We start from the raw sequence: 114,829 nt of genomic DNA on the forward strand, positions 1-114,829 counted from the left end.
TAGGGCTCGGACCCATAAAGAGGTTGGCACCGCTGGCTCTGTATGATTCACGGCTTCCCGGAGGAGGCCCGGATGAATCGGGATCGTTTCTGGCTCACGGATGCGCAATTCGCGCGGATCGCACCGCATTTGCCGACGGACACGCGTGGCAAACCGCGTGTTGATGACCGCCGGGTGATCAGCGGGATCGTCCATGTCCTCAAGTCAGGCGGGCGCTGGATCGATGCGCCGCCCGATTACGGGCCGCGCAAGACGCTCTACAATCGTTTCGTGAGGTGGGCCGGTAAAGGTGTGTGGATCGATATCTTCCATGCGCTGGCCAGTGCAGGCGGCCCCCCAGCGCAGGTCTTGATCGACTCGTCGGCCGTGAAGGCGCACCGCTCGGCCTCGGGGGGAAAAGGGGGGAGCGTAACCAGGCCATCGGCCGCTCGCGCGGCGGGCGCACGACCAAGATCCACGCGCTGACCGATCGCGATTGCCGGCCCATCGCCTTCCTACTCACCGGCGGACACGTCGCCGATTGCACGGCCGGATCGATCCTGCTGCAGCGGCTGCCGGCCGCCCGCATCCTCCATGGCGACAAGGGCTACGACAGCAACGCCATCCGCCGGCAGGTCGAGGAGAACGGCACCATGCCCAACATCCCGCCCAAGGCCAACCGGCGCTGGAAGAACTGCTTCTCCCCGGTCCTCTACCGCGACCGCAACGCCATCGAACGGATGTTCTGCCGCCTCAAGGATTTCCGCCGCGTCGCCACGCGATACGATCGAAACGCCGTCAACTTCCTCGCAGCAGTCTGCATCGCAGCGACCGTCAGCTACTGGTTATGAGTCCAGACCCTAATGCCGAAGGCGTGAACCCGGAACCCACGACTAGGCAAACGATCGCGGCTGTCGCAAATGCAAGTCTTACCCAGTCGTGGGTTCCGGGTTCGCTCCTGCGGAGCGCCCCGGAATGACAAGGGGGGCATCACGCTTTGAAGACCTTGTCCCACCATTCCTTCATCGCCGAATCGTTCTTGGCGAGGAAGGCGTAGTCGAGGTCCTTCAGGCGCTTTTCCTCCTCGGCCGTGAAGCCGATGCGCTTCTGCAGCGCCGGATCGACCGCGAGGCCGGAGACGGTGCCGTTATAGCCCATGTCGACAGCGAAGGCCTCCTGCGGAGGCTTGGCCAGCATCGCGTCCATATAGGCGTAGGCGTTGTCTTTGTTGGGGGCGTTCTTGGCGATCACGAAGCCGGAGACGTAGACCGGAATGCCTTCGACGGGCGAAACCGCCTCGCAGGGGATGCCGGCATTCTGCCACTGCACCACGCGCGCCTTCCAGATGGCGCTGATCCCGACTTCCTCGTTCTTCATCGCCTGGGCGAAAGCCTCGTTCGTCGGATAGACGCGCCCGCCGGCCTTCTTCACCGCGAGCAGGATTTCCTTGGCTTTGTCGAGGTCGTTCATGTCCTTGCCGTCGGTCGCGACCATCGAGGCCGCGATGAAGACCGACTGGTACTGGATGTCGATGAAGCCGATCTTCGACCCCCATTTCGGGTCGAGCCAATCCTTGAAGCCGGTCGGCGCGGGCGAGATCAGCTTGGGATTGTAGATGACGACGTTGCCGGAATAGATCTGGCCGACGCCGTAAGGGTACTTCATCGTCGGCAGCAGGTTCTTGGCGTTCGGCAGCTTGGCGTAGTCGATCGTCTCGGTGACGCCCGCTTCGCTCATCTCGAACATATTGGCGGCGGAAAAACCTTGGATATCGACCGTGCCGCGCGGCAGGCGCTTTTCGGCGACCATCTTGGCCCGGCGCGGCGCATCGCTCGCCTGGTCCTGAACGACCTCGATGCCCTTGGCCTTGAGGATCGGGTCCTCGATGTTCTTGGTCAGCAGCCGGGCGTAATCGCCGCCCCAGGTGCCGACGACCACGCGGCCGCCGGATTGCGCCAGCGCGGGGAGACCTGGCGCCCCGGTCAGGGCCAGTGCGGCTGCTCCCTTGAGAACAGTCCGTCTGTCGAATGCCGTCATGGTGTTATCCCCTCTCTTTATGATGCCACGCGAGGCTCATGCCCCATGCGGATAAACGAGGCCGGCGTCCTCGGCCCAGCCGATCGTGATCGTCTCGCCCGGTTTGGGCTCGGCGAGGCCCGGCCGGTTCGGGATCTGAAGCAGCATGCGGTCCTGCCCGTCGAGCGCGACCTGAACGTCCAGTTGCGGGCCGAGATAGGATGCGTGCATCACCTGCGTCGCGAAGCGGTTCGGCAGGCCATCCGCATCAGAGCCGATCGCAATCCGCTCCGGCCTTAGGGCGAGTGTCGCCTTCCCGCTCGCGGCGGCGGCCGAACAGGCGACGTCCCGTCCGCCCGTGGTACGGAACCGGCCCGGGGCCGTGACCTCGCCCTCGAGGAAGGCGCTGCGTCCGATAAACCCTGCGACGAACCGGTCAGCCGGCTTCTCGTAAAGCTCCCGCTGCGTGCCGATCTGGCGCACCTTGCCATCGTCCATCACGACGAGGCGATCGGCCATGGTCAGGGCCTCTTCCTGATCATGCGTCACCATGATCGTGGTGAGCCCAAGCTTGCGCTGCAATTCGCGGATTTCGACCCGCACCTCCAGCCGCAGCTTGGCGTCGAGGTTGGAGAGCGGCTCGTCGAGCAGCAGTACCTGCGGCTCCATCGCCAGCGCCCGGGCCAACGCGACGCGCTGCTGCTGGCCGCCGGAGAGCTGGCGCGGATAGCGCTCGTCGAACCCTCCAAGCTGGACCAGCCGCAAGGCCTCGGCGACACGCGGCCCACGCTCCACTGCGGGCACCTCGTGCATCTCCAACCCGAAGGCGACGTTCTGGGCCACCGTCATGTGCGGAAACAGCGCGTAGCTTTGAAAGACGAGGCCGCAATGGCGCTTCCACGGGGGAAGGTTGGTGACGTCGCGCTCGCCGATCGTGATCCGGCCACCGCTCGGCGGAATGAAGCCCGCGACCATCCGCAGCGTCGTCGTCTTGCCGCAGCCGGAGGGTCCGAGCAGGACCAGAAATTCGCCATCCGCCGCCGCGATATCGACATCGTCGACGACCGTCAGGTCGCCATAGCGCTTCGTCAGATGAGAGATCGAAAGGCGCGCCATTACAAGAGACCTGCCATCCGTCACACCACCCGGCTCAGTTTGACATAGCGATCGGTCACGAGCATCGCCGCGCCGATCAGGACGATCTGGATCAGCGAAGCCGCCGCCACCGTCGGATCGATCTTCCATTCGAGATATTGCAGGATCGCGATCGGCAGCGTCGTGCGGCCTGGCCCGACCAGAAACAGGCTCATCTCCAGATTGCCGAAGGAGGTGACGAACCCGAACAGCGAGGCCGCGACGAGACCGGACCGGATGCTCGGCAGCGTCACGCGCCAGAAGGTCGTGAACGGACCAGCGCCAAGGTTCTGCGCCGCCTCTTCGATCGACCGGTCGAAGCCTGCCAAGCTCGCGGTCACCAGCCGAACCACCCAGGGGATCACGACCAGCGTATGCGCCGCGATCAGCCCCCCGAGCGACCCCATCACCGGGATCTCGGTGGCGAGCTCCACCTCGATCTGGAAGACATAGGTCGCCGTGCCGAGCACGATGCCGGGCATCACGAGCGGGAGCAGCAGCAGGGTCGAGATGCCCGGCCCCAGCGGAATGCGATGCCGCATCAAGGCGAGACTGGCGGGCACGCCGAGCAGCAAGCCGATCAGCGTGGAGGCCACCGCGACTTCAAGGCTGAGGATGAAACCGTTGATGAAAGGCTTGTTCTCGGCCGCAGCCTTGAACCATTGCAGCGAGTAACCTTCCGGCGGAAAAGACGGGATCTCCTGCCGGAAGAAGGCAAGCCAGGTCACGAAGATCAGCGGCAGCAGGATGAAGCCAAGCGCCAGCCCCGCTGCCCCGTTGAGGGCATAGCGGCCAAATCTCAGGGAGCCCGCGCCCGTCACCAGGCAGCCTTGTCGCGCCGTGCGCGTTCGTTTGGCCGATTCACTGTTGCCACTGAAGACACCGCCACCTCATTCACCCGCGAAGCTTGGCACCAAGTTACAAACAGTCAAGCCGGTTTCTTATGCCCGACTGAGCAAGCGAGAGGCAGGTGATGCCGTCAATGCATCGTGTTCTTGTAGAAGGCGCCGCCCTTGATGATCGCGGCCATATGCTTGCCCTGCTCCTGAAACAGCCCGAAATCCTTGAGCGGATCGCCGTCGATCAGGATCATGTCGGCATAGGCTCCCGTCTTCAACGTGCCGAGCTTGCCTTCCATGCGCAGGATTTGGGCACCGACCGTCGTCGCCGAGCGGATAACCTCGATCGGCGACAGGACTTCGCGTCGCAGCAGGAACTCGCGCGACTGCTCGACCTGCAATTGCCCGAGAAGGTCGGACCCGAAGGCGACAGGCACGCCAGCCCGCTTGCAGATTTCTAGCGAGCGCAGCCCGCCATCGATCACGAGGTCGTTCTTGGCCAGCATGTCGCCGGTCATGCCGAACTCGGCGGCGCGCTCCTTCATGGCGTAATAGGCAACGAGATTGGCGGTGAGGAACATGTTGTTCTGCGCCATTAGCTTGGCCGAGGCGTCGTCGATCAGGTTGCCGTGCTCGATCGCGCGCACGCCGCATTCCGCCGCACGCGTGATCGCCTCCGGCGTATAGGCGTGGGCGCAGACATAGCGCCCGAAGGCCTTGGCCTCCTCCACCGCCGCCTTGACCTCGTCGACGCTGAACTGCATCGAGTCGAGCGGGTCGTAGGGCGAGGCGACACCGCCCGACATCATGATCTTGATGTGGTCCGCACCGAGCCGCATCTGCTCGCGCGCCGATTTGCGCACCGACGAGACACCGTCGGACACGTTCATCGTGTAGGCCATGGCGTTGCAGCAATGGCAGCGCGCTCCAAAGTCGGTGCGCCGGCGCGGGTCGCTGTGTCCGCCGGTCGGGCCGATGGCCGCGCCCGCGATGAAGAGCCGCGGGCCGGCGACGTCCCCCTTCTCAACCGCTTCCTTGATGCCCCAATCGGCGCCGCCGGTGTCTCTCACACTGGTGAAGCCACGGTCTAGCATGCCCTTCATCAGCCGGACGGCGCGCGCCGTCATCAGCGTGAGCGGCATGCTTTCGAGGGTCCGGATATAGACCTCCGAGAGGAAGACATGGACGTGGCTGTCGATCAGCCCCGGCATCAGCGTGCGCCCGCCGCAATCGATCACATCGGCGTTCGCCGCCTTGAGCGGCTTTTCCGATAGCTCGCGGATCTTGTCCCCCTCGACGACGAGCTCGTAGCCACCGCGCAGCTCCCCGAATTCGGGTTCGAGCAGGGCGAAATTCTTGAAATGCAGCGCTGTCACATCCGCCTCCGAACCTGAAATATTAGGCACGCCCTCAGGCGCTTGTCGACGGCCGGCCGCTTGCGCGAAGCCAACCGCGAATTCCTCAGCTCAAGCTCGTCCGCTTGATGAACTCGCCGCCCTTCATGATCAGCGGCATGTGGCGGCCCTGCCGGGTCAACAGCGAAAGGTCCTTCAGCGGATCGCCGTCGACGACGACGAGGTCGGCATGAGCCCCCGGCGCAACCACACCGATCTTGCCTTCGAGCTTCAGCAGCCGCGCCGCGATGAAGGTCGCCGACGCGATCACCTCCTGCGCGGGGAGCGCGCGCCCGCGAATGACGAACTCCTCGGACTGGTAGCGATGCATCTCGCCGAGCAGGTCGCTGCCATAAGCCATGGCAAGGCCGGCCTTCTGCATGATCCGCAGCGATTCCATGCCGGCCGAGCGCACGATATCGACTTTGGCGACCGAATCCGGCGGAAAGCCGAGCTTCGGCCCGTCGGAGACCAGCTTGTCGTAGGTCACCAGCGTCGGCACCGCGACCGCGCCTTTGCTGGCGGCGAGCGTGGCCGTTTCGGCCTGGATCAGATTGCAGTGCTCCAGCGAGTGCACGCCGGCCTCGACGCAGCGGCGGATCGCGTCATCGGTGTAGACATGCGCCGAGACATAGGTCCCGGCCATGCGCGCCTCCTCGACGATGGCTTCCAGCTCGCTGACGGAATAGCCGAGGAAATGGATCGGATCGGTGGGGGACGCGCAGCCGCCATTGGCCATGATCTTGATGAAGTCGGCGCCGCCCTTCAGCTCCTCGCGCGCCGCGCGCCGAACATCTGGAACGCCGTCGCAGATGCGGCCAAGCGCGCCGAGGCGATGGCGCTCGATCACGCTCGGCCGGTCGTCGTATCGGCCGCGGAAATCGGCATGGCCGCCGGTCTGGCTCAACGCCTTGCCTGCGATGACGAGGCGCGGCGTCGGGAAATGCCCCTCCTCCGTCGCCTGCTTCAGCCCGAAATCGGCGCCGCCGACATCGCGCACCGTTGTGAAGCCGCGCAGCAGCATCTCGCGCATGATGACGAAGGAGCGCGCGGTCACCAGAGAATCCGGCAGGCGCGCATTGGCGCCAAGATCCGCGACCCCCGCGATGACATGGACATGGGCATCGATCAGGCCCGGCATCAACGTCCGGCCCTTGAGATCGATGGTCTTCGCCTTGGCGGACGTGAGCGTCTTGCCGACCTCGCGGATCGTCCCGCCCTCGACGAGGACGCTGACCGGCTCGGCCGGCTCGGGCGCGGTCCCATCGACGATGCGGGCATTGGTGAAGAGCGTGGCGGCCACGGGCTGTTCCTTCAGGCGATAGGCGAGGATGTCGGAGCGTCTTCGAGCTGGCTGGCGGAGCCGACCGGTTCCATCGGAAATTGCTGGCTGACCTGGGCTTTCCAGAACCGGAGCATGCCTTCGTAATAGGCCGGATCGCCCGGGCGCAGGATCGTCTGGCTGATCATGCCGCGCACAAGGCACATCGTCGCGTTCATCACCGTGCGGGTATGGTCCGGGTCAGCCCCGGCCCGCACCGCGAGCGCGGTCCAGATCGCATCCAATCCGGCATGGAACTCTCGCACTGTCGCAATAAGCTGCGCGCGGAAAGCGTCGTTGTGGCGCGCCTCCGGCAGAAATTCCATCGTCACATAGAAGAGCCGATCGTCCATCATCTGCCAGATGTAGTCGACGATCTCATCGCTCGAGCCGCCTCGCTGCATGAATTCCTCGGCAAAGCGATGCAGATCGCGGGCGGTCTTGCTCAACAGATCCGCGACGGAGGCACTGATGATCGCCTCCCGACCGGCGAAATGATGCGTCAGGGCGCCGCGCGAAACACCGGCGTGGCGGGCGATGTCGGAGGTGGTGGTGCGGGCCAGGCCCTGCTGGTGCAGCAGGTCGATCGCCGAGCCCATCAGCCGCGCCGACATCTCCGCGCTCCGCTCCTGCTGCGATCGCCGCTTCGCCGGGTTCTGCTCGCGCTCCATCACACGAAACGTCGCCCGGAACTTTCAAACAATCAAGATTGTTTTTGCTGTTGGGGCTCGATAGGCAAGGCCGCGCCGCCGCTGTCCGGTTCGCCGCTTCGTGCGGCGAGACACTGCTGAGCAGCTTCGCTCAGCGCTATGAGCCCGATATCAGCTTTTGCAGCGCTTCTGAGAGCCCCAGGCTCGGCACCGGCGGAGGCAGGGCGAGATCGCCATGCAGCGGCTTGGCCGTCGCTGCCCGGGCGGCCTCGATGGCCGCGGCAAAGCCTGTTTCGACCGAGCAGAGCACAGGAACGCTCACCATCGGCTGAATGCGTGCGGCCAGGCCGGCGAGCCCCGCCCCGCCCAGGATGACGGCACCGGCCCCGTCCCGCGAGACCGTTTCGCGGCAGGCCGCCGCGAGCAGCGCAAGCGAACCCTCCGGATCGGCCGCGATATCGCCCCCCGTCGGAGCGACCGTGACGATGGCGGCGAGCTTATCGGACAGTCCGATGGAGGCGACGAACTCCGTCAGAATCGGCCCCCAACGCTCGCCGCCGGTCACGATCGAGAACCGGTCGCCGAGCGCAGCGGCGCGTTGGCAGGCGGCCTCGGCCATGCCGATGACGGGAACGGTCGCGAGTTCCTTGAGCGCCAGCAGTCCGGGATCACCGAAGCAGGCGAGATAGACCGCGTCGCAGTCGGCGCCCTCCCGCGCGTAGGCATCGAGCGCCGCATGTCCAGCAATGGCGCCCGCGCTGCGGCTCGAGATATAGCGCGCCCCGAAGCGACCCGTCGCAGGCTTGAGGGAGATCCCGGCCGGCGTCAGGGGCTCCAGCACGCGCAGCACCAGCGCCGTCATCTCCTCGCTGGTATTGGGATTGAGAACCAGGATATTCATGTTCTGCCCTTTGCGCATCAGGCTGCATCCTTTGCGACGCTGTGGGCATAGGTGGAGCGCGCGCGCCGGACATAACCTCCGATGCCGGGCTGCGCCTCCATCTCGCCATCCCGCACCACCACACGTCCCCGGACGATGGTCGTCATGGGCCAGCCCCTGACCATGATCCCTTCGTAAGGCGTATAGTCGCTGCCGTGATGAAGCAGGGCTTGGCTGATCGTCACCTCGCGGTCGGCGTCCCATATGGCAATGTCGGCATCCATGCCGATGGCGATGGAGCCCTTGTTCGTCAGCCCGTACATCTTCGCGTGGTTGGTCGCCGAGAGAGCCACGAACTCGTTCAGGCTGATGCGTCCCTTGCCGACTCCCTCCGAGAAGAGGATCGGCAACCGTGTCTCGATGCCGGGGATGCCGTTGGGCACCCAGCGAAAGGATGTCCGCCCTTTCGGCGCCAGCTTGCCGGCGGGGTCATCATATCGGAACGGGCAGTGATCGGACGAGAAGGTCTGGAAGACGCCGTTGCGCAGCCCTTCCCAGCAGGCGATTTGGCTGGCCTCGTCACGCGGTGGCGGCGAGCAGACATATTTCGCCCCCTCCATGTTGAGGCCCTCCATGTCCTTCTCGGTCAGCACCAGATATTGTGGGCAGGTCTCGCCGTAGACCTTGAGGCCGCGTGCGCGAGCCCGCACGATCTCGTCCATCGCCTCGCGGTTCGAGACGTGAACGATCATCACGGGCACGTCGATGAGTTCCGCCAACGAGATGGCGCGATGGGTCGCCTCGCGCTCGACGGGAATAGGCCGCGAGGTGCCGTGGAACTTCGGCGCGATGTGGCCGCCCTGCTCCAGCCTCTGCGTCAGGAAGCGGATCGCATCGTAATTCTCGGCATGGACCATGACGAGCGCGCCGGTCGCGCGCGCGACGCTCATGACCTGCAGCATCTCGTAATCGGCGAGCGCTAGGCCCTCATAGGTCATGAAGACCTTGAACGAGGTGTAGCCGTCCGCGATCAATGCGGGCAGGTCCTGTCCCAGCACCTGCTCGGTCGGCTCCGAGATGACCAGGTGGAAGGAGACGTCGGTGTAGCAGCGCCCGTCCGCCAGCGCATGATAGGCCTTCACCGTTTCACGTAGGCTCACGCCCTTCTCCTGGACGCAGAAGGGCAGGACGGTCGTGTTGCCGCCAAAGGCGGCCGAGCGCGTGCCGCTCTCGAAATCATCGGCCATGATGATGCCTTCGCCGCTCGGTTGGGCGAGGTGGACATGGCTGTCGATGCCGCCGGGCAAGACGAGCTTTCCAGCAGCGTCGATCGTGTCGCGAGCAGGCCCGAGGTCGTGTCCCAGCGCGACGATGCGCCCGTCGCGGATGCCGACATCGCAGGCGAAGGTGTCGGAGGCCGTCGCGATGGTGCCGTTCGCGATGATCAGATCGTAGCTCATGGGCTTGCAGTTCCCTTGCTCAGGCGATCGCCATCGCGGCGCCTGCGGTTTGATGGCTCGCGATTTCTTCACGCAGCGCATCCTCGAGCGAAGGCCCGACCGGCTCGCATAAGGTCGGCTTCAAGCGCGTTTCCACGAGCGAAAGATGTGTCGTCATCGCCTTGACGGCCTTTCCCCGCTCGCGCCCGGCCAGCGCGCGGAAGATGGCCCGGTGTTCGTCGCAGCCGCAGGCGGAGCCGGCCGACGTCTCGTAGCGTTTCACCAGCATCAGCGTGCGGCTGATGAGTTCCTGGGCCTGGCGTTGAACAAGCGGGTTCTGCGTCATCTCGGCCAGCAGATAGTGAAATTCGGCCGAAAGCTTCTGCCAGATCCCCTGATCGCCGCTGCGCAGGGCCTCGGCTTCGGCCTCGACATGCTGGCGCAGCCTCTCGACCTGAAGCGGCGTCAGATGATCGGCGAGATAAGCGGCCATGCCGCTTTCGAGAATGCGGCGCGCCTCGTAGACCATATGGCTTTCGCGAAGATCGGGCTCGATGGTGAAGGCGCCGCGGTGCTTGACCATGTCCAGCAGGCGCTCGGCGCCCAGCCGCTGCAGGACCTTGCGAATGCGCTCCCGGCTCACCCCGAAAAACGCGGCCAGACGATGCTCGCCGAGCTTGGTCCCGCCCGGAAGCCGCCCGGCGCGCAGCACCCCGACCAAGATCGCGTGAATCTCTTCTTCCTGCATGAGACGATTATCGCGACTGCCCGTGCGAAGGCCAACCCGGCGCATGCGCATTCTTTCGGCATACGAGCATCATATGAGGCACAATAGAGATAGCATTGTGCACAAAAATTGAAAGAGCGAACAGGGTCGAGCGCGGAAATTCTCTTCAAAAGATTACGCTAATAAATTGATATTTAAGGCACTTTAGTCAGTGCGTGACCAGAGACCCTAGTTGGCATGTCGGTTGCTGAGGAGAGCTCACCTCTCTTCCGAAGGGACCCGTCATGAATGCTTTCCCTGCCGTCCGCCTGAACCGCCGTTCTGTCCTTGTCGGCATCGCCGGCAGCGCGACTATGATCGCGGCCCCGTCCGTCCTCCGTGCCCAGACCAGAGAGCTGGTCGTCGGCGGTGCGGCTGGTCACAAGCCCTGGGTCGAGCAGATCGTCGTCCCGGCCTTCGAGAAGAAGTACAACTGCAAGGTGATTTTCGAGGGCACGCGATCGCTCGTGAACCTCGAGAAAATGCAGAAGAACAAGGACAAGCCGTACATGTCGGTCGTCCAGATGGACGACCCCGTCATGATCCTGGCGGTCAAGGAAGGATTGCTCGACCCGCTGACGCCCGCCAAGGCGCCGAATATGGCCGACCTGCTGCCCGGCTCGACCCATATGGACGCTATGTGGGCCAATTATCTTCAGCCCTGGCTGGGCATCGCCTACAACAAGACGGCCGTGAAGGCGCCCCCGGCATCATGGGCCGAACTGTTCGACCCCAAATACAAGGGCCGCGTCGTCATTCCCTCTCTTCAGAACACGGAGGGTCTCCCCATTCTCTTCGCCGCCGGCCTCCTGACCGGCGCCTCACTTGACACGGCTCAGAAGAACACCGATGCGGGTTTCGCGAAAGTCGCGGCCCTCAAGCCCAATCTCCTGACGATCTACACCCAGCAGCCGCAGGCCTATAACCTGCTCGAGCAAGGCGAGGCCCATCTCATCGGTCCCGCCATGTCGTCCTATTGCCTGGAGCGGAAAGCGGCAGGCGCGCCGATCGATCTCGCCGCGCCGAAGGAAGGCGTGTTCGCCATGCCGTCCGGCATCGCGGTGATCAAGGGGGCGCCCCAGGCCGAACTCGCCTTCGCCTATGTCAACGAGCTGCTCGGTGCCGAGATGCAGAGCAAGCTCGCCGGCCCAACCTTCTCGCTCGCGACGAACAAGGCCGTCCCAAGACCCGAAGGGCTCGGTGCCGACGTCAAAATCTTCCAGATCGACTGGGCCAATGTCGCTGCACAGCGCAACGACTGGATCAAGCGCTGGGACCGAGACATGGCCATCTGAACGAGCTGCCGCCGTCGATCTTCGATCACTGCGGTCGATTCTGAAAGTTTAGAGCCTGGCTCATCGGGAGCAGCCCATTGCGATCGGTCTTTCTGGACATCACCGGCGCCGGCAAGCGGTTCGGCCCAGCGACCGTGCTCGACGGCGTCGACCTCAAGGTCGGCAAGAGCGAGTTCATCTCGCTTCTCGGTCCCTCGGGCTGCGGCAAGACCACCTTGCTGCGCATCGTCGCGGGACTGATGCGGCCCGACGGCGGCAGCGTCGTGCTGGACGGCGAGGAGATCACGCGCAAGCCACCGCACCGGCGCGACGTGAGCGTCGTCTTCCAGAATTACGCGCTCTTTCCGCATCTCACCGTCGGGGAGAACGTCGCCTTCGGGCTGAAGGCACGCGGCGCGCCGGCCGATACGATCGCGCCGATTGTCTCGCGTTTCCTCGGCCTCGTGCAGATGACGAGCTTCGCCGACCGCTCGGTCAGGGCGCTTTCGGGCGGCCAGCAGCAGCGCGTCGCGGTCGCACGCGCGCTCGCCGTCGCGCCGAAACTCCTGCTGCTGGACGAGCCGTTCTCGGCCCTCGACCGGAAGCTGCGCGAAGCCATGCAGATCGACCTTCGCCGCATCCTGCGCGACGTCGGCACCACCGCGATCTTTGTCACGCATGATCAGGAAGAGGCGCTGACCATGTCGGACCGTATCGCGGTGATGCATCGCGGTCGAATCGAGCAGCTCGACAGCCCCTCAGTGATATACCACCGCCCCGCCACGCCGTTCGCGCTGGATTTCGTCGGGCTGTCGAGCCGCCTGCCGGGCACGGTCCTCGGGACCAACCAAGGCGTCGTCTCCGTCGAAACCGCGGCCGGAACGATACGGGCGCCGGGCGGCTTCGTGCCCCGCAGCCGAGTGGTGCTTGGCGTCAGGCCCGAACGGGTCACCATCGGCGGCACCGGCGAAAATCGCCTGGATGCGACCCTGCTTGACGTCGTCTTTCAGGGCGCCCGCGTCCAGCTCCATTTCGCCGCCCCGGAGGGCGGGCGGATCATGGTCGAGGCGCAGGAGGCCCCGGCCGGGGTCGAAGCGGGCACCACCTTGCCGTTGAGCTGGCGGATCGACGACACGATGATCTATCCGGAACCGCAGGAAGGACCGGCGGCATGAGCGCCGGCCGCCGTCTCGACCCCATCGTGCTACTGGCCCTGCCCGCAGTCACCTATCTCGGGATCGTCTACGGGTTGCCGCTGGTCTTCCTGCTCGGGCGCAGCCTTCTCAGCCCTGGTGGCCTGGCCGCCTTCGCGGGCTTCTTCGCCGATCCCTTCAGCTGGACCGTGCTGGCCAATACGCTGCGCAGCGCGGCGCTGGTCACGCTGCTGTGCCTCGCGATCGGCTACCCCACCGCTCTTGTCCTCGCGCGGGCCGGTGGCCTGGCGCAGGCGGCGATCCTGATCGCGATCATTCTGCCGCTCTCGGTCGGCGTTGTGGTCAAGGCGTTCGCCTGGCAGATCGTCCTGCGCCGCGACGGCATCGTCTCGCAGATCATGACGGGCCTGGGGCTCTGGAGCGAGCCGCAGCGCCTGCTCTTCACCGAAACCGGGCTGGTCATCGGCGCGGCCAACATCTTCGTGCCCTTCATGATCCTGCCGATCTACTCGGTGCTGAAGCTGATCGATCCGCGGCTGGGCGAGGCCGCGGCGACCCTGGGCGCCACGCCGATCTACCGCTTCGTCAAGGTGGCGCTGCCGCTGTCCCTGCCCGGCATCGTCACCGGGATTGCCTTCGTCTATTCGATGGCGGTGTCGATGTACGTCATCCCCAGCCTGGTCATCGGCGACCGGTTCCAGACGCTGGCGACCCTGACAGGCCGCTCCTTTCTGTTCATGCGCAACGAGCAGCTCGGCTCGACCACCGCCGTGGTGCTGCTGGCGCTGGCCGTGTCCATCGTCGTGGCAAGCTCCTGGCTGTCTCGACGCCTGGGAGGCGCATCGTGACGCCGATCGAGACCATCACCCGCTGGCTGTGCGGTGCCGTGGCGGCGTTGACGGTGCTTTTCCTCATGACGCCGCTGCTGGTCACGGCGGCCGTCTCGTTCGGTTCGAGTGCGGTCTTCACCCTGCCGTCGCCGTCCTGGTCTCTGCGCTGGTACGAGGCGCTGGCCCGCTCGCGCGATCTGTGGCCGCCGGTCTTCACCTCGCTGCAACTGGCCGCGCTTTCGACCGCGATCGCGCTCGTGCTCGGCACGCTTTGCGCCATCGGCCTGCTGCGCGGCGATTTTCGAGGCCGAGAGGCGGTCGTCACCTTCTTGGTCTCGCCGCTGATGCTGCCCGGTCTCGTGATCGGCATCGCCATGCTCGAGGCATTCCGCGCCGCTGGCTTGCGCGAGGTGTGGCCGAGCCTTCTGCTCGCCCATGTCGTGATCACGCTGCCCTATGTGGTGCGGACGGTCTTCGCCTCGCTTTCGCTGTTCGACTTCGCGCTGATCGACGCGGCGCGGACGCTGGGCCTGACCTATCCGAAGGCCATCATGAAGGTGCTGGTGCCATCGCTGGCGCCGGCCTTACTGACCTCGGGGATGTTCGCTTTTCTCGCCTCGATGGACAATTATCCCATCTCGATCTTCTTCACGGATGCCTGGACCAAGACCTTGCCGATTCAGATGCTGCAATATGTCGAGGAAAGCCCCGACCCCACCATCGCCGCGATCTCGACGCTGCTGATCCTGCTCTCCATCGCTGTTCTGGTGATCGGCGACCGGCTCGTCGGCCTGCGCCACATGGCGGAGATTTGACCATGCTGCCCGACATCACCACCGATCGCGATTTTCGCGGCTATGGCGAGGCTGTACCCAGCATCCGCTGGCCGAATGGCGCGCGCCTCGCCGTCAACCTCGTCATCAATGTCGAGGAGGGCGGCGAACTCAGCATCGGCCAGGGCGACGAAAAAAACGAGTCCGTCTACGAGGTCGTCGAGGAGATCCCCGGCGTTCGCGACCTCTGCATGGAGTCGCATTTCGAGTACGGGACACGTGCAGGCTGGCCGCGCATCCGTAAGCTTCTCCAGGCCTATGGCGCGCATGGCACCGTCAACGCCATCGGCCGCTCGCTGATGATCTCGCCCTGGCTGGCGCAGCAGGCGGTCGCTGATGGCCATGAAGTGGCGGCGCATGGCTGGCGCTGGGAGCGCCACGCCACCATGACGGAGGAGCAGGAGCGGCTGGTTATCGCGCGCACCGTCGAGGCGATCACTCGCACCGCCGGCAGCCCGCCGTGCGGCTGGCACACGCGCTCGGCCACCTCGCCGAACACCCGCAGGCTGCTGCTGGAACAGGGCGGCTTCTTCTACGATTCCAACGCCTACAACGATGATTTGCCCTATCTGGTCGATGTCAGCGGGCGAGACCATCTCGTCCTGCCCTATTCCTTCGACACCAACGACATGCGCTTCACCCGCAATGGCGGCTTCGTCTTCGGCGACGATTTCGCGCGCTATTGCATCGACGCGTTCGACCGCCTCTACGACGAGGGCGCGAGCGCGCCGCGCATGATGACGGTCGGCCTGCATCTGCGTATCATCGGGCGGCCGGGTCGGATCGGCGGTCTGGAGCGTTTCCTGGCGCATGCGGCCTCGAAACCCGGCGTCTGGTTCGCGCGACGTGACGAGATCGCGCGGCACTGGCTCCAGCAGTCCGGCCGCGAGGACCTGATCGGCGGGCGCTGAGACGACGGCTGACGCAATGCCTATCGACAGCCCTTCATCGGCTCGCGCGGCTCATCGTCATGCCGTCGAGATAACCATCGTAAAACCGCCGGACATGCGGCATGACATCGCCCGCAAGCCGCATGCGCTCGATCTCGGCTGCGGTCTTCGGCCGCGACAAAAGCTCGGCGATTTCGGACAGCACAGCCTCCCGGTCCACCTTCAGGAACCGCCCCTCCCGATAAATCCATTCGCCCGCGACCAGCACGGCATGGACCGACCGGGCCTTGGCGCGCTGCACCAGCACCTCGACGAAACCAAGCGCATCGTCCTGATAAGGCCAGGTGACCGACTGCCATTCGAACAGCACGCAATCCGCCGCCATCCCCGGTGAGAGCCGGCCGATCTCGCCCGCGAAAGGCGTGGTGCGTGCTCCATGCTCCGTCGCCATGCGCAGCACCTGCGCTGCAGAAGGATGGGCCGCGTCGATGCCCGGTTGGCGATGAGCGCGCAGCGCCATGCGCATCTCCTGCAACATGTCGCGATCGTCGTTAATACCCGCCTCGTCGATGCCAAGCGCGACCGGGATCGCCTCGGCGAGAAAGCGGTTCACCGGCGCGATACCACTCTTCAGCCGGAAGTTGGACGAGCAGTTATGGCAGACGCAAACGCCGCGCTCGGCCGCCAGCGCGATGTCGGCTTCGCTCATCCAGACGCCGTGTCCGATGGTGAAGCGTGGCCCGAGCAGTCCGAAGCGGTCGAGATGCGCGAGCGCGGAACCGCCGGTGCGCTTCAACGCGTATGCCTTCTGGTAGGGCGTCTCCAGGACATGCATGTGCACCGGCAGGCCCGTTCGCTCGGCGAGGCCCGCCGCAGTCTCCAGCGCCTCATCCGAAAGCCAATGCAGATTGGCGGTAGCGATTTGCACCCTGATCCGCTCGCCATCCCCATGGCGCCGCAACAACTCGTCGAAGATCGCGACCTGATCCGCCAGCGCAAGCGTGAAGCGTTCGAAATAGGCGACGAGCGCCGGCCGCAATTCTGCTGGAACCCGCGCCACAAAATCCCGGTCGGCTTCGTAAACGAGGCGGTTCTGGTCCCGCAGCGCCATCGAATAGGAGGCCCGCATGCCGATCCGCCGGTAGGCGCCGATCACCTTGTCCGCAGCCGCCAGCACGGCTTCCGGCGCGCCCGGCGCACGACTGTGCAGATGCTGGACGGTCGTGACCCCGCTCTCGATCATCTCGAAGGCGGAATACAGCGTGTCCAGTTCGAGATCGACGTCGCGAAGGGCCAGGCGTGATGCGAACCAGAGTTCCAGCGGATGGTCCGGCGAGCCGAGCTGCAGCGGCGTCAGTCCGACATGATGATGCGCGTTGACGAAGCCTGGCGTGATCGCGAACCCTGCCCCGCCCTCGACCAGCGCGTCGGGCGATTGGGCGCGTAACGCGTCGACAGCGCCGAGCGCCGCCACTACGCCGTCCCGGATCAGGATCCCGGCATCGGCATGCAGAATCGGTGCGCCACCGTTATCGAAGCCTTCGAGCAGGGTCGCGCCCCAGACGATGCGATCCGTGGTCATCAGTGCCTCCAATCGTCCGGTCGTCGGCGCGGTCTTGCGGCACCAGGCGTCATGACAGCAGGACGAGCCGCGTCAGCCGGCTGGGATTGCTTTCGGCCAGCAGGATGTCACCGTTCCCCATGCCGAAGAGCCCGTGTGCTCCGTTGAGCATCGGCCGGCAGCGGCCTAGCCGTTCGCCCGCAGGGCCGATCTTCTGGAGGCTGGGGATCAGGTCCGTCACATAGCTGTTGCCCTGCGCATCGCCCCAGATCGCGACGGGCTGGTGGAAATGCGTCCAGCTCTGCAGATAGCTGCCGTCGGCATCGAACACCTGAACCCGGTTATTTGTCCGATCGACCACGACGACGCGCCCGTCGGCATGGGCCCAGATCGCATGCGGCCAACCAAACTGCCCTTCGCCGCTGCCCTGGCTGCCCCAGCTTCGCATGTGGACGCCATAGGCGGAAAAGCGATGAACGCGGCTCGCCGCATAGCCATCCGCGACGTAGATATCGCCCCAGGCCGAGACATGGACATCGGCCGGATGATTGAACGGCGAGAGTGGCTCGCCGCGAGCGCCCAGTGCGCCGAGGCGCTCGCCCGAAGGCGAGCAGATGATGACCTCGTGCATGTCGCGGTCGACGCAGAGCAAGCGGCCTTGCGCATCGGAGGTCAGCATATGGGAATCGGCGATCAGGTCCCCACCCCAGCCGCCGAGATAGCGACCATTCGGATCCAGTTCGATCACGCGCGGGTCGTTCGCCTGCGTCAGCGGGTCGTGCCGCAGCATGACAAACGCATGTCCGCGCCCATCGACGGTGACATCCGTGACGAAACCGCTATTGGGCGGCCAGGAGCCGAAAGGCCGCTCCACCCGGTAGCGCGTGTCACCGAGGGCGACGACGAGTTCCTGCGTTTGCATTGCCTGTCCCTGTTCGCTCAGTCGCCTCGGTAGGGATGGACCGTGTGCCAGTGCCGGGCGATGTCCAGCCGGCGCGTGACCCAGACGCCCTCATGGCTCTGCACGTAGTCGAGGAAGCGTGCCAGACCTGCGGCGCGCGCCGGATGGCCGATCAGGCGCATATGCAGGCCCACCGACATCATCTTGGGCTGGGTCGCGCCCTCAGCGTAGAGCATATCGAACGCATCCTTGTGCCAGTCGAAATAGTCGTTCGACGTCGCGAAGAAGCCCGAGCCGAACTTGCCGTCATTGTTGACGAGCGAATAGGGCACGACGAGATGCGGCTTGCCGTCGGCCGTCTTCCAGTAGGGCAGCTCGTCATCATAGGCATCGGAATCGTAGAGGAAGCCGCCCTCCTCGACGACCAGCCTGCGCGTGTTGACGCTGGGTCCGTAGCGGCAGTACCAGCCAAGCGGTCGTTCGCCGACCGTAGTCTCCAGCGAGCCGATCGCCCTGGCGATGTGCTCGCGCTCTTTCGCCTCGGTCAGGTCGTAATGCTTGATCCAGCGCCAGCCATGGCTGCAGACATCGAAGCCGGAGGCTTTGATCGCAGCGGCAGCCTGCGAATTGCGCTCGAGGGCGAGCGCGCAGCCGAACACCGTCATGGCTAAGCCGCGCTCCTGGAACAGCCGCATTAGCCGCCAGAAACCGACGCGGCTGCCATAGGCGAACATGCCCTCCCCCGCGAGGTCGCGGCCCTTCACCCCGGTCGGCAGGCCGTTCGCCTCGGTGAGGCCGAGTTCGGTGTAGCCCTCGCCGTCCTGCACGGACGGTTCGGAGCCTTCCTCGTAGTTCATGACGAAATTGATCGCGATCCGCGCGCCTTCGGGCCACTTCGGATCGGGCGGGTTGGCTCCATACCCGATCAGGTCGCGATCGTAGATCGGCTGCATGCGGAGGCTCCAGCTCAGGCGCTCAGGCGCTCATGCGCTTCGTCAGACCGGTCAGCCGGTCCATGACGAGCATGAGAAGCAGGGTGGCGAGGATGAGCACGCCGGCGACTGCGGCGATGCGCACGTCGAGCGTTGATTCCATCATGCCCCACAGCCGGATCGGCAGCATCCCGGTGCGCGCCGTGGACAGGAAGAGCGACACCGGGACGTTGTCCATCGACGATACGAAGGCGAGGAAACAGCCGGCCGCGATGCCGGGCGCGATCAGCGGCAGCGTGATGCGCCGGAAGGCATAGAGCCGGCTTGCGCCGAGGCTCTGCGAGGCCTCGATCAGCGTCGCGTCGAGCTGCGTCAGGCTCGCCAGCGTCGTGCGGAAGATGAAGGGCGCGACCACGACGAGATGCGCCGCGATCAGCAGGTTCAGCGACGGCCGGATGCCCAGCACCGAGAAGAACATCAACGCCGCGAGTCCGTAGGACAGAGCTGGCAGAACCAGCGGCGAAAGGAAGCTGGCCTCCAGAAGCCGCGCCGAAGGTCGGCTCACCCGCGCGACCGAAACCGCCGCCATGACCGACATGACCATGCCGACGATCGTCGCCACGGCGGCGACCCAGACGCTGTTCCACGCCGCCATGTGGATCTGCGCCGAACGCACGGGGTCGAACAGCTCCTGATACCAGCGCAGCGACAGCCCGGGCGGCGGGAAGCGCAGGGTCTGGGTCGTGGTGAACGACGTCGCGATTACGATCAGCACCGGCCCGATCAGGATCGCGATGGCGAGGCCGGCCAGCAGGCCGACGACCCAGCGATAGGAGATGTCCGCGACGGTCGCACGCTGCACGGGTCTTTCCTCAATCCGTCCGGGCGAAGCGGCCGAGCAAGCCGAGCGCCATAATGCCCGCGAGAACGGTGAACAGCAGCGTCAAGGACGCCACCGCTGCGAAGGGCCAGTTATAGAGCACGGTCGCCTGCTGGTAGATCAGCGCCGGCAGGTAGACCAACCGCGCACCACCGATGACCGTCTGGGAGATGAAAGCCGTCGTCGCCGAGGCGAAGACGAGGGTCGCGCCAGCCACCCAGCCAGGCAGCGTCAGCGGCAGCACCACCTTGAAGAAGGTGCGCCACTGCGAGGCGCCCAGCGCACGGGAGGCATCGACAAGGTTCTGGTCCATCCGGCTCATGGTCGTCAGCAGCGGCAGCAGCATGAGCGGCATCTCGATCTGCGTCAGCGCGATGACGAGGCCGAGTTCCGTCTGCAGCAGGTTGAGCGGCGCCGCCGTGAGCCCCAGGCCCATCAGCATCTGGTTGGCGACGCCTTCGCGCGCCAGGATTACGATCCACGCGAAGGTGCGGATCACGACGGAGGTCAGCAGGGGCATCAGGATGATGAAGGTCAGCACGCGTTGCAGCCGCGGTCCGCAGGCCCGGAACACGAGCGCGAGCGGATAGGCCAGGACCGTCGTCGCGGCAACGGCGAAGACGCCGAGCTTCAGCGTGTCGACGATGACCTTGAGATAGAACGGGTCGCTGTAGAACTTCAGCCAGGAGTCGAGCCCGAACCGCGTCTGTTCGGCATCGGCGTAGAAGCTGATGCCGAGCAGGATCGCGAAGGGCGCGCCGAAGAAGACAAGATAGGTGAGCCCGAGCGGCGCCGCGAGGCCCCACTCGACTCTTGGCCCGGAAGCAGCGCTTCCCGGCAAGGCAATCGCCCCGCCCATCGCGGCCGCCTACTTCGTGATTTCCTTATTGAAGCGCTCGATCCAGGCCGCCCGCTGCGGATTGATCTTGGTCCAGTCGTGCGTGACCATCTTCGAGAGTTCGTCCAGCGACTTGATGTCGAGCGCGGGATCCAGCGGCGTATCCACGTTGATCGGCACCATGTTGTAGGGCGCCTTCTGCAAGGCGTCCTGGATCGGGGCCGAGATCGCTGTGTCGATGTATTTGTAGGCGGCGTCGACGTTCTCCGCGCCCTTCACGATGTGCAGCGTCGTCTGAAAGGTGATCGAGCCCGATTCCGGCGCGATATAGGCGATATCGACGCCCCTGCCCTTCAGGATCGAGACCGTGTTGGTGTTGCCGTACATCACATCGACCTGCCCTTGCTGAAACAGGCCCGGCAGGGCGGCCGGCGCCGCGATGGCCGCAACCTTTGGCACGGCGTCCTTCAGCGCCTTGAAGGCTGGCTCCATATTGTCGATGCCGCCGCCGAACGCCTTGGCGATCTCGATCAATGAAACCGTGCCGAAGGTGGTCTGGAACCCGGTCAGGCCGAGCCGCTCGACATAGGGCGACTTGAACAGGTCTGCCCATGTCTTCGGTGGCGTCGCGAATTTCTTAGGATTGTAGGCGATGCCGACGACCTGCGCGTTGCAGGTGACCGCATGCGAGCTGACGAGCCCCTTGGGGAGTTTGGCCGCATTGGGGAGCTTCGTGGCGTCGATCGGCTCGAACAGCCCGGCCTGCATCGCCGCCGCCGCAGGGCCCGGGTCGAGCACGAAGCAGTCGAAAGGCGGCAGGCCACGGGCAGCGCGAACCTTGGCGACCTGATCGACCGCAAAAAGCGAGTCGAAGGCGACATCGACGCCGTAGGTCTTCTTCAGCGCCGGAGTGACGACGTTGCGGTAAGCTTCCTCCCAGGTGCCGGGATAGATCGCAGCCGTGAGGCTGCCGGCGGCGCGCGCAGGAAATCCGACACCCGTCAGGGCTGCAACCGTGCCGAGGCCAGCCAGCAGATCGCGACGATTGATCATGGTCATCTCTTGCTTCCCTTGGGTTCTAGGCTCGGGTCTTCGGAAACAGGGCTGGTCGCGCATGCGGGGCGAGACCGCAGAAGGCGGCATCCGGCAGGCGGATGGCTTCGCCGGGTCGGCGCGAAGCGGCGATCTTGAGCGAGAGCCGGCCCGGCGCGGACACGTCGTGGATCAGCTCGCCGCCGATGGGCAGGCTGAATTTGGGCGTGACGGCGAAAGCGTCGTCCGCTGGCACCTCGCTCAGCTTCATCTGCTCAGGGCGAACGGAGACGATAACGGGGGTCCCAGCGGCCAATCTAAGAGGCGAGGCCACGCTCCAGATCGCTCCGGTGGCAAGTTTGACCTGATATGCCCCCTCACCGACCCTTTCGACGACGCCGTCGATCAGATTGCTCGAGCCGATGAACCCGTTGACGAAAAGATTGGCAGGTTCGTCATAGATCTGGGTCGGTGTGCCCACCTGCTCGATGCGCCCCTGGTTCATCACGGCAATCCGGTCAGCGATCGCCATGGCCTCGTCCTGGTCATGCGTGACCATGATCGCCGTGAGCGCGAACTGACGCTGCAAGCGCTTGATCTCGATCTGCATGTCGAAGCGCAGATTCTTGTCGAGCGCGGCAAAAGGCTCGTCCAGCAACAGGATTCGCGGCCGAATGGCGAGCGCGCGCGCCAAAGCGACGCGCTGCTGCTGGCCTCCGGAAAGCTGGCCCGGTTTTCGCTCCGCCATCGCCTCGAGCTGGACGATCGCCAGCATCTCGGCGACGCGCGCAGCCTGCTCCTCTCGGCTTTCGCCACGCGCCGCGAGCCCGTAGGCGACGTTCTGCGCAACCGTCAGATGCGGGAACAGCGCATAGTTCTGGAAGACAATGCCGATCTCGCGACGGCTCGGTGGCAAGCGATCGACCGCCTTGTCGCCGATGACGACCTTTCCGTTACTCTGTTCGACGAAGCCGGCGATGATCCGCAGCAGGGTTGTCTTACCGCAGCCCGAGGGACCAAGCAGCGCGACCAATTCGCCCGGCCTGACCTCCAGCGTGACATTGTCCACGGCGAAGGCGCCGCCATAGCTGTGGGTGACACCGTCAAGCGTAAGCGGCTGCCCGACAGCGGCGGCGGCGGTCATCGAACAGCCTCAGTCGAAAACAGGTGCTGCAGACTGGCGGACAGGGCCCGAGAGATTGGAGGAGGCTCAGAAAATCGGCCTGCGACTTCTGCGTTTTGCATTCTCAAGAGCCGCGCCCGCCTTGCCTTATTCACCTGACGGCGATGCAAAGTGCGTGCCGCAAAAGTGAAATTCCCGACGAAAAGCACTGGCGGGCTCTTGAGAAGGCGGAGTGCTTTTCCCCGCCCATGCGCTTCCGCTTCGTCCGTTAACACGCGGGTTGTATGGCTATGTCGTATCTGTTAAACGTTTTTCTACGAGATCGCGGACAAGGCTTCCGATGAAAAATGGACGCGCGACAATTCGGGACGTTGCAGCCCGTGCGGGGGTTTCGATCGCGACCGTCTCGAATGTTTTCAGTGGCAACAAGCCGGTGAATGCCGATTTGCGCGAGCGCGTTCTACAGGCTGCCAACGTGCTTTCCTACCAGGTCGATCGCGCCGCCTCGCAACTGCGCTCAGGCCAGGCCCGCGTAGTCGGCGTCCTCGTTCCCGATCTGGACGACGTCTTCTTCACCTCGCTGATCTCGCAGCTCGAAGTGCTCGCCCAGAAGGACGGCTACGATATCCTCATTGCCAGCTCCCGGGACGATCTGGGGCAGGAGCAGTCGCGGCTGCGCGCCCTGCTGGCCTGGCGCCCGTCGGGGCTGATTGTCGTGCCCTGCTCCGATGCCGTCCCTGAAGTGCTTCGCGGCGAAATCGGCCGGCTGCCGATCGTCTTCGCCGATCGCGTATCGCCGGAGGGTTCGGTCGTCGACACTGTGGCGATCGACAATCACGAAGCCGGAGAGATCGCCGCGAGGCATCTTCTCGGCAAGGGTCATCGCGATATCCTCGTTGCAGCCTCCAGCCCTGCCATTTCGCCGATCCGCGAGCGCATTCGGGGTGCCTGCGAGCTAATTCATAGCACGCTCAACCGCGAGCCGACCGTGATCGAACTCGGCTCCAACGCCGATCGCGGCGCCGCGGCTTTCCTGCATTGGCTCGAAAGGCACAATCAACCGAGCGCTGTCATCGCGCTGACCAACGTGACGACGCTGAGCACGCTCTCGGCGTTCGCCCGGATGCGGATGGACATTCCTGACGCCGTCTCCGTCGTCGGCTTCGACGATTATCCCTGGATGAGCGCCCGTAAGACCGGCCTAACCGCGATCCGCCAGCCTCTCGCCGATATCGCGGAAGCAGCCTGGAGCCGGCTGCGGGCTCGTATGGCCGGAGACGCAAGCCCGCCCAGCCACTCGGTGCTGCAGGCCAGCCTGCAGGTCCGCGATTCTGTACGCGACCTCGCAGTGGCAGCAGAGCACGGCAGCGGCCGTGATGCCGGTCCGCTTCCGGATCCGGAAAGGACCTCGAGCTCACCCAAAGCGGTACACTGACGAAGACAACGACGGACGCGCAAGCGTCACAGCTACCGGGTCACGAGAGCCCGGAGTGAAAAGAAGTCCCGGAGGAAAAAGTGCGTCTACCATCGGCACGATTGCTGCCATTGTTGGCCCCAGTGCATCTGCTCATCCTGAGCGTGATCGTGCTGCCGTCGCTCTATGTTGTCTGGCTGAGCCTGAACATATCGAGCTTCGGCCAGGCGCCAAGCTTCGTTGGATTGCAAAACTATTGGCGCGTCCTCACCGATCCGGCGTTCCACAGCGCGCTCTGGAATACGGTCGTGATTGTCATCGTCGCGGTGCATCTGGAGCTGGCGGTCGGCCTCGGCATGGCTCTGCTGTTTGCCAGTGGTCTGCCGTTCCGGCGGTTCCTGCTCGTCGCGGTGCTCGCGCCCTATGCCGTCAGTGAGGTCACGGCAGTGGTCATCTGGCGCTTTTTGTTCGATCCCGATGCTGGGCCGATGACATTGGCACTTATGGCGCTCCATCTGCCGACGCTCGACTGGTCGTTCGAGCCGTCGCATGCGATGGTCCTGATCGGCCTGTTGACGATCTGGCTGCACCTGCCTTTCACCTTCGTCATCATCTATGCGGCCCGCCTTGCCATTCCCGCAGAGCTCTACGAAGCCGCGCGGATCGACGGCGCAACCCGCTGGCAGGCTTTCCGCCGCGTGACGTTGCCGATCCTCACGCCGGCAATGCTGATCGCCCTGCTCTTTCGATACATCTTCGCGTTTCGCCTGTTCTCGGAAGCCTGGCTTTTGACCAAGGGCGGACCGGCGCGCTCGACGGAGGTCGTGGCGATTTACCTCTATCAGGAGGCCTTCAGCTTCAACGCCTTCGGCTCTGCCGCCGCCACAGCCTGGATCATGGTCATCGCTTCGCTGGTGCTGGCCGGGCTGTACGTCCTCATGCTGCGGCGCACGGGGGCGGCCCATGCGCACTGAACGTTTCCTCTTCGGCGCCGGCAAGGCGATTGCCGTCGCCGCGATCCTGATCTGGTCGCTATTCCCAATCCTATTCATCGCGATGTCGTCGCTGAAGCCAGGGCCGGACATCTTCGCAGTGCCGCCGAAATGGCTCTTCACACCGACGGTGAAGCATTACACCGAGCTCTGGCGGTCCTGGGGCGTCTTCTTCGAGGGCCTGCTCAACAGCCTGCTGATCACCATCGGCGCAACGCTGCTCGCCATCGTTGCCAGCGCCTGTGCCGGATATGTCTACTCGCGACATTCGGGACGCTGGCTCAATGCCAGCATGGGTGGTCTCATCATCGTCCGGCTGATCCCGCCGATCGTGGTGACGCTGCCGCTGTTCCCGATCGTGAATTGGCTCGGTCTCAGCGATACGCATCTCGTGCTGATCTTGCTCTATGCGACCTTCTTCGTCTCGCTCGGCACCGTGCTGATGCGCACGTTCATGGACCAGATCCCGCGAGAACTGGACGAGGCCGCCTCGATGGACGGCGCCAGCCGCCTGACCATCCTGCGTAAGGTCATGATGCCGCTGGCGATGCCCGGTGTGCTTGCGGTGGCCGTCTTCGTGGTCGTCTTCTCATGGAACGAGTTCCTCTTCGCCTTCATCTTCACCGCGACGAAGGCCAAGACCGCGCCGCTCGTGATCTCCGAGATGATCGGCTCCATCGACGGCGTCGACTGGGGGATCCTGTTTGCTGCCGCGACGGTGCAGCTCGTGCCCGTCCTCGTCTTCGTCATGTTCATGAACCGCTACCTCGTCGCCGGCCTCACCGCCGGATCGACGAAAGGATAGCCAACCAAAAAAGGGAGGAAAGAAATGTCGAAAAATCGAGAAACCAATCTCAATCGTCGTGCCTTCGTCGCCGGATCCGTCGCAGCCTGCGCCACGCTCGCCACCCGACCGGCGCTCGCTGCCGGCAAGACGCTGAATGTGCTCAGCCATAAGGTCCATCAGACCGTGCTCGGCAGCGGCGAGGGCGATCTGCTCGCCGCCTGGCGCAAGGCCAATGATGCCGAAATCGCTTTCACGACCTTCGATTCAAATCCGCTGCAAGATCGGCTTTTCCGCGAGGCGAGCCTGAAGGAGACCGAGTACGGCGTCGGCTATCTCATCGACAACCGCCCGACCTCGCAGATCGCGGCGCTGTTCGAGCCGCTCGACGCTTACCAGAAACAGGATGCGATCGAGGATTTCGCCGATATCGCGCCGGGCCTGGTGCAAGGCATGACGGTCGACGGCAAGCTGATCGGCATCCCGGTGCGCCACGCCACGCAAGGGCTGTTCTACAACGAGGCCCTCTTGGAGGAGGCCGGAATTTCCGCGCCGCCGACCACGCTTGAAGAGCTGCTGGATCAGGCGAAAAAAACGACGTTCACCTCCAAGGCCGGCACGCCCGTGACCGGCATTGTGCTGGCAAGCGACCTCGCCGTCTTCCCGGTGATGTTCGCCCGCGCCTATGGCGGCGATTTCATCGGCCCGGATTTGAAGCTCGTGCCGAACCGGGAGGCGATGGAGCAAGGGCTGTCGGCGCTGCGTGCCTTGTTCGAGGCGGGCCATCTTCCGCGCAGCTACGCGACCACCAAGAACGATGATCAGGTGACATGGCTGCAGCAAGGGCGCGCCGCCTTCACTGTTCTGCCTTTCGCGCGCGGCGCTCAGCTCAACAATGCCGAGCAGAGCAAATATCCAGGCAAGATCAAGGCCGTCGAATTTCCCGGCTCCGCGACGATCAAGGGCAAGGCGCCGATGGCATCCGTGGTCGAGGCCTGGGCGATGTCGATCCCGAAGAACGCCAAGGACAAGGCGCTAGCCTGGAGTTTCATCAAGGAAGTCTCCAGCAAGCGCGTGACGCTCGGCATGGCGATCAACGGCAACGGCCCCGTCCGCGTCTCGACTTATGCGGATGAAGGGCTGAAGGCCAAGAATGCGCTCGCCGCCGTCGAGGCCAAGGTCCTTGCGACGGCGCGCGGCGCCTTCCCGCCATTTCCCGAGGCCGCCCGCGCCCAGGCGACCTTCCTCGAGGAGGTCCAGCTCGCCGTGCTCGGCCGCAAGCCGGTCAAGGACGCCGTCTCGGCCATCATCGAACGTGTCAAGCCGATGATGCCGGCCTGACCGAACACCCTCATGGCCGGTGTCATAGCGCCGGCCGCACCATCATCTGATCCGACCCAAAAGGAACTGCCTCATGTCCATGATCGGGGTTCGCAACATCGAGGAGCCGGCGCGCTCCATCCCGGTTTCCGCCGATTACGACGTGCTCGTCGTCGGCGGTGGCCCGTCTGGCCTCACCGCCGCGCTCGCCGCAGCCGAGGATGGCCTGCGCGTCGGGCTGATCGAGAGCCGCAGCTTCGTCGGCGGCAATATGACGATCGGCCTGCCGGTACTCGGCTTCCTCGGCCAGAAGGGCAACCAGATCATCGACGGTCTGCCCGAGAAGTTCATCGAGCGGCTGCGCCGCGAGCGCGACGGCGCCAGCGAGCATCGGCCCTGCCCGCTGCATATGGGTATCACGCTGGTCGAGCCCGAAGCGGTCAAGACGGTCGCACTTGAGATGCTGACCGAGGCCGGCGTCGATGTTCTGTTCTACACCTTCTTTGCCGGCGCGCTGGTCGAGAATGACGTGATCCGCGGCGTCATCACCGAGAGCAAAAGCGGTCGCAGCGCGATCCTCGCCAAGGTCGTGATCGATTGCAGTGGCGATGCGGATGTCGCCTATAGCGCCGGCGTCCCGACGGAGAAGGGCAACGAGAACGGCGGTATGCAGCCGCCGACTCTGATGTTCTGCCTCGCCGGAGTCGACACCGACGCGCTGCGGCTCTCGATCGCCAACGCCCCGCCGGAAGCCCGCACCTATCTGACCGACTTCATTCCGGCTGAGTATTTCGGCCAGAACCGGCAGTTTATCGTCGTCGGCATGCGCGAGCTGATTGCCAAGGCCAAGGCCGAGCGTGGGCTGGAAATCCCCAACGAACGGACGATCATCATCACCGGCCTGAAGAAGGGTGAGGTCTGGATCAACATGACCCGCGTCAAGGGCACGGATGGCACCGACGCCCGCAGCCTGACCAAGGGCGAGATCGAGGGCCGCGCCCAGATCGACGATATCGTCACTTACTTGATCAACTATGTCCCGGGCTTCGAAAAGGCCTACTTCACTAAGACCGCGCCCTTCCTCGGCATCCGGGAAACGCGCCGCATCCGCGGGAAATATGTGATGACGCAGGAGGATGTGCTCGCCTGCACCCATTTCGACGACGCGATCGCGGTCGCGAGCTATCCGATCGACATCCACCGCCCATCCGACGACGGCTGCACGTTGATCTGGTGCGGCGACTGCTACGACATTCCCTACCGCTCGCTTGTGCCGCAGAAGATCGGCAACCTGCTGGTCGCGGGGCGCAGTATCTCGGCGACGCATGAGGCAATGGGCGCGATCCGGGTCATGGCGACCTGCATGGCGATGGGCGAAGCGGCGGGGCGCGCCGCCAAGATCTCGGTGCGCGGCAACCGCCCGCCTGCCGATATCGACGTCGAGGAATTGCGCCGCCAGCAGCTCGAGCACGGCGTCTATCTGCGCAATCCCGACGGCACGCGCGCCGGCACGCCAGCCCGCGCCGCCGCCTAACGATGGCCGGGCATGTCATCGGGATCGATGTCGGCACGAGCAGCGCTCGCGCCGGCATCTTCGATCGACGCGGCCGCATGGTCGCGACAGCGAAGCGTGACATCGCGCTGTATCGCGACGGCCCGGACATTGTCGAGCAGTCGAGTGCGGACATCTGGTCCGCCGTTTGCGCCAGCGTGCGCGAGACGCTGGCGCAAACGAGACTGCTGCCGGAGGAGATCGCCGGGATCGGCTTCGACGCGACTTGCTCGCTCGTCGTGCTGGATAAAAGCGGCGCGCCGCTGCCGGTTGGCCCACATGGCGATGCCTCCCGCAACATCATCGTCTGGATGGACCATCGTGCCATCGGACAGGCCGAGCGCATCAACGCCACCCGGCATCCCGTGCTCGGCTATGTCGGCGGCGCGATCTCGCCCGAGATGCAGACGCCGAAGCTTCTCTGGCTGCGCGAGAACTTCGTCGAGACCTATGACGCAGTGTGGCAGTTCTTCGACCTCGCCGATTTCCTGAGCTGGCGCGCTACAGGTTCGCTCGCCCGCTCGACCTGTACCGTGACCTGCAAATGGACCTATCTCGCGCATGAAGGGCGCTGGGACCCGAGCTATTTCCGAGCAATCGGCCTAGGCGATCTCGCCGATGACGGCTTCGCCAGGATCGGCACCGAGATTGTTCCGGGCGGCACCGCGCTTGGGCAAGGGCTGACCGAACAAGCTGCCGCCGAACTCGGGCTCAGGCCCGGCACCGCTGTCGCCGCCGGTTTGATCGACGCGCATGCCGGGGGCCTCGGCTCGGTCGGCGTGCGTTCCCCCTATGGTACGGCGTTGACCCGGATGGCCTATGTCTTCGGCACCTCGGCCTGCACTCTGGCAAGCAGCCAGGAACCCATCTTCATCCCCGGGGTCTGGGGCCCCTATTTCGGAGCGATGGTGCCCGGCCTGTGGCTCAGCGAGGGCGGGCAATCCGGCGCCGGCGCCGCAATCGAGCAGCTGATCAGCTTCCATCCAGCCATGCCCGAGGCGCAAGTCCTCGCCGCGGCCGAAGGCCTCTTGTTGCCCGATTGGCTCGCCACACAGGCGATGCAGCGCGTGGCCTCGCCATCGGAAGCGGCGCATCTCGCCGGCGACCTGGTGGTCGTGCCCGACTTTCTGGGCAATCGCTCGCCTCATGCCGACCCGCAAGCACGCGCCGTCATCGCCGGGCTGGCCATGGAACGCGACCTCGACCACCTTGTCGGGTTCTATATCGCCGGCCTGACAGGGATCGGGTACGGCCTCCGCCAAATCATCGAGGCCAGCCGAGCAAAGGGCGCCACGATCGAGGCGATCGTGCTCAGCGGCGGTGCCGGTCGTCATCCGCTGATCCGGCAACTGCTGGCCGATTGCTCCGGGCTACCGCTGCTGGTGCCTGACGAGGTCGATCCCGTCCTGCTCGGCTCGGCCATGCTTGCCGCGGCGGCAGCGAAGGTTTTCCCCAGCGTTGGCGATGCCACGACGGGCATGGCGCCGGGCGCGACAGTGTTCGACCCGGCCGGTGGCGAGATCGCCGAACTCCATGCACGACGCCTCGCGGCATTTGAAGCGATGCAAACGGCGGCACGCACGGCGCGCCAGTTGATGAGCCCCACGCGGAATCAAGCCGGACCGGAGACGACGACGTGACCCAGGACCTGACCGGACAAACCGCCGCGATCACCGGCGCTGCCTCGGGAATTGGTTTTGCGTGCGCAAAGCGGCTGATCGCCGCCGGAGTGCGCGTCGTCCTCATCGATCGCGATGGCGAAGCGCTCAGGCGAGCTTGCGAGCCGCTTGGCTCTAGTGCCGTCCCGCTCATCGTCGACCTGACCGATCCGGCTTCCGTCGCCGGCATGCTGCCTGCGATCCTCGACAACGCCGGCCGGCTCGACATCTTTCACGCCAATGCCGGCGCCTATGTCGGCGGGCCAGTGGCCGAGGGCGATCCTGACGCCTGGGATCGGATGCTGAACCTCAACATCAACGCGGTTTTCCGCAGCATCCACGCCGTGCTGCCGCACATGGTCGCGCGCAAGACCGGCGACATCCTCGTTACCAGCTCGGTTGCCGGTGTCGTCCCGGTGGTGTGGGAGCCGATCTACACCGCCTCGAAACATGCGGTTCAGGCTTTCGTCCACACACTGCGGCGGCAACTCATCCCTCATGGCCTACGCGTCGGTGCCGTGCTGCCCGGCCCGGTCGTCACCGCCCTGATCGCCGACTGGCCGCAAGAGAAGCTCGACGCGGAGCGCGCCCGCGGCGGCCTGATCGAGCCGGAGGAGGTGGCGGAGGCCGTGCTTTTCATGCTGACCCGCCCACGCAACGTCACCATCCGCGACCTCGTGATCCTGCCCCAGAGCACGGATCTTTAGCCAGCAACAACCGGCAACCGCAACGAGGCGAATGAAGGCTTGAAACCGAGGTCGACGGCCGGGATTCGCTGGACAAGGGCCTGGAGAGATCGTCCCGCTCGCATATGCTCTACGCTCTGGAGGGCAGCCTCAAGCGCCTTCAGGTCGATCATATCGATCTTTACCAGATCCACGGCTTCGACCAGATCACGCCGATGGAGGAGACGCTGCGGGCGCTCGAAACGGTCGTTCAGCAGGGCAAAGTCCGCTATATCGGCGTCTCCAATTGGGCCGCGTGGCAGATCGCCAAGGCGGTCGGTATTTCCAACCAGTTCAACCTGGCCCGCTTCGTTTCGCTTCAGGCACATTATACGATCGCCGGACGCGATCTGGAGCGTGAACTGGTGCCGATGATGGCGTCCGAAAGCATCGGCCTGATGGTGTGGAGTCCGCTGGCCGGCGGTTTTCTGCCGGGCAAATACGGCCGCGACGGCGCCAAGGAAGGCGACAACCGCCGCGCCACCTTCGATTTCCCGCCGGTCGATGAGGAACGCGGCTACGACGTCATCGACGCAATGAAGCCGATCGCGGAAGCCAAGGGCGTCTCGATCGCCCAGATCGCACTCGCCTGGCTTCTCCACCAGAAGGCTGTCACCAGCGTCATCATCGGTGCCAAGAAGCCAGAGCAACTCGATGACAACATCGCCGCGACCAAGGTGGCGCTGACCGACGTCGAACTGAAAGCACTCGATGAGGTCAGCAAGCTGCCCGCGGAATATCCCGGCTGGGTATTCGAGTTCCAGAGCAAGGTCCGTGGCGACCAGCTCAAGCAAGAACCGCGCGGAGCCTGAGAGCGCCAGCTTCCAGTTATGCCAACCGAGCCACGAACCTGAACGATTTGGCCTGGGTGCGGGCAGCCACCGGCAAGCCCGGCCGCAAGACGTTGGCCGCCATCATCGAGCGGCTGACACTGCTTCGGGCAATCGGGATCATCTCAATTCTGGCCATCGCGTGCCGAACGGCGGGCATCAAACAGGCTTTGCTCAGCCGCCAGGAGCTAGCTAGGCGATCTCCGGCTCGCCTTGGCGGGCCACCAGCTCAGGAAGAGGCGCGAGCTGACGCGCTACCAGATGACCCTGGACAAGGTTGAGCGGTTCTAATGGCTCAGGCAGGAGGCGATCGTGCATGCACTATTGCTCGACAGGGTCCGAAGCGGAGCTATCCGGAGCATGCCCTGACCCTGGCGCGCGTGCACGAGTTCAACGATGCGAAGGCGAAAGTGCGTCGTTGCATCCGTCTCCCAACAGGTTGAAACCGATCACGAGCAGGATAATGGCCGCGCCGGGCCAGACTGCCATCCAGGGTGCCTCGCTCAGAAACTGTCGGGCGACATCGAGCATACTCCCCCAGGACGGGTCCGGTGGCACCTGTCCCAATCCCAGGAAAGCGAGGCTCGCCTCGGCCAGCACCGCGACCGCCATGGTGAGCGAGGCCTGGACGACGATCGGAGGCAGGATGTTGGGCAGGACATGGGCCGCCATGATCGAGACCGGGCCGATGCCCTGTGATCGCGCCGCGGCGATGTAGTCCTCTGCGCAGACCACAAGCGTCTGCCCACGAGCCAAGCGAACGAAAATCGGGGTCGCCGACAATCCGATCGCCACCATCGCGTTTTCCAAGCTCGGGCCGAGGAAGGCGGCCAGCGCAATCGCCAGCACGAGGAACGGCATGGCCAGAAACGCGTCAGCCAATCGCGAGATTGCCATGTCGACGAGGCCGCCGGCATAGCCGGCCAACAGTCCCAGCGGAACGCCGATGCAGACGGCCACGACGATGGCCACAAGTCCTGCCGCCAGGGAGGCGCGCGAGCCAAAAAGGATTCGTGAGAGCACGTCGCGGCCTAGATCGTCGGTGCCGAACCAGTGCAGGGCGTCGGGCGGCTGGCGGATCGCCATCCAGTCCGACGCGTTAGGCGCATAGGGTGCGATCCAGGGAGCCAGCAGCGCCATGGCGATGAAGCCGAGCACGATCGACCCGCCTGCGACCGCAGCCGGCTCGCGCAGGGCGCGGGCCAGGAATCCGCTTGGACGGCGTCGTTCCGGAGCTGCGATGTTTGTGGCCGCGCTCACGTGCGCAGCCTAGGGTTCAAGACGCCATAGGCCAGATCCGCCAGCAGGCTCATCAGCAGGAAAATCGCGGCGGTGCAGAGCACCACGGCCTGAACGACCGCGTAGTCGCGGCTGAAGACGCCGTCGACGATCATTTTGCCGAAGCCCGGGATCGAGAACACCTGTTCGGTCAGCACCGCCCCGGCGAGCAATTCGCCGAACTGCAGTGTGCCCAGCGTGACAACCGGGATCAGCGCGTTGGGCAGCGCGTGGCGCAGCACAATGCGGCGGCGTTCGACACCCTTGGCGCGGGCCGTGCGGACGAAGTCCTGGTTCAGGGCGGTGACCATGGCGCTGCGGGTATGGCGCATGATGATCGCGGCGGTGCCAGTGCCGAGTACCAGTGCGGGCATCGCCATGGACCTCAGATTGCCCAGCGGATCCTGCAGGAAGGGGATGTAGCCGCCCGCCGGGAACCAGCCGAGCTGGACCGAAAACAGCAGGATCAGCATGATGCCGAGCCAGAAATTCGGCACGGAGAGGCCGGCCAGGCTGAAGATGCTGGCGCCGTAGTCGAGCCAGGAGCCCGGCTTGAGCGCCGCCAGGATGCCGAGCGGCAGGCCGATCGCCAGCGCCACCAGCATCGCCAGAGAGGCGAGCTCGATCGTGACAGGCAGCTTTTCCGCCAGCATCGTGCCAATCGGCAGTCGAGTGCGGATCGAACTGCCGAAATCGCCGTGCAGCAGGTTGCCGAGCCAAGCCAGGTACTGGACCGGCACGGGATCGTTGAGGCGGTAGTGCTCACGCAGATAATCGATGACCTCGGGGCTGCGCTCCTCGCCCGCCATCGCCAGCGCCGGATCGCCGGGAAGCAGCTTCTGCAGCAGGAAGACGAGCATCGAGACGAGCAGCAGCGTCGGCAGCGCGACGGCGAGGCGTTTAAAGAGAAGCGAGGTCATGGGACGCCGGAAGCTGGCCGCCGGCATCGCTGCCGGCGGCGTTCAGTTCAGTTGGCGGGCTTGAGGCCCGTGACGCGAAGCAGGCCATCGGGGTACATCATGACCCCTGCGACCGTCTTGCGCGCGGCGAAGAACCAGTTGGGATGGTAGAGCGGGATCGACGACAGCGCGCCAAGATAAATGCCGGTCGCCTTATCGTAGAGCGCCTTGCGCTTGCCTTCGTCGGCCTCGGCGCGGGCCTGCATCAGGAGAGTATCCAGCTCCTTGCTGCTGAACTTGTTGACGTTCTGTGACCCGGTGGTCGAGAAGAACGAGACGAGCGTCGGGTCCGGATCGGCGCGCCCGCTCCAGTTGCCGATATAGGCTTCGAAATTGCCGTTAAGGTAGCGCTCGATCGCAGAAGCCGTTTCCAACGGCTGCAGCTTGACATCGAAGCCTGCCTCCGCCGCCATGGACTGGATGATCTGCGCGACGCGCCCATCGGCCAATGCGTTTTCATAGGTCAGTTCCAGCGGCACGCGCGTCAGCCCGGCCTTGGCGATCAGCTCCTTGGCCTTGGCGACGTTGCGGGCCGGGATCGGATGTTGCTTGCTGTAGTACGGGCTCGAGGGCGGGATCATCTGATTGTCGGCAAGAAACTCGCCGTTGAACGCGACCCGGTTGATGACGTTGCGGTCGATCGCGAGTTCGAAGGCCTGCCGCAGGGTCTCGTTTTGTCCGAGCGGCCCCTTTGCCTTGTCGCCATTGCCGACGTTGAACATCAGATGCGAGACAGCGACGCCCTGCCCGGCATGTAGAGCGAGGTTGACGTCGTCGCGTACGGTTTTGAGGTCGGTCGGCGCGATGCGCTCGGCGATATCGAGATCGCCCGCCCTCACCCGCTGCAGCCGGACCGTGGAATCGGGCACATAATTGTAGACGATCTCGTCATAGCCGATCTTCCCGGCATCCCAGTAGCCGGGGTATTTCTTGACGCGGATCAGGTCGCGCGACTTGCGCTCGACGAAGGAGTAAGGCCCGGCGCAGACCGGGGCGGCGCCGAAATCGGTGCCCTTGTCGCGAGCAGCCTTGGGCGAGACCATCATGCCGGCCCGGTCGCTGAGATTGGCCAAAAGCGGCACGAAGGGTTCCGACAGCGTCATGCGAACCTTGTCGGCGGCGAGAACCTCGACACCGGCGACTGGCGCGAGCTCAGCCTTGCGCTTGGAATCGGGCAGCGTCTTCATGCGCTCGATGTTGAACTTGACCGCCTCGGCGTCGAACGGCGTACCGTCGTGGAAGGTCACGCCATGACGCAGGGAAAACGTGATCGACCGGCCATCAGCGGCCCATTCCCAGCTTTCGGCAAGCTGCGGCACGATCTTGAGATCGGTCGAGATGTCGACGAGCTTATCGCACAGCGATGCGAAGACGAAGCGGCCGGCATAGGTGCCGCTCGACGCCGGATCGAGCGCGTCGGGATCATCCTGGGTCCCGACCTTCAGCGTCGCTGACTGCGCCGAAAACGCCGTCATCGCCAGCGCTGAAACAGCGATTATCAACCGGCTTGCCGTTTTCATTGGACCCCTCCTTCGACGGTGCGCAGCACCGTCTTCCAGCAAGGCAACCATGCATAGCGGCATTTGTAAAGCAGGCGAACGAAAGCGCCGGAAATAAAGTCATTAGCTATGACTGAATCACCAAACGCCACTCCGATCGGGCTGTTGACGACTAACGAAAGACGTTATTAGTTCGGTAGACAGACTAACTCGGTGACGCATGACATTCGACGCATCCGATCTGGCAACCCAACTCGCCGTGGTGGCGCCCCAGGAACCAGCCCTTCGGCTAAGCTCGGCCAGGCTGGTGATCGAGCGGCTCCTGCGGGACGGCGCGACCTCCCGAGCCGAGATCAGCCGGTCGACCGGTCTCTCCAAGCAGACGATCTCCGAGGTGATGCGGACACTCGAACGTGAGGGCTGGGTGCGCGAGGACGGCCAGATGCAAGGCGCGATCGGACGCACCGCTGTGACCTATGCGCTGCGCCCGGACGCCGCCTTCGTGCTTGGTATCGATCTCGGCGGCACCAAGCTCGACGTCGCGCTCGCCGATCTCGGCGGCACGATCGTGGCCGAGCGCGTCGAGCCGACCGACAGGGCCGGCGGCCGCGCGGTCGTGGCGCAGATCGGCAGGATCTCCGACGACCTGATCGCATCCGCCGGGATCGAGCGCACGCGGCTGCGCGGCGCCGTAATGGGCAGTCCCGGCATCGTCGACCCGGCGAGCGGCGCGATCACCATCGCACCCAACATCCCGGGGCTTGACCGCTTCGACGTCCGCGCAGCGTTGGCCGCGACACTCGGCATCGATGTCGCCATCGAGAACGACGTCAATCTCGCCGCGATGGGCGAGCACTGGCGTGGCAGCAGCCGAGGCGAGCGCAACTTTGTCTTCGTCGCGATCGGAACGGGAATCGGCATGGGCATCTTCTGTGATGGGCAGCTGATCCGCGGCGCGCGCGGGGCCGCCGGCGAGATCGCCTATCTGCCTGTCGGCGGCGACGCGTTCGATGCGCGCGGTCACACGCTCGGAACGCTGGAAAGCGCGATCGGCAGCGCCGCGATCAGCGACCGCTATGCCGGTCTTGGTGGTCCTTCGGGAACGCCGGTGCGAGCCATCTTCGAAAGCCTGTCGGAGGATACCCGCGCGAGCCTGGCGATCGACGAGACGGCGCGGACGATCGCAACCGCCCTGCTCGCAGTCCATGCCGTGCTCGATCCGCAGCGGATCGTGCTGGGGGGCAGCATCGGGGCCCGCGTCGAACTCACGGAGCGCATCGGCGGCTATCTGGCGCGCTGCATGCCTCAACCGGTCCCGCTCGTGGTCAGCGCGCTCGGCAGCCGCGCCACGCTGATCGGCGCCATCGGCAGCGCCATCGACGGCGTCCATCGCGCGCTGTTTGGCATCGGCACCGACAGCGCCGCGCTCGCCCTGCCTCCCGTCGCAAGGGATGCCGCCGAATGAGGACGGTCTTCCAGCCCCGCCTGATCCTGTGCAGGGACGCTCTGGCCGCGGCCGAGCAGACCGCCGTCCACGTCGCGGCCGCGCTCCGCGGACATCAGGTGCTGGGCCTGGCGACCGGCGCAACGATGCTGCCTCTCTACGAGGCGCTCCACGAGCAGCTGAAAGATGCGCGGCTGGCTGGGCGTGGCGTCGTCGGGATCGCGCTCGACGAGTATGTCGGTCTTGCCGCCGGCCATCGCGCCAGCTTCGCGGCCTATCTCGACCGGGCCTTCATGATGCCGCTGCGGCTCGACAACGGTCAGGTCGTGATACCAGACGGGATCGCGGCCGACCGCGCTGGTGCCGCGGCGCGGCACGAGGCGGCCATTGCGGCTGTCGGCGGCATCGACCTCCAGCTTCTCGGCATCGGCGCCAACGGCCATATCGGCTTCAACGAGCCGGGCTCGGCACTCGACAGCGTGACTCGCGACGTGACGCTGGCGCCGGACACGCGCCTGGCGCAGGCCCAGGCCTTCGGATCGCTCGCAAACGTGCCCTACCAAGCGATCACCGCCGGCATCGCCACGATCCTGGCTGCCCGCGAACTGTTGATGCTGGTGACCGGCGAGGCCAAAGCCGTGGCGCTGACTGCGGCATTGGAAGGCGCCATCGGCCCGCACTGTCCGGCCTCGGCGCTGCGGCTGCATCCCAATGCAGTCGTGATCTGCGATGTCGCAGCGGCGAGCCTGCTTCAGGATCGCAGCCTTATCGAGGAGATATCCGAGACATGCTGACGGCGAACTGGGGCGATCGCGACTTCATGCGGCAAGGCCGCTCGCTGGCGGTCGGCGACCGCGGCCTGGCTGCGACTTCGCATCCGCTCGCGACCCAGGTGGCCGTCGATATTCTCAAGGCTGGCGGCAACGCGGTCGACGCGGCAATCGCGGCGATCGCTCTTCAAGGCGTGGTCGACCCGCACATGACAGGGATCGGCGGCGATTGCTTTGCGCTCTATGCGCCCACAGGCGGCACGCCCATCGCCATCGACGGGTCGGGACGGGCTCCGGCGGCCGCAGAACTCGGCTGGTTCCTGGAGCGCGGCATGACCGCCATCGCCGACGACAGCGTACATGCGGTGACGGTGCCGGGCGCGGTCTCGGCCTGGTGCCGGCTCAACGCCGACCACGGCCGCCTTCCGCTCGATGCGGTCCTGGCGCCGGCGATCCGTGCGGCCGAGGACGGCTTTGTCGTCACCCCGCGCGCCGGGCTCGACTGGGCGCGCTACGGGAATCGCATCACCCGCCATTCAGACGGCGTCGCGGCCTACCTCCCGGGCGGCAAGGCGCCTGGTATCGGAGCCCGCCTGGATCATCCCGCGCTGGCGAAGACTCTGCGGGCCATAGGCGCACGCGGTGCCCAGGCGTTCTACACAGGCGATGTCGCCGACGACATCATCCGGGCGATGCAGAGCCGCGGTGGGCTTATGACGCAGGAGGATCTCGCAGGCTACGAGGCGCAGTATCGCACGCCGATCGGCGCCGATTATCGCGACCATCGGATGCTGGAATGCCCGCCGGCCGGACAGGGCGTCGCGGCGCTTCTGATCCTGCGGCTGCTCGACCGCCACGACCTGGCCGCCGCCGGCCTGTCGGAGGCCGACCGCATCCATCTCCTGGCCGAGGCGACGAAGGCGGCATACCGGCAGCGCGACGCGCTGGTTTGCGATCCCGAGACGAGGCCCGTCGACGTCGATGCGTTTCTCTCGGATGCGACGGTGTCGACCCTGTCGGCGCGCATCGACCTCCGACGAGCCTCTGAAGCCGCGGCCTTCGACATGCCTGTGCACCGCGACACTGCCTATGTCTGCGTCGCCGACCGCGATGGCAACCTCGTCTCCTTCATCAATTCGCTGTTCTTCGCCTTCGGCAGCGGCATCTATGCGCCACAATCGGGCGTTCTGCTGCAAAACCGAGGCGCGGGTTTCCGGCTGGTCGAAGGACATCCAAATGCCATCGCGCCGCGCAAGCGGCCCTTCCACACCATCATTCCGGGCCTTGCTCTCAAGGATGGCAGGCCGGTCATGGCGCTCGGCGTAATGGGCGGCCAATATCAGGCCACCGGCCATGCCCACATCCTGTCGGCGGTGATCGATCGCGTTCTCGATATCCAGGCAGCTTCGGACCTGCCGCGCAGTTTTGCCTTCGACGGCAAGCTGCAGCTCGAGCCGACCGTCACGCAAGCGACGATCGACGACCTGGCCGCGCGCGGCCACGACGTAACCATCGTCGACGAGCCGATCGGTGGTTGCCAGGCGATCTATGTCGATCATGACCGCGGCGTGATGTTCGGGGCGACCGACCATCGCAAAGACGGCCTGGCGCTGGCGCTGTGACGCGATGAGAGACGCGCCCCCTCCCTCCCCGATCGTGCTTGCCATCGAGGATCTGAGCCTGGCGCTGCCGGCCGGCGCCGACCGGGCACTTGCGGTCGACGGCGTCTCGCTGAACTTGCGGCGCGAGCAGATTCTGTGCGTGGTCGGCGAGTCCGGTTCAGGCAAGTCGCTGTGCGCCTCGGCATTGATGGGACTGCTGCCACGCGCGGTCAGGCCGGTCGGCGGCCGCATCCTGTTCGAGGGTCGCGACCTGCTCGCCCTGCCCGAGAGCGAATGGCGGGCGCTGCGCGGGTCCAGGCTCGCGATGATCTTCCAGGAGCCGATGACGGCCCTCAACCCGGTGATCCGGATCGGCAAGCAGATCGAGGAAGTCTTCCTCTCGCATGGCCGCCTCTCGGCGGAGGAGCGCCGCGAGCGGACGCTGGCGCTCGTGGCGGAGGTCGGACTGCCGGACCCGGTGGCGATCCTGCGCGCTTATCCGCACCAGCTTTCCGGCGGCCAGCGCCAGCGTGCGATGATCGCAATGGCTCTGGCGCTGGAACCGGCCGTACTCGTCGCCGACGAGCCGACCACGGCGCTCGACGTCACCACGCAGGCGCAGATCCTCCGACTGATTCGCGACATCCAGCGCCGGCGTGGCATGGCGGTAATGTTCATCACCCATGATTTTGGCGTGGTACGCGAGATCGCAGATGAGGTCGCGGTCATGGAGGGGGGGATTGTCGTCGAAAGCGGGCCGGTCGCCGCCGTGCTGGGCGCGCCGGCGCATGCCTATACGCGGAGGTTGCTGGCAGCTGTCCCGACCCTCGACCCACCGGTCCGGCGCTCGCTCGACGCCGAGCCGATCGCGGCCAGGGCGCGTAATCTTGTCAAAACCTATCGCGGCAGGGGCTGGTTCGGCGCTGGCCGCCAGGTCGCGGCCGTCAAGGACATCAGCCTCGACATCAGACGCGGCGAGACGCTGGGCCTCGTCGGTGAATCAGGCTCGGGCAAGAGCACGCTCGGACGGCTGATGCTACGGCTGACTGAGCCTGACGGAGGCACACTCCAATTGGGTGAGGTCGACTTCAGTGCGGCACGTGGCGACCAGTTGCGGCGTGCGCGCCGGCATGTCCAGATGGTGTTCCAGGATCCGTTCGCCTCGCTCAATCCTCGTCGACGCATCGGCCAGGCCATCGCCGATGGGCCGATTGCGCATGGCACCCCCCGCGCCGAAGCCATGGCGCGCGCCCATGAGCTGCTCTCCCTGGTGGGCCTCGATCCGTCAGCGGCGGAGCGTTACCCACACGAGTTCTCGGGCGGCCAACGCCAGCGTATCGGCATCGCCCGCGCGCTTGCCCTGCGGCCAGCGCTGCTCGTAGCCGACGAGCCGGTCTCGGCGCTCGACGTCTCGGTGCAGGCCCAGGTTCTTGCGCTGCTCGAAGAAATGAAGCGCCGCTTCGACCTCGCGATGCTGTTCATCACTCACGACCTCACCGTAGCCGCACAGATCTGCGACCGGATTGCGGTGATGCGCGGTGGAGAGATCGTCGAGATCAAGCCGGCGGCCGAGCTGATCGCGTCGCCCGCCCATCCCTATACGCAGGCGCTGCTGCGGGCGATCCCAGGCCGGACGCCGCCCCTGCCCTAGCCGGACCCGAATCAGGAGACCGATCATGAGCCAGCCCACCCCCCTGCCCTTGCTGCGCGTCGGCTTCATCGGCACCGGATTCATTGCGGCTTTTCATCTCCAGTCCATGGTCGGGGTTCGCAACGTCGTGGTCACGGGCGTCTATAGCCGCTCGGCCGATCGCCGCAGTCGCATCGCCGATCTCGCCAATTCGCTTGGCCTCGGGCCTGCGCGCGCCTTCGACAGCGTCGAGGCGATGATGATGTCGGGCGAAGTCGATGCGCTCTGGATCATGACGCCCAACGACACGCGCCTCGATATCATGCGCGACATTCACCGCCTCAAAAAAGCCGGCGCTCCGCTCCGCGCCGTCGCGTGCGAGAAGCCGCTGGCGCGCAGTCTTGCCGAAGCGCGCGAGATGCTGTCACTGGTCCAGGATGCAGGCCTGCTGCACGGCTATCTGGAGAACCAGATCTTCTCGACCGCGGTGATGCGCGGCAAGGACATCATCTGGCGACGTGCGGTGCCACAGGGCGGCCGGCCCTACCTTGCCCGCGCGGCCGAGGAGCATTCGGGCCCCCACGAGCCCTGGTTCTGGCAAGGCGAACGCCAAGGCGGTGGCGTGCTGTCAGACATGATGTGCCATTCGGTCGAGGTCGGGCGGCATCTGCTGACGGCGCCCGATGCACCGCGCTCCTCGCTGACACTCGTCAGTGCGAACGCGACGGTGGCGACGCTCAAATGGACGCGGCCCCGCTATGTCGCCGATCTAAGACAGCGCATGGGCATCGAATTCGGACAACGCCCCGTCGAGGATTTCGCCCGCGGCATCGTCACGCTCAAAGACGAGGCCGGCCATGAGCTGGTTATCGAGGCGACGACCTCCTGGGCCTATGTCGGTGCCGGCTTGCGCATCCAGTTGGAACTGCTGGGCCCGGAATATTCGATGGAGTTCTCCTCGCTCTCGACCGGCCTCAAGGTCTTCATCGGCCGCGGCGTCAGCGGCGCCGAGGGCGAGGACCTCGTCGAGAAGCAGAATGCCGAGCAGGGCCTGATGCCGGTCGTCGAGGACGAGGCCGGAATCTACGGCTACACCGACGAAAACCGCCACATGGTCGAGGCTTTTCGGCATGGCCGGCAGCCTTGCGAGACCTTCGCGGACGGGGTCGGCGTCATGGAAATCCTGATGGGGCTATACAGATCGGCCGAACTCGGCGAGACGGTCCGGTTCCCGGATCCCGTCCTCGAAAGCTATATCCCCGTGGTCGCCCGACCGGTCTGAGCACCGTTTCCCGCAAACGATGGTTGATCGATAACGCGACCGGCCTCCCAAAATTAGCGTATTTGGGTTTCGGGAACGGCCCTTCGGCCCGTTCAACTCACGCGCGTGTAGTCGTTGGCCGGAAGGTGGCGTAGTCGAAGGCTGTTCCGTTCGGCCCGTCCAGCCGCAGCGTCTTCCGACCTGACGATGGTGTTGCCACCCGGTAGGATAACCACCAGCCCCTGAACTCGGCGGAGGCCGCGACAAGGGCCGATACGATCTCCTCAAACGAGAACGTCATCGCGTCATCAAGGTCTGGCGCGCTCGGGGGTCAGAATGGCCGCTATGGGCTACACTCGCGGGAAAACCGACCCGTCGCTAGCCGTCGCAAACTTGGCAGTGGCGCCTTGTCAGGCGATCTGGCTCGAGGGCAAAATCGTTCGTCTCATCAAACGCGGCTGGCGGATAGGCTACAAAGGTCTCGCCGCGCTCATGGCGACAGCGTGGGACAGCCAGCTCTCGCCGATCGACCTCCGCTCCCTAACCACCGGTCAGCGCGCGGATGACCTGTACGGAGCAATTTTCGCTCTCGCCCGCGCGAAGGCCAACAGGCCTGCTGCGGGCCCGCTTGGGCAGCGGGCGATACGGCTTCTGGATGCCTGCATTGCTTCTCTGGGGTTTGAGCTTCTCCCAACGCGCCGATCTTCAGGACGCGCAGCAGCGGCACAACCGTGAGCGGCGGAATCGCGGCAGCCAGCTCCCTACTCAAAAAACAAGCGATGCCTCGATTTCCGCGTCGTTCGCCTCGCCGAATTCGAGCCGGAAGAAACAAGGCAGCCTGCCGACATGCGGCGATCAAGGAACGGTGGAAGCGACAGCGGAAGGAGCAAGCGCCCACGCCATCTCGACCAATATGGCCAATACCCTGGCCGCTTCGGCCCGGCTCCAGCAGACTACAACCCCCTCAACATCGCCAGTGTCTGCGATGGTGACGCTAGCCGCCGGGTAGGGCGGGCAAAGCCTCAGAAAGAACAATCGGGACGAACAATGTAACCAAGGGGGGGTCATAAAAGTAGAACCAAACGCCCATCAACTGGGCTAACCCTTTGATTAAATGGCGCGGGTGACGGGGCTCGAACCCGCGACCTCCGGCGTGACAGGCCGGCACTCTAACCAACTGAGCTACACCCGCGCAGGGTGGCTGAGGCGTTCGCCGTCAGCGACGTGGTGAGTATTGCCCAAGGCTGGACCTGTCAAGCCGAGCATGCCGGCAAAATCAAATTGCCCGAGTTTTATTCCAGGTCGCCGGGTGCGGCGGTCTTTTCCCCCGGCTCATTCGGGCGAAGTCAGGCAAGGATCCAGCATCACATGGCGCTCGTTCTGACGATTATAGCCGCCGCGCACCACGACATGATCGCCGAGCTTCAAGTCCTTGGCGCTATAGGTCACGCAGAGCACGCGCACGCTAGGGTCGGAGCAGACCGCGACATACCAGACGGTCCCATCCGTCTGGAGCAATGTCACCGGGCCGGCAACCGCCATGTCGACTCGCGAATCGCGCGGTACCGCGTCCGGCAATTGCGCCGCGATCTCGTCGCAGCTGGCTGGCGTGGCGATCTCTTCCGCGCGCGAGAACGCCGGACGCCCTGCAAAGAAGGAATCAGGCACGATTGTCTGCGCCGCGGCTTGTTGAACGCCACAAACGAACAGCGCGCTCATCCAACGAAGATACGAGAGGACGCAAGGCGGATGACGGCTCATCGCCTCACCCTGCCGAGGAAGATGGCGAAAATCCGCCGATGTCGTTCCAGGCGCGGCCGACAGACGCGGGAGCAAGACTTGCGATGCCTGCCTCGAAGCCTTAAACGCCTCCGCAGAGGGCGGTTAGCTCAGTTGGTAGAGCGCCTCGTTTACACCGAGGATGTCGGCGGTTCGAGCCCGTCACTGCCCACCACCTCCTATCAGGACCAGCCGGATTAAAGAGCCGACGAGCCCCATTGGCGGCCCGTGTCATGCGCTCCCCGGCCGATAACAGACAAAAGAGCCGGCGCTTTCGCGCCGGCTCTGTATTGGTCGGAAACGGGACAACGCTCAGTGAGCGACAAGGCCCGCTGAGTCCTCTTCCGCGCTCTTGGGCGGCGCGGCCTTCAGATCCTCTTCCCAGACGATCGGAACCGGTTGGCGGGTCAGCGCATGCTGGAGAACCTGCTCCATTCGCGAAACCGGGACGATCTCCAGCCCGTCACGAACCGACTTCGGCAGATCGACCAGATCCTTGGCGTTCTCCTCCGGGATCAGCACCTTCTTGATGCCACCCCGTAGCGCCGCCAGAAGCTTCTCCTTCAGCCCGCCGATCGGCAGCACCCTCCCCCGCAGCGTAACCTCGCCGGTCATGGCGACGTCACGGTTGGTCGGGATGCCGGTCATGGTCGAGACGATCGCCGTCGCCATGCCGATACCCGCAGAGGGGCCGTCCTTCGGAGTCGCGCCCTCGGGAACGTGGACGTGGATGTCGCGCCTGTCGAACAGCGGAGGCTCGATGCCAAAATCGACGGCGCGCGAGCGGACATAAGAGGCCGCCGCCGAAATCGATTCCTTCATCACGTCCTTGAGGTTGCCGGTGACGGTCATGCGGCCCTTGCCGGGCACCATGACGCCCTCGATCGTCAGCAACTCGCCGCCGACCTCGGTCCAGGCCAGCCCGGTGACAACACCGACCTGATCCTCCGTCTCCGCCATGCCGTGGCGATAGCGCGGCGGGCCGAGATACTCTTCGAGCAGAGTCTCGTCGACAACGACCTTTTCCCTCTTGCCGAGCACGATATCCTTCACGCCCTTGCGGACCGTGTTGGAAATCTCGCGCTCCAGGTTACGCACGCCCGCTTCGCGGGTGTAGCGCTGCACCAGCATCTGCAAGGCGTCGTCGGTGACGGACCATTCCTCACCGTTCAGCCCGTGCTTCTTGATCGCGTTCTGGATCAGATGCTTGCGCGCAATCTCGACCTTCTCTTCCTCGGTGTAGCCGGCGATGCGGATCACCTCCATCCGGTCCATGAGAGCCGGCGGGATGTTGAGCGTGTTCGCCGTCGTCACGAACATCACGTTCGACAGGTCATAGTCGACCTCGAGGTAATGGTCGTTGAAGGTCGAGTTCTGCTCTGGGTCGAGCACCTCGAGCAGGGCCGCCGAAGGATCGCCGCGGAAGTCCTGTCCCATCTTGTCGATCTCGTCGAGCAGGATGAGCGGGTTGGAGGTCTTGGCCTTCTTCATCGACTGAATGATCTTGCCGGGCATCGAGCCGATATAGGTGCGGCGGTGACCGCGAATCTCGGCCTCGTCACGCACGCCGCCAAGCGAAACGCGCACGAATTCGCGTCCGGTCGCCTTGGCGATCGACTTGCCGAGCGAGGTCTTGCCGACACCCGGAGGGCCAACGAGGCACAGGATCGGGCCAGCGAGCTTGTTGGCGCGCTGCTGCACGGCGAGATATTCGACGATGCGGTCCTTGACCTTGTCGAGACCGAAATGGTCGTCATCGAGCACGAGCTGTGCCGCGTTAAGGTCCTTCTTGATCTTCGACTTCTTGCCCCACGGGATACCGAGCATCCAGTCGAGATAGTTGCGGACCACGGTCGCCTCGGCCGACATCGGGGACATCTGGCGCAGCTTCTTCAGCTCCGCCACCGCCTTGTCACGGGCCTCCTTCGTCAGCTTGGTGCGGGCGATTTTCTCTTCCAGCTCGGCCAGCTCGTCGCGGCCTTCCTCGCCGTCGCCCAACTCCTTCTGGATCGCCTTCATCTGCTCGTTGAGGTAATATTCGCGCTGCGTCTTCTCCATCTGGCGCTTGACGCGCGAGCGGATGCGCTTCTCGACCTGAAGCACCGACATCTCGCTTTCCATCAGCGAGAGCACCTTCTCCAGGCGCTGCGAAACGCTGGTGATCTCCAGCACGGCCTGCCGGTCTGCGATCTTGACCGCGAGATGCGAGGCGACAGTATCGGCGAGCTTGGTCGGCTCGTCGATCTGCGTCACAGCCGCGACGATCTCGCCGGAGATCTTCTTGTTGAGCTTTACATAGCTCTCGAACTCGGCAACGACCGAGCGGGCCAGAGCCTCTACCTCGACCTTCTTGCCCTCTTCCTCGTCGAGACCGGTGGCCTCGGCCTCGTAAAAGGACTCGGCCGCGGAATAGGCCGACGCCTTGGCGCGGCCGACACCCTCGACCAGAACCTTGACGGTCGAATCGGGCAGCTTCAGCAGCTGCAGGACACGGGCGAGCGTGCCGATCTCGTAGATCTCGTTAGGCTGCGGGTCATCGTCGCCGGCGTTCTTCTGAGTCGCCAGCAGGATAAGCCCGTCCGTCTTCACCACCTCCTCGAGCGCGCGGATGGACTTCTCGCGGCCGACGAAGAGCGGGACGATCATATGGGGGAATACGACGATATCGCGCAGAGGCAGAACCGGATACGTGCCGGTCTCGCCAGAGACGAATGGAGCGCGTGGCGTCGAGCCAGTCATGGCAGTTCCTTTGCAGTTGCGTCCGGCGGACCCCCGAGATGGGCGATACGATCGAACGTTGCGGCCGGGGCGACCATTCGCTCCTCCGCCCTTGCGCACCGCACCCTCGACAGGCATGCGACTCTCGCAAGTGCACCTAAAGTGGAGACTTCCTCGCCGGCTTTCAAGCAAGGCATCCGGCTCATGCACCGCTGCATTGCGTCACGGTAAGGGCCGAGCAAATACCGGGGCTTGCGGAAGCTGCTCAACCGGCGAGTACGCCTTGAACGCAGAACGCGCGCCATCGGCGCGCGTTCTGTCCTGGTAAGCCAGAGTGCCAAATCACGCCGAAGCCGACTTGGTCTCCTCCTCGCGTTCCGAATAGATGAAGAGCGGACGTGCCTTGTGCTCCACTGCTTCCGGCCCGATGACGACCTGCTCGACGCCTTCCAGCCCGGGCAGCTCGTACATGGTCTCGAGCAGGATGCCCTCCATGATCGAGCGCAGACCACGCGCGCCGGTCTTTCGATCGATCGCCTTGCGGGCGATCAGGCTGACCGCCTCCTCGGTGAAGGTGAGCTGCGTATCTTCCATCTCGAACAGGCGCTGATACTGCTTGACCAATGCGTTCTTGGGCTCGGTCAGGATGGTCTTCAGCGCGGGCTCGTCGAGATCCTCCAGCGTCGCCAAAACCGGCAGACGGCCGACGAATTCCGGAATCAGGCCGAACTTCAGCAGATCCTCGGGCTCGACCTCACGGAAGATTGCGCCCGTACGGCGCTCGTCCGGCGCCTGCACCGAAGCGCCGAAGCCGATCGAGGTGCCCTTGCCGCGGCTCGAAATGATCTTGTCGAGGCCCGCGAAGGCGCCACCGCAGATGAACAGGATGTTCGTCGTGTCCACCTGCAGGAACTCCTGCTGCGGATGCTTGCGGCCACCCTGCGGCGGCACGGAGGCGACGGTGCCTTCCATGATCTTGAGCAACGCCTGCTGGACGCCCTCGCCCGACACGTCGCGGGTGATCGAGGGGTTGTCGGACTTGCGGCTGATCTTGTCGATCTCGTCGATATAGACGATACCGCGCTGGGCCCGCTCGACATTGTAGTCGGATGCCTGAAGCAGCTTGAGGATGATGTTCTCGACATCCTCGCCGACATAACCGGCCTCGGTCAGGGTCGTCGCATCCGCCATGGTGAAGGGAACGTCGAGGATGCGGGCGAGAGTCTGCGCGAGCAGCGTCTTGCCCGAGCCGGTCGGTCCGATCAGCAGGATGTTCGACTTCGCCAGCTCGACGTCGTTGTTCTTCGTCGCGTGGCTCAGGCGCTTGTAGTGGTTGTGCACCGCCACGGAGAGCACCTTCTTGGCGTGCTCCTGGCCGATGACGTAGTCGTCGAGAACCTTGCGGATCTCCTTGGGAGTCGGCACGCCGTCCTTCGACTTCACCAGCGCGGACTTCGATTCCTCGCGGATGATGTCCATGCACAGCTCGACGCATTCATCGCAGATGAACACGGTCGGGCCCGCGATGAGCTTGCGGACTTCATGTTGGCTCTTGCCGCAGAAAGAGCAGTACAGCGTGCTCTTCGAGTCGCCGCCGGGCTTGCTGGCCATTGTCCATCTCCAGTTCGGGAAGACCGGACCCCATCAGCCGAAGCGGATGCGACCGTCGTCTCGCCGTCATAAATAAGCGCTCAGATCACGATGATTGGGTTAACGACCCGTTCCGCTACATCCGGATACGCTGGGCCGGTTCAACCCGGATCATAATGGAGCGCCTGTCCGCGCATCCCCGACCCCATGCAAACACGGGGCCGATCCTCTGACAATATGGTCTCTGCACCGGGCCACGCCAACCCACTGCAAAGAGACCACGCGTCGCACCTCAGACAGCCGGCTCGTCGGCGCGCTTTTCGATGACCTTGTCGATCAGGCCGAAATCGCGCGCCTGCTCGGCGGTCATGAAGTTATCCCGCTCCAGCGCCGCCTCGATCTCGGCATAGCTGCGGCCGGTGTGGTGAACATAGATCTCGTTCAGCCGGCGCTTCAGGCTCTCGACTTCCTTGGCGTGGATCAGGATATCGGTGACCTGACCCTGGAAGCCGCCCGAAGGCTGATGGACCATGATCCGTGCGTTGGGCAGCGCGAAGCGCATGTCCTTGGCGCCGGCGGTCAGGAGCAGCGAGCCCATCGAAGCGGCCTGGCCGACGCAAAGCGTCGTCACCGGGCAGCGAATGAACTGCATCGTATCGTAGATCGACATGCCCGAGGTGACCACGCCACCCGGCGAATTGATGTAGAAGGAGATTTCCTTCTTGGGGTTCTCGGCTTCGAGAAACAGCAGCTGCGCCACGATCAGCGAGGCCGAGTAGTCCTCGACCGGACCCGTCAGGAAGATGATGCGCTCGCGCAGCAGGCGCGAATAAATGTCGAAGGCCCGCTCGCCGCGGCTCGACTGCTCGACCACCATCGGGACGAGATTGTTGTAGGTCTCGATTGGATCGCGAAGCATGGATCAATCCTTGATGGGAGCCCCGCTCGGCGGCGGCTTTATCGAATCGGCGGTGTTCTGGAAGACACACCACATAAGCACGCCGAACGTGGCTGAAAAGGGAAGCGCCGCCGGTCCCGGGGCCGGCGGCGCGAATGCTGTCGTTAAGGTTGCCGGAAGCTCCGGATCGACTCAGGCTCGCCTCAGGCCGACGCGTCCTCGGCCTTGTCCTCGGCGTCGGTCTTGCCCTCGGACTTCTTGACCTTCTTGGCAGGCGCCTTCTTCGGCTTGGCCTCGGCAGTCTCCTCGCCATCCTCGTCGGCGTAGAGCGCGTCGCGCGAAACCGTCTGGTCCTCGACCTTCACCTGACCCAGCAAATGGTCCACGACCTTCTCCTCGAAGATCGGGGCGCGGATTTCGGCGAGAGCCTGCGGGTTCTTGCGATAGAACTCCCAGACTTCCTTTTCCTGGCCCGGGAACTGGCGTGCGCGCTCGATCAGAGCCTGGGTGACCTCGTCGTCCGAGATCTGCACCTTGGCCTGCTCGCCAATCTCGGCCAGCACCAGACCGAGGCGAACGCGTCGCTCCGCGATCTTGCGGTAGTCGGCGCGGGCGGCGTCCTCGGTGGTGTCCTCATCGGCGAAGGTCTTGCTGGCCTGCTTCATATCGGCCTCGACCTGGCTCCAGACGCTGTTGAACTCCTGGTCGACCAGCGTCGGCGGCAGGTCGAAGGAGTACTTGCCGTCGAGAGCGTCCAGCAGGCCCTTCTTGAGCTTGCGGCGCGACTGCGCAACGAAGTCGCGACCGATCTGCTCGCGGACCGCTTCCTTCAGCTTGTCGAGCGATTCCATGCCGAAGCCCTTGGCAAGCTCGTCGTCGATCTTGACGGCCTCGGGGGCCTGCACATCGGTCACGGTCACCTCGAACTCGGCCGGCTTGCCGGCGAGGTTCTCGGACGCGTAGTTTTCAGGGAACGTCACCTTGACGGTGCGCGTCTCACCGGTCGAGGCGCCCTCGAGCTGCTCCTCGAAGCCGGGAATGAACTGCCCCGCGCCAAGATCGAGCGGGATGCTGTCGCCCGTTCCGCCATCGAATTTCTCGCCGTCGAGCGTCCCGACGAAGGAGATGATCAGGCGATCACCCTTCTCGGCGATGGCCTTCTCGCCCTTCGTGGCGAAGCTGCGGTTGCCGGCGGCCATGCGCTCCAGCGCGGCGTCGACCTCGGCGTCAGGCACCTCGGCGACTGGCTTCACCAGCGACACGTCCGAGATGTCGGCGAGTTCGATCTTCGGCAGAACCTCGAGGGCGACCGTGAAGGCGAGATCGCCCTTGGCCTCCATCGCCGCCTCGATCTCGTCTTTGTTCTCGGGGAAGCGGATCTGCGGCTCGAAAGCGAGCTTCAGGCCATGATCCGCGACGATCTTCTGGTTCGCCTCGTTGACGGCGTTCTGGAGCACATCGGACATAACCGAACGGCCATAAAGACGACGCAGATGCGCGACAGGCACCTTGCCCGGACGGAAACCGTTGATCTTGGCCTTGCCCTGGAGATCCTGGAGGCTGCCATCGAGCCTGGTCTTCAGGTCGGCGGCGTTCAGCACAACCTGGAATTCGCGCTTGAGGCCCTGCGAGAGGGTTTCTGTCACGTTCATTTCTTATACCGCCAACAGCTCGTTTACGTCTCGATGTCCAAAGCGCGACGCCGGTCGTTGAGACCGCCACCGCGCTCGCGAAAATTCTCGTACCGGACCTAAAAAGTGAACACCACTTTTCGGGAGATCCGATGCAGCAATACCTCTAAGGACCGCCGTTGTCGCACCCGGCCGGGTGCGCGTCGATCCTGCCGATGGTGCGGGCGGAGGGACTCGAACCCCCACGACTTTCGCCGCTGGTACCTAAAACCAGTGCGTCTACCAATTCCGCCACGCCCGCCGGCCGATGATGTTTGCGCGCGATCGAACGCAGCGCGGCCATCTTCAAGCCGCGGTGCTATACGCATTTCGCCCGGCGCTTGCAGCAAAAAAATGACGGTTCTGTAAAACGGCCCCGCCCTGCCAGTCCTCTTGCCAGAGCGTCTTCGCCTCTCGCCAGAGCGCTGCCGCCGCTTTATGCCGGGCTTCATGAGCAGCAGCCCACCCGCTTCGTCCGGCATCCGCCGTCGCGATCTGATTGCCGGCATTGGCGGGGCGAGCCTCGTCTCCGCCCTGCCCGCCCGTGCGCAGCAGCCTGCGCCGTCCGATGCGCCGAAGCCCCGTACGCTGACGGCCCAGCCGGCCAAGCTGCGCCTGCGTCCCGCGCCAGCGGCGGAAACGGAACTCTGGGCCTTCGACGGCGAGACACCGGGTCCGACGCTGCGAATCAGGCAGGGCGACACGCTGCGGCTCAAGCTGGAAAACAAGACGACGGCGCCGCTTTCGCTGCACTGGCAGGGCGTGCGCGGCGAGGCGGCGCAGGATGGTGTGGGCGGCTTCAGCCAGGCCCCCGTCGCGCCGGGCGAAAGCGCCGAATACCGGCTGACACCGCCTGATCCCGGCACGATCCTCTATCGACCGCTTAGCCTCGGCAACTCCTCGGAACCCAACGGCCGTGGCCTGAGCGGGCTCCTGATCGTCGAAGAGCGCGAGCCGCCCGCCGTGGATCTCGATCTGCCGGTCGTGATCCGCGACTGGCTGCTCGGCGAGGACCAGGCGATCCAGCCCTTCACCCTGTCCAGCACCGCGTCAGCCGCCGCCGGGCGGCTGGGCAGCTGGCTCACCGTCAACGGCAAGTCGCCGCCGCATTCGCTGAAGCTCGCACCGGGATCGCGCGTCAGGCTGCGGCTCGCCAACGCCTGCAACGCCCGGATCATGCGGCTGCGATTCGACGGCGCCAAGGTTTCGGTGATCGCCGTCGACAGCCAACCCACCGAACCCTTCGAGCCCGTTCATGCGCAGCTGCCCTTCGCGCCAGGCACACGTTACGACGTGATCGTCGATCTGCCCGACGCCACCGGGGCCTCGCTCGGCATCACGGCGCTCGTCGGTCCGGGCCTGCCGCTGCTGCGGATCGTGACGGAGGGAACAGCCAGAATGCCGCGCAGCGAGGGCGCGATCCTGAAGCCCAACCCCGCTCTGCCCGCTGCCGTGCGGATGCAGGATGCGCTGCGTCCCGAATTCGTGATCGAAGGCGGCGGCAAGCCGACACCGGAGCGCACGATCGACTTTGCCGGCATCGATCTGGCGCGACCCTGGCGCGTCAATGGCGGCACCGGCTCGAAGGACGCCAAGCCGCTGTTCAGCGTCAGGCGCGGCGCGCCTGTCGTGATGGCGATCGACAACCGGACCGCCTTCGTCCAGCCGCTGCACGTGCATGGCCATGCCGTGCGTCTGCTTCACCCGCTCGACGATGGCTGGGAGAACTATTTTCTCGACACGGTTCAGATTCCGGACGGCAAGAAGCTGCACATCGCCTTCCTCGCCGACAATCCCGGCCGCTGGCTGATCTCCTCAACGGTGCTGGAGCGATTCGACCTCGGCCTGTGGAGCTGGTTCGAGGTCACATGACCGCACGCACCCTCCTGCGCGGGCTGCTGGTCGCGTTCTATGCGGCGGCCGGGCTGCTGCATCTCGGCGCTCCCGATGGCTTTTTGCCGATCGTGCCGGACTGGGTACCGTTTCCGCGCGAGGTCGTCATCATCACCGGATTGGCCGAAATCGCCGGCGCGGTGGGCTTGCTGATCCCGCGACTGCGCAAGGCGGCAGGGATCGGTCTCGCGCTTTATGCCCTGTGCGTCTTCCCGGCCAACATCAAGCACGCCTTCGACGGCATCGCCGTAACCGGCCTGCCGTCGAGTTGGTGGTATCACGGTCCGCGGCTGGCATTTCAGCCCGTGCTGATCTGGTGCGCGGTATTTGCCTCGGCCGTGATCGACTGGCCGACGCGGCCCAAGCACTAGCCGGCCCAAGTACTAGTCGGCCCAAGCACTAGCCAACCCAAGGAGCGCTAGCCCAGCCCCAGTTGGTCGAGCACCTCCTGCTCGATCACATCCTTGCTGTCCTCGACGGAAACAATCAGCGGACGCTCGTCCGGTCCGGGCTCCTCGAGCGTCGCGAACTGGCTGTTGAGAAGCGCGGGCGGCATGAAGTGATGTTGGCGCGCGGCCATGCGTCGCCCGATCAGTTCCCGCGAGCCCTTGAGATAGACCAGCGCCACATCCGGCCGCTCGCCCACGATGACCTCGCGATAGGCCCGCTTCAGCGCCGAGCAGGTGACGATGCCATGCGCGCCCTTGGCCCGCAGATCGTCGATCCAGGCCGCGATGGCCGCCAGCCATGGCTTGCGGTCGTCGTCGGTCAGCGGCGTGCCGCCGGCCATCTTGGCGACGTTGTCCGGCGGATGGAACGAATCGGCGTCCCGGAACGGCCAGCCGAGCCGTTTGGCCAGCCGCTCGCCCAGCGAGGTCTTGCCCGAGCTTGCGACGCCCATCACGACGACGACTGCGGGTTTGACCCGCTGCAATGCCTCCGGTGCCACCTATCAGCCCTTATGCGGACTGGTGGAGACCGGAACGGAATCCGCCCCGACAGCGACCGGCCCGGCCGGTTGCACAATCCCCGGCTTCGGCTCGACATGGCCGCCGAAGCCGGCGCGCATCGCCGAAAGCACTTTCTCGCCGAAGGTATGGTCGACGCGGGAGCGAAAACGCGCGAACAGCGCCGAGGTGAGAACCTCGGCCGGCGTCGCGGTTTCGACGGCCGCATCCACCGTCCAGCGGCCTTCGCCCGAATCGGAGACGTTGCCGGTATAGGCGGACAGCTCTTCGTCGGCGGCGAGCGCTTCGGCCGTCAGGTCGAGCAGCCAGGATGTCACGACCGAGCCTCGGCGCCAGACCTCCGCGATCTCCGGAACATCGAAATCGAAGCCGTAATCCGGCGGCAGGCCTTCCTTGGCGGAGGCGTTGCGGAGCAGGTCGAAGCCTTCCGCGAAGGCCTGCATCATGCCGTATTCGATGCCGTTATGGACCATTTTGACGAAATGGCCGGCTCCGACCGGGCCGCAATGCAGATAGCCGTCCTCGGCGGTCGCGTTGCGGCCGTCTCGATGCTTGGTCAGCTCGATCTCGCCCTTGCCCGGTGCCAACACCTTGTAGATCGGCTCCAGCCGGTCAAAGGCCGCCTTGTCGCCGCCGATCATCAGGCAGTAGCCGCGCTCCAGCCCATGGACGCCGCCGGAGGTGCCGACATCCATGTAGTGAATGCCCTTGGCTGCCAGTTCCTTGCCGCGGCGGACATCGTCCTTCCAGAAGGCGTTGCCGCCATCGATCAGCGTGTCGCCTTCCGAGACCAGCCCGGCCAGCTCCGTGAGCGTCGCTTCGGTGATCTTGCCGGCCGGCAGCATCACCCAGACCGCGCGCGGCGCCTGAAGCTTGCTCACCAAGTCCTTGAGATCGCTGGCAATAACCGCACCGTCGGCAGCAAGAGCCTGCCCTGGCTTGGGGTCGCGGTCATAGACCACGCATTCATGGCCGGCGCGCATCAGACGGCGCACGATGTTGCCGCCCATCCGGCCGAGGCCGATCACTCCGAGTTGCATCAGGGCATCTCCCGCTCGCGCCGACTAACGGCGCCGGCGGTCTTGACGCTAGGTTCTGCCCCGCCGACGCGCCGGCCGCAAGCGCCACGCTCAAGGGAAGAGCAGGATCGGAGCCTGAGCCTGCTCGGCCGCGAGCAACCGCGCCGTTGCACCGACAGGCAGGGCGCCCTCGTTTCTCCATCGATCGAGAGCTGCCCTCGCCCGTGCCGCATCGGAGAAACCGAGCGCCACGACCGAGGAGGCGTCGAGGCCCGACGCCTCCTCGGTCGCGGCGAAGATCATCCGCGCGGCGCCCAGCAAAGCGAGGGCGGAGAGCCGCTCCCGCACGGCTTCGCGGCCTGCCCTGTCGGCCACCGCGTATTCGAGGAAGAGAATCGCCTCCGTCACGGCTTAGCCGTTACGGAAAGTGTAGCTGTAGCCGTTGATCGCCGGCACCCCGCCGAGATGGGCGTAAAGCACCTTCGAACCCGCCGGGAAGAAGCCTTTCCTCACGAGGTCGATCATGCCCTGCATGGATTTCCCCTCATAGACGGGGTCGGTCATCATGCCTTCGAGCCGGGCGGACATCCGGATCGCCTCGATCGTCTCCTTCGAGGGTACGCCGTAGACCGGATAGGCGTAGTCCTCGTTCAGCACGATGTCGTCGGAGACGATGTCCTTGCCGCCGACGAGGGCCGAGGTCTTCTGCGCGATGTCGAGCACCTGCGCCTTGGTCTGCGCCGGGGTGAAGGACGCGTCGATGCCGATGACGTTGCGCTGGCGCCCGTCCTGCGCGAACCCGACGACCATGCCGGCATGGGTCGAACCGGTGACGGTACAGACGACGATATAGTCGAACTTGAAGCCGAGCTCGGCCTCCTGCGCCCTCACCTCCTCGGCGAAGCCGACATAGCCGAGGCCGCCGAACTTGTGCACGGAGGCGCCGGCGGGAATGGGGTAGGGCTTGCCGCCCTTGGCCTTCACGTCGGCCAGCGCATTTTCCCAGCTCGCGCGGATGCCGATATCGAAGCCCTCGTCGACCAGCTCGACATGCGCGCCCATGACGCGCGACATCAGGATATTGCCGACGCGGTCATAGACGGCGTCATCATGCGGCACCCAGCTCTCCTGCACGAGCCGGCACTTCATGCCGATCTTGGCCGCCGTCGCGGCGACCATGCGGGTGTGATTGGACTGCACGCCGCCGATCGAGACCAGCGTATCCGCGCCCGACGCGATGGCGTCCGGCACGATATATTCGAGCTTGCGCAGCTTGTTGCCCCCGAAGGCCAGACCGGAATTGCAGTCCTCGCGCTTGGCATAAAGCTCGACGCCGCCGCCGAGATGAGCCGACAGACGGGGCAGCTTCTCGATGGGGCTCGGCCCGAAGGTCAGCTTGTAGCGCTCGAATTTATTCAGCATCGGTCTTGCTCGCTCCATTAAACCGATGCGAAACCTAACAAAACAGACGCGGAAGGTGCTTTCGAAATGAACCGGTAATCTGTTCTCATTTCTGCTTGAGATCGGATTTTGTGATCAAGATCGTTGGGGCACACCGACATTTATGGAAGATTCTTTCATGGCATCGGAAATGGACCGCACCGACCTGAAAATCCTGCGTCTGCTTCAGGCGGACGGCCGGATGGGCAACGCCGAAATCGCCAAGCGGGTGAACACCAGCGCCGCGACCTGCCATCGCCGCATCCAGCGTCTTTTCACCGAGGGCTACGTCACCGGAGTGCGGGCGCAGGTCTCTCCAGCGAAGGTAGAAAGAGGCACGCTCGCCATTGTCGGCGTGGTACTCGACCGCTCGACGCCGGAAAGCTTCGGCACTTTCGAGGCGGCCGTGAAGGATCTGCCGGTGGTGCTCGACTGCCATGTCGTCGCCGGCGACTTCGACTATTTCCTGAAAATTCGCGTGCGCGACATGGCGGATTTCAACCGGCTGCACGCCGAAACGCTGCTGGCCTTGCCGGGCGTGCGTCAGACCCGCACCTTCTTCGTGATGAAGGAAGTGGTGGAGAACCGGCCGCTGGTGTTTTGAGGGCTGGCCTAGAGCAGCTGACTCTTAATCAGCGGGTCGAAAGTCTCGTCATTGTGAGGAGCGCAGCGACGAAGCAATCCAGGGGCGGCAGCGCTCGACGTCCCCCTGGATTGCTTCGCTTCGCTCGCAACGATGGATGCGATCTTTACACCTGGATCAATCGCTGCACCTGCGCGCCGTCCAGCTCACTCATCGGCCCCGACAGCACGACTTCGCCGCGATCCATCACAAACATGGTATCGGCAAGCTCGCGGGCGAAATCGAAATACTGCTCGACCAGAACGATCGCCATGTCGCCCTTCTGGCGCAGGTAATCGATCGCCCGGCCGATATCCTTGATGATCGAAGGCTGGATACCCTCGGTCGGCTCGTCCAGCACCAGCAGTTTGGGCCGGGTGACCAGCGCCCGCGCGATGGCGAGTTGCTGCTGCTGGCCACCCGAGAGGTCTCCACCGCGCCGGCCGAGCATCGACTTCAGCACGGGGAAAAGGTCGAACAGTTCGTTCGGTATATGGCGGTCCTTGCGGGCCAATGGCGCAAAGCCGGTTTCGAGGTTTTCCTTCACCGTCAGCAGCGGGAAGACCTCGCGGCCCTGCGGCACGAAGCCGATCCCGGCGCGTGCGCGGTCCTCCGTGCGCAGCGTCGAGATGTCCTGCCCACCGAAGGAAATGCGACCTGCGCTGATCGGTTGCTGGCCGACGATGGCGCGCATCAGTGTCGTCTTGCCGACGCCATTGCGGCCCATCACGCAGGTCACCTTGCCACGCTCCGCCGTGACGGACACGCGGCGCAGAGCCTGCGCCGCGCCGTAGTGAAGATCGATGGCATCGACGGTCAGCATGGGATGCGCTCGATATTTCCGTCATTGCGAGAAGCGCAGCGACGAAGCAATCCAGGGGAACTAAGCGAAGCGTGCCACCCAGTCTTTCTGGATTGCTTCGCTACGCTCGCAATGACGGAGTGGTCGCTGCGCATCACTTTCACCGTCCCAGATACACTTCGACGACGCGCTCATTGGCGCTGACCTGGTCGAGCGGGCCTTCGGCCAGCACCGAGCCCTCGTGCAGCACCGTGACCTTCACACCAAGCTCGCGGATGAAGCCCATGTCGTGCTCGACCACGATGACGGAATGATCCTTCGCGATCTCCTTGAGCAGCACCGCCGTCTGCGCCGTCTCGCCATCGGTCATGCCGGCGGCGGGCTCATCGACGAGCAGGAGCTTGGGGTCCTGCGCCAGCAACATGCCGATTTCGAGCCATTGCTTCTGGCCGTGCGAGAGCGAGCCGGCCAGAAGGTCGCGCTTGTCGGCAAGTTTCACGATGCCGAGAATATCGTCGATGCGCTTCTGCTGGGCCGGCTCGGTTTTCCAGAACAGCGTCCGGCCCACCGTGCGCTTCGACTTCAGAGCGAGCAGGATGTTGTCCTCGATCGTGTGGAAGTCGAAGACGGTCGGTTTCTGGAACTTGCGACCGATCCCGAGATTGGCGATGGCGGCTTCGTCGAGCTTGGTGAGGTCGACATGACCTCCGAACATCACCGTGCCGACATCCGGCTTCGTCTTGCCGGTGATGATGTCCATCATCGTCGTCTTGCCGGCGCCGTTGGGCCCGATGATCGCGCGCATCTCGCCGGGCTCGATGGTCAACGACAGTCCGCGGATGGCCTTGAAGCCGTCGAAGGAGACGCTGACGCCGTCGAGGTAGAGCAGTGACGATGTGAGAGCGCCGGGGTTGGGAGCATTCATAGCCTCACTCCGCCGGGGCCGGCTCGGCGACCGGCCTTTGCTTGGGCTTGCGTCGTCCCGCCCACAGCGCCTCGGCTGTGCCAAGGATGCCCTTGGGCAGGAAAAGCGTCACGACGACGAACAGCCCGCCGAGCGCGAAGAGCCAATACGGCGCCATGAAGCCGGAGGTGAAGACGGTCTTGGCCCAGTTCACCACCACAGCACCCAACGCTGCGCCGACCAGGCTGCCACGACCGCCGACGGCGACCCAGATCACGGTCTCGATTGAATTCGCCGGCGCGAATTCGCTGGGGTTGATGATACCGACCTGCGGCACATAAAGCGCACCCGCCACGCCCGCCATGCAGGCCGAGACGGTGAAGACGAAAAGCTTGAAGCGATCGACGCGGTAGCCGAGAAAGCGCGTGCGCGACTCGGCGTCACGGATCGCGATGACGACCTTGCCGAGCTTCGAGACCACGATGCCTCGCGCGATCAGGAAGCCGGCGGCCAGCATCACGCAGGTCATGGCAAACAGCGCCGCCCTCGTCCCCTGCGTCTGGATGTTGAAGCCGAGGATGTCCTTGAAGTCGGTCAGGCCGTTATTGCCGCCGAACCCCATATCATTGCGGAAAAAGGCCAGCAGCAGCGCGTAGGTCAGCGCCTGCGTGATGATCGAAAGATAGACACCCGTGACGCGCGAGCGGAAGGCAAACCAGCCGAAAACGAAGGCGAGTAGGCCCGGCACCGCCAGCACCATCAGCATCGCGAAGGGGAATGACGAAAACCCGTACCAGTACCAGGGCAGCTCCTGCCAGTTCAGGAAGACCATGAAGTCGGGCAGTAGCGAGTTGCCGTAGACGCCGCGCGTGCCGATCTGGCGCATCAGATACATGCCCATGGCGTAGCCGCCGAGTGCGAAGAAGGCGCCGTGGCCGAGCGAGAGGATGCCACAATAGCCCCAGACCAGATCGAGCGAAATCGCCAGCAGCGCGTASCAGAGATACTTGCCCCACAGCGACATGGTCGAGGTTGAGACATGCAGCGCAGAGCCCGCCGGCAGCAGCAGGTTCGAGAGCGGCACGAGCAGACCAAGCCCGAGGATCAGCGCGAGGAAGACGCCGCCGCGCCGGTCCATCTTCTGCAGGAGGAAGCGGGTGATCATGCTTCCACCGCCCGGCCCTTGAGCGCGAACAGGCCGCGCGGGCGTTTCTGGATGAAGAGAATGATGCAGACGAGCAGCGCGATTTTGCCCAGCACCGCGCCGGCATAGGGTTCGAGCAGCTTGTTGGCGACGCCCAGCGTCATCGCGCCCACCAGCGTGCCCCACAAATTGCCGACGCCGCCGAACACCACGACCATAAAACTGTCGATGATGTAGCTCTGGCCGAGATTGGGGCTGACATTGTCGATCTGCGAGAGCGCCACGCCGGCCAGCCCCGCCACGCCGGAGCCGAGCCCGAAGGTCAGCGCGTCGATGCGCCCGGTGCGGATGCCCATCGCCGAGGCCATGCGCCGGTTCTGGGTGACCGCGCGCATCTGAAGGCCCATCGGGGTCAGCTTCAGGATGGCGAGCAGGGCAGCAAAGACGAGCCCTGAGAAGACGATGATGCCGAGCCGGTTATAGGTGATCGCGAGCCCGCCGAGATCGAAGGTCCCCGACATGAAAGCCGGCGCGCCGACCTCCCGGTTGGTGGGGCCGAAGGCGGTGCGGACCGCCTGCTGCAGGATCAGGCTGATGCCCCAGGTCGCGAGCAGGGTTTCAAGCGGGCGGCCGTAAAGGAAGCGGATCACGCCGCGCTCGATCGCGATGCCGACCGTGCCGGCGACGATGAAGGCGGCGGGCAGCGCGATGGCCAGCGACCACTCGAACAGCCAAGGGGCATGGCTGCGGATGATCTCCTGCACCATGAAGGTGGTGTAGGCGCCGAGCATCACCATCTCGCCATGGGCCATGTTGATGACGCCCATCACGCCGAAGGTGATGGCCAGCCCGATGGCGGCGAGCAGCAGGACGGAGCCGAGCGAGAGCCCGTACCAAAGGTTCTGCGCCATGGCCCAGAGCTTCAGCCGGCCTTCGATCGCGGTGATCGCCTTAGCCTGCGCATCCTTGAGGGCGGGCGTGGCGTCTGCCGGCAGCGCCCGCAGGGTGGCGAGTGCGTCCTGATCGCCGCGCTCGCGCAGGACGTCGATCGCGGCAAGGCGGTCGAGCGGCTGGGCGTCGGGCTTCGAAACTAGAATGGCGGCCTGCGCCTGCCGCAACGCCGCACGGGCGCGAGGGTCGGTTTCCTTGCCGATCGCCGCCTCGACGACCGGCAGAAGGCTCGCATCGCGCGACTTGAAGACGGCCTCGGCCGCGGCAACGCGTTTGTCGACGTCGGGATTGAGCAGGCCCAGGCCGCCGAGAGCTCCCTGAACGGATCGCCTCACGGCGTTGTTGAGGCGCACCGGCTTCACATCGGCCGGCGCGGCGGAAAGCGTGGCGCCGGTCTTCGCATCGATGAAGCTGCCGCTCGCGGTCTTGACCACGACGCCGCTTGGCCCGGCCAACAGCCGGCCGTCGCTCAGCGCCTCGATGACGAGCGCGGCATTGGGATGGGCTGTCTGGATCAGCAATTCGATACCGCGAGCGGTGTCGGAATAGCTGTCGGCCGCGAGTCGCTGGAAGGCCTCGTCCGCCCCTTGCGCGAAGGAGGCGACCGAAGCCGCGACCAGCGCCACGAGAATGACGCCGACGTGCAGGAGACGGTGAAAGATAGGCATCAGGATCGACATCCGCTGGCGGTCATCCCGGGCACCCGAAGGGTGACCCGGGATCCATTCCTGAACCTTTGACGGAAAGGTTCAGGAATGGATCCCGGCTCTGTGCGTCGCTTCGGCCGGGACGACCGCCAGCGCTTGCTTGAGACGGTGGTAGAAACGAGGGACGGCCGGAATTTCTTTCCGTGCCGCCCCTCCCCCTCTTGATCTCAGGCGGCCGCCATCAGGCGCCGCCGCACTTGCCGGTCTTGGTGTTGAAGTTGCCGCACTTCTTCTCGACCCAATCGCCGATCAGGTCCTTGGAGCCGTCGAGCTCCTTCGACCAGGCGTCGCCTGCCACCAGGCCGGGGGTCTTCCAGACCACGTCGAACTGGCCGTTATCCTTGATCTCGCCGATGAAGACCGGCTTGGTGATGTGGTGGTTCGGGAGCATCTTGGAGATGCCGCCGGTCAGGTTCGGAGCCTCGATGCCCGGCAGCGCGTCGATGACCTTGTCGGGATCGGTCGACTTCACCTTCTCGACAGCCTTCACCCACATGGCGAAGCCGATGACATGGGCTTCCATCGGGTCGTTGGTGACCGCCTTGGGGTTCTTCTTGTAGGCCTGCCACTGCTTGATGAAGGCCTCGTTCTCCGGCGTCTTGATCGACTCGAAGTAGTTCCAGGCGGCGAGATGGCCGACGAGCGGCTTGGTATCAATGCCGGCCAGTTCCTCTTCGCCGACGGAGAAGGCCACGACCGGAATGTCGGTCGCCTTGATGCCCTGGTTGCCGAGTTCCTTGTAGAACGGCACATTGGCATCGCCGTTGATGGTCGAGACCACGGCGGTCTTCTTGCCGGCCGAGCCGAATTTCTTGATGTCCGAGACGATCGTCTGCCAGTCCGAATGGCCGAACGGCGTATAGTTGATCATGATGTCTTCGGGCTTCACGCCCTTGGACTTGAGATACGCCTCGAGGATCTTGTTGGTCGTGCGCGGATAGACGTAGTCGGTCCCGGCCAGAACCCAGCGCTCGACCTTTTCATCCTTGGCGAGATAATCGACCGCCGGAATCGCCTGCTGGTTCGGCGCCGCGCCGGTATAGAACACGTTGCGCTCGCTCTCCTCGCCCTCGTACTGGACGGGGTAGAACAGGATGTTGTTCAGCTCCTTGAACACCGGCAGCACCGACTTGCGCGAGACCGAGGTCCAGCAGCCGAAGGTCGCCGCGACCTTGTCCTTGGTGATCAGCTCGCGCGCCTTTTCGGCGAAGAGCGGCCAGTTGGAAGCGGGATCGACCACGACCGCCTCGAGCTTCTTGCCCAGCACGCCGCCCTTCTTGTTCTGCTCTTCGATGAGCATGAGCATGACGTCCTTCAACGTCGTCTCGGAGATCGCCATGGTGCCCGAGAGCGAATGCAGGATGCCGACCTTGATGGTCTCCTGCTGCGCCGCCGCCGGCAGGTAGGACGAACCGATGAAAGCGGCACCCGCCAAAGCGGTACCAAGAAATTCGCGACGGTTGCTGCTCACGGACGACTCCCGAACATTCTGTTATGCGGCCGCCAAGAGTGGCACCGTTAGGCCCCACCGGCCCGGAACGCTCTTGGCAAGGCGCGTGCCAACTCGCCTGAACGATTAAGAGTTCACGCAACCCTCTGCTGCCGGCCGCCGCGTGAAGGAATTTCCTGCCGACGAGACGGATCGCGACGCAAGATCGAACCGAAACGCCAAGTTTGCCTATTTTGTAAGCGGACAGGACGCCCATCGTTTGTGCAGCACGGCACCGTTCATCAAATGAGCCGGCAAACACGCCAGACCATCCCCTCCGACCCGCGCATTTTTTAGCATTTACGAGCCGGGGAGAATCGCCATAGCCTCCATCTCGTCGGTAACAACTGAAAGGAGGTGATCCAGTGTCTCATTGTCATCAACCGCTGGTGCAAGGCGGGCGGACCTGGACCTCTTCTGGCTGGGTTTCTTTGTCCGCGTGAGTTTTCGCACCATCGACCCGGTTCGCTGGGTCGCGGTTCGACAATGGAAGGGCCGCCCGAAAGGGTGGCCCTTCTTATTTTGTTCGAGAGGAACCGAGCGGACGGGCTGCTGGCGTGCCGAACGCAACCATGGCAAACAGGCGCGAGATGGCTTCCAACAGTTTCCTCTTCGTCATGAGCTGGTCCTTTGAACGCGCCTGAACCCAGCCGTCAGGCGATCCTCGATTTCGTGGAGGAAGAGCGCGCCGCCGGGCGCGAGGTCGGCCGGCGCGAGATCGCCAAGGCCTTCGGCCTCGACCAGGGCGGCAAGATTTGGCTCAAGCGCCTTCTCAAGGAGATGGAACGCGAGGGCGAGATCGGCGGCGACGGAGACGCGCGCCCGGTGCACCCGCGCAACGCCCTGCCCCCGGTGCTGCTCTGCGAGATCAAGTCCCGCGACCGGGACGGCGATCTCGTCGCGCAGCCGCTCGAATGGAACGAGGCGGACGAGGGCGCCGCCCCGCGCATCCTGGTCGAGACCACCCGCGACGACCGCCGCAAATCGAAGGATGCCGGGCAGGCCCCCGGCGTCGGCGATCAGGCTTTGCTCAAGCTGACACGGCTGCGAGGCGTTGCCGATTTCGCCTATTCCGGCCGCGTCCTCAAGATCATGGGCAAGGCCAAGGCCGCCATCCTCGGCATCTTCCGGGCCCTGCCCGATGGATCGGGCAGGCTTGTGCCGATCGACAAGAAGGCGAAAGGGAGCGAAGCGATCATCCCGAAGGGCCGCACCGGCGAGGCGCAGGACGGCGACCTCGTCTCGGTCTCGCTCCGCCGCGAAAGCCGCTTCGGCCCGCAGGAGGCCGAGGTGCGCGAGCGGCTGGGTTCGATCAAGTCCGAACGCGCCGTCAGCCTGATCGCGATCCATGCCCATGGCATCCCGAACGCGTTCCAGCCGGCGACGCTGAAGGAGGCGGGGGCGGCGGCGCTCGCGAGCCTGAAGGGGCGTGAGGATTGGCGCGCGCTGCCGCTCGTCACGATCGACCCCGCCGACGCCAAGGACCATGACGATGCGGTCCATGCCGCGCCGGACACCGACCCCGACAATCCCGGCGGCTTCGTCGTCACCGTCGCCATCGCCGATGTCGCAGGTTATGTGACGCCGCATTCGGCGCTGGACCGCGAGGCGCTGGAACGCGGGAATTCGGTCTATTTCCCGGACCGCGTCGTGCCGATGCTGCCGGAGCGGATCTCCAACGACCTTTGCTCCCTGCGCGAACTGGAAGACCGGCCGGCGCTGGCGGTCAGGCTGGTGCTGAAATCGGATGGCTCCAAGAAGGGCCACTCCTTCCACCGCATCCTGATGCGCTCTGCCGCGAAGCTATCCTACCAGCAGGCTCAATCTGCGATCGACGGCAAGCCCGACGACAAGACCGGGCCGATCCGCGACAGCATCCTGATGCCGCTCTGGGCGGCCTATGGCATTGCGGCGCGCGCCCGCGACCAGCGTCAGCCGCTCGAACTGGACCTCCCAGAGCGCAAGCTGGTCCTGAAGGAAGACGGCTCGGTCGATCGCGTCATGGTGCCGGAGCGGCTAGCGGCTCATCGCTTGATCGAAGAATTCATGATCCTCGCCAACGTCGCGGCGGCCGAGACGCTCGAGAAGGCCAGCAGCCTGCTGATCTATCGCTGCCATGACGAGCCCTCGCTGGAGAAGATGCGCGCGCTCGGCGAGGTGCTCGCTTCCATCGGCATCAAGCTGCCGAAGGACGGCGCGCTGCGGCCGGTGCTGTTCAACCGCATTCTGGCGACCATCAAGGGCTCCGAGAACGAGACGCTGATCAACGAGGTGGTCCTGCGGACGCAGGCGCAAGCTGAATACGTCGCCGAAAATTACGGCCATTTCGGCCTGAACCTGCGCCGCTACGCCCACTTCACCTCGCCGATCCGCCGCTATGCCGACCTGATCGTGCACCGCGCGCTGATCGCGGCGATGAAGATGGGCGAGGATGGCCTGCCCAAGAGCACCACATTGGCGGAGCTGCGCGAGGTCGCGACGCGGATCTCGGCGGCGGAGCGAAGGGCGATGGCGGCCGAGCGCGAAACCACCGACCGATTGATCGCCCATTTCCTCGCCGGCCAGATCGGCGCGAGTTTCGACGGGCGCATCGGCGGCGTGCACAAGGCGGGCCTGTTCGTGAAGCTCGACGGCACCGGCGCCGATGGATTCATCCCGGCATCGACCATCGGCGCGGACTACTACCGTTACGACGAGGCGGCCCACGCCCTCACCGGCGAGCGCACCGGCGAGAGCTGGCGCCTGGGCGACCGCGTCCATGTCAAACTCGTCGAGGCTGCCCCAGTCGCGGGCGCCCTTCGCTTCGAGCTGCTCTCCCCGGGACGGACCGTGGCAACGGGTCGCGCTGGCAAGCGGAGCGGCCCGGCGCCATATGCCGATCGTTCGGGTGCGCCGTTCGGCCGAAAGGCCAGGTTCGGCAGCAAGCCCGCCGGCAAGCCGACAGGCGCCCGCAAGCCTGGCAAAAGACGGTAATGAGCCAAAAGACGGTATTGAGCAGAGACCGATGAGCGTTCGCATCCATGCTGCGCAGGGTCATGATATCGCGCGGGAGTGGCGCCAGGCCGTCGCGCGCGGCGTTCAGGGGCGCTGCCCGCATTGCGGTCGTGGAAAGCTGTTTCGAGGCTTTCTGAAGCCGGTCGACCGGTGCGAGGCCTGCGGGGAAGAGCTTCACCACCAGCGGGCTGATGATCTGCCGCCCTATATCGTCATCACCATCGTCGGCCATGTCATCGTCGGCGGGCTGCTGCTCGCGGAGAGATATGGCGACTGGCCGATGGCGCTTCACATGGCGCTTTGGCCGAGCCTGACCGTCATTCTGTCACTCATGCTGATGCAGCCCGTCAAAGGCGGCGTCATCGGTCTGCAATGGGCGTTGCGCATGCACGGCTTCAGCGGCGAGCCCGATCTGCCCGAACGCCAGCCTCTTCCCCAGCGCGGATATGGTCCATGACCGACCATAGCGTGACCCTCACGCAAGCCGAGCGGACCCGCGTCACCGTCAACCAGCGGCCGAAGGACGCCGCGACGATGATGATCATCGATCGATCGGCCGCGCGCCCCATGGTCCTCATGGGCAAGCGCCATGCGAGCCACAAATTCATGCCGGGCAAATACGTCTTTCCCGGCGGGCGGCTGGACGATGCCGACCGGCGCATGGCCGCCACGGGCGCCCTGCCCCAGATCTGCGAGGATCGCCTGATCAAGAGAGCCCCGCGGTCGGGCATCGGCAAGGCCCGGGCGCTGGCGCTGGCCGCGGTCCGGGAAACCTTCGAGGAGACCGGGCTCCTGTTCGGCACAGACGAGTTCGGCGCGCCCGACGCCGCGCCCGCCGGAAGCTGGAGCGAATTCGCCGCCCACGGCATCTTTCCCGATCTCTCGGCGATCACCTTCGTCGCCCGCGCCATCACGCCACCGCGCCGGCCCAAGCGTTTCGATACCCGTTTCTTCACCATCGATGCGTCCGCGATGGCAAAGAAGGTCGACGGCGTCGTCGGTCCCGATTCGGAGCTGATCGACCTCGTCTGGGTCGATTTCGACGAGGCCAGAGAACTCGACCTCCCGACGATCACGAAGGTGATCATTCAGGAGGTGGAGGCGCGGATCGAGGGCCGTTTCGCCCCGTGGCTCCCTGTGCCGTTCTATTGGGAAAAGCGCGGCAGCTTCGTGCGCGAGGAGCTTTAGCCCCCGCGCGACCGGCGAAGGGGCTTCCCTCAGCGCTATTCTTCCTTGACTTCGCCTGACCTATGCGGCATTTCCCGCCGTGACGGTTTGCCGGGTGTCCCCGGCCATTTTCTTTTCTGAGGGCTTTCAAGCCCGCCTGGTTCGAGGATACGCCCATGGCCAAGGCCGTGACGATCAAGATCAAACTCATTTCGACCGCCGACACCGGCTTCTTCTACGTGACGAAGAAGAACTCGCGCACGATGACCGAGAAGATGTCGAAGAAGAAGTATGACCCGATCGCGCGCAAGCACGTCGAGTTCAAGGAAACCAAGATCAAGTAAGGCTGCGGCTTTACTCCTGCGTTTCTGCCGGAAGCCGCTCCATTGGGGCGGCTTTTTGCATTGATGGTACAAGCTCCTCGACGCCTGCCCAGCGACCCATATTTCAGCCGATGCCGCGCTATACCGACGAACTCGACGCTCTGACCGAGCACGAAACGGCCTTGCGTGATGCGATCGCACGGCGCATCGCCCTGGAAAGCGGCGAGTCCCCCGCCATTGATCCGGGCGAGCAGTATGTCGCCGCCGCGGAATCAGCCATTGCGCAGTGGTCGGACCAGGGCGAGGAGCAGCAAGACCTCGCCGCTTTCAGGTCGATCGGCCCGTTGCAGCAACTCCTGATCGAACACCGAAACCTTCTCGAGCGTATCGAGGATCTCCTGGATCGCCGGCTTTCGTGATGCGGGCCGGCGTCGATGCGCCCGCTGGCAGAGCCGATCGATCGAGGAAGAACGGTGTCGGGTTCGCGCCGACCGCAAGCGCGCTGAATTCGTCGCTCGGCGCGCAGCGCTCCCCAACGGGTGAGGCTCGATCATCGGACGGAGCTTGACTCCAGCACCGCATCTTTGAAAAGTCCGCCCACTCGCGAAATCAACAGCAGGAACGGGCGATGATGCTGCCGATCCCAAGCCGCGCTGCGGTGTGTTGCGCCGGGCTGATGATGTCGGGCTGCATGCAGTCGATGCCCAACGCCGAGATGATCACAAAACCGACGCAGGAGGCGTTCACGCGCCTGACGAGCTGGGCGCCATGGCGGCCGGCCCCGCAGCCGGAGCCGATCATCCTCGGAAACGAAGTGCTGTCGCCTCCTCCCACGGCGTCTTCCGGGGTCGCAGCGGCCGTGGATATGGAGCCCAAACCGAGCGAGCGCGCCACCTTGGAGCCGCGGATCGGCCTGCGTGGGCAGATCGCTCCGACCCTCTCGCAACGCCGGGCTCTTCAGCCGGTTGCCACCGCCAGCAGACGCTCGCCCTCCGCGCGCGTGATCCCGGTCGGCGACACGTTGCCGGTTCCAGGTCGGGTCTCCTGCCAGACATCGAGCAGCGTCGGCGAGAGGGTGCGCATGGAATGCAAGCCGATCGACTAACGCAGCGAGGCAACCTTCCGTCTTGCCGTTGGTTGACGCGCGGAAGCTCGGGACTGTGGAGATCAGGCTGGTGACGAAAAGCGAGCCGGAAGATGGCCGGGCCGGTGCACACGGCGCGACACGCAGGCTGCTGCGCCTTCTCGTGCAGGTCGATTCATCGCGCTTTGTCGGAAAGCGGTTCGGCGCGGCTGTAGGGCTCGTCGCGCTGCTCGCGGCTTTCGGCGCGGCCGGGTATTGGCTGCCGGCGTTCCTGAGTTACCTCGGCCGCTGAGCCTGCCGCTGCAAGCCTCGCTCCTGCCGCGAAAGATCGCGCAGCGAGATCCGAGGAACGAAAGTGGCCGGCCGGTTGCGGTTCCGAGGAGGCCGGACATCCGCAACCAGCCGACCGAGCCCGACGGTTTCCCAGGAGATGCGGCGGACCTGAGCACCCGAAGGGCATTGCTGAGCGGCTTGATAGCCGCTGCCGTGGCAAACCCTTACAATGTGACCGGTCGAGATCAATCGAATACGTCTTGTTTACCATAAGCCTCTGGGCTTAACCTTACCTCATAAGCTTAAGTCCCACAGTAAACAGCGCTTGCGTCAGGCCATATTACTGAACATTTCAAATGGCCTGGCCGCCGGGGCGAAAGCGATCGCGCAACGACGCTGCCCAGTCATCGCTCCTAAGCCGCGTTCGCGACGATGACGCGGTTGCGGCCGCCTGCCTTGGCCAGGTACAGCGCTTCGTCTGCGCGTTTCATCATATCGGCGGCGGATTGATCGCCCGCTTTCCGGTTCGCGACACCGATCGACACGGTCACCGGGATGCCTCGGAGGCCGCCCTGGATCATGAAGGGTTCGCTTTCGACCCGCTCGCGGATCCGCTCCGCCACCGCTTGCGCCGCCGGCGCTGCCGTGTCCGGCAGAACCACGACGACCTCTTCTCCGCCCATGCGCGCAACGACGTCGATGCCGCGGGTGCAGGCACGGACGCGATCGGCGAACTCGCGCAGAACCTCGTCGCCGGCATCGTGGCCCCAGCTGTCGTTGACCACCTTGAAATGATCGACGTCGAGCACGAGCAGCGAGAGCGTGCGCGCTCGCATCACCGATTCCTCGAACATCGCCGCCAGACGGCTGTCCATGAAACGACGGTTGTGCAGCCCTGTCAGCTGATCCAGCACCGCCATTTCCATGGAGGATTGCAGGCTGTCTCGAAGGCGGTCGGTGAAGCGTTTGCGCCTGATCTGGGTGCGCACCCGGGCGAGCAGCTCGTTGCGATCGATCGGACGAATCAGAAAATCATGGGCGCCGATTTCGAGGCCGCGCAGGATGCGGGCGCGATCCTCCATCTCGGCCAGCAGCAGCACGGAAATGTCGCGGGTCTTTTCCAGAGAGCGCAGCTGGCTACAGAGCCGCAGCCCGTCCTGTCCTTCGAGATCGAGGCTGACCAGAACGCAATCGAACGCTTCATCGGCCGCGCGTAGCAGAGCCTGCTGTGAATTGGTTTCGATCTCGACGGCATGGAAGGCAGACAATGCGCTCTGCAGGCGCTCTGCCACGCTGGCGCGATCTTCGACGAGCAGGACACGGCCGCTAAGGCCCGTCTCTGCAGCCGCCGCCGCGAGCGGGTCGGCGATCCCGAGGCGGCGCGAGGCGATGGCGCGGTTGCGCAGCTCGTCCGTCATCGTCTTGAGCCGCGTCAGGCTGCGAACACGCGCCATCAGCGCCGCATCGTCGAGCGGCTTTGTCAGGAAGTCGTCGGCGCCGGCATCCAGCCCCTGCAGCCGGTCGCGCGGCTGGTCCAGCGTCGTGACCATGACGACGGGAATATGCGCCGTATTAGGCTGGTTCTTCAGCCGGCGGCAGACCTCGAAACCGTTCATGCCGGGCATCATCACGTCGAGCAGCACGATGTCAGGCTCGCCGCGCTCGCAGATGGCGAGGGCTTCCGCGCCGCTGGAAGCGATCATGACATCGTAATATTCGGCCGAAAGCTTCGCTTCCAGCAGCTTCACATTGGCAGGCGTATCATCGACGACGAGAACGCGGGCTGACATGGTCCTGCTTTCCCGAGCATCGGCCCGAAAAGTGGATTGCGGGTTTCGGGAATGCCGATGCAGTAACAGAATGAGGCGCAATCGAGCCGACTCCGATAGTCGGCTCGATTGCCCGAACGTCAGGCCGGACCGGCATAGGTCCGGACGGTCTCCAGAAATTTCGCGACCGAGATCGGCTTGGAAAGATAGGCTTCGCAGCCGCCCTCGCGAATGCGCTCCTCGTCGCCCTTCATCGCGAAGGCCGTCACGGCGACCACGGGAATGGCCTTGAGGTCGTCATCCTCTTTGATCCATTTGGTCACCTCCAGCCCGGAAACCTCCGGCAGCTGGATGTCCATCAGGATCAGATCGGGGCGATGGTTGCGCGCCAGCTCGATGGCCTCGATGCCGTCCGCGGTCTTCAGCGTGGCATAGCCATGGGCTTCGAGCAGGTCGTTGAAGAGCTTCATGTTGAGCTCGTTGTCCTCGACGATGAGAACCGTCTTCATCGGGCCGCCCTTCTATAGCGCCAGGAAAATCCACAGGTGATCGAACCTGGGATCGGCGGCTTCGTTCGCGGATTGTGCTAGCATGCGACGAGTTGACGAAACGCAAACCGAATACGCGACTCAAGGTCATGGTACCCAGACAGACACTTCAGGATGCCGAAGGCCTGGCGATCCAGGCATTGGGCTTCCTTGCCGCCGAGCCGGAACGCATCGGCCCCTTCCTGGCGGTGACGGGGCTCGATCCGGGCCGGCTGCGTGCTGCCGCGGCCGAACCCGGTTTCCTGGCCGCCATATTGGAGCATATCGGATCGAGCGATTCGCTTCTGCTCGAATTCGCCGGAAATCTGGGGCTGAACCCGGAAAGCGTGGCGCAGGCCCGTCGGCTGCTCGCGGGACCAGAGCCGGGCTCCGGCGATTTCGCCTGACCGGCCGGCAGCGTTCATGCGCAGCCTGTGCCGAGACTGCCTGATCGACCATGACGGGCCAGGCCCGCTCCGGCGCTGCTCGAGCTGCGGGTCGCCGCGCCTGATCCGTCATGCCGAGCGCGACACCTTGAGTCTCGCGCATATCGACTGCGACGCTTTTTATGCGGCGATTGAAAAGCGCGACGACCCGAGCCTGCAGGACAAGCCGTTGATCATCGGCGGCGGCAAGCGCGGCGTGGTCTCGACGGCCTGCTATATCGCGCGCACCTATGGCGTGCGCTCGGCGATGCCAATGTTCAAGGCGCTGAAGGCCTGCCCCGAGGCGGTCGTCGTCAAGCCGAACATGGCGAAATATGTCTCGGTCGGCCGAGAAATCCGCCAGATGATGCGGGAGCTGACGCCGCTGGTCGAGCCGATTTCGATCGACGAGGCTTTTCTCGATCTGGCGGGCACGCAACGTCTGCATCACGCCAATCCTGCCGAGACCCTGGCCCGCTTCGCCAGACGCGTGGAAAGCGAACTCGGCATCACCGTCTCGGTCGGCCTGTCCTATGCCAAGTTCCTGGCCAAGGTCGCCTCGGACCTCGACAAGCCGCGCGGTTTCTCGATCATCGGCCGTGGCGAGGCGGTGGCGTTTCTCGCAGACAAGCCGGTCGGCCTCATTCCCGGCATGGGGCCGGCGAGCGTCGCCAAGCTGGCGCAGGCCGGCTTCAAGCTGATCGGCGATCTCAGCGACGCCCCGGTCGAAAAGCTGTTCCGGTCGGCTGGAAAGGACGGGCCGCGCCTCAAAAACCTCGCCAACGGCATCGACGCTCGCCCGGTCACGCCCGACCGGGAGACGAAAAGCGTCTCGAGCGAAACCACGCTCGATGTCGACCTCGCCCGCTTCGACGAGTTGGAGCCGATCCTGTGGCGGCTCTGCGAGAAGACATCGAAGCGCCTCAAGGCTCAGGAACTGGCGGGGCGGACGATCACGCTCAAGCTCAAGACCGCCGATTTTCACACGACGACGCGGGCCAGCCGCCTGCCCGAGCCGACACAGCTGGCCGCGCGGCTGTTTGCCGCCGGGCGCGACTTGCTCAAGCGCGAATGCAGCGGCCCGCGCTATCGGCTGATCGGCATCGGCGCGAGCGATTTCAGCGCCCCCTCAGAGGCCGATCACGGCGATCTGGCCGACACCGCGACGCCCCGACTGAAGGCCATGGAGGGCGCGCTGGACGCCCTTCGGGCCCGCTTCGGCGATGAGGCCATCGGCCGGGGCCTGAGCCTGCGTCTGCCGCAGCGCCGCTCGGGCGAAGCTGCTACTTCGCGCAAGGATCTTGAGGGAGCAGATCCAGACGAGTGAGGGTGCCGCGCAGGGCGAAGCTGCCATAGTCCAGCCGCAACGCGCCCGTGACGCCGTTCTCATAGAGATCGAAGGCGATGGTGTAGGAGGGCGTCGTCTCGCCCGAACCGGCCTTGAAATAGGAGATGGTCACCGGCCAGCGCGCCATCTTTTCGAATTCGGGGCGCTGGAGCGGCTTGTCGGACGGCTCGGCCTCGATCCGCTTTCCGATGACCGACAGCGTGTCGTAAACGTCCTTGCCGGTATTGGCGCCGTCATAGAGCCTAACACTGAGCGTGGTCTTTCCGGCGCGCGCCGCCTCGATCACAGCTTTCATCTGTGCGTTCGGGAACAGCGCGTCGAGCTGCTCGCGGTAGCTCTCCGTCTTGGGCTGGCGAAGCTTGACCTCGTAGCCGCCGCTCTCCTTCTGCGCCGTGCCGTCGACGGTCTCGGGTGTACCGCCGGCCGCCGAACTCTCGTTCTTGAAGCGATAGCTTGCGCCGTCACCGGCCTCGAAGCTGGTGGTGCGGGCGTCAATCACGCGCGGCCCGGCCTCGGTGCCGAGCTGCGTCACCTGCCGGAAGGAGAGCGCATAACCTTCGCAGGCATCCCCGGTGAATTCATAGGCGATGCGACCGCGCGCCGTCTCGATGTTGCCGGAGGGCTTGGCCCCGTCCAGCACCAGATCGTAGATGGCGCGGTGCGGCGCCAGAACCACGCGTTCGGCCGCTTTGCCCACGTTCTTGGGTGCATCCTGCGCGAATGCCGGAACGGCCATCGCCATGGCTGCGATGCAAACCGGCCCCGCAAGGCCCAACCATCTTCCGCTCATGTGTCGCCCGTTCCTTGCTGTCGGCGAAATCTAGGTGCATCGCGGCAATGGCGCAAACATGGCGGAAGGCGACATGGCTTGGCGCGAGACGGCCCTGCCCGTCGGGCATGGACCGCAGCTTGCGGGAGGCCCGGCCATCGGCCATGAAAGGCGCCTGTCCAGACCGGGGAGCGGAAGGCGACATGGCTTGGCGCGAGACGGCCCTGCCCGTCGGGCATGGACCGCAGCTTGCGGGAGGCCCGGCCATCGGCCATGAAAGGCGCCTGTCCAGACCGGGAGCGGAAGACCATGAACGCCGTCGACACCAAACTCGCCGAACTCGGCATCACCCTCCCGACGCCCGCCGCGCCCATCGCGAATTACGTTCCATACGTCATCACCGGCAACCTGCTGGTGATCTCCGGCCAGATCTGCTTCGGGCTCGACGGCAAGCTCGCCGATGCGCACAAGGGCAAGCTCGGCGCCGAAATCTTCAACGAAGCAGGGCTGGAGGCAGCCCGCCTCTGCGCCATCAACGTGCTGGCCCAGGCCAAGGCGGCGCTGAACGGCGATCTCGGCCGGATCGTGCGCTGCGTGCGTCTCGGCGGCTTCATCAACGCCGTTCCGACGTTCGCGGCGCTGCCGGCGATCATGAATGGCGCTTCCGACCTGATGGTCGAGATTCTCGGCGACAAGGGGCGCCACGCGCGCTCGACCATCGGCGTCGCCGAACTCCCGGCCGATGCGGCGGTCGAGGTCGAAGCCATGTTCGAGATCGCCTGATGGCGTCAGGCGTCAGAATGCCGCGGCCCGACCTCGGCTGGCTGGTCGCGAAACCGATCGCCCATCGCGGCCTGCATGGGCTCGAGCCCGGCGTGATCGAGAACAGCGGCTCGGCTGCGCTGGCTGCGATCGACGGCGGTTTCGGAATCGAATGCGACGTGCAGCTCACCGCCGATGGCGAGGCCGTCGTCTTCCATGATTTCGTGCTCGACCGGCTGACGGCCGCGAGCGGGCCGGTCCGCGCGAAGACGGCAGTAGAACTCGGGCGCATCACGCTGACGGGCTCGAACGATCCGATTCTGACGCTGCCGGCCTTTCTCGACCTGATCGGCGGCCGCGTGCCGCTCGTCGTCGAGATCAAGAGCCGCTTCGACGGCGACCTCGCGCTGACGCGCCGGACGGCCGACGTGATCGCGAGCCGCAGCAGCCAGCCGATCGTGATCAAATCCTTCGATCCCGAGATCGTGACCGCCTTGCGCGACCTCGCTCCGCAGATCCCGCGCGGCATCGTCGCGATGAACACCTATGATTACGGCGACTATGAAAAGCTCTCCCTGGAGCGGAAGCATGCGCTCGCCAACCTGCTGCATTTCACCGAAAGCCAGCCGGACTTTCTCTCCTGGAAGGTCACGGATTTGGACAGCGCAGCGCCCTATCTCTGCCGGAACGCCGTCGGCATGCCGGTGATGAGCTGGACCGTGCGGACGCCCGAACAGCGCGAGACGGCAAGGCGGCTCGCCGACCAGATGGTCTTCGAGGGCTTTCGCCCTTGAGCGAGGAGGACGGGGCAGGTCTCAGCGTCCGCGTCGCGACCTCGCTCAAGGCCGTCCCTGCCGGCGCCTGGAACGCCTGCGCCAATCCCCGGGCGCTGCTCGACGCGGTCTATCCGGCCGCGTCCCCGCCAGCGGGTGGCGGCATCGATCATGACAACCCCTTCGTCAGCCATGCCTTTCTGAGCGCGCTCGAAGACAGCCGCTGTGTCGGCGCCCGCAGCGGCTGGTCACCCGCCTATCTCCTGGTCGAGGACGAGGTTGGGCAGCTTCTCGCTGCCGCGCCGAGCTTCCTGAAAAGCCATAGCCAGGGCGAATACGTCTTCGACCATAGCTGGGCGGATGCCTATGAGCGCGCCGGCGGGCGCTATTACCCCAAGCTGCAGGTCGCTGCGCCCTTCACGCCCGCCACCGGCCCGCGACTGCTGGTCGCGGATGGGCCACGCGCCGATGAAGCGCGCGCCGCGCTGATCGAGGGCCTCGAGGCCTTGCGCGGCCAGACCCAATCGTCGTCAGTACACGTCACCTTCGCGCAGGAGCCCGATGTCGCTGCATTGGCCGAGGCCGGCTATCTCGAACGCCACGACCTGCAGTTCCATTGGCAGAACGACGGATTCGCGTCCTATGACGACTTCCTCGCCACGCTCGCCTCACGCAAGCGCAAGGCGCTGAAGCGCGAACGGCGCGACGCTTTGAGCGCCGGGATCGAGGTCGAGGTGCTGTCCGGCTCCGGCCTTACCGAAGCGGTCTGGGACGATTTCTTCGGTTTCTACGAAGACACGGGCTCTCGCAAATGGGGCCGCCCCTATCTCAACCGCGCGTTCTTCTCCCGCGTCGGTGAGGCGATGGGAGAGCGGATCGTGCTGGTGATGGCCCGTCGTGCCGGGCGATACATCGCCGGCGCAATCAATTTTCGCGGCGCCAACACCCTCTATGGCCGTAACTGGGGCTGCATCGAGGACCATCCCTTTCTGCATTTCGAGATCTGCTACCATCAGGCGATCGACTATGCGATTGCGCACGGCCTGGCGCGGGTCGAGGCCGGCGCCCAGGGCGAGCACAAGCTCGCGCGCGGTTATCGCCCGGTCATCACCCGCTCGCTGCATCACATCGCCGACCCCGGCCTGCGCCGCCCGGTGGCCGCCTATCTGGCGCAAGAGCGCGAGCAGATCGCGGCCGGGCGGGATGCGCTCGACGCCGAAAGCCCGTTTCGAAAAGGCGGAGGCCCCGATGAATGACGGGGCGCCAACGCGCCGAGCGGTCTGCTATTGCGACGAGAGCGAGCTCGGCTATCGCCGCAGCCTGACGGACTTTTCCGTGCCGCTGACGCTGGACGATAGCTATCGGCTGGCGCACCTCCCGCTCGTCGCGCCCGGCCATCCGCGTGTGATCCCGCGCGCGGACGGCAAATTCTACGAGATGGGCCGTCACCCGCGCGTGCATTCCCTGGTTCTTCCGGTTTCCGATCAGGAACTCCGCGCTTCTCCCGTTTTTCTGGCGTTTGAGGCAGAGCTGAAGGCGGCTTCCTTCTCCAGCAAGATCGCCTGGGACATTCTTCCGCTGCGGGCGCAACGCCTGCATGCCACGGTCTGCGGCTCGCTCGGAACCGGGGAAACGGCGCCTGCCATTTCGGCGCAGACGGAGCAGGCGCTGGCGGCGATCGCGCCGTTCCATGTCGAGCTCCGCGGCCTGTTCTCCGGAAACGTCAATCGCGGCAGGCTCTATCTCGCGGTTTATCCGGAAAAGCAGGACGGTCTGAACATGCTGCAGGCTGTTCAAGAGGCTTTCGGACGGCCGCCGGGAGACCTCTGGCTGGTCGGCCTCTACAATCTTGTCGACGATCTCGACGCTGCCGAGACGATGGCGCTGGCCGATATCGTCGCGCGCTTTTGGAATATGACGCTCCTGCGCATGACGGTCTCGGAGCTCGACATTCTCGGCGCCTCCGACGACCTCGTGCTCGACGGCACAGTAGAGTCGGTCCTGCCGCTCGGCCGCATCGGCTCGTCGGCGGGTTGACGGCGCGGCGGCAGAGCCACAGGTTGTGCACTTCCGTTTCAGCCTGCCGGTTCCATGATGAGCGCCTACGACCCGACCAATATCTTCGCTAAAATCTTGCGCGGTGAACTGCCGGCGCAGATTGTCTACGAGGATGCCGAAACCATCGCGATCATGGACATCATGCCCCGTGCCGACGGGCATGTTCTGGTCCTCCCGAGGACGCCATGCCGGAACGTGCTGGACGCGCCGCCGGACGCTTTGAAGGCGGTGGCGCTGACGACGCAAAAGCTTGCCAGGGCGGTGAAGGCCGCGTTCGCCGCCGATGGGGTCACGATCCAGCAGTTCAACGAGGCCGCTGGCGGGCAGGTGGTGTTTCACCTGCATGTCCACGTCATGCCCCGCCATGACGGCGTGGCGCTGCGCCCGCACACCGGGGCGATGGAAAAGCCGGAACTGCTGTCCTCCCATGCGGAAAAGATCCGCGAAGCGCTCAAGACGGCCTGACAGGACCGGGCAGGCCGCGCTTTACACTGTGCCGAACAGCCAGACGCCGCCGATCAGGGCCGTCTCGCCTGCCAGCACCGCCAGCATCATGCGCCGGCGGCTGACCGCCATGACGGCGACGGACGCGGCCAGCGCCGCGATGCGCACTACGAGCGGCGCGTGGGCGAGCACGCCCGGCGGCGAGACGATCAGCTTGGCGACGATGCCGGCAAGCAGCGCGGTCGCAACAGCCCGGACCCAGTCGAGCAGAGCCGAATCCGTGTCGAGCCCGCGCGCGAACACCACCGCGAGCCAGCGCCAGATTTCCGTTGGCAGCGCCGCGAATAGAAACAGCGCGAGATAGGGCCAGAACGGCCCATCGAAGCCGGGGATAGGTTGGGTCATGCCGGCTTTCGCCTCCGGCCGATGAGATATGCGATGCTGCCGGCGACTAGGCCCGCCACGATCAGGTCGAAGCCGCCGCCGATATAGCGTTGGCAGATCGGGGCCAGCGCGAGACCAAGCAGCAGCGCCGCCACGTCGCCCCGGTGGCGCAGTCCGGCTGTGAGCGAGACGAGGAAAAAGATCGGAGTCAGGCAAAGCAGCCCTGCCGCGAACGGGATCGGCAGTTCAGCCAGCAAATAATAGCCTGTGAAAGTGCCGACCGCGCTTACCACCATGCAGGCATTGGCGAAGCCGAGGAAATAGGCGACCCGCTGGTGCATCGGTATCGCCGGCAGCCGTCGCAAACCTTCGGTCCAGGCCGTAACGGCGACGTAATGCGACAGGAGAAGCTGCATCCAGGCGCTCTGGCCCGGTCGCCGAAGCAGCGGCAGGATCGCGACCGTCATGGGCAGGAAACGCAGCGAGGCGAAGCCGATCGCGATGGCGATCGCGCTCCAGGCGGCCCCGGACGCGATCGAGGCAAAGAACAGAACCTGAGACGGCCCGGCCCAGACGATGATCGTCGAGAGCACGGCAACGCCGACGGGATAACCGACATCATGCGCCAGCGAGCCGATGCCGACCAGGCCGAAGCCGACGATCCAGGCCGGCAACGACAGCGCATCACGCGCGCCGGCAAGCGCCACGCGCTTCCAGCTCCAGTCCGGGGAAACGGTCATAGGTTCAAAGGCTGGCGCGAGAGGAAACCACAGAGTCGGGCGACGTGGTGTTATCCTATCGCCGATCGACAGTGGGCGTGCCTAGCGTCGACTGAGCCTGCCTCCCCTGCAGGGAGCGCAGGCGTGAGGCTCAAGCCTTGCCCTTCATCGCTGTCGCGATGATCTCGTTGACGAAATCGGTCAGCTCCTTGGGGATGCCTCCGATCGACTGGATCCCCCAATAGATCAGATAGATGATCGCCGGCACCAGGATCCAGCCCAGCACCTCCTCGAAGATAACCCGCCGGCGCCGGCGGCGCTGGCGCTTCTCGAACCAGCCGACACGCTCCTTCGTGGGCCGGGCCCTGGCGGGCGCCTGTTGCACCGCCTCGCCGGTCTCAGTGGGCGCCGCATTCTCGATGGCGAGCATCGCCGGTTTGCGCTTGAACAACACCGTCTTACGCCTTTGTCAGCGGGACTTTCGGCACGGTGCGGACAGGCCGCCCCGAAGCCTTCGTCGAACCATCCGGACCTGTATTCTCCGGAACGCCGCCTTTCGGCGTGCGGCGCGGCGGTGCCGACTTGGCGGCCTTCCCGGCAGGTGCCTTCGAGCGCGCAGCTTCGCGTGTGTTGCGAGCCTCGACATCCTTTTCGGGCTTCGGCTTGACCGGGCCCTCGGGGAATTCGAGGCCCAGCACCTGGATGCCGGTTTCCGACTGCACCACGACGACCTTGACCGCGCCACCATTCTTGAGGCGCCCGAACAGCACCTCGTCGGCCAGCGGCGTCTTGATCGTCTGCTGGATCAGCCGCGCCATCGGCCGCGCACCCATCGCCTCGTCATAGCCGTGCTCGACCAGCCATTCGCGGGCCTCGTCGGCCAGCTCGATCGTGACGTTGCGATCGGCGAGCTGCGCCTCGAGCTGGAGCACGAACTTGTCGACCACGCGGGCCACCACCGTCTTCGGCAGATGCCCGAACGAGATCACCGAATCGAGACGATTGCGGAATTCCGGCGCGAACAGCTTGTTGATCGCTTCGGTATCATCGCCTTCGCGCTTGATGCGCGTGAAGCCGTAGGCATTTCGCGCCATGTCAGCCGCGCCTGCATTGGTCGTCATGATCAGGATCACGTTCCTGAAATCGACCTGTTTGCCGTTGTTGTCGGTCAGCTTGCCGTGGTCCATCACCTGCAACAGGATGTTGAACAGGTCGGGATGGGCCTTTTCGATCTCATCGAGCAGCAGCACCGAATGCGGGTGCTGGTCGATCTGATCGGTCAAGAGCCCGCCCTGATCGAAGCCGACATAGCCCGGAGGCGCGCCGATCAGCCGCGAGACGGTGTGGCGCTCCATATATTCCGACATGTCGAAGCGGATCAGTTCAACGCCGAGCGAGGTCGCCAGCTGACGGGCCACCTCGGTCTTGCCGACGCCGGTCGGCCCGGCGAAGAGATAGCTGCCGATCGGCTTTTCGCCGTCGCGCAGGCCGGCGCGGGCCAGCTTGATCGCGGAGGAGAGAGCCTCGATCGCCTTTTCCTGGCCGTAGACGGTGCGCTTGAGCGTGGTTTCGAGGTTGCGCAGCACCTCTGCATCGTCCTTGGAGACGGTTTTGGCCGGGATGCGCGCCATCGTCGCGATGGCGGCCTCGATCTCCTTGACGCCGATCGTCTTCTTCCGCTTGGCCTCGACCACCAGCATTTGCGAAGCACCGGTTTCGTCGATCACGTCGATCGCCTTGTCCGGCAGCTTGCGGTCATGGATGTAGCGCGCCGAGAGCTCCACGGCCGCCTTGATGGCTTCGTTGGTGTAGCGCAGCTTGTGGAATTCCTCGAAATAGGGCTTCAGCCCCTTGAGGATCTCGATCGTGTCCGGAATCGACGGCTCATTGACGTCAATCTTCTGGAAACGCCGCACCAGCGCCCGATCCTTCTCGAAATACTGACGGTACTCCTTGTAGGTGGTCGAGCCGATGCAGCGCAGGCCACCCGAGGCCAGCGCGGGCTTGAGCAGGTTCGAGGCGTCCATCGCCCCGCCCGAGGTCGCACCGGCGCCGATCACCGTGTGGATCTCGTCGATGAACATGATCGCCTTGGGGTGCTGCTCGATCTCCTTCATCACCTGCTTGAGGCGCTCTTCGAAGTCGCCGCGATAGCGCGTGCCGGCCAGCAGAGTGCCCATGTCGAGCGAGAACACCGTCGCGTCCTGCAGAACCTCGGGCACCTCGCCACGCAGGATCTTCAGCGCGAGCCCTTCGGCAATGGCGGTCTTGCCGACGCCGGGGTCGCCGACCAGCAGCGGATTGTTCTTCTGGCGGCGACACAGAATCTGGATCGTGCGCTGCACCTCGGCCTCGCGCCCGATCAACGGGTCGATGCGCCCGTCCTTGGCCTTGCGGTTGAGGTTGACGCAATAAGCCTCGAGCGCGCTTTCCTTTTTCTTCTTGTCCTTATCGTCGCCCGGCGCCTGTTCGGCGCGTTGCTCGCGCTGCGGCTCGCCTTCTTCCTCGGAGCCGCGCACGGGACGGCTGTCGCCGGCGCCGGGGCGCTTGGCGATGCCATGGCTGATGTAATTTACCGCGTCATAGCGGGTCATGTCCTGCTCCTGCAGGAAGTAGGCAGCGTGGCTCTCGCGCTCGGCGAACATCGCGACCAGCACATTGGCGCCGGTCACCTCCTCGCGGCCGGAGGACTGCACATGGATCACCGCCCGCTGAATCACACGCTGGAAGCCCGCAGTCGGCTTCGAATCATCGCGCCCGTCGGTGACGAGATTGGTCAGCTCGGCGTCGACATAATCGACGAGGTTGCGCCGCAGCAGATCGAGATCGACGCTGCAGGCACGCATCACCGCAGCCGCGTCCTGATCATCGACCAGCGCGAGCAAAAGGTGTTCGAGAGTGGCGTATTCGTGACGGCGCTCATTGGCCAGAGCCAGAGCCCGGTGAAGCGCCTGTTCGAGACTGCGCGAGAAACTCGGCAAGGGGCGCGCTCCTATCTGTTTCGGGTATGAGTGATCAGACCCAAGGCTACTTTTTTTCCATCACGCACTGCAGCGGATGCATGTGCTTGCGCGCAAGATCCATGACGAGCGTAACCTTGGTCTCGGCGACTTCATAGGTAAAGACGCCACATTCGCCGACGCCGTTTTGATGCACATGCATCATGATCTGCGTCGCCGCGGCGCGGTCCTTCTGGAAGAACCGCTCCAGGACATGCACGACGAATTCCATCGGCGTATAATCGTCGTTCAGCAGCAGGACCCGGTAGAGATTGGGCTTCTTCGTCCGCGTGCGGGTCAGCACGGCGGTACCCGCGCCATCCTTGCCGCCATCGCCGGGCGGGCCGGCCCGGCGCGGACGGTCGGCCATGGACAAGGTTTGCAAACGACGTGGTCGCACGGTCGTACCCGCAGCCACGCTCTGCCTCATCACGCCTCGCTCCGCCTCGACCATATCCGCCCGCGTCTTGTCCAAATCCGGTCCTGCTTCCTCAGCCAAGATAGTACTCGTCGTGTGAATTTACAGACCTCGCCGCTGCTTCGCCAGCCCGATCGCCGCGCCGGCGTTCAACTCTTCGCTCGCCCGCCGCAACGCTTGACCACACCGGCGCCAGCGCCATATGCCCGCGCTCATCAGCGCGAAGGACTGCAGCCATGACGCCCAACGCCATCGTCACCATCGGCGAAGATCTTGCGAGGCCCGTGAGGTTCGGCAATGCCTTGCCGCTCTCGATCATCGCCGGTCCCTGCCAGATGGAAAGCCGCGACCACGCGCTGGAATGCGCGATGGCGCTCAAGGAGATCGCGGAGGAGCTGCGGATCGGGCTCATCTTCAAGACCTCCTTCGACAAGGCAAACCGCACCAGCGCACGCGGCGAGCGCGGCATGGGGCTGGAAGCCGCCCTGCCCGTCTTCGCCGAGATTCGCGAACGCACCGGCCTGCCTGTCCTGACCGACGTCCATGATGCCGCACAATGCGGCGCTGTGGGGGCGGTCGTCGATGTCCTGCAGATCCCGGCCTTTCTCTGCCGCCAGACCGATCTCCTGGTCGCGGCAGCGAAGACCGGCCGCGTCGTGAACATCAAGAAGGGTCAGTTCCTCGCGCCTTGGGACATGATCCATGCGGTGGCCAAAGTCACCGAGAGCGGCAACGGCAATGTGATGCTGACCGAGCGCGGCGCGTCTTTCGGCTACAATACGCTCGTCACCGACATGCGCAGCCTGCCGATCATGGCCGAGACCGGGGCACCCGTGATTTTCGACGCGACGCATTCGGTGCAGCAGCCTGGCGGCAAAGGCTCCTCCAGCGGCGGCCAGCGCGAATTCGTGCCGGTGCTGGCGCGTGCGGCTGTCGCGGTCGGGGTCGCGGGCGTATTCATCGAAACCCATCCGGACCCCGACAAGGCCCCCTCGGATGGCCCCAACATGGTGCCGCTATCGGACTTCAAGGCTCTCATCGCGACGTTGAAAGCTTTCGACAGGTTGGCCAAGGGCGGCCCCTCGCTCGCAATCGCCTATGTCTGAGCCGGCCCAGCCGAAGCAGGCGGACAGCCTGGGGGCGCTTATTCCCGTCCTGGGGCTCTGCGGCTTCGCCTCGACCTTTACCATGCGGCTGGTCGACCCGCTGGTGCCAACGCTCGCTTTGGAGTTCGGACAGAGCGTCCATCAGATCGCCTTCCTGGTGACGGCGTTTTCGGGCTGCTACGCGCTCGGCCAGCCGTTCCTTGGTCCAATCGCCGATTCGGTGGGCAAGCTGCGCAGCATCGCCGCATGCCTGGCGCTGCTGTGTGTCTTCTCGGCGCTTGCGGCCTTCGCCACGAACTACTGGATGCTGTTTGCCTTCCGCGCGGCCGCAGGCGTCGCGGCCGGCGGCGTCATTCCCGCGGCGATGGCGGCGATCGGGGATCGCGCGCCGATGGCCGAGCGGCAGATCATGCTCGGGCGTTTCCTCGTCATCATGATCGTCGGGCAGATGGCCGGCGCTTCCTTCTCGGGGATCGTGGCCGACCATATCGGCTGGCGCGCCGTGTTGGGCGTGGCCGCCGGGCTCGCAGCCTGCGGAGCGCTGGTGGTGCGGCTCGTGCTGAAGCCAAGAGCGCTTGCGGAGCGCCCGCCGCTCAGTCTTGCCGGGGTCCTGACGAGCTACGGTGCCGTCTTCGCCAATCCGCGCAGCAAGGTGCTCTACGGCCTCGTCTTGCTCGAAGGCGCACTGATCTTCGGGCTGCCGCCTTTCGTTGCCGCAATCCTGCACGAGCGCTCGGGCGTGGGCCCGTCGGAAGCCGGTCTCGCCATCGGCGCGATGGGGCTGGGCGGGCTCGTCTACGGGCTGCTCACCCGTGTTCTCGTCCAGCGCGTCGGACCCGCGCAGATGATGCGGCTCGGCGGCCTGGCCGTCGCGATCGGCGATTTCGCCTTCATCTTTGGTGGCCCGTGGTGGAGCGCGATCGGCGTCTTTCTGCTGATCGGCTTCGGCTTCTTCCTGATCCACGGCACCTTCCAGGCGCAGGCGACCGAACTCGCCCCAACCGCGCGCGGCTCGGCGATGGCGCTGTTCGCCTGCTTCTTCTTCATGGGCCATGCGACGGGGCCGCTTGCCATGGGCGCGCTGTTGCAAGGTTTCGGCACATCCGGCGCGCTTGCCGTGGCAGGCGTGGGCATCGGCGTGTTGGGATGGATCGCACCGACGCTGCTGCCGCCCCTGGGCGCGCGGAGCTGACCCCTTCCATCACGTTGTCCGGCCTTCACGACCTCATGCTCGGGCTCGGCCCGAGCATCTGCGGACAAGGATGCGACGGAACCTCTCGCGGCGAAAGATTCTCGGGCCAAGCCCGAGAATGACGGCCCCACGACGATCTGGGGTCAGCGCCCGCGATAGGGCGCCACGCCTTGGTCCGGCAGCCAAAGCCCCTTGGGCGCCTCGCCCGTCTGGAAGAACACGTCGATCGGGATGCCGCCGCGCGGATACCAGTAACCGCCGATCCGAAACCATTCCGGCTCCAGCAGCTCGACCAATCGTTTGCCGATGCCGACTGTGCAGTCCTCATGGAAGGCGCCATGATTGCGGAACGCACCGAGATAGAGCTTGAGCGATTTCGATTCGACCAGCCACTGCCCCGGCAGATAGTCGATCACGAGGATGCCGAAATCCGGCTGCCCTGTGACGGGGCAGATCGAGGTGAATTCCGGGCAAGTGAACCGCGCGAGATAAGGCGTGCCGGCATGAGGATTGGGCACGCGGTCGAGGCGGGCCTCCTCCGGCGAAGCAGGCAGGGCGCTCGGCTGGCCGAGCTGCAGGGTCGAGGCGTCGATCGACATGGGAAGCTCCTGTGTTGCCGGCCTTCTAGAGCATCCGGCGCCACGGATGAAGCAGGCACGCTTCGGTACTCCCGCTGCCCGTCTCGGCATTCGGCGATAGGACGGCATTTGATTCAAATACGACGGAAATGACCGTCCTTATTTAACGGTCTTTCGCAAGCGAACTTGCGCGCGACAGCGCGTGCACCTTAATCGATCCGAGATCCTGCTTCGATCGGGCCTTGCTAAATCTATGATAATTGCCGGAATACTGTTTTTGATCGGGGCCTTGATCGGGCTTGCCTATGGCTATGCTGCGATCATCACCGCCAGTGCGGCGGTGACAGTGCTTTTCTTCTCCGTCTGGATCATGCGCGGCGAATTCGGCGCCTTCACCGTCCTGATCTGGATCGGCTATCTGTTCGCGCTTCAGAGCGGCTTCCTGCTCGGCGCCTATCTCGCGACGGCAGACGACGCCGACTGATCACCAGAACCAGATCGCTCGCCCCGCATAGGCGCACAAGCCCGCCCACCAGGCCACGGTCAGGGCAGAGCAGAACAGCACGGCCGACAAAGGCGGACGGCGGCGGGTAGCGAGATTCTGGAACATGCTTGTGCCCTCTTGAAGCGATCGACGGAAAACTGCTTCGTGATCCGCAATCCGCGCGCCATTCGCGGCCATGCCAAAATCTCGCCCCGCCAAATCTCGCCGCGTCATGCTCTCGCCACTCCTGAAGCCGCGCCAAACGGTGAAATAGGCCGGATCGGCGGGGACGGCCGGTCTCCAAACCTCGACAACCCCCCAGGATCGGCATAAACCCAGCCCGCCAGGGGGGCTGGCTGACTTTCGGCCCGTGCCGATTCGGAAGTGCATGACCAGACGCGCCGCGCTCCTTGCCTTCTGCCTCATCGTCGCGACCGGCCTGCTGGGCTCGCGCTCATGGGATGTCGCGCTCGGCCGGATCGAACACCGCACCGTTCAGGCGATCGAGCAGCGGACGGGCTTTGCCGTGACATCGCTCGCTCGCGCGGAGTTCGCGCTCCTGCCGCTGCCCCGTATCAGCCTCTCGGACATCGGCTTCACCCAGAAAGACGGCACCATCTCCGGCCGCTCGGCGCGGGTAAGAGCCTATCTGCGTCTGCTCCCGCTTCTGACCGGGCAGCTCGATTTCGACCGCATCGACCTCGTCGCGCCGCAGTTCGACATCGCCGTGCCAGCGGGTGGCGACAGCGTGACCGATTGGCTGGCACCGCCTCTGGCCGAGCTGGAGAAGCTGCGCAGTCAGGGCCGCATCGTCATCCGCGCGGGCTCGATCTTCCTGCGCTCGGACGGCGCGATCCAGTCGATCGTGCGCGACGTCAATCTCGTCATCGCCGAGCGCGAACGCAATCAGCCCTTCAGCCTCTCAGGGTCCTTCAACTGGCGCGGCAGCACGACCGATGTCAGCCTGCTCTGGCCGGTCATGGGCGGCAGCGCCAAGGCCGCCCTCTCCGCCTCCTCCTCGCTGATGAAGCTGCGCTTCGACGGCACCCGCTCCGGCCCCGACGAGCCCTTCGTCAATGGTACGCTGGCGCTCTCGGCGCCGGCCTTGCCCCGGCTCCTGGCTTGGTTCGGCGAGAATTCGCGCCTGTCCAGCGCACTGGGCGCCGTCGATCTCTCGGCCGATCTGCAGCTTCGGCCGCATGAGGCCTCGTTCAACAACGCCGTCGTCGGCCTCGATGGCGAACGGCTCGACGGGGTGATGAAACTCACCGAGATCGATGGCCGTCTTGCCCTTTCCGGCACGCTCGCCGGCTCGACGCTCGATCTCGGCCGCATGATCGACCGGCTGCCCTTGCCCAACATCGATGCCGCCGACCGTAGCCAGCTGGATCTCGACGGCTGGACCGGGCGCGACATCGACCTGCGGGTCTCGGTCGATGCCGCTGTTCTGAAAGGCGCCAAGCTGGCCGATGTCGCGACCTATGTGCTGGTCAAGAAGGGCCGCTTCGAGACCGGCCTGCTGCGTGCCTCGGCCTATGGCGGCACCGTCAAGAGCCGGTTCCTTGCGGTCTCGGCACCGACCGGCGTCGACATCAAGGTCCAAGCCGCGTCGGACAAGGTCAATCTCGGACAGGCCGCCGCCGACATCCCGCAGCTGGCGCGGCTCACCGGAACCGGCGGCTTCCAGATGACCCTGGACGGCGCGGGACGCAGCTTCGACGAGCTGCTGGGATCGCTGACCGGCAAGGCCAGCCTCAATCTTCGGCAAGGCGAGCTGAGCGGAATGGCGTTGGGCGAGATGCTGCGCCGGGCCGAACGGGGCACGGTGGTGCCCGGCCGCGACTCACGCCAGGGCCGAACGCCCTATGAGACAATCGCGGCAAATGCCGGCATCGCGAATGGATTGCTTGTCCTGACCGATGCGCAGATGTCGGGAACGAACTATCGCCTCGCGCTCGCCGGCAATGCGCTTCTGAGCACGCGCGAAATCGACATGACTGCCGTGCTGTCGGCGCCGAGCGGGCAACCGAAACTGTCATTCCTGCTGAAGGGCCCGGTCGGGGCGCAGCTGGTCGCGCCGGACAGCGAAGCCCTGCTCAGCCCGACCAGCACCACCGACCGCCCCGCGACCTGGCTCGGCCGCTGAGCGACCGGCCCCTTCGCGGCGTCGCGCTTTCTCCCCTCATCGGAATCCGCTTTGATGAAACCCAACGGCTCTTGAAGGCCGGGCGGGAGGATGAGACATGCGCAGCTGGATCAAGGCGGCGCTTGCGCTTGCCGCAACGATGGTAACGGGCATGGCCGGGGCACAGGACCTGATCACCGAAAAGAAGATCTTCGAACTGCCGCTTTTCACGACCCAGTCCGGCCGCGTGCTGAAGCAGGTGCGCGTCGGTTGGGAGAGCTACGGCACTCTGAATACCRACAAGTCCAATGCGATCCTGATCTGCCATTTCTTCTCGGGCAATTCGCACGCCGCCGGCAAATACGACGCCAAGGATGCGCAGTCTGGCTATTGGGACGCGATCATCGGCCCCGGAAAGGCGATCGACACCGACAAATATTTCGTCATCGCCTCCGACACGCTGGTGAACCTCTCGACCGGGGATCCCAACACCACGACCACCGGCCCGGCCTCGATCGACCCCGACACCGGCAAGCCCTACGGGCTCGACTTCCCCGTGGTGACGATCCGCGATTTCGTCGAGGTCCAGAAGGCACTGGTCGAGAGCCTCGGCATCAGGAAGCTGGCGCTGGTCGCCGGTCCCTCGATGGGCTCGCTCCAGACCTTCGAATGGGCCGCGAGCCACCCGGAGATGGTCGCCAGGGCGATGCCCGTGATCGGCGCTGGCGAGGCAGACGCGATGCTGATCGGCTGGCTGGATGTCTGGGCCGCGCCGATCCTCGTCGATCCGAACTGGAACAATGGCGACTATTACGGCAAGGCGCCGCCGCTCGCCGGTCTCGCCAAGGCGCTGACGGCGGTGACGCTCCAGGCCAATCATCAGGACTGGGCCGACGCCACCTTTGCCCGCCGCCCCGCCAAGGACGGCGAGGATCCAGCCAAGACGCTCGCGGCCAAATTCCAGGTCCAGAGCGTCCTGGACAATGCCGGCATGGCCCGCGCCAAGATCTCCGACGCCAACCATTTCCTCTATCTGGTCAAGGCGAACCAGCTCTTCGCCGCGGGCGGCTCCTCGCTTGCCGACGGCATGAAGAAGATCACCGCGCCGATCCTCTACATCACCCAGCCCAAGGACCTCGTCTTCACCACCGAGACCGTCGACCAGACGCTTAAAGCGGCGAAAGACGCAGGTCGTGACATCACTCACGTCGCCATCGATGGCGCTCGCGGCCATCTCGATGGCGTGATGTCGATGAAACAGGCGGAAGGCGCGATCCGGGCGTTTTTGGCAAGGTAAAGCCCGGTCCGCAGCGTCATGCTCGGGCTTGACCCGGGCATCTCATGACGCAAAGGCGCTGGAGCCTCTGACTTGAGGTTCTCGGGTCGGGGCTTTGGTTCGCCAAACAATGACGAGAAAAGCGCACACCAAAAGCCCCCAACCCGGCTCTAGCCGCGAGGTTTCTCATCGTACGATCCCTAGGGGATGCGCGGCGGCGCACGGCCTGAACCGCGTGCCGATGTCGAGTGTCGAAGTCGATGCGGCGCCTGCCGGCACCGCCCGAAACCCGCGCGCGGTTGTCTATGAGGCCTTTCGCCAAGGCGTCGTCACCGGGCCTGCCTGTTCGGCCGGCGGCGAAAAACCTTCCGGACCAAGGCCACCCGTTTGGTGGCGCATAGCCCGAACACCGCATCCCGCCCGGCCACACGATGCCTCGCGAAGCCCCTTTGTCGGGTGGGATGGCGCGAGGATATCGTGCGCGTGGCGGCGGGGATAAGTGAGCGCTGGTGCTTTGCACGAAGCGAACATACATCAACCAAGCGGGCATACTTCAGAGGTAATGAATGTTGACGTCCCGAGTGCAAGCGTTTGTGAAATTTTTCGACAATGAAGAATATGCTTACTCGTTTTTGCGTGGAAGTCTCTTCATGCGAAGATTAGGATATTTCCAGAAGACTGACGCGTCAGATTTTTGCAATGGCAGGTCTGATCCAACCGAAGGTATAGTTGCTTTACATCAGCCTGATAAAACCGAAATTACCATAAATTTCGGTGGGTTCGAACCAATTAATATTGGAGAGAACGACCTGGCCGGACCCGTTTCTATCTCAAAAAATTTCTACTCAGATATGTACGTTTTCTGCATATCGACATTAACAATACCGGATCCAGCCCTCCTAAAAGGCAATCATAAGGAGGTCGAAACCCAGTTACAAACCGCGTTCAAAGTTGACGAGCGCTGCTTCAAATTTGGCCCTTACGCGGTAGTTGTCCGCCCGGACAAATTCTTACGGAATCTGCGTAATAGCTTAACCAGCTGCGATCATTGGTACAAAGCCGCAATGGTCGAATATTACGATGAGACAAAGTTTCATGGAGAATTCTTAGAACAAAATGTTCCATTCCGTAAGCAAAATAGATATTCCTATCAAAAAGAATATCGCGTTTGCTTACAAATTCTATCTACAATCGAGGAGACAATAAAATTTGAGATAGGAAGCATTTCTGAATTTGCCTTCAAAGCTCGTTCGTCGGAACTTAATTCCAATCTTAGGGTGACGCTCAAAAATAGTTAGCGCCTATACAATACTGAAAAAGCTCTGCGATTGAATTCCCTCATCCGCCTCCCACCACCGCCCTCACCCCGTCGATCACGAATTGCACCGCCAGCGCCGCCAGGACAACGCCGAGCAGGCGCGTCAGCACGATGTTGCCGGTGACGCCGAGCAGGCGCGCGATCGCTCCCGCGGCCAGGAACACTGCGAGACAGCAGAGGATCACGAGCCCGCAGATCACCGCCAGGGTCGTTAGCAGCAGCGGGTCACCATGCGCCCTGCCGGCAAGCAGGATGGTCGCGGTCAGAGCGCCCGGCCCCGCCATCAGCGGGATCGCCAGCGGAAAGGCCGCGACGTTACGGATATGATCCTGCGTGATCGCGGTCTCCGCCGTCTGCTGCTTACGCTCGGTGCGCCGCTCGAACACCATCTCGAAGGCGATCCAAAACAGCAGCAGCCCACCGGCGATGCGGAAGGCCGGCAGCGAGACACCCAGCGCCTTCAGTACGATGTCGCCAGCGACGCCGAAGAAGCCCATGATGCAGAAGGCGATGATGCAGGCGCGGATCGCGACCTGCCGCCGCTCGCCTGCCGACATGCCGCGTGTCAGCGACAGAAAGATCGGCGCCAGACCCGGCGGGTCGAGCGTCACCAGCATGGTGACCAGGGCGGAGGTGGCAAAATCGGCGAACATCAGGGCCTGTTTCTCACGGCTTTTGCCCGCCGTCACGCGTGCAGCAGGGCCGGATTGTGGCGGCGGCTGTGGACGGCGGCAAAAATCGATTGTAAGCCACTGTTATCATTGGACTTATTTTTGCGTAAACCGGCGTGTCTTTCTCTGGCTTAAAACTTCGGAATCGGCTAGCCAGAGGGCTGGAATTCAGCAAAAACCGGACGTTTCCCTTTGAGCGACGAGAACGACGACAAGCGCGACGGCGCCCCGCATTTCGGCGGCGACATCAAGCCGATCGCGATCACCGACGAGATGAAGAGGAGCTACCTCGATTACGCCATGAGCGTGATCGTGAGCCGCGCTCTTCCGGACGTCCGCGACGGCATGAAGCCGGTACATCGCCGCATCCTCTATTCGATGTGGGAGAACAACTACACGCCGGACCGCAAGCACGTGAAGTCGGCGAACATCGTCGGCTCCGTGATGGGTCAGTACCACCCGCATGGCGACCAGGCGATCTACGACGCGCTGGTGCGCATGGCGCAGCCCTTCTCGATGCGTCTGCCCTTGGTGGACGGACAGGGCAATTTCGGTTCGATCGACGGCGATCCGCCAGCGGCGATGCGCTACACCGAGAGCCGGCTCGACAAATCGGCGATGCCGCTGCTCGACGATCTCGGCCGCGATACCGTCGATTTCCAGGCGAACTACGACGACAGCCGCGAAGAGCCCAAGGTCCTGCCGGCGAAATACCCGCAGCTGCTGGTGAACGGCGCCGGCGGCATCGCGGTCGGCATGGCGACAAACATCCCGCCGCACAACCTCGGCGAGGTCATCGACGGCTGYGTCGCCTACATGGACGATCCGGAGATCTCGATCGAGGATCTGAACCAGATCATCCCCGGCCCGGATTTCCCGACCGCGGCCTCGATCATGGGCCGCAGCGGCATCCGCTCCGCCTACGAGACCGGGCGCGGCTCCGTCGTGATGCGGGCGAAGACCCATATCGAGGAGCTGCGCAAGGAGCGCGAGGCGATCATCGTCACCGAGATTCCCTATCAGGTGAACAAGGCGACGATGGTCGAGAAGATCGCCGAGCTGGTGCGCGAGAAGCGCATCGAGGGCATCTCCGACCTGCGCGACGAATCGAGCCGCGAGGGCATCCGCGTCGTCATCGAGATCAAGCGCGACGCCGTCGCCGAAGTGGTGCTGAACCAGCTCTACCGCTTCACCCCGCTGCAGACCTCCTTCGGCTGCAACATGGTGGCGCTGAACGGCGGGCGGCCGGAAGTCCTCAACCTCAAGGACTTCATTGCGGCCTTCGTCGAGTTCCGTGAGGAGGTCGTCTCCCGGCGCACGCGCTATCTCCTGAACAAGGCCCGCGAGCGTGCCCATGTGCTGTGCGGCCTCGCGACGGCGGTGGCGAATATCGACGAGGTCATCCGCCTCATCCGCACGGCGCCGACACCGGGCGACGCGCATGAAGCGTTGATGGCGCGCGACTGGCCGGCCGGCGACATCGTGCCGCTGATCGCGCTGGTCGACGACCCCCGCCACCCCCTGAACCCGGACGGCACTTATCGCCTCTCCGACGCGCAGGCCAAGGCCATCCTCGAGCTGCGCTTGGCCCGCCTCACCGCTCTCGGCCGCGATGAGATCGGCGATGAGCTGGAAAAGCTCGCCCGCGAGATCGCCGATTATCTCGACATCCTCGGCTCGCGTGAACGCATCCAGGCGATCATCAAGACCGAACTCGCTGACATCCGCGCCGCCTTCGCGACGCCACGCCGCTCCATCATCGAGGATTGGGGCTCCGACCTCGACGACGAAGATCTCATCGCCCGCGAGGACATGGTCGTCACCGTCAGTCATGGCGGCTACATCAAGCGCGTGCCGCTTTCGACCTATCGGGCGCAGCGCCGCGGCGGCAAGGGTCGCTCCGGCATGGCCACGAAGGACGAGGATTTCGTCGCGCGGCTGTTCGTCGCCAACACGCATACGCCGGTGCTGTTCTTCTCCTCCGAGGGACAGGTCTACAAGGAAAAGGTCTGGCGGCTGCCGCTGTCGGCGCCGAATGCGCGCGGCAAGGCGCTGGTCAACATGCTCCCCATCGAGAAGGGCGAGCGCATCACCACCATCATGCCGCTGCCCGAGGACGAGGCAAGCTGGGAGACGCTGGACGTGATGTTCGCCACCGCGTCGGGCGGCGTGCGGCGCAACAAGCTCTCCGACTTCGTCAACGTCAATCGCGCCGGCAAGATCGCGATGAAGCTCGATGAGGGCGACCACATCGTCGACGTGCAGATCTGCACCGAGAACGACAACGTACTGCTGACCACGGCCGATGGCCAGTGCATCCGCTTCGCGGTGCCGGAAGTGCGCGTCTTCAAGGGCCGCGACTCGACCGGCGTGCGCGGCATCAACCTGGCGAAGGGCGACGAGGTGATCTCGCTGGCCATCCTGCATCATCTCGATGCCACACCGGACGAGCGCGCCGCCTATCTGAAGCGCGCCGCCGCCAACCGCCGCGCGCTGACCGGGGAAGCGGACGAGGCTACGGAAACCGCGACCGTGGTTGAAGCCGATGCCGAGGACAGCGCGTCCGGCGACATCGAACTCGGCCAGGAGAAATACGCGGCCATGGGCGCAGCCGAGCAGTTCATCCTGACCATCTCGGAACGCGGCTACGGCAAGCGCACCTCTTCCTTCGAGTACCGGGTCACCGGGCGCGGCGGCAAAGGCATCGTCGCGATGGTGACCAGCAGCCGCAACGGCAAGCTCGTCGCTTCCTTCCCGGCGGTGGAGACCGACCAGCTCATGCTGGTCACCGATGGCGGCCAGCTGATCCGCGTCCCGGTCGATGCCGGGCCGGACAACCGCATCCGCATCGCCGGCCGCTCGACGCAGGGCGTGACGGTCTTCAACACCGCCAAGGACGAGAAGGTCGTCTCGGTCGAGTGCATTAATGATGATGGGCAGAGCGACGAGGCGGACATCGGCGAGGACGGGCCGGTCGACGAGGCGCCGGGCGCGGGGCCGGCAGAGGGCTGAGCGAATCGAAGGGTGCGCTCGCGCGTCATTCTCGGGCGAAGCGAAGCTTCGGCCCGAGAATCTCAGCCGGACAGGGCTCTTGAGCATTCTGGTCCAGAGATGCTCGGGGCAAGCCCGAGCATGACGCGACGTGTAGACGCCACCCAAAGCGTTTATTTGACTCGCCGCCCTTCCCGCGTTCCCCTGCCCGCATGAAGGCCCGTTCCGCTCCCGTGCGCACACCCGCCATCACGCCGGAGATCATGCTGCGCGCCTATGCGGCCGGCATCTTCCCGATGGCGGAAACCGCGGACGATCCAAACCTGTTCTGGGTCGAGCCGGAGCTGCGCGGCATCATTCCGCTGGACGGTTTCCATCTTGCCTCGCGGTTGGCTCGCACCGTCCGTTCCGACCGGTTCCAAATTCGCGTGGACAGCGATTTCGAAGCGGTGATCGCGGCTTGCGCGCAGGAACGGCCCGACCGACCCGAGACCTGGATCAACAGCCGCATCCGCGAAATATTCGGGGAGCTGCATCGGCTCGGCCATGCGCACAGCGTCGAATGTTGGCGGGACGGATTGCTGGTCGGCGGGCTCTACGGGCTGTCGCTCGGGGCAGCGTTCTTTGGCGAAAGCATGTTCCACCGCGAGACCGACGCCTCGAAGGTGGCGCTGGTCCATCTCGTCGCGCGCTTGTGCCGCGGCGGCTATCGGCTGCTCGATACGCAGTTCCAAACCAGCCACCTCGCACGCTTCGGCACGATCGAGCTGCCGCGCGACACTTACCGGCTCAAATTGAACGAGGCGCTTCGCCATGAGGGCGACGAGAGGATTTGGCACGTCCACGGCGGCATGACCGGAGCCGAGGCATTGGACGCTCTGCGCTAGTCATAAGCTCGGCATTCAGTCGGCATCGCCATCGCAGCTTTAAGCCATGACGGCCGAAGCATGAGGCCACGCGACCATCCCGATAAGGATCGCGATGCGGACTCGTCGGGATAAAACCCAGCCGGTCAGTTATTGCCCGAGCCGGTCAGGTCCCTTGGCGAGGAAGGGTTGGTCGGGAAGAAGCGCTGGCTCGGCCGCTGCGGCTGAACCGGTACGCCGCGCGGCGGCTCCACGTCGATGCGTCCGCCCGGCGGCGGCAAGGGCTGCTGCTGCGACGGCGGCAGCGGGTTAGCCGGTCTTGCGGGTCGGCGCGGCTCGTCGGAAGGCGGCGGCGGCTCAGGATCTTTCGGGTCGACGATGACCTCGGTTCCGCCTTTGCAGTCGGTCAGCCAGACATCGTAAATCGCATGTTCGACGCCGTGCAGGCCGGGGCTGTCGGCGAACATCCAGCCGGTGAAGATGCGCCGGTACTCGTTGTTGAAGGTCACCTCGTCGACCTCGACGAAGCCGTCCGTGCGCGGCGCCTCGGTCGGCGGCCGGGTCCAGCAGACGCGCGGCGTGATCTGCAGCGCGCCGAACTGCACCGTCTCATCGATCGCGACTTCGAAGGAAATGATGCGGCCGGTGACCTTGTCGAGGCCGGCAAACACCGCGGTCGGGTTCTTGATGCGATCGGCCATTGCGGGCCCGGCGACCGCGAGCGTCAGAACACCCGTAGCGAGGCCGGCCAGAAGCGGGAAACGGGACAAGGACGGCATGTGGGCTTGCGAATCTCTCGAAGGCCGCGCCTCAGCCGCGCGACGAGGCGCAGTAACACGGCAAAGCCAGCGGAAAAAGGGCACACCGCCTTGCCGGACTGTTTTGACCTGGACAGTGAAAAGGCGCTCTTCACGGAGCGACCGATCCTCGCCCCGGCGCCGGAGGCTCAGTTTCCGGGCGTCCAGGCCTGATAGTCGCCGGTCGCAGCGGGGCGCTCGCCCTCGGCCAGGGTCGAGCCTTGCGGCCGGTAGGCCAGCGACGTGCCGGTCCAGTTCGGCTGGTGTGCCTGCTGCCATTCCCGGGGCTGGTACTTTTCCTCCGACGGCGCGACATCGACCGTGTGGTGCAGCCAGCCGTTCCAGCCGGCCGGGATCATCGAGGCCTCGACCGGCCCGTTATAGACCACCCAGCGACGTTGGAAGCCGAGCGCCTTGTCCTTGGCTCCGCCGGCGGTGCGATAGTAGACGTTGCCGAACTCGTCCTCGCCGACGCGCTCGCCGAAGCGCCAGGTGTGGAAACGGGTGCCGATCGTCTGGCCGTTCCACCAGGTGAAGATCTGCAGCAGCCAGTTCTTCATCGTCCTGCCCAATCGTCTCGCGCATACGTTGCAGCGCCACAACAAGGCGGCGCGACCTCGCGCGACTTATGCCGCCGGTGCTGCCGGCTGTCCAGTCTACCGAACGCCCGCCTCACGAAACGAGGCTGGCGAACCGTCGCACCGCCGCAGGCTCATGATATCGAGCACATCGCGATCGACCGCTCCGAGCTGCCGGGTCTGCTTGTCGCGGAACATCACATTGTTGGGATTAATGGCATTTCCCGAGGCGATCAGTGTCGCAAGCACTTCGACGTTTCGCAGATCATCTCGATCGCGCGGCTTGTTGGAATCGGGTGTTCCAGCGAAGAGCTTGACGGTCGGGCTGAGCTCCATGACCAGATGCGCCGTTGCCCCCGAAACCGAACTCTTCGTGAAACTCAAACCATCGACAGGCATGCCAAGGGCCAAGATTCCGCCCTTGTTGATGGTGATGCGCGGGCCGCCACATCCCTTGGCCCGCGAGGCCCACTCCCCGGCGAAAGCGGGAGCAAGTGGCTCCTGCTCGCTGCATCCGGCCAAGGCGACGGCCATCAAACAAAGGACGTATCGACCCATATCAGTCCTCCGCCAGCACACGCTGAGGGCAACGATGACCGTTTCGATTAAGCCCGATTTAAATGCATCGACGATTCTCCGGTGCAGCCGCGACCAGCATCCGACTGTCCGCCCCCGCGATTCGGAAAACCGGCTGCTGCGATCAGAATGCGTCTGACCACAACGACTTCGCCGAGGTCGTCGAGATGGCGCCTTCAGACTGAACGGCAGTGCGCAGGTCCAACCTCCTTTGGCTGCATATAGCGGCCACCTCACCCGCCAATCTCGACGAGCCGGTGTGACAATTGTGTTGGCGGCTCAGATTCTCGAAGTGCTTTCTGAGGGTTAGCGGGCGTCTTGAAACTTATCCCCATAACCCACACATCCCTACCAGATGTCGTGTCCACACAGTTTAGGGAACACCATTCCTTGACGTCGACCGCATATCGGCGCTAGATTTCGACTATCGCATCACGGCCGGCGGCGACGCTTCTGGATGGCTGCGAACGAGTTTCCCAGAGTGCCTCGGGCCTGCCGCCGCATCCGCGCAACACGTGGAGGCGATGCGGATTTGCGCGGGTATTTCGGGCACGTCCGGGCCATCGGCGGCCAATACCGCAGAGGGTCCATCAGGGCGTTGAATCGAGTTGGCTGATATCAGGAGCCGGTGATCGACCGGCCGCGCGGGCACCACTTCCGCGCCAGATCAAGGGACGAAGATCATGCGTATCGAGCGCCGCTACACCACGGCCGGACAGTCGCCCTACGCCGCGATCCCATTCCGATCGGCGATCAGCGAGATCAAGAATCCTGACGGCTCCATCGTCTTCCGGCTGGAGGGCATCGAGGTGCCCGAGTCCTGGTCGCAGGTGGCGAGCGACGTGCTGGCCCAGAAATATTTCCGCAAGGCCGGCGTGCCCGCCCGCATGAGGAAGGTCGAGGAGAACGACGTTCCCTCCTTCCTCTGGCGTTCGGTCCCGGACGAGGCCGCTCTCGCGGAGTTGCCCGAGGCCGAGCATTACGGCTCCGAGATCTCCTCGAAGCAGGTGTTCGATCGTCTCGCCGGCTGCTGGACCTATTGGGGCTGGAAGGGCGGCTATTTCTCCTCCGAGGAGGACGCGCAGGCCTTCCATGACGAGCTGCGCTTCATGCTCGCCCGCCAGATGGTGGCGCCGAACTCGCCGCAATGGTTCAACACCGGCCTGCATTGGGCCTATGGCATCGATGGCCCGAGCCAGGGCCATTTCTACGTCGACTTCAAGACCGGCAAGCTGGTCAAGTCAAAGTCCAGCTACGAGCACCCGCAGCCCCATGCCTGCTTCATCCAGGGCGTGCAGGACGACCTCGTCAACGAGGGCGGCATCATGGACCTTTGGGTCCGTGAAGCCCGCCTGTTCAAATACGGCTCCGGCACCGGCTCGAACTTCTCGATGCTGCGCGGCGAAGGCGAGAAGCTCGCCGGCGGCGGCAAGTCCTCGGGACTGATGTCCTTTCTCAAGATCGGCGATCGCGCGGCCGGCGCCATCAAGTCGGGCGGCACCACGCGCCGCGCCGCTAAGATGGTCGTGGTCGATGTCGATCACCCCGATATCGAGACCTATATCGACTGGAAGGTGAAGGAGGAGCAGAAGGTCGCGGCTCTCGTCACCGGCTCCAAGATCGTCAAGAAGCACATGAAGGCCGTGCTCAAGGCCTGCGTGAACTGCGAAGGCGACGGCGATTCCTGCTTCGATCCCGAGCAGAACCCGGCCCTGAAGCGTGAGATCAAGCTCGCCCGCAAGTCGCTGGTGCCGGACAACTACATCAAGCGCGTCATCCAGTTCGCCAAGCAGGGCTACAAGGACATCTCCTTTGATACCTACGACACCGACTGGGATTCCGACGCCTATCTCACCGTTTCCGGTCAGAACTCGAACAACTCGGTCTCGCTGACTGACGACTTCCTGCGCGCCGTCGAGACCGACGCGGACTGGAACCTGACGGCCCGCACCTCCGGCAAGACCATGAAGACGCTGAAGGCCCGCGATCTCTGGGAGAAGATCGGCTACGCCGCCTGGGCCTCGGCCGACCCCGGCCTGCACTTCAACTCGACGATGAACGACTGGCACACCTGCCCGGCCTCGGGCCGCATCCGGGCGTCCAATCCGTGCTCGGAATACATGTTCCTCGACGACACCGCCTGCAACCTGGCCTCGGCCAACCTGCTGCAGTTCTACGATCGCGAGACCAAGGCTTTCGACGTCGCGGCCTATGAGCATCTCTGCCGGCTCTGGACCGTCGTGCTCGAAATCTCCGTGACGATGGCGCAGTTCCCGAGCCGCGAGATCGCCGAGCTGTCCTACGAATACCGCACGCTCGGCCTCGGCTACGCCAATATCGGCGGCCTGCTGATGACGATGGGCCTCGGCTACGATTCCGAGGAAGGCCGTGCTTTGGCCGGCGCGCTGACCGCGATCATGACCGGCGTCGCCTATACGACCTCGGCCGAGATGGCGGGCGAGCTTGGCCCCTTCCCCGGCTACAAGAAGAACGCCAGCCACATGCTGCGCGTCATCCGCAACCACCGCACGGCCGCCCATGGCCTCACCGAGGGCTATGAGGGCCTGAGCGTCACCCCCGTCCCGCTCGACCATGCGACGCTGGCCCGTCTCGGCGGCTCGGCCGCCACCATGGCGGAGCGCTCGCGCGCCGTCTGGGACCAGGCGCTGGAGCAGGGCAAGCGCTACGGCTATCGCAACGCCCAGTCGACCGTGATCGCACCGACAGGCACGATCGGCCTCGTGATGGACTGCGATACCACCGGCATCGAACCCGATTTCGCACTGGTGAAGTTCAAGAAGCTGGCCGGCGGCGGCTACTTCAAGATCATCAACGGCGCCGTGCCGGACGCGCTGCGCTCGCTCGGCTATCGCGAGGCGGATATCGCCGAGATCGAGGCCTATGCGGTCGGCCATGGCTCGATGAAGCAGGCTCCGGCGGTGAACCCCGGCTCGCTGCGGGCCAAGGGCTTCACCGACGAGAAGATCGAGGCGATCGAGAAGGGGCTGAAGAGCGCCTTCGACATCAAGTTCGTCTTCAACAAATGGACCCTGGGCGAGGATTTCCTCACCGGCACGCTCAAGGTCCCGGCCGAGAAGCTCAACGATATGTCGTTCGAGCTGCTGCCCTTCCTCGGCTTCTCGAAGGCCGATGTCGAAGCCGCCAACGTGCATGTCTGCGGCGCGATGACGCTGGAAGGCGCCCCGCACCTCAAGAAAGAGCACTATCCGGTCTTCGATTGCGCCAACCCCTGCGGGCGCATCGGCAAGCGCTACCTGTCGGTCGAGAGCCACATCCATATGATGGCGGCGGCGCAGCCCTTCATCTCGGGCGCGATCTCCAAAACCATCAACATGCCCAACGACGCCACGGTCGAGGACTGCAAGAGCGCCTACATGCTCTCCTGGAAGCTGGCGCTGAAGGCCAACGCGCTCTACCGCGACGGCTCCAAGCTCTCGCAGCCGCTGAACTCGGCCCTGATCTCGGACGAGGATGACGAGGACGACGCGCTCGAGACGCTGGTCGCAGCGCCGATGGCGGCCCGCGCCACCCAGATCTCGGAGAAGATCGTCGAGCGCATCGTCGAGCGCATCGAGCGCCAGCGCGAGCGGGAGAAAATGCCCGATCGCCGCACCGGCTATATCCAGAAGGCCACCGTCGGCGGCCACAAGGTCTATGTCCATACCGGCGAATATTCGGACGGACGCCTGGGCGAAATCTTCATCGACATGCACAAGGAGGGCGCGGCCTTCCGGGCGATGATGAACAACTTCGCCATCGCGGTTTCGCTCGGCCTGCAATATGGCGTGCCGCTGGAGGAGTATGTCGAGGCCTTCACCTTCACCCGCTTCGAGCCCTCGGGCTTCGTCGCCGGCAACCAGTCGATCAAGAACGCCACCTCGATCCTCGACTACGTCTTCCGCGAGCTGGCGATCTCCTATCTCGGCCGCAACGACCTCGCTCATGTCGACCCCAGCGAGATCGGCCATGACGTGCTGGGCGGTGGTGTCGGCCAGGACAAGGCGCCGGACGCCACGCCGGTGATGACGACGCCGCTGGCCTCGACGGGTTTCCGCCGCGGCAAGCCGATCTCGTTCCACTCGATTCAGGGCGGCGCGGCGACCCCGACTGTGGAGACGGTTGCTCGGGGCGGCGCGGCCCTGACAGCGCTCGCCACCGTCGGCGCCACCGCGCTGAAGGAAGAGCCGGAAGCCTATGGCCAAGCCGAAATGGACAAGCTCGGTTTCTCGGCCCCGGCCGCCCAACCGTCAGCCTCGGAGCGGCGCGCCGAAGCGATCATGAAGGGCTATGTCGGCGATAGCTGCGGCGAATGCGGAAACTTCACGCTGGTCCGCAACGGCACCTGCCTGAAGTGCAACACCTGCGGCTCGACGACAGGCTGCTCGTGATCGCTTTCCGCCGGTACTTGTGCCGGCACCCATAGTTTGTCGGCTGTGACGATAAGTGTGACGGCGGCAACCGCAAAGTTTGTCGGTTGGGCTAAATGACCAAAACGAGTGACCGGGCGGCCAGAAATTGGCCGCCCGGCTGGCAAAGCGAACAAAGCATGAATTGAAACCGAAGCGTGCGAGGACCGATGAGCGCCTACTCGAAGATGAGAATGCATCAGTGGCGACGATCGACGGCTCGGGAAGCCTCGAAGATCGTCAAGCCTGCGTATCGACTTTCGTCCGGGGAACATCATGATCATTGACCAGCGCCCGGCCTTCAAGAAGGCCTACCTCATCAATCTCCTCGCCCGGCTTTGCGCCGAGCTGGACATCTCCGAAGCACGCTTCCAGCAAGCGCAGGAGCGCTATGAAGGAGTCGCGGAGTGGCTTTCGGATGGAAACCACTTCCTCCTGCGCGACTTCTCGATCTACCTGCAGGGCTCGACCGCGCTTGGGACGTCGGTGAAGCCTATCGGCCGCAACGAGCACGACGTCGACCTCGTCGCGTTCATGCCAGCCGGCACGACCGATCTCTCGCCAGCCTTCGTCAAGGCGGTGGTTGGAAACCGTCTCAAGGAAAACGCGATCTACGCGAGGCTCCTTGAGGAGAAATCCCGCTGTTGGCGCCTGGTTTACGCGAACGAATTCCATCTCGACATCACACCCGCGATCTTCGATCCGCGCTGCCGCCAAGGCGGGGAACTCGTCCCGGACAGGACGCTTCGCGAATGGAAGGGCAGCAATCCTAGGGGCTATCGCCGGGCGTTCGAACGGCGTGCCGCCATCGTTTCCCGGCTGCGGATCACGCGCACGTTCGACATGTCCGAGGGGGCTCGGGCGGACATCGAGCCGTTCCCTAGGACGGCCAGTGGCCGCAGCCTGCTCTGCAACATCGTCCAGGTGGCCAAGCGCCACCGAGACGTCCATTTCGAGGGACTCGACCCGGCTCTCTCGCCGATCTCTGTCATCCTGACGACGCTCCTGGCCTGGAGCTATGAGGCATGCATCGCGGAGGCGGTCTACGACACCGAGTTCGACTTGATGATGGCCGTTCTGCGCCGGATGCCGCAATTCATCGGCACGACGCTTCCGGATGGGTCGCGGGGCTACTGGATCCCCAACGAGACCACGATCGACGAGAATTTCGCCGAGCGCTGGAACGACGATCGCCGGCGGGCAACTGCTTTCTATGCCTGGCACGTCAAGGCCGTCGCCGACATGGAGCGGCTCGCTCTCGCCGAGGGCACCGACGTCGTTCGCCGGCAGATGGACGACGCCTTTGGGCCGAGACCAGTCGCCAGGGCTTTCACGGCGCTCGACGAGGAGATTGCCTCGGCGCGCCGAACCGGCTCTCTACGTGTAGCCCCGCTCTTCGGCGTGACAGCGGCGGCGTCCGTGGCCGCGTCGGTGCCGGTTCGTGCGAACACCTTCTTCGGGCGGGATTGCGGGTGAGCATCCCGACCCAGCCCCCTCACCTGTCGATGGCCCAGCAGCTTGTGAACCTGCGGTCGAACCCGCTAACCAAGGGCGATGGCGGCATCGAGGGCGGTGGACTGGCCTGGCGCTTCGCGGCTTCCCCCAGCCCCATATCGCGGATGTATGGATTGCGGTTGACGTATGCCCATAGCGCGTCTCCGCGCATCTACGTCGACGAGCCTGACCTGACGCTGCTCGCGAATGGCGCGCGAATTCCCCATGTCTACTCCGAGCGGCCCACCCGCCTCTGTCTCTATCTGCCCGACGCATACGAATCGCTTCCGAGCATGTTGCTCGACCGCACCATCGTGCCGTGGGCGGTGCTGTGGCTGTGGTATTTCGAGGATTGGCTTGCGACCGGCGAATGGCACGGAGGCGGCGTTCACGTCGCGGAACGGGAACTCGACGAGGGAGGTCGCCACGTCCGGCGAGCGCTCGCGGCGAAACGGAGAAAGGCGGCGTAACCATGTCCGGAACGAAGATCGCCTCGAAGGTCGAATACGCTCTCTGGGCCCGTTCCGCGGGGCGTTGCCAGTATCGAGGCTGCAACGAGAACCTGGTCGGGGATCTGCTGGCCGGAAAGACGATGGGCAAGTTCGGCTACAAGGCCCACGTCATCGGCGACGTGCCGAAAAGCGGCTCCGTAAAGGGTGGGCCGCGCTACGATCCAGCCCGTTCGGCGGCGCTCGCCGGAGACATCAGCAACCTGATGCTGCTTTGTGGCCGTTGCCACAAGAAAGTCGACGTCGACTACAAGGACGACCACCCCGAACACGTGCTTCTCGCGATGAAGGAGGAGCACGAGCGGCGGGTCGAGATCCAGACATCGATCATGCCGGACCGCGCCTCGCATGTGCTCAGGTTCGGCGCCAACATCGGTTTGAACCAGGCGCTGGTATCGAAGCAGGACATCTTCGACGCGATGCTTCATGAACGCTATCCCGACAACGACGGGCGGGCCATCGATCTCGACATGCCCGGCTTCGCGTCCGAGGACACCGAGCCGGCGTATTGGCAGGGCCTGCGGGAGAACATGCGCCGCCAGTTCGGCGACCAGGTCCGAGGTCGGATCGAGCGGCAGGAAATCCGACATCTAAGCGTGTTCGCGCTCGCTCCGATGCCGCTGCTGATGGAGCTCGGTCGCCTGCTCGGGGACATCCCCTCCGTGTCGGTTCACCAGAGGCATCGCGAGCCCGAGTCATGGAAATGGCAGAGGAATGGCCCAACCATCGACTTTGCGGTCGGTGAGCCGCCAGCGCCCGCGGGCAAGGTCGTCGCCTTGAAGCTCGGCATCAGCGCCACGCTGAAGGATGAGCGCATCGAAGCCGTTCTCGGCACCGCAGCGCCTATTTGGTCGATTACCGCGGCGAGCCCCGGGAACGACGTCATGCGCCACCCCGAGGATCTGGCCACATACCGGAAGCTCCTGAGAGGTATGTACGACCGCATGAAGGCCGTCCATGGCGAGGATGCGGTGATCCATGTCTTTCCGGCGATACCCGTTTCGGCTGCCGTAGAGACGGGGCGCGTTTGGATGCCGAAGGCTGACCTGCCGCTGCTCGTGTACGATCAGAACAGGAAGAGCGGAGGCTTTTTCCCAGCCCTGGAGATCCGGCATCTATGAAAGTCGAGCACGATCATCGGCCCGCTCAGCCAACGGCATCCATACGCAAGGCTGCGGATAAGGCCCAAGTCAGCAATCTTGTCGATGATGCAGGAGGCGCCTTTGCCTAAGAACCTCGTCGTGTTCTCGGATGGCACCGGTCAGGACGGCGGCGTCAGGCCCGAGCAGCGGGTCAGCAACGTCTACAAGCTCTATCGTGTTTGTCGAACCGGGCCCGGCAGCGGGATCGACCCCGAGCGTCAGCTCTGCTTCTACGATCCCGGCCTGGGAACCGACATCGGCGCGACGGCCATGTCGGCGCCTGTCCGGTTCGTCCAGAAGATGCTGGCTTCTGTCACCGGGCGCGGCATCACGACCAACATCGCCGACTGCTACGAATTCATCATCAACCACTACCGGCCCGGCGATCGGATATTCCTGGTCGGCTTCAGCCGGGGAGCCTACACGGTCCGAGCGCTGGCCAACCTGCTGATGCTGTGCGGAGTACCGACGCGAACGCCAGACGGGCCGTTGCTGCGATTCCGGAAGATGGTCCGGGACATCGCGGACGAGGCGGTCAGCGAAGTCCTGGAACACGGTGCCGGACATCCGCGTGAGCAATTCGAAGCGGAGCGTTTCGAAAAGGCGCGCAGGTTCCGGGAGGCTTACGGCGCGGATCATGCTTCAGGCGAGCCCGGGCGCTCGAACGTCGCGCCCTACTTTATCGGTGTATTCGACACGGTCGCGGCCCTCGGAGCGGTCGGCTTTCGACGCTGGGCCATCCTCTCATTGCTGCTGCTGGGGCTTGTCGTCGGGCTGACGATGTTGGCGATCCCCGTTGCGGTTCCGATCGCCGGTGTCCTAAGGCTGGCCGGGATGCCTTTCTGGGGCTCCCTCCTTGCCATCGTTGCCGCACTCGACGTCATAGGCGTAGTCGTTGCCGCTTGGCGATGGCGGGCGTCGACCACGAAGACCATCCGCGACTTCCCGAACAAGGGAGACGTCAGCCGCCACCGTGCCGAGTGGAAGGGCGCCAACTTCGATAGGCTCCTCAGCCGGTTCGTGGGCTATGCCCGCTCGGCCAACGCGATCGACGAGACGCGCGCCGACTTCGATCGGGTGGGCTGGGGAGGCGCGGAACCCGCGGCGCAAGCGGAAGCAAGCGGGCCCGAACGATTGATCCAGCTCTGGTTCGCGGGAAATCATTCGGACGTGGGCGGCAGCTATCCGGAGACAGAATCGCGGCTGTCTGACATCTCGTTGGCCTGGATGATCGAGCAGGCGACCGAGATACCGGATCCCTTGATCGTCGAAGGTCAACGCAAGCCCGGTGACGCGACTGGCATCCCGGGACTGAGGCTTTTCCCAGCCGCTGACGGTGTCCAGCACTGCGAGGTCGCCGGCATGCGCGATACCGTCGAGGCCAAGCTCCCGAAATGGGTACGGCAGTTCGCCGGCAATCTCGGATGGGCGGTCCGCGTGCGCAAGATCAATCCCGATGCGCCCGTCCACCCTACGGTCGGCGAAAGGTTCGGCCTGCCGGAAGTGGATCAGTGTGGGACGGGGCGCGGGCCATATCGGCCAGCGGCCTTGGCCGAGCACGCGCGCTTCAAGCACCTTTACTCCTGACGAGGTCAAACGAGACCTCGTCAGAACCGCTTGTCGGAGGCCGCACCAGCCGCCGCTCGAACCCATTCGTCTCAAGGCGGCCACGGCAAAGTGCGAGACCTCTTGAATGTTTCTACCCGAATTGCTACTATGACATTCGAGGGATGAACATGATCGAAGATTTTGACGAACTGCTGATGGAGCCGGACCAATCAGATCACGCCGAACGCGTGCTGGGTCTTTGGCAGGTTCATGCCCCGTTGCTGCGCGAGCAGCACGAGCTGCGCGGCGGCATGGCTTGGAAGCGCGCTCGCGGTCATGAGTACCTCTTCCGGTATTTCCAGGACCCCACGACAGGAACGAAGCGCTTCGAGAGCAAGGGCCGGCGGTCACCCGAGACCGAGGCTGTGTCTGCGGACTATTTCTCGCGGCGCGAGAAGGTCCAGGGCGAACTCGATCGCATGGACCGTGATGTCGAGATGGCCGGTCGGATGGCGCAGGCCTTCAAGATGGCCCGCATGCCGGCGACGCCCGCCCGCATCGTCCACGGGCTTTGGTTGGAAGGCCTCTTCGACGATCGCCTTAGGCTCATGGGCGCCACAGCCATCCATGCGTACGAACTCGCCGCTGGCTTTCTGGCGCCTCCCTCCATTTTCAGGGGCGAGAGCCTGCGCATTCTGATCAAGGACGACATCGACGACGCGGTGGCCGACGCCGTGATCAGGCTGACACAGGACGCCGACCGCGCCTTCGAGCTGGTCGATCGCGACGATGCCCACCTGGTCCTGGACGGAGGTCGCGGCGGGCGCATCGAAGTGCACGTGATGCACTCGCTCGTCGGTTACCTGATGGATCGTGGTCTCGATCCGGATCGGTTCTACGACCTCCTGACGGCCGTGGCCGAGCCGCCGGCCTGGCGGGGCGTCGCCGTGGCCCGTGACGCGCGGATCGTGCCGATGGCGACGCTCGATCCCAGAGCGCACGCAATGCTGACCTATGCGACGGCTCTTACCGAGCCCGACGCCGATCGGGCCGAGCTGCTGACGCGCCGCGCCCGGCTGATCCGGTGGGTGGCAGAGGAGAGATTGGGGCTGACTTTTACTCCGCGGCAGATCGCGGCCTTCCCCGATCTTTCGGAGGACGACGTCGCGCGAGAGGACGCGCGCCGCTGGGGGACGATATGACGATCCGCCGAAGCGCGCGACCACCCTGATCCGACCAGGGGTCGGGCGGGATATCGGACCTGGGTGGCTTCGGTCGCCTGGGCCGTTCCGATTCAATCTAAGAAGGCTCGCGCGCAACACTCTGACACGACTCGCGAAAATCGTTCGGAGGGGGCTATGCGAATACACGAATTCAGGTCAGGCTTCACATGAATTCGCGAATTCGGCGCGCGGCGTCGGGAGGATGAGATGAACTAGGCACACCCTGAAACGGAACGAGGCGTCCCGGGCTGGACCCCGAAACGCCTCTATTTCCGTAAGAGCCGACCCATCCGTAGCAGGTCAGCCGGCTCCTCCAACAACAGCGATTTTTGAATCGCCATCAGCGAGATGATCTTGCATGCGGGCCGCTGCGCCCGCAAGTCCCTTCGCAAGATTTTCTCGCTGCCGGCACTGACAGGGCCCGAGCAGCTTGACGACGACCCCGCATCCCTTCGCATCGGAAGCACCGGCCTTGCGCTGGCGCGAACCCATGCCTTCGGCTGCGTCGCGTCATCCCGCGCCGAAGTCGAAGGTGGCCAGCCGCCCGATCATCGTCACGACGACGGATTTCCGGGAGATCACGCCCGAAAGCGGTCTCGAAGGCAAGGCGGCGTTCGTGCTGCTGGCGCATCCGGACTGCGCCCTTCTCTATGAGCAGCCCGAGGCGGTGACCTATTTCGACACGGAGGGTGTCGAGCGTTCGCACACCTTCGATTTCCTGGTGGTCAAGCACAACGGCGTTCGCGTCGCGGTTGCGGTGAAGCCGTCGAAGAAGGCGATCAAGTACGGCTTGCAGGCACTACTGAACTTCATCGCGTTGCAGATGGATCCCGAATTCGCGACGGAGGTGAAGCTCCTCACCGACATCGAGCTGCGTCCCACGGTGGTCTCGAACGCCGTGTTGATCCACACCGCGCGGCGGTTTCCCGACGCCGAGGTCGACGGCCTGCTCGCCGGCGCGATCGGAACGCTCAATGGTGCCGTCACCATCGCGAGCCTGATCAGGACCGCCGCGCTGGTTGGTCACGAACAAGGCTTCTATGGAGTCGCTCGCGCGATCGGCGAAGGCTCGCTGATCGCCTGCCAACCGGGCTTCATCACCCTCGACAGCCTCGTCCGCGCCGGGGCCCATCCATGAGTACCGCGGTCGCCATCGTCAGCCCGATCGCCTACGGCCCGCTGGATCGCATCCGGATCGGGGAGATCGCCTATACCTGTGCCAAGACGGACAAGCATGCGCATGAGTTCGCGCGCACCTGCGATCCAGACATGGTCGAGATCTTCAGCCATGCCGACATGGCGCGGATCGAGAAGTCGGATGACTATCGTTACGACAAGGACTGGTTCAAGACCGGTCAGGCCAGGGCCCGCGACAGGAGCGGGGTCGAGCATCTCTCGGAGATCCCGAAACGCGAGCTTCCGCGCATCCTGCTGCGCTGGGAGTTCTGCAACCGCTTCCGCCTCATGTCGATGACGGGCAAGGCCACGGCGACGAACGCCGGCATGACGGAGGCGATCGCGCTGATCGCCTCGCAGATCCACGACATGGATATGGTGCACGCCATCCGGGCCGAGGAGGAGAAGACCGGTAAGCCGCCTGCCCGAAACCGCGACGGGTCGCTTCGCAAGCCGAGGCTGGACAAGCGCGTCGCGCCCGACGCGCAGGAGGCGTGGATCCCGAACTATCGGTCGGTCCAGCGTTGGCTGAAGATCCTGGAGGAGTGCGACTGGGAGATCTACGGGCTTCGCACCTGCTACAGGCGCTCGGGCAATCGCACTCCCCGGCTGGACCCCGAGGTCCATGACCTGCTGGTCGAGAACGCACGCAAGTATGCGAGAGCGCAACGGCATTCGGTCGCCGAGGTCCATGACCTTTTGGATGTCGACGTCAAGGCTCGAAACAGCAAGCGCGAGCAAGAAGGACTTCCTCCGCTGGCCTGTCCGAGCAAGCGTCGCCTGCATCGGGAGATCAAGGGGCTGGACGCCTTCTGGGTGTACACCAGGCGGTACTCGCCCGAAGCCGCGCAGAAGAAGTTCGCCGGCATCGAGGACGGTCCCGTCGCCACACGCATCGGCGAGCGCATCGAGATGGACGAGTGGACGGTGGGCCTCCAGACGCTTCTGGTCAAGGCTCGCATCTGGCCGGAACTGAGCACTGAGGCACGCGAGACGATCCAGCGGGCCCGTCCTTGCCTCTACGTCGCGATCGATCGCGCGTCGCGTTGCGTCCTGGCCATGCGCATGACCGATGGACCGCGGGCCTCCGAGGCCGTGGCGACGATCAGGACGATCATCTCCGACAAGACGGCATTCGCCGATGGCGCCGGCGCCAAGTCTGCCTGGATGATGTCGACCGGTATCGGCCGGCTGGTGACCGACTGGGGCAGCGCATTCTACTCCGCGGAAACTCGGCGCGCGGTGACGTCGATGGGCGCGACCTACGAGCACCCGCTGGCGGGCATGGCACAGCTTCGTGGAACGGTAGAGAGGATGTTCTCGACCTTCGAGAAGCGCTTCACCAGTCACTTCTCCGGCAGGACGTTCTCCAACGTCGTGCAGAAGGGCGACTATGACGCCGAGGCCAACGCCTCGGTGCCGTTCGAAGTGCTCGCGCGCGCGATCGTGCGTTACGTCGTGGACGATTACCATCATCGTCCCCATGCCGGCCTCGGCGGCGAGACGCCCTATAACGCCTGGGTTCGCCTCGCGGGCTCGACCGGCCGCCTTCCGGCTCCCGACACGCACGTCCAGCGCGCGATCTTCGGCATCCTCGACGAGAACTGCACGCTCGACGGATCGGGCGTGGTGAGCCTCGGCCTGCGGTACCAGAACCGGGAGCTCTTCGAGCACTTCACCTCAAGGGGCGTCACCACGGTGGCCGTCCGGATCGACCCGCAGGACGTCGGCTGGGCTTCCGTCAAGATCGGCGACGACTGGATCGACGTGCCGTGCCGCAAGAAGGAACTGCGGGGCGTTCGCCTGCGCGATTGGATCGAGACCGCCATGGATCTGAACAGGCGTTTCAAGAATGCCGCATCGATGGCTCGACCGACCGTCCTGGCTGCCGTGCGCGATCTGGCCGCACTCGGCCAGAAGCTGCGCGACGAGACCGGCATCTCCGAAGCGCTGGACACGCCCGAGTCCCCCGCGCGGGCGAAGGAGGCCCTGGGCTTCGGCTTCGAGCTTCCTGAGTGGGACGACGAGACGCCGGCGGGGAATGGCGGCGACGTGCTGGCCGACACGATCCGTGTCGGCGCGCCTCTGGCGGCTGTGCCCGCAACCGATACCGTGCCGGGCCTCCCGGACGAGGCACCGCCCGAGGCCACCGGTTGGAGCATGGGCCCACGAAACGAGAATGGACGATGACGGAAGCGATCAATGGCGACAGGGCCATCCTTGAGGACTTCGTGGCGTCCCTGCCGCAGCAGGACCGGGACCATATCGGCGTGATGGAGCGCGTGAACGGGCGCGTCCTGAGAACCGACGAACGGGACGGGCAGGTCGCGCGCGCCTTCCGGCTGCTCGCGCTCGACCTTGGCACCCGGGCGGACGACAAACTTCCCCTGGGTGCGGGCAACAGGATCGAGACCAGGGCGCTGGTGGTGACGGGGAAGACCGGAGCCGGGAAGAGCTCCTTGATCGCGCGGGTGATCTCGTCCCATCCCTCCTTCCCCGGCTACGGCCTGCCGGCGTCGGGCTGCCGGGCGGTGGCTGTCTCCACCCCCTCGCCGTGCAGCGCCAAGACGCTGGGCGTCGAGATCCTGAGGGTCCTCGGCTATCCGATCTCGGCCGAGCGGTCCGTGGCGAACATCTTCTCGAAGGTCCGCGATCGCGTGAAATTCCTGGGGAAGCTCGTCCTGGTGTTCGACGAGGTCCACAACGTGCTCAAGAACGCCAACGAGAAGGAGGTCGACGAGATCAGGACGATGTTCAAGACCTTCATGGTGACGACCGACTGGCCCGTGGTCCTCGTCCTGTCGGGGCTTCCGGAGATCGTCCCCTTCTTCGAGGGCCTGGCCGAGACCGACGACAAGGGCAAGCCGAAGCCGGATTCGAAGGGCGAGGTCAGACGCAGGAGCCAGTTCGTCCACCTCCGGTCGCTGCGCCTGCCGGACGACGCCGACATGGTGACGGCGGCCCTGAGGGACGTCGTCGAGGGGGCCGCGGGGCTGTCCCTTCCCGGCGACGCCGGGCACGCGATCGTCCCGCGGCTGGTCCATGCGGCCCTGTACGAGCTCGGTTCGACGCTCCAGCTCGCGCGGGAGGCGATCGGCCAAGCCATTTCGGCGAACCCGCCGGCGAAGTCCGTGGGCCTGGAGCAGCTCAGGCTCGCCTACCGCGCGAGGACCGGCTGCGCGGACAGCGTGAACCCCTTTGTCGCGCCAGACTGGGCGAGGATCGACTGCACGCTGGTGCTGAAGGAAAACCGGGACAAGGCGGCGGCGGCGACCCTGGCGGGATCGAAGCGATGATACTCGATCCTATCGTCCGCCTTATGCCGGGCGAGACGCCGACAAGCTACGCAACTCGGCTGGCTTGCATCAACGGTATCTTCTCCACCACCACTTTCTGCACCGACCTGGGCATCAACCTGTCCGGCCTATTCGACGGGAAGCCGGATGCCCTCGCTCGACTGGCGGAACTCGTTGCGCTTCCGGTCGAGAGGCTGGCGCGCGATGCGTGGCGCCTGGACGATGGCGGGGCTGCCACGTATCGGCTCCGCGGCGAGGTCATCACGCGCGCCGGGCTAAGGCGTGAGGGCCGCCGCATCTGCGCGGCCTGCATCCGGGACGACATTCGGACATCGCCGCTCCCCCATGGCGCCGCCGCCTGGCACAGGTGCAGCTGGAAGGTCGTCCATCTTAGAACCTGCCCGGTCCACCGGCTGGCGATGACCGAGCTACCGCCCGCCACGCATAGCGCGTCACAGCGCGACCTGTTCAAATTCTTCACCCCGCACGTCGACCGCATCGACGAGTTCGTCGACGCGTCCATATCGCGAGCGCCTTCCACGCTGGAGGCATACCTGATCGCTCGCCTCGAAGGCCGAACCGCGACGGGAGGCTTACTGGACGCTCTTCCGTTCTATGCGGCCGCAAAGACCTGCGAGATGCTGGGGATCGCCTCCCTCGCCGCCGGACGCGCCCCGAACCTGCGTCGCCTGGATAGCGAGGAATGGCATCGAGCCGGGCAGCGCGGGTTCGAGATCGTTGCCGGCGGCCCCGACGAGGTCCAGCGCTACCTCACGCTCCTGCGGGCTTCCCGTACCGGCGAGAGACGCGGCTGGAAGACCGCCAGCGCGTATTATGGGCTGCTCCATCACTGGCTGGCCCACGAATGCAACGACAGCGCCTACGATCCGCTTCGAGAAGCGATCGAGCTCAATCTCGTAGAGAACGTTCCCTTCACGCCCGGATACGAGCCGTTCGGACGTCCGCTGGTCGGTCGCAAGGTCCATTCCGTATGGTCGGCGACGATGGAGACAGGCGTCCACACGGCGCGCCTTCGGAAGGTCCTGGCCTTCACCGGCCACATCTCATCCGACCATTCGCGACATCGGGCCAACGACGTGTTGTTCGACGCCGTTGCCGCCAAGGACTTGATCAGGCGCTTGGGTTCCTCCCTGACGTTTCGCGAGCTCGTCCAATACCTCGGTCCCGATCGCGTCCTGACGCAGATACTGATCAAGGCGGGTCACATCCAGCCGGTGGTCGAGGGGCCGGAGAGCATCGTCGGGTACACGCTCTATGCCAGGGAAGACGTCGACGCCTTCCTCGGCGCGATCCGTCGTGGCGGCCATGCGGTCACGGACGTTCCCGCCGGCGCCTATCCGATCAAGGTCGCTGCAAAGAAGGCTTCCACCACGGCCCTGCGGGTTATCGGGCTCATCCTCGATCGGAAGCTCGACTGGATCGGGTGCCTGGAGGGCGCCCACGCATTCCATGGCGTGCTGGTCGACCTTGAGGAGGTTCGCCGTCTCGTCCGAGGCCCCGAGTTGGCCGGATATCCTCCGCGCGAGGCCGGGCGGCGAATGAAGGTCTCGGAACGTTCGATCTACGAGCTCATCGAGCGCGGCCTGATTGGCACGGTCTCCCAGGAGCATCCGACCGGCCACCGCCGGGTCCGCGTCGTACCCTTCGCCGAACTGGCGAGGTTCCGGGAAACCTATGTCTCGCTCTTCGAGGCCTCGCGGGATCTCGACCTGCACCACCTCGTCCTAAGGCGCCGGTTGACCGCGGCCAGCGTCCTTCCCGTGTGCGATCCGCACGCTTGCGGCGTGACGCTCTATCTCCGCGAGCAGGTCGAGGCCCTACGGGACTAGCCGTTCGCCCACCGGGGCGCCGAGGCTGCGTTCTCCGCGTTTCTCCCATCCGCTTAGGCCTCGAAGAATTCAAGGCCCCTCGGGTCGTTCACAAGCTCCAACGTCGCTTCCCAGGCAGGCTCCTCCCGGCCCGACCCCGTGCCCTGGCCGGGGCCACGGGCAGGGGCCCAGGATTCCCGGACGGATTCGAACCGAGGAACGTCGAGATGTCGAAGCTCATGAAATTGCTGGTGTCAGCGCTCTTGGAGGTTGCCCTTCCTGGCGACGTCGATCCCGTGGCCAAAGCGCTAGTCGCTCTGGCGGCAGACACGATCGCTGAGGAGGTTGGGCGGCGTTGGAAAGGTCGGCCGGGTAGTGAGCCGCCATCGAATGGGCTCCCCCGTCGAAGGCCACGGGCCAAGGCGTCACGTCCAAACCGGGGCGGACCAGGAAGCCGACTTCAGGGAAGCAGGGGCAGGGCAAGCGCAAAGGACGCGCTTAAGCTCGCGGAGCCGGTCGATCACCTGGGTCCGGTCGACAGGATCTCGTCGAGCCTGCTCTGGTCGCGCTCGTTGCGCTCGGTGAGGAGCGCCGTCGCCACGTCCACCAACTCCTGGACCTTCGAATCGGGGAGACCGCCTATGAGACGCGCATGCTCGGCCTGCTTGCTCGGGTGGATGATCCGGAGCATCCGGAGAGCATTGTCGCGCTTCTCGGCCATGCGGCCGACCTCGTAGGACTTCCGGAAGACCGGGTTCCGCTCGTAGTCGATGTCCATAGCTTCGATCATAGCCTGTACCCCAGATGGTAACGTGACGGGTTCGCCTCTCAACTCGATCATGCGTCCGAGCATGGAAATCAATCGATCGCGGTCGTCCTTGCTCGCTTGCCGGATCGTCGCGACGACCTTGGTCAGGTTCTCCGGCGAAGCTCCGTCCTTGCCGAGGATGCCGATCATCATATCAGATGCGTTGCCCTCCGCGAACAGGGGCCCGACGTCCAACCGCCGAAAGTCGATTACCGGTATCCGAACCTTGGTGTCCCCGATCCAATCCTCGATGACCCAGTTTGCCGGGGCCCGTCCGATCGTCACCACATGCTGACGGATGCGAGCCTCGGGATCGACCTTGTTGCGGACCAACGCCCAGTAGTTGATCATACGCTTGAACATGTCCGGATCGCGACTGCTCTGCCACTCGACGTGCCATAGCGTCTTGTCCGAAAGCTCGAAGAGCCGGTCGGCGCGCCCCGTCATGGTCAGCGCGAACTCTGTTTCAAGATTGCGCACGACGGGCGGCAGGTCGAATAGCTTGTGCAGCGCCTTGGCGTCGGCGGTGCACTCGCGAAGCATCGTGTCGCTGTTCGCGTCGGTCGCCGGGAACGGCGTGATCTCGTCGAGCGGGTTCGGCATGGC

102 protein-coding genes, 3 tRNA genes and 1 pseudogene are annotated in these 114,829 nt (G+C 64.9%); 56 read left to right on the top strand and 50 right to left on the bottom strand.

From position 1 onward, the window contains the following. Positions 1–72 precede the first annotated feature (72 nt). Positions 73–830 (top strand): IS5 family transposase gene (locus AC1DR6_RS18890; RefSeq protein WP_476830811.1). Its coding sequence is split into 2 segments (ribosomal slippage): positions 73–406 and positions 406–830, totalling 759 coding nucleotides; the frame shifts between segments, so codons are not numbered across the junction. A 139-nt stretch (positions 831–969) separates the two neighbouring features. On the opposite strand, the gene AC1DR6_RS18895 is transcribed toward AC1DR6_RS18890, so the two are convergent. The 9 genes from AC1DR6_RS18895 to AC1DR6_RS18935 form a co-directional block, all read right to left on the bottom strand. Continuing rightward, positions 970–2,016, bottom strand: a complete 1,047-nt coding sequence (locus tag AC1DR6_RS18895) for an ABC transporter substrate-binding protein (RefSeq protein ID WP_476830812.1) — start codon at positions 2,014–2,016, stop codon at positions 970–972. A 36-nt stretch (positions 2,017–2,052) separates the two neighbouring features. Continuing rightward, complete coding sequence (locus AC1DR6_RS18900) at positions 2,053–3,111, bottom strand: ABC transporter ATP-binding protein (RefSeq protein WP_476830813.1); 1,059 nt, start codon at positions 3,109–3,111, stop codon at positions 2,053–2,055. Positions 3,112–3,131: 20 nt separating this feature from the next. Further along, positions 3,132–3,950, bottom strand: coding sequence for an ABC transporter permease (locus AC1DR6_RS18905; protein WP_476830814.1), 819 nt, complete (start codon positions 3,948–3,950; stop codon positions 3,132–3,134). 158 nt (positions 3,951–4,108) lie between these two features. Continuing rightward, on the bottom strand, positions 4,109–5,344 hold the full coding sequence (locus tag AC1DR6_RS18910) for a metal-dependent hydrolase family protein (protein ID WP_476830815.1): 1,236 nt from the start codon (positions 5,342–5,344) through the stop codon (positions 4,109–4,111). Positions 5,345–5,429: 85 nt separating this feature from the next. After that, on the bottom strand, positions 5,430–6,665 hold the full coding sequence (locus AC1DR6_RS18915) for a metal-dependent hydrolase family protein (RefSeq protein ID WP_476830816.1): 1,236 nt from the start codon (positions 6,663–6,665) through the stop codon (positions 5,430–5,432). A gap of 11 nt (positions 6,666–6,676) precedes the next feature. Further along, on the bottom strand, positions 6,677–7,297 hold the full coding sequence (locus AC1DR6_RS18920) for a TetR/AcrR family transcriptional regulator (protein WP_476830817.1): 621 nt from the start codon (positions 7,295–7,297) through the stop codon (positions 6,677–6,679). Between the two features lie 193 nt (positions 7,298–7,490). Beyond that, positions 7,491–8,234 carry an aspartate/glutamate racemase family protein gene (locus tag AC1DR6_RS18925; RefSeq protein WP_476830925.1) on the bottom strand — a complete coding sequence of 248 codons (744 nt, stop codon included), beginning with the start codon at positions 8,232–8,234 and terminating at the stop codon, positions 7,491–7,493. 17 nt (positions 8,235–8,251) lie between these two features. After that, positions 8,252–9,673, bottom strand: a complete 1,422-nt coding sequence (gene hydA / locus AC1DR6_RS18930; RefSeq protein ID WP_476830818.1) for a dihydropyrimidinase — start codon at positions 9,671–9,673, stop codon at positions 8,252–8,254. Between the two features lie 19 nt (positions 9,674–9,692). Continuing rightward, entirely contained in the window at positions 9,693–10,400 is a 708-nt protein-coding gene (locus tag AC1DR6_RS18935) for a GntR family transcriptional regulator (protein WP_476830819.1), read from the bottom strand. Between the two features lie 263 nt (positions 10,401–10,663). On the opposite strand from AC1DR6_RS18935, the gene AC1DR6_RS18940 reads away from it, so the two are divergent. The 5 genes from AC1DR6_RS18940 to AC1DR6_RS18960 all read left to right on the top strand — a co-directional run bounded on the left by AC1DR6_RS18940 (position 10,664) and on the right by AC1DR6_RS18960 (position 15,420). Then, positions 10,664–11,713 carry an ABC transporter substrate-binding protein gene (locus tag AC1DR6_RS18940; protein ID WP_476830820.1) on the top strand — a complete coding sequence of 350 codons (1,050 nt, stop codon included), beginning with the start codon at positions 10,664–10,666 and terminating at the stop codon, positions 11,711–11,713. A gap of 77 nt (positions 11,714–11,790) precedes the next feature. After that, positions 11,791–12,867: an ABC transporter ATP-binding protein gene (locus AC1DR6_RS18945; protein ID WP_476830821.1), complete on the top strand. Its 1,077-nt coding sequence runs from the start codon at positions 11,791–11,793 to the stop codon at positions 12,865–12,867. Beyond that, on the top strand, positions 12,864–13,694 hold the full coding sequence (locus AC1DR6_RS18950) for an ABC transporter permease (RefSeq protein ID WP_476830822.1): 831 nt from the start codon (positions 12,864–12,866) through the stop codon (positions 13,692–13,694). The genes AC1DR6_RS18945 and AC1DR6_RS18950 overlap by 4 nt, the downstream gene beginning before the upstream one ends. Further along, positions 13,691–14,491, top strand: a complete 801-nt coding sequence (locus tag AC1DR6_RS18955; RefSeq protein WP_476830823.1) for an ABC transporter permease — start codon at positions 13,691–13,693, stop codon at positions 14,489–14,491. The genes AC1DR6_RS18950 and AC1DR6_RS18955 overlap by 4 nt, the downstream gene beginning before the upstream one ends. 2 nt (positions 14,492–14,493) lie before the next feature. Then, positions 14,494–15,420, top strand: coding sequence for an allantoinase PuuE (locus AC1DR6_RS18960; protein WP_476830824.1), 927 nt, complete (start codon positions 14,494–14,496; stop codon positions 15,418–15,420). Positions 15,421–15,454: 34 nt separating this feature from the next. Here AC1DR6_RS18960 and AC1DR6_RS18965 read toward each other — a convergent pair whose 3' ends face one another. The 7 genes from AC1DR6_RS18965 to AC1DR6_RS18995 are packed head-to-tail and all read right to left on the bottom strand — an operon-like array spanning position 15,455 to position 22,687. Further along, positions 15,455–16,981, bottom strand: coding sequence for an amidohydrolase family protein (locus AC1DR6_RS18965; RefSeq protein ID WP_476830825.1), 1,527 nt, complete (start codon positions 16,979–16,981; stop codon positions 15,455–15,457). Positions 16,982–17,030: 49 nt separating this feature from the next. Continuing rightward, positions 17,031–17,882 carry an NHL repeat-containing protein gene (locus tag AC1DR6_RS18970; RefSeq protein ID WP_476830826.1) on the bottom strand — a complete coding sequence of 284 codons (852 nt, stop codon included), beginning with the start codon at positions 17,880–17,882 and terminating at the stop codon, positions 17,031–17,033. Between the two features lie 17 nt (positions 17,883–17,899). After that, entirely contained in the window at positions 17,900–18,814 is a 915-nt protein-coding gene (locus AC1DR6_RS18975; protein ID WP_476830827.1) for a polysaccharide deacetylase family protein, read from the bottom strand. Between the two features lie 22 nt (positions 18,815–18,836). Further along, entirely contained in the window at positions 18,837–19,655 is an 819-nt protein-coding gene (locus AC1DR6_RS18980; protein ID WP_476830828.1) for an ABC transporter permease, read from the bottom strand. Positions 19,656–19,665: 10 nt separating this feature from the next. Beyond that, positions 19,666–20,532, bottom strand: a complete 867-nt coding sequence (locus AC1DR6_RS18985) for an ABC transporter permease (protein ID WP_476830829.1) — start codon at positions 20,530–20,532, stop codon at positions 19,666–19,668. Positions 20,533–20,541: 9 nt separating this feature from the next. Then, positions 20,542–21,570: an extracellular solute-binding protein gene (locus tag AC1DR6_RS18990; protein WP_476830830.1), complete on the bottom strand. Its 1,029-nt coding sequence runs from the start codon at positions 21,568–21,570 to the stop codon at positions 20,542–20,544. A 19-nt stretch (positions 21,571–21,589) separates the two neighbouring features. Next, entirely contained in the window at positions 21,590–22,687 is a 1,098-nt protein-coding gene (locus AC1DR6_RS18995; RefSeq protein ID WP_476830831.1) for an ABC transporter ATP-binding protein, read from the bottom strand. 319 nt (positions 22,688–23,006) lie between these two features. On the opposite strand from AC1DR6_RS18995, the gene AC1DR6_RS19000 reads away from it, so the two are divergent. The 8 genes and pseudogenes from AC1DR6_RS19000 to AC1DR6_RS19035 all read left to right on the top strand — a co-directional run. Then, the gene (locus AC1DR6_RS19000; protein ID WP_476830832.1) at positions 23,007–24,101 is read left to right on the top strand and encodes a LacI family DNA-binding transcriptional regulator; all 1,095 of its coding nucleotides are present in this window, start codon (positions 23,007–23,009) and stop codon (positions 24,099–24,101) included. A gap of 122 nt (positions 24,102–24,223) precedes the next feature. Then, on the top strand, positions 24,224–25,054 hold the full coding sequence (locus AC1DR6_RS19005; protein WP_476830926.1) for a carbohydrate ABC transporter permease: 831 nt from the start codon (positions 24,224–24,226) through the stop codon (positions 25,052–25,054). Beyond that, positions 25,044–25,877, top strand: coding sequence for a carbohydrate ABC transporter permease (locus tag AC1DR6_RS19010; protein ID WP_476830833.1), 834 nt, complete (start codon positions 25,044–25,046; stop codon positions 25,875–25,877). Before AC1DR6_RS19005 ends, AC1DR6_RS19010 begins: the two co-directional genes overlap by 11 nt. Before the next feature lie 24 nt (positions 25,878–25,901). After that, entirely contained in the window at positions 25,902–27,197 is a 1,296-nt protein-coding gene (locus AC1DR6_RS19015) for an ABC transporter substrate-binding protein (RefSeq protein ID WP_476830834.1), read from the top strand. Positions 27,198–27,270: 73 nt separating this feature from the next. After that, positions 27,271–28,710 (top strand): FAD-dependent oxidoreductase, encoded by a 1,440-nt coding sequence (locus tag AC1DR6_RS19020; RefSeq protein WP_476830835.1) that lies wholly within the window; start codon positions 27,271–27,273, stop codon positions 28,708–28,710. Positions 28,711–28,712: 2 nt separating this feature from the next. Beyond that, on the top strand, positions 28,713–30,368 hold the full coding sequence (locus tag AC1DR6_RS19025; protein WP_476830836.1) for an FGGY-family carbohydrate kinase: 1,656 nt from the start codon (positions 28,713–28,715) through the stop codon (positions 30,366–30,368). Continuing rightward, positions 30,365–31,093, top strand: a complete 729-nt coding sequence (locus AC1DR6_RS19030) for an SDR family oxidoreductase (RefSeq protein WP_476830837.1) — start codon at positions 30,365–30,367, stop codon at positions 31,091–31,093. The genes AC1DR6_RS19025 and AC1DR6_RS19030 overlap by 4 nt, the downstream gene beginning before the upstream one ends. Positions 31,094–31,182: 89 nt before the next feature. Then, positions 31,183–31,923, top strand: a pseudogene (locus tag AC1DR6_RS19035) (aldo/keto reductase); the annotation flags it as partial. Positions 31,924–32,331: 408 nt separating this feature from the next. Here AC1DR6_RS19035 and AC1DR6_RS19040 read toward each other — a convergent pair. From AC1DR6_RS19040 to AC1DR6_RS19050, 3 genes are read right to left on the bottom strand one after another with little or no spacing between them, the layout of a single operon-like run. Further along, positions 32,332–33,201 (bottom strand): ABC transporter permease, encoded by an 870-nt coding sequence (locus AC1DR6_RS19040; RefSeq protein WP_476830838.1) that lies wholly within the window; start codon positions 33,199–33,201, stop codon positions 32,332–32,334. Then, positions 33,198–34,139: an ABC transporter permease gene (locus tag AC1DR6_RS19045; protein WP_476830839.1), complete on the bottom strand. Its 942-nt coding sequence runs from the start codon at positions 34,137–34,139 to the stop codon at positions 33,198–33,200. Before AC1DR6_RS19045 ends, AC1DR6_RS19040 begins: the two co-directional genes overlap by 4 nt. Positions 34,140–34,186: 47 nt before the next feature. Next, positions 34,187–35,698 carry an ABC transporter substrate-binding protein gene (locus tag AC1DR6_RS19050; protein ID WP_476830840.1) on the bottom strand — a complete coding sequence of 504 codons (1,512 nt, stop codon included), beginning with the start codon at positions 35,696–35,698 and terminating at the stop codon, positions 34,187–34,189. A 199-nt stretch (positions 35,699–35,897) separates the two neighbouring features. On the opposite strand from AC1DR6_RS19050, the gene AC1DR6_RS19055 reads away from it, so the two are divergent. The 6 genes from AC1DR6_RS19055 (at position 35,898) to AC1DR6_RS19080 (ending at position 43,392) form a co-directional block, all read left to right on the top strand. Further along, complete coding sequence (locus AC1DR6_RS19055) at positions 35,898–37,142, top strand: ROK family transcriptional regulator (protein ID WP_476830841.1); 1,245 nt, start codon at positions 35,898–35,900, stop codon at positions 37,140–37,142. Next, positions 37,139–37,915 carry a glucosamine-6-phosphate deaminase gene (locus AC1DR6_RS19060; RefSeq protein ID WP_476830842.1) on the top strand — a complete coding sequence of 259 codons (777 nt, stop codon included), beginning with the start codon at positions 37,139–37,141 and terminating at the stop codon, positions 37,913–37,915. The genes AC1DR6_RS19055 and AC1DR6_RS19060 overlap by 4 nt, the downstream gene beginning before the upstream one ends. Then, positions 37,909–39,513: a gamma-glutamyltransferase gene (gene ggt, locus AC1DR6_RS19065; RefSeq protein WP_476830843.1), complete on the top strand. Its 1,605-nt coding sequence runs from the start codon at positions 37,909–37,911 to the stop codon at positions 39,511–39,513. The genes AC1DR6_RS19060 and ggt overlap by 7 nt, the downstream gene beginning before the upstream one ends. Positions 39,514–39,517: 4 nt before the next feature. Further along, a complete protein-coding gene (locus AC1DR6_RS19070) occupies positions 39,518–41,143 on the top strand; it encodes an ABC transporter ATP-binding protein (protein WP_476830844.1) in 1,626 nt (541 codons plus the stop codon). 25 nt (positions 41,144–41,168) lie between these two features. Next, the gene (locus AC1DR6_RS19075) at positions 41,169–42,404 is read left to right on the top strand and encodes a Gfo/Idh/MocA family protein (protein WP_476830845.1); all 1,236 of its coding nucleotides are present in this window, start codon (positions 41,169–41,171) and stop codon (positions 42,402–42,404) included. A 634-nt stretch (positions 42,405–43,038) separates the two neighbouring features. Continuing rightward, positions 43,039–43,392 (top strand): hypothetical protein, encoded by a 354-nt coding sequence (locus AC1DR6_RS19080; protein ID WP_476830846.1) that lies wholly within the window; start codon positions 43,039–43,041, stop codon positions 43,390–43,392. 106 nt (positions 43,393–43,498) lie between these two features. On the opposite strand, the gene AC1DR6_RS19085 is transcribed toward AC1DR6_RS19080, so the two are convergent. Together AC1DR6_RS19085 and AC1DR6_RS19090 are read right to left on the bottom strand one after the other, a co-directional pair. Further along, positions 43,499–43,575: transfer RNA gene (locus AC1DR6_RS19085), tRNA-Asp, on the bottom strand. Between the two features lie 140 nt (positions 43,576–43,715). After that, the gene (locus AC1DR6_RS19090; RefSeq protein WP_476830847.1) at positions 43,716–44,051 is read right to left on the bottom strand and encodes a hypothetical protein; all 336 of its coding nucleotides are present in this window, start codon (positions 44,049–44,051) and stop codon (positions 43,716–43,718) included. A gap of 210 nt (positions 44,052–44,261) precedes the next feature. Here AC1DR6_RS19090 and AC1DR6_RS19095 point away from each other — a divergent pair. Continuing rightward, positions 44,262–44,337, top strand: a tRNA-Val gene (locus AC1DR6_RS19095). 137 nt (positions 44,338–44,474) lie between these two features. Here the strand turns inward: AC1DR6_RS19095 and lon are convergent. The 5 genes from lon to AC1DR6_RS19120 form a co-directional block, all read right to left on the bottom strand. Then, the gene (lon, locus tag AC1DR6_RS19100; RefSeq protein ID WP_476830848.1) at positions 44,475–46,901 is read right to left on the bottom strand and encodes an endopeptidase La; all 2,427 of its coding nucleotides are present in this window, start codon (positions 46,899–46,901) and stop codon (positions 44,475–44,477) included. A 321-nt stretch (positions 46,902–47,222) separates the two neighbouring features. Next, positions 47,223–48,491: an ATP-dependent Clp protease ATP-binding subunit ClpX gene (gene clpX, locus AC1DR6_RS19105; protein ID WP_476830849.1), complete on the bottom strand. Its 1,269-nt coding sequence runs from the start codon at positions 48,489–48,491 to the stop codon at positions 47,223–47,225. Between the two features lie 271 nt (positions 48,492–48,762). Beyond that, the gene (locus AC1DR6_RS19110) at positions 48,763–49,389 is read right to left on the bottom strand and encodes an ATP-dependent Clp protease proteolytic subunit (protein ID WP_476830850.1); all 627 of its coding nucleotides are present in this window, start codon (positions 49,387–49,389) and stop codon (positions 48,763–48,765) included. 182 nt (positions 49,390–49,571) lie between these two features. Then, on the bottom strand, positions 49,572–51,020 hold the full coding sequence (gene tig, locus AC1DR6_RS19115; RefSeq protein WP_476830851.1) for a trigger factor: 1,449 nt from the start codon (positions 51,018–51,020) through the stop codon (positions 49,572–49,574). Between the two features lie 195 nt (positions 51,021–51,215). Continuing rightward, positions 51,216–51,300, bottom strand: a tRNA-Leu gene (locus AC1DR6_RS19120). A 188-nt stretch (positions 51,301–51,488) separates the two neighbouring features. Between AC1DR6_RS19120 and AC1DR6_RS19125 the strand changes: the two genes are divergently transcribed. Together AC1DR6_RS19125 and AC1DR6_RS19130 are read left to right on the top strand one after the other, a co-directional pair. Beyond that, positions 51,489–52,910 (top strand): multicopper oxidase family protein, encoded by a 1,422-nt coding sequence (locus AC1DR6_RS19125; RefSeq protein ID WP_476830852.1) that lies wholly within the window; start codon positions 51,489–51,491, stop codon positions 52,908–52,910. Beyond that, positions 52,907–53,302 (top strand): DoxX family protein, encoded by a 396-nt coding sequence (locus AC1DR6_RS19130; RefSeq protein ID WP_476830853.1) that lies wholly within the window; start codon positions 52,907–52,909, stop codon positions 53,300–53,302. Before AC1DR6_RS19125 ends, AC1DR6_RS19130 begins: the two co-directional genes overlap by 4 nt. A gap of 47 nt (positions 53,303–53,349) precedes the next feature. Here the strand turns inward: AC1DR6_RS19130 and AC1DR6_RS19135 are convergent, their stop codons facing one another. The 4 genes from AC1DR6_RS19135 to AC1DR6_RS19150 all read right to left on the bottom strand — a co-directional run bounded on the left by AC1DR6_RS19135 (position 53,350) and on the right by AC1DR6_RS19150 (position 56,340). After that, entirely contained in the window at positions 53,350–53,880 is a 531-nt protein-coding gene (locus AC1DR6_RS19135) for a gluconokinase (RefSeq protein ID WP_476830854.1), read from the bottom strand. Between the two features lie 3 nt (positions 53,881–53,883). Further along, entirely contained in the window at positions 53,884–54,939 is a 1,056-nt protein-coding gene (gene gnd / locus AC1DR6_RS19140) for a phosphogluconate dehydrogenase (NAD(+)-dependent, decarboxylating) (protein ID WP_476830855.1), read from the bottom strand. A 90-nt stretch (positions 54,940–55,029) separates the two neighbouring features. Next, positions 55,030–55,326, bottom strand: a complete 297-nt coding sequence (locus AC1DR6_RS19145) for a hypothetical protein (RefSeq protein WP_476830856.1) — start codon at positions 55,324–55,326, stop codon at positions 55,030–55,032. Between the two features lie 3 nt (positions 55,327–55,329). Then, positions 55,330–56,340 carry a 1-aminocyclopropane-1-carboxylate deaminase gene (locus tag AC1DR6_RS19150; RefSeq protein WP_476830857.1) on the bottom strand — a complete coding sequence of 337 codons (1,011 nt, stop codon included), beginning with the start codon at positions 56,338–56,340 and terminating at the stop codon, positions 55,330–55,332. Positions 56,341–56,509: 169 nt separating this feature from the next. On the opposite strand from AC1DR6_RS19150, the gene AC1DR6_RS19155 reads away from it, so the two are divergent. Next, entirely contained in the window at positions 56,510–56,962 is a 453-nt protein-coding gene (locus AC1DR6_RS19155) for an Lrp/AsnC family transcriptional regulator (RefSeq protein ID WP_476830858.1), read from the top strand. Positions 56,963–57,107: 145 nt separating this feature from the next. On the opposite strand, the gene urtE is transcribed toward AC1DR6_RS19155, so the two are convergent. The 5 genes from urtE to urtA all read right to left on the bottom strand — a co-directional run bounded on the left by urtE (position 57,108) and on the right by urtA (position 62,923). After that, the gene (gene urtE / locus AC1DR6_RS19160; RefSeq protein ID WP_476830859.1) at positions 57,108–57,803 is read right to left on the bottom strand and encodes an urea ABC transporter ATP-binding subunit UrtE; all 696 of its coding nucleotides are present in this window, start codon (positions 57,801–57,803) and stop codon (positions 57,108–57,110) included. A 139-nt stretch (positions 57,804–57,942) separates the two neighbouring features. Beyond that, positions 57,943–58,707, bottom strand: coding sequence for an urea ABC transporter ATP-binding protein UrtD (urtD, locus tag AC1DR6_RS19165; protein ID WP_476830860.1), 765 nt, complete (start codon positions 58,705–58,707; stop codon positions 57,943–57,945). Positions 58,708–58,711: 4 nt separating this feature from the next. Next, on the bottom strand, positions 58,712–59,824 hold the full coding sequence (gene urtC, locus AC1DR6_RS19170; protein WP_476830927.1) for an urea ABC transporter permease subunit UrtC: 1,113 nt from the start codon (positions 59,822–59,824) through the stop codon (positions 58,712–58,714). A 23-nt stretch (positions 59,825–59,847) separates the two neighbouring features. After that, the gene (gene urtB, locus AC1DR6_RS19175; protein WP_476830861.1) at positions 59,848–61,449 is read right to left on the bottom strand and encodes an urea ABC transporter permease subunit UrtB; all 1,602 of its coding nucleotides are present in this window, start codon (positions 61,447–61,449) and stop codon (positions 59,848–59,850) included. Positions 61,450–61,669: 220 nt separating this feature from the next. Then, positions 61,670–62,923 (bottom strand): urea ABC transporter substrate-binding protein, encoded by a 1,254-nt coding sequence (gene urtA / locus AC1DR6_RS19180; RefSeq protein WP_476830928.1) that lies wholly within the window; start codon positions 62,921–62,923, stop codon positions 61,670–61,672. 684 nt (positions 62,924–63,607) lie between these two features. Between urtA and rnr the strand changes: the two genes are divergently transcribed. The 7 genes from rnr to AC1DR6_RS19215 all read left to right on the top strand — a co-directional run bounded on the left by rnr (position 63,608) and on the right by AC1DR6_RS19215 (position 68,837). Next, positions 63,608–65,950: a ribonuclease R gene (gene rnr, locus AC1DR6_RS19185; RefSeq protein ID WP_476830862.1), complete on the top strand. Its 2,343-nt coding sequence runs from the start codon at positions 63,608–63,610 to the stop codon at positions 65,948–65,950. Between the two features lie 31 nt (positions 65,951–65,981). After that, positions 65,982–66,428, top strand: coding sequence for a DUF983 domain-containing protein (locus AC1DR6_RS19190; protein ID WP_476830863.1), 447 nt, complete (start codon positions 65,982–65,984; stop codon positions 66,426–66,428). Then, positions 66,425–67,159 carry an NUDIX hydrolase gene (locus AC1DR6_RS19195; protein ID WP_476830864.1) on the top strand — a complete coding sequence of 245 codons (735 nt, stop codon included), beginning with the start codon at positions 66,425–66,427 and terminating at the stop codon, positions 67,157–67,159. The genes AC1DR6_RS19190 and AC1DR6_RS19195 overlap by 4 nt, the downstream gene beginning before the upstream one ends. A 155-nt stretch (positions 67,160–67,314) precedes the next feature. Then, complete coding sequence (gene rpmG, locus AC1DR6_RS19200; RefSeq protein WP_057193060.1) at positions 67,315–67,482, top strand: 50S ribosomal protein L33; 168 nt, start codon at positions 67,315–67,317, stop codon at positions 67,480–67,482. Positions 67,483–67,592: 110 nt separating this feature from the next. Beyond that, positions 67,593–67,880 (top strand): hypothetical protein, encoded by a 288-nt coding sequence (locus AC1DR6_RS19205; protein WP_476830865.1) that lies wholly within the window; start codon positions 67,593–67,595, stop codon positions 67,878–67,880. A gap of 209 nt (positions 67,881–68,089) precedes the next feature. After that, positions 68,090–68,566: a hypothetical protein gene (locus AC1DR6_RS19210; RefSeq protein WP_476830866.1), complete on the top strand. Its 477-nt coding sequence runs from the start codon at positions 68,090–68,092 to the stop codon at positions 68,564–68,566. Positions 68,567–68,636: 70 nt separating this feature from the next. Further along, positions 68,637–68,837 carry a hypothetical protein gene (locus AC1DR6_RS19215; protein ID WP_476830867.1) on the top strand — a complete coding sequence of 67 codons (201 nt, stop codon included), beginning with the start codon at positions 68,637–68,639 and terminating at the stop codon, positions 68,835–68,837. Between the two features lie 394 nt (positions 68,838–69,231). Here AC1DR6_RS19215 and AC1DR6_RS19220 read toward each other — a convergent pair whose 3' ends face one another. Together AC1DR6_RS19220 and AC1DR6_RS19225 are read right to left on the bottom strand one after the other, a co-directional pair. Next, on the bottom strand, positions 69,232–70,608 hold the full coding sequence (locus AC1DR6_RS19220; RefSeq protein WP_476830868.1) for a PleD family two-component system response regulator: 1,377 nt from the start codon (positions 70,606–70,608) through the stop codon (positions 69,232–69,234). A 119-nt stretch (positions 70,609–70,727) separates the two neighbouring features. Further along, complete coding sequence (locus AC1DR6_RS19225) at positions 70,728–71,096, bottom strand: response regulator (RefSeq protein ID WP_476830869.1); 369 nt, start codon at positions 71,094–71,096, stop codon at positions 70,728–70,730. Positions 71,097–71,224: 128 nt separating this feature from the next. Between AC1DR6_RS19225 and AC1DR6_RS19230 the strand changes: the two genes are divergently transcribed. After that, positions 71,225–71,521, top strand: a complete 297-nt coding sequence (locus AC1DR6_RS19230; RefSeq protein WP_476830870.1) for a DUF3572 domain-containing protein — start codon at positions 71,225–71,227, stop codon at positions 71,519–71,521. Positions 71,522–71,537: 16 nt separating this feature from the next. Continuing rightward, positions 71,538–72,866 carry a DNA polymerase IV gene (locus AC1DR6_RS19235; RefSeq protein ID WP_476830871.1) on the top strand — a complete coding sequence of 443 codons (1,329 nt, stop codon included), beginning with the start codon at positions 71,538–71,540 and terminating at the stop codon, positions 72,864–72,866. Here the strand turns inward: AC1DR6_RS19235 and AC1DR6_RS19240 are convergent. Further along, positions 72,823–73,677 (bottom strand): cell envelope integrity EipB family protein, encoded by an 855-nt coding sequence (locus tag AC1DR6_RS19240; RefSeq protein WP_476830872.1) that lies wholly within the window; start codon positions 73,675–73,677, stop codon positions 72,823–72,825. The two genes, AC1DR6_RS19235 and AC1DR6_RS19240, sit on opposite strands and share 44 nt — an antisense overlap. A 288-nt stretch (positions 73,678–73,965) precedes the next feature. Between AC1DR6_RS19240 and AC1DR6_RS19245 the strand changes: the two genes are divergently transcribed. From AC1DR6_RS19245 to AC1DR6_RS19265, 5 genes are read left to right on the top strand one after another with little or no spacing between them, the layout of a single operon-like run. Continuing rightward, positions 73,966–74,439 carry a RidA family protein gene (locus AC1DR6_RS19245; protein ID WP_476830873.1) on the top strand — a complete coding sequence of 158 codons (474 nt, stop codon included), beginning with the start codon at positions 73,966–73,968 and terminating at the stop codon, positions 74,437–74,439. A 17-nt stretch (positions 74,440–74,456) separates the two neighbouring features. Next, positions 74,457–75,212 carry a glycerophosphodiester phosphodiesterase family protein gene (locus AC1DR6_RS19250; protein WP_476830874.1) on the top strand — a complete coding sequence of 252 codons (756 nt, stop codon included), beginning with the start codon at positions 74,457–74,459 and terminating at the stop codon, positions 75,210–75,212. Beyond that, positions 75,209–76,447 carry a GNAT family N-acetyltransferase gene (locus tag AC1DR6_RS19255; protein WP_476830875.1) on the top strand — a complete coding sequence of 413 codons (1,239 nt, stop codon included), beginning with the start codon at positions 75,209–75,211 and terminating at the stop codon, positions 76,445–76,447. Before AC1DR6_RS19250 ends, AC1DR6_RS19255 begins: the two co-directional genes overlap by 4 nt. Then, complete coding sequence (locus AC1DR6_RS19260) at positions 76,440–77,228, top strand: 2'-5' RNA ligase family protein (RefSeq protein ID WP_476830876.1); 789 nt, start codon at positions 76,440–76,442, stop codon at positions 77,226–77,228. The genes AC1DR6_RS19255 and AC1DR6_RS19260 overlap by 8 nt, the downstream gene beginning before the upstream one ends. Positions 77,229–77,285: 57 nt before the next feature. Then, positions 77,286–77,714, top strand: coding sequence for an HIT family protein (locus tag AC1DR6_RS19265; protein WP_476830877.1), 429 nt, complete (start codon positions 77,286–77,288; stop codon positions 77,712–77,714). 21 nt (positions 77,715–77,735) lie between these two features. Here the strand turns inward: AC1DR6_RS19265 and AC1DR6_RS19270 are convergent, their stop codons facing one another. The 5 genes from AC1DR6_RS19270 to clpS form a co-directional block, all read right to left on the bottom strand. Beyond that, positions 77,736–78,098: an AzlD domain-containing protein gene (locus tag AC1DR6_RS19270; protein ID WP_476830878.1), complete on the bottom strand. Its 363-nt coding sequence runs from the start codon at positions 78,096–78,098 to the stop codon at positions 77,736–77,738. Beyond that, the gene (locus tag AC1DR6_RS19275) at positions 78,095–78,817 is read right to left on the bottom strand and encodes an AzlC family ABC transporter permease (protein WP_476830879.1); all 723 of its coding nucleotides are present in this window, start codon (positions 78,815–78,817) and stop codon (positions 78,095–78,097) included. The genes AC1DR6_RS19270 and AC1DR6_RS19275 overlap by 4 nt, the downstream gene beginning before the upstream one ends. Positions 78,818–78,947: 130 nt before the next feature. After that, positions 78,948–79,250: a hypothetical protein gene (locus AC1DR6_RS19280; protein ID WP_476830880.1), complete on the bottom strand. Its 303-nt coding sequence runs from the start codon at positions 79,248–79,250 to the stop codon at positions 78,948–78,950. A 4-nt stretch (positions 79,251–79,254) separates the two neighbouring features. After that, positions 79,255–81,777 carry an ATP-dependent Clp protease ATP-binding subunit ClpA gene (gene clpA, locus AC1DR6_RS19285; protein ID WP_476830881.1) on the bottom strand — a complete coding sequence of 841 codons (2,523 nt, stop codon included), beginning with the start codon at positions 81,775–81,777 and terminating at the stop codon, positions 79,255–79,257. 46 nt (positions 81,778–81,823) lie between these two features. Then, positions 81,824–82,165 (bottom strand): ATP-dependent Clp protease adapter ClpS, encoded by a 342-nt coding sequence (gene clpS, locus AC1DR6_RS19290; protein WP_476830929.1) that lies wholly within the window; start codon positions 82,163–82,165, stop codon positions 81,824–81,826. A 284-nt stretch (positions 82,166–82,449) separates the two neighbouring features. On the opposite strand from clpS, the gene kdsA reads away from it, so the two are divergent. Beyond that, positions 82,450–83,319: a 3-deoxy-8-phosphooctulonate synthase gene (gene kdsA, locus AC1DR6_RS19295; RefSeq protein WP_476830882.1), complete on the top strand. Its 870-nt coding sequence runs from the start codon at positions 82,450–82,452 to the stop codon at positions 83,317–83,319. Continuing rightward, complete coding sequence (locus AC1DR6_RS19300; protein WP_476830883.1) at positions 83,312–84,511, top strand: MFS transporter; 1,200 nt, start codon at positions 83,312–83,314, stop codon at positions 84,509–84,511. Before kdsA ends, AC1DR6_RS19300 begins: the two co-directional genes overlap by 8 nt. A 143-nt stretch (positions 84,512–84,654) precedes the next feature. On the opposite strand, the gene queF is transcribed toward AC1DR6_RS19300, so the two are convergent. Further along, on the bottom strand, positions 84,655–85,110 hold the full coding sequence (queF, locus tag AC1DR6_RS19305) for a preQ(1) synthase (RefSeq protein ID WP_476830884.1): 456 nt from the start codon (positions 85,108–85,110) through the stop codon (positions 84,655–84,657). 256 nt (positions 85,111–85,366) lie between these two features. Between queF and AC1DR6_RS19310 the strand changes: the two genes are divergently transcribed. Then, positions 85,367–85,573, top strand: coding sequence for a hypothetical protein (locus AC1DR6_RS19310; protein WP_476830885.1), 207 nt, complete (start codon positions 85,367–85,369; stop codon positions 85,571–85,573). On the opposite strand, the gene AC1DR6_RS19315 is transcribed toward AC1DR6_RS19310, so the two are convergent. After that, the gene (locus AC1DR6_RS19315) at positions 85,574–85,699 is read right to left on the bottom strand and encodes a hypothetical protein (RefSeq protein WP_476830886.1); all 126 of its coding nucleotides are present in this window, start codon (positions 85,697–85,699) and stop codon (positions 85,574–85,576) included. It abuts the gene before it with no gap. A 262-nt stretch (positions 85,700–85,961) separates the two neighbouring features. Here AC1DR6_RS19315 and AC1DR6_RS19320 point away from each other — a divergent pair, with 262 nt between their 5' ends. The 3 genes from AC1DR6_RS19320 to AC1DR6_RS19330 all read left to right on the top strand — a co-directional run bounded on the left by AC1DR6_RS19320 (position 85,962) and on the right by AC1DR6_RS19330 (position 90,272). Next, on the top strand, positions 85,962–87,719 hold the full coding sequence (locus tag AC1DR6_RS19320) for an AsmA family protein (RefSeq protein ID WP_476830887.1): 1,758 nt from the start codon (positions 85,962–85,964) through the stop codon (positions 87,717–87,719). Positions 87,720–87,816: 97 nt separating this feature from the next. After that, positions 87,817–88,995 (top strand): E22 family MetX-like putative esterase, encoded by a 1,179-nt coding sequence (locus AC1DR6_RS19325; protein ID WP_476830888.1) that lies wholly within the window; start codon positions 87,817–87,819, stop codon positions 88,993–88,995. Positions 88,996–89,567: 572 nt separating this feature from the next. Beyond that, positions 89,568–90,272: a hypothetical protein gene (locus AC1DR6_RS19330; RefSeq protein ID WP_476830889.1), complete on the top strand. Its 705-nt coding sequence runs from the start codon at positions 89,568–89,570 to the stop codon at positions 90,270–90,272. A gap of 40 nt (positions 90,273–90,312) precedes the next feature. Here the strand turns inward: AC1DR6_RS19330 and AC1DR6_RS19335 are convergent, their stop codons facing one another. Beyond that, complete coding sequence (locus AC1DR6_RS19335; RefSeq protein ID WP_476830890.1) at positions 90,313–90,945, bottom strand: MarC family protein; 633 nt, start codon at positions 90,943–90,945, stop codon at positions 90,313–90,315. Between the two features lie 291 nt (positions 90,946–91,236). Here AC1DR6_RS19335 and gyrA point away from each other — a divergent pair, with 291 nt between their 5' ends. Beyond that, a complete protein-coding gene (gene gyrA, locus AC1DR6_RS19340; RefSeq protein ID WP_476830930.1) occupies positions 91,237–93,975 on the top strand; it encodes a DNA gyrase subunit A in 2,739 nt (912 codons plus the stop codon). Between the two features lie 191 nt (positions 93,976–94,166). Beyond that, the gene (gene aat, locus AC1DR6_RS19345) at positions 94,167–94,841 is read left to right on the top strand and encodes a leucyl/phenylalanyl-tRNA--protein transferase (RefSeq protein ID WP_476830891.1); all 675 of its coding nucleotides are present in this window, start codon (positions 94,167–94,169) and stop codon (positions 94,839–94,841) included. A gap of 125 nt (positions 94,842–94,966) precedes the next feature. Here aat and AC1DR6_RS19350 read toward each other — a convergent pair whose 3' ends face one another. The 3 genes from AC1DR6_RS19350 to AC1DR6_RS19360 all read right to left on the bottom strand — a co-directional run bounded on the left by AC1DR6_RS19350 (position 94,967) and on the right by AC1DR6_RS19360 (position 96,753). Then, entirely contained in the window at positions 94,967–95,590 is a 624-nt protein-coding gene (locus AC1DR6_RS19350; protein WP_476830931.1) for a DUF2155 domain-containing protein, read from the bottom strand. A 176-nt stretch (positions 95,591–95,766) separates the two neighbouring features. Next, entirely contained in the window at positions 95,767–96,177 is a 411-nt protein-coding gene (locus tag AC1DR6_RS19355) for an NADH:ubiquinone oxidoreductase subunit NDUFA12 (RefSeq protein WP_476830892.1), read from the bottom strand. A gap of 96 nt (positions 96,178–96,273) precedes the next feature. Then, complete coding sequence (locus tag AC1DR6_RS19360; protein ID WP_476830893.1) at positions 96,274–96,753, bottom strand: hypothetical protein; 480 nt, start codon at positions 96,751–96,753, stop codon at positions 96,274–96,276. A 701-nt stretch (positions 96,754–97,454) separates the two neighbouring features. Here AC1DR6_RS19360 and AC1DR6_RS19365 point away from each other — a divergent pair. The 10 genes from AC1DR6_RS19365 to AC1DR6_RS19410 all read left to right on the top strand — a co-directional run bounded on the left by AC1DR6_RS19365 (position 97,455) and on the right by AC1DR6_RS19410 (position 113,436). Next, complete coding sequence (locus tag AC1DR6_RS19365) at positions 97,455–101,180, top strand: vitamin B12-dependent ribonucleotide reductase (protein WP_476830894.1); 3,726 nt, start codon at positions 97,455–97,457, stop codon at positions 101,178–101,180. A 294-nt stretch (positions 101,181–101,474) separates the two neighbouring features. Beyond that, a complete protein-coding gene (locus tag AC1DR6_RS19370; RefSeq protein WP_476830895.1) occupies positions 101,475–102,674 on the top strand; it encodes a nucleotidyltransferase domain-containing protein in 1,200 nt (399 codons plus the stop codon). Next, complete coding sequence (locus tag AC1DR6_RS19375; protein WP_476830896.1) at positions 102,671–103,162, top strand: type II CBASS E2 protein; 492 nt, start codon at positions 102,671–102,673, stop codon at positions 103,160–103,162. The genes AC1DR6_RS19370 and AC1DR6_RS19375 overlap by 4 nt, the downstream gene beginning before the upstream one ends. Positions 103,163–103,284: 122 nt before the next feature. After that, positions 103,285–104,322 carry an SAVED domain-containing protein gene (locus tag AC1DR6_RS19380; RefSeq protein ID WP_476830897.1) on the top strand — a complete coding sequence of 346 codons (1,038 nt, stop codon included), beginning with the start codon at positions 103,285–103,287 and terminating at the stop codon, positions 104,320–104,322. A gap of 102 nt (positions 104,323–104,424) precedes the next feature. Then, entirely contained in the window at positions 104,425–105,930 is a 1,506-nt protein-coding gene (locus AC1DR6_RS19385; protein ID WP_476830932.1) for a DUF2235 domain-containing protein, read from the top strand. 239 nt (positions 105,931–106,169) lie between these two features. Then, positions 106,170–107,093: a nucleotidyltransferase family protein gene (locus tag AC1DR6_RS19390; RefSeq protein ID WP_476830898.1), complete on the top strand. Its 924-nt coding sequence runs from the start codon at positions 106,170–106,172 to the stop codon at positions 107,091–107,093. A 511-nt stretch (positions 107,094–107,604) separates the two neighbouring features. Then, entirely contained in the window at positions 107,605–108,252 is a 648-nt protein-coding gene (locus tag AC1DR6_RS19395) for a Tn7 transposase TnsA N-terminal domain-containing protein (RefSeq protein ID WP_476830899.1), read from the top strand. Further along, complete coding sequence (locus tag AC1DR6_RS19400) at positions 108,249–110,480, top strand: transposase family protein (protein WP_476830900.1); 2,232 nt, start codon at positions 108,249–108,251, stop codon at positions 110,478–110,480. Before AC1DR6_RS19395 ends, AC1DR6_RS19400 begins: the two co-directional genes overlap by 4 nt. After that, positions 110,477–111,586, top strand: coding sequence for a TniB family NTP-binding protein (locus AC1DR6_RS19405; protein WP_476830901.1), 1,110 nt, complete (start codon positions 110,477–110,479; stop codon positions 111,584–111,586). Before AC1DR6_RS19400 ends, AC1DR6_RS19405 begins: the two co-directional genes overlap by 4 nt. After that, positions 111,583–113,436: a TniQ family protein gene (locus AC1DR6_RS19410; protein WP_476830902.1), complete on the top strand. Its 1,854-nt coding sequence runs from the start codon at positions 111,583–111,585 to the stop codon at positions 113,434–113,436. The genes AC1DR6_RS19405 and AC1DR6_RS19410 overlap by 4 nt, the downstream gene beginning before the upstream one ends. A gap of 499 nt (positions 113,437–113,935) precedes the next feature. Here AC1DR6_RS19410 and AC1DR6_RS19415 read toward each other — a convergent pair whose 3' ends face one another. Further along, complete coding sequence (locus AC1DR6_RS19415) at positions 113,936–114,826, bottom strand: RpnC/YadD family protein (RefSeq protein WP_476830903.1); 891 nt, start codon at positions 114,824–114,826, stop codon at positions 113,936–113,938. Positions 114,827–114,829 lie beyond the last annotated feature (3 nt).

It is taken from the genome of Allobosea sp. P5_A5 (assembly GCF_056400625.1).

Coding starts and splice junctions, on each gene's coding strand:
- AC1DR6_RS18895 (WP_476830812.1), bottom strand. CDS start 2,016: ATGACGGCATTCGACAGACGGACTGTTCTCAAGGGAGCAGCCGCACTG.
- AC1DR6_RS18900 (WP_476830813.1), bottom strand. CDS start 3,111: ATGGCGCGCCTTTCGATCTCTCATCTGACGAAGCGCTATGGCGACCTG.
- AC1DR6_RS18920 (WP_476830817.1), bottom strand. CDS start 7,297: ATGTCGGCGCGGCTGATGGGCTCGGCGATCGACCTGCTGCACCAGCAG.
- AC1DR6_RS18925 (WP_476830925.1), bottom strand. CDS start 8,234: ATGAATATCCTGGTTCTCAATCCCAATACCAGCGAGGAGATGACGGCG.
- hydA (WP_476830818.1), bottom strand. CDS start 9,673: ATGAGCTACGATCTGATCATCGCGAACGGCACCATCGCGACGGCCTCC.
- AC1DR6_RS18935 (WP_476830819.1), bottom strand. CDS start 10,400: ATGCAGGAAGAAGAGATTCACGCGATCTTGGTCGGGGTGCTGCGCGCC.
- AC1DR6_RS18940 (WP_476830820.1), top strand. CDS start 10,664: ATGAATGCTTTCCCTGCCGTCCGCCTGAACCGCCGTTCTGTCCTTGTC.
- AC1DR6_RS18950 (WP_476830822.1), top strand. CDS start 12,864: ATGAGCGCCGGCCGCCGTCTCGACCCCATCGTGCTACTGGCCCTGCCC.
- AC1DR6_RS18960 (WP_476830824.1), top strand. CDS start 14,494: ATGCTGCCCGACATCACCACCGATCGCGATTTTCGCGGCTATGGCGAG.
- AC1DR6_RS18965 (WP_476830825.1), bottom strand. CDS start 16,981: ATGACCACGGATCGCATCGTCTGGGGCGCGACCCTGCTCGAAGGCTTC.
- AC1DR6_RS18970 (WP_476830826.1), bottom strand. CDS start 17,882: ATGCAAACGCAGGAACTCGTCGTCGCCCTCGGTGACACGCGCTACCGG.
- AC1DR6_RS18975 (WP_476830827.1), bottom strand. CDS start 18,814: ATGCAGCCGATCTACGATCGCGACCTGATCGGGTATGGAGCCAACCCG.
- AC1DR6_RS18985 (WP_476830829.1), bottom strand. CDS start 20,532: ATGGGCGGGGCGATTGCCTTGCCGGGAAGCGCTGCTTCCGGGCCAAGA.
- AC1DR6_RS18990 (WP_476830830.1), bottom strand. CDS start 21,570: ATGACCATGATCAATCGTCGCGATCTGCTGGCTGGCCTCGGCACGGTT.
- AC1DR6_RS18995 (WP_476830831.1), bottom strand. CDS start 22,687: ATGACCGCCGCCGCCGCTGTCGGGCAGCCGCTTACGCTTGACGGTGTC.
- AC1DR6_RS19000 (WP_476830832.1), top strand. CDS start 23,007: ATGAAAAATGGACGCGCGACAATTCGGGACGTTGCAGCCCGTGCGGGG.
- AC1DR6_RS19010 (WP_476830833.1), top strand. CDS start 25,044: ATGCGCACTGAACGTTTCCTCTTCGGCGCCGGCAAGGCGATTGCCGTC.
- AC1DR6_RS19015 (WP_476830834.1), top strand. CDS start 25,902: ATGTCGAAAAATCGAGAAACCAATCTCAATCGTCGTGCCTTCGTCGCC.
- AC1DR6_RS19020 (WP_476830835.1), top strand. CDS start 27,271: ATGTCCATGATCGGGGTTCGCAACATCGAGGAGCCGGCGCGCTCCATC.
- AC1DR6_RS19025 (WP_476830836.1), top strand. CDS start 28,713: ATGGCCGGGCATGTCATCGGGATCGATGTCGGCACGAGCAGCGCTCGC.
- AC1DR6_RS19045 (WP_476830839.1), bottom strand. CDS start 34,139: ATGACCTCGCTTCTCTTTAAACGCCTCGCCGTCGCGCTGCCGACGCTG.
- AC1DR6_RS19050 (WP_476830840.1), bottom strand. CDS start 35,698: ATGAAAACGGCAAGCCGGTTGATAATCGCTGTTTCAGCGCTGGCGATG.
- AC1DR6_RS19055 (WP_476830841.1), top strand. CDS start 35,898: ATGACATTCGACGCATCCGATCTGGCAACCCAACTCGCCGTGGTGGCG.
- AC1DR6_RS19060 (WP_476830842.1), top strand. CDS start 37,139: ATGAGGACGGTCTTCCAGCCCCGCCTGATCCTGTGCAGGGACGCTCTG.
- ggt (WP_476830843.1), top strand. CDS start 37,909: ATGCTGACGGCGAACTGGGGCGATCGCGACTTCATGCGGCAAGGCCGC.
- AC1DR6_RS19070 (WP_476830844.1), top strand. CDS start 39,518: ATGAGAGACGCGCCCCCTCCCTCCCCGATCGTGCTTGCCATCGAGGAT.
- AC1DR6_RS19075 (WP_476830845.1), top strand. CDS start 41,169: ATGAGCCAGCCCACCCCCCTGCCCTTGCTGCGCGTCGGCTTCATCGGC.
- AC1DR6_RS19080 (WP_476830846.1), top strand. CDS start 43,039: ATGCCTGCATTGCTTCTCTGGGGTTTGAGCTTCTCCCAACGCGCCGAT.
- lon (WP_476830848.1), bottom strand. CDS start 46,901: ATGACTGGCTCGACGCCACGCGCTCCATTCGTCTCTGGCGAGACCGGC.
- clpX (WP_476830849.1), bottom strand. CDS start 48,491: ATGGCCAGCAAGCCCGGCGGCGACTCGAAGAGCACGCTGTACTGCTCT.
- AC1DR6_RS19110 (WP_476830850.1), bottom strand. CDS start 49,389: ATGCTTCGCGATCCAATCGAGACCTACAACAATCTCGTCCCGATGGTG.
- tig (WP_476830851.1), bottom strand. CDS start 51,020: ATGAACGTGACAGAAACCCTCTCGCAGGGCCTCAAGCGCGAATTCCAG.
- AC1DR6_RS19125 (WP_476830852.1), top strand. CDS start 51,489: ATGAGCAGCAGCCCACCCGCTTCGTCCGGCATCCGCCGTCGCGATCTG.
- AC1DR6_RS19130 (WP_476830853.1), top strand. CDS start 52,907: ATGACCGCACGCACCCTCCTGCGCGGGCTGCTGGTCGCGTTCTATGCG.
- gnd (WP_476830855.1), bottom strand. CDS start 54,939: ATGCAACTCGGAGTGATCGGCCTCGGCCGGATGGGCGGCAACATCGTG.
- AC1DR6_RS19150 (WP_476830857.1), bottom strand. CDS start 56,340: ATGCTGAATAAATTCGAGCGCTACAAGCTGACCTTCGGGCCGAGCCCC.
- AC1DR6_RS19155 (WP_476830858.1), top strand. CDS start 56,510: ATGGACCGCACCGACCTGAAAATCCTGCGTCTGCTTCAGGCGGACGGC.
- urtE (WP_476830859.1), bottom strand. CDS start 57,803: ATGCTGACCGTCGATGCCATCGATCTTCACTACGGCGCGGCGCAGGCT.
- urtD (WP_476830860.1), bottom strand. CDS start 58,707: ATGAATGCTCCCAACCCCGGCGCTCTCACATCGTCACTGCTCTACCTC.
- urtB (WP_476830861.1), bottom strand. CDS start 61,449: ATGCCTATCTTTCACCGTCTCCTGCACGTCGGCGTCATTCTCGTGGCG.
- AC1DR6_RS19190 (WP_476830863.1), top strand. CDS start 65,982: ATGAGCGTTCGCATCCATGCTGCGCAGGGTCATGATATCGCGCGGGAG.
- AC1DR6_RS19195 (WP_476830864.1), top strand. CDS start 66,425: ATGACCGACCATAGCGTGACCCTCACGCAAGCCGAGCGGACCCGCGTC.
- rpmG (WP_057193060.1), top strand. CDS start 67,315: ATGGCCAAGGCCGTGACGATCAAGATCAAACTCATTTCGACCGCCGAC.
- AC1DR6_RS19205 (WP_476830865.1), top strand. CDS start 67,593: ATGCCGCGCTATACCGACGAACTCGACGCTCTGACCGAGCACGAAACG.
- AC1DR6_RS19210 (WP_476830866.1), top strand. CDS start 68,090: ATGATGCTGCCGATCCCAAGCCGCGCTGCGGTGTGTTGCGCCGGGCTG.
- AC1DR6_RS19220 (WP_476830868.1), bottom strand. CDS start 70,608: ATGTCAGCCCGCGTTCTCGTCGTCGATGATACGCCTGCCAATGTGAAG.
- AC1DR6_RS19225 (WP_476830869.1), bottom strand. CDS start 71,096: ATGAAGACGGTTCTCATCGTCGAGGACAACGAGCTCAACATGAAGCTC.
- AC1DR6_RS19230 (WP_476830870.1), top strand. CDS start 71,225: ATGGTACCCAGACAGACACTTCAGGATGCCGAAGGCCTGGCGATCCAG.
- AC1DR6_RS19235 (WP_476830871.1), top strand. CDS start 71,538: ATGCGCAGCCTGTGCCGAGACTGCCTGATCGACCATGACGGGCCAGGC.
- AC1DR6_RS19240 (WP_476830872.1), bottom strand. CDS start 73,677: ATGAGCGGAAGATGGTTGGGCCTTGCGGGGCCGGTTTGCATCGCAGCC.
- AC1DR6_RS19245 (WP_476830873.1), top strand. CDS start 73,966: ATGAACGCCGTCGACACCAAACTCGCCGAACTCGGCATCACCCTCCCG.
- AC1DR6_RS19250 (WP_476830874.1), top strand. CDS start 74,457: ATGCCGCGGCCCGACCTCGGCTGGCTGGTCGCGAAACCGATCGCCCAT.
- AC1DR6_RS19260 (WP_476830876.1), top strand. CDS start 76,440: ATGAATGACGGGGCGCCAACGCGCCGAGCGGTCTGCTATTGCGACGAG.
- AC1DR6_RS19265 (WP_476830877.1), top strand. CDS start 77,286: ATGAGCGCCTACGACCCGACCAATATCTTCGCTAAAATCTTGCGCGGT.
- AC1DR6_RS19270 (WP_476830878.1), bottom strand. CDS start 78,098: ATGACCCAACCTATCCCCGGCTTCGATGGGCCGTTCTGGCCCTATCTC.
- AC1DR6_RS19275 (WP_476830879.1), bottom strand. CDS start 78,817: ATGACCGTTTCCCCGGACTGGAGCTGGAAGCGCGTGGCGCTTGCCGGC.
- clpS (WP_476830929.1), bottom strand. CDS start 82,165: ATGGCCGACCGTCCGCGCCGGGCCGGCCCGCCCGGCGATGGCGGCAAG.
- kdsA (WP_476830882.1), top strand. CDS start 82,450: ATGACGCCCAACGCCATCGTCACCATCGGCGAAGATCTTGCGAGGCCC.
- AC1DR6_RS19300 (WP_476830883.1), top strand. CDS start 83,312: ATGTCTGAGCCGGCCCAGCCGAAGCAGGCGGACAGCCTGGGGGCGCTT.
- queF (WP_476830884.1), bottom strand. CDS start 85,110: ATGTCGATCGACGCCTCGACCCTGCAGCTCGGCCAGCCGAGCGCCCTG.
- AC1DR6_RS19315 (WP_476830886.1), bottom strand. CDS start 85,699: ATGTTCCAGAATCTCGCTACCCGCCGCCGTCCGCCTTTGTCGGCCGTG.
- AC1DR6_RS19320 (WP_476830887.1), top strand. CDS start 85,962: ATGACCAGACGCGCCGCGCTCCTTGCCTTCTGCCTCATCGTCGCGACC.
- AC1DR6_RS19335 (WP_476830890.1), bottom strand. CDS start 90,945: ATGTTCGCCGATTTTGCCACCTCCGCCCTGGTCACCATGCTGGTGACG.
- aat (WP_476830891.1), top strand. CDS start 94,167: ATGAAGGCCCGTTCCGCTCCCGTGCGCACACCCGCCATCACGCCGGAG.
- AC1DR6_RS19355 (WP_476830892.1), bottom strand. CDS start 96,177: ATGAAGAACTGGCTGCTGCAGATCTTCACCTGGTGGAACGGCCAGACG.
- AC1DR6_RS19360 (WP_476830893.1), bottom strand. CDS start 96,753: ATGGGTCGATACGTCCTTTGTTTGATGGCCGTCGCCTTGGCCGGATGC.
- AC1DR6_RS19365 (WP_476830894.1), top strand. CDS start 97,455: ATGCGTATCGAGCGCCGCTACACCACGGCCGGACAGTCGCCCTACGCC.
- AC1DR6_RS19370 (WP_476830895.1), top strand. CDS start 101,475: ATGATCATTGACCAGCGCCCGGCCTTCAAGAAGGCCTACCTCATCAAT.
- AC1DR6_RS19380 (WP_476830897.1), top strand. CDS start 103,285: ATGGGCAAGTTCGGCTACAAGGCCCACGTCATCGGCGACGTGCCGAAA.
- AC1DR6_RS19395 (WP_476830899.1), top strand. CDS start 107,605: ATGCCTTCGGCTGCGTCGCGTCATCCCGCGCCGAAGTCGAAGGTGGCC.
- AC1DR6_RS19400 (WP_476830900.1), top strand. CDS start 108,249: ATGAGTACCGCGGTCGCCATCGTCAGCCCGATCGCCTACGGCCCGCTG.
- AC1DR6_RS19405 (WP_476830901.1), top strand. CDS start 110,477: ATGACGGAAGCGATCAATGGCGACAGGGCCATCCTTGAGGACTTCGTG.
- AC1DR6_RS19410 (WP_476830902.1), top strand. CDS start 111,583: ATGATACTCGATCCTATCGTCCGCCTTATGCCGGGCGAGACGCCGACA.
- AC1DR6_RS19415 (WP_476830903.1), bottom strand. CDS start 114,826: ATGCCGAACCCGCTCGACGAGATCACGCCGTTCCCGGCGACCGACGCG.